We start from the raw sequence: 110,657 nt of genomic DNA on the forward strand, positions 1-110,657 counted from the left end.
AGGATGGTCTGCGGATTACCTACGGCGTCGAGCACCATGCAGTACAGCTCCCAGCGTCGGGTGTGTCATCGGCGGATCGAATCAGTCAAGAGGGTACCGTGCCGCCTTTCGGGTCCCGATTTTCTGTCCCTGCCACTCCACCGCCGATGCGACCGAGCTACAGCAGTTCGAGCCGGCGCGCCATGTCCGAGACGAACACGCCGTCGGGATCCACCCTGCGGCGCACCGCGATCCACTCGTCGATCCGCGGGTACATGGCATGGAACATCTCCGCGGTGGTGCGGTTGTCCTTGGCCGTGTAGAGCCGGCCGCCGAATTCGAGCACCCGCTTGTCGAGGCCGTTGAGGAACTCGTTGAGCCCGGCCTTGATCGGGAAGTCGACGCAGACGTTCCAGCCAGGGATCGGGAAGCTCAGCGGCGCCTGGTTGCCCGGGCCGAACAGCTTGAACACGTTGAGGAACGAGTAGTGCCCGGAGCGCTGGATGTCGACGATGATCGCCTTGAACTCGTCGACGGCCTCGGTGGGCACCACGAACTGATACTGACCGAAACCCGCTGAGCCGTAGGCCCGGTTCCACTCGCCGAACATGTCCAGCGGGTGGTAGAACTGCGTCAGGTTCTGCACCTTGGCGCGGTAGGTGCCCGACTTGCGGTACCACAGCTCGCCGATCGGCCCGAACGTCCACTTGTTGGCGAGCCCGTTGGGGAAGACGTCGGGGAACGTGAGCAGTTGCGGCGCATCGAATTTCAGCGGGTTCTTCTGGAGTTTCTCCGGCAGCTGGTCGAGGCGCGCCAGCGAGCCGCGGGAGATGGCCGCGCGGCCCAGCTTCGGCGGCGGGCTGATCGCATCGAACCAGGCGCTCGAGTAGGTGTAGTTGTTCTCGCTGCCGTCGCTGTGGAAGGCGATGGTCTCGTCGAGGCTGCTGGTGACGTCACCGTCGGCGATGAAGTAGGCCGTCTCGGTGGGCGTCATCGCGATCCTCGCGCGCAGGATGATGCCGGTCAGCCCGTTCCCGCCGACGGTCGCCCAGAACAGGTCGGCGTCCGCGCCGTCCGGGGTGATGCTGCGGATCTCGCCGTTGGCCAGCAGCAGGTCCATCGAGCGGACGTGGTTGCCGAAGCTGCCCGCGCTGTGGTGGTTCTTGCCGTGGATGTCGCAGGCGATCGCCCCGCCGATGGTGACCTGCCGGGTGCCGGGCAGCACCGGCACCCACAGTCCGAGGGGCAGTGCGGCACGCATGAGCTGGTCGAGGTTCACCCCGCCGTCCACATCGACGACGTGGGTGTCCGAATCCATCGAGTGGATGCGGTTCAGCGCATTCATGTCGACGACGAGACCGCCGCCGTTCTGCGCGTTGTCGCCGTAGGAGCGGCCGAGCCCGCGGGCGATGACGCCGCGCTCACCGGCCTCGACCACCGCCTTGGCGATCTCGTCGGGCTCCGGGGTCGACAGCACGCGGGCCACGCTGGGCGCCGTTCGGGCCCAGCCCGTCAGCTTTCTGCTCGTCACACCCGTAGTCCCAGACATCGAGACGAGGGTACCGCCCGCGGCGCGGGCACCGAATTGGTGCGCCGACCCCCGCGGCGCCGCCGGTAATCTCGATGACCGAGGTGGGGAGCCCGGGCATGCAGCTGAGCGACATCGACTCGTGGAACGTCGGTGCCCTGCAGTCCATTGCCTTCGAGCTCAACGACGAACTCAAGACCGTCGAGGGCGTCGCATCGGACCTCGACCTGATCTCCCGGCTGCCGGGCTGGGATTCCCCCGCCGCCGAGGCCGCCCGCGGCAAGATCGGCGAGAGCAAGGGCAAGGTCCTCGACGACGCCGCGGTGATCGGTGCGGTGGCGCAGCTGGCCGAGGAGACCGGCAAGGCGGTGACGGAGCTCCAGTCGGAGCTGGCCAGGATCCGCGCCGAGGTCGCGGCGCAGGGCGGGATGCTCACGCTGGCGGACAACGGCGACATCACCGTCCACGGTTCGCCGGAGACCCGCGAAGAGCTCCAGAACATCGCCGAGAACCTCGAGATCCGGGCCAAGGCACTGATCCACCAGGCCGAGGACGTCGACGCCGACTGTGCGGAGGTGTTCACCAACCTGTCCGAGGGCGACGTCACCGCCAACGGGGCCACCGACTTCGCCGGCGCCCAGCAGATGGGCCGCGACCACTCCGGGCTGTCGGCGCCCTCCCCGCCCGAGGGTGAGGGGGTGACGCCGCAACACGTCAGAGCGTGGTGGGAGGGGCTGTCTGAGGACGAGCAGAACAGGGTCAAGGCGGAGCACCCGGAATGGATCGGCGACCGCGACGGCGTTCCGGTGCCCGCGCGTGACGAGGTGAACAGGGCCGAACTGGACCGGGAGCTCGCCGAGGCGCAGCGCGACGTCGACGCGCTACCGCCGACCCTGCAGGAGTATCTGCAGCAGCAGGGCATCAAGCCCGACCGGGGCGCGGCGGGTGCCGTCCAGGAGTACAACCGGATGAAGGCCGACCGTGAGGGCAGACTGGCCGAGCTGCAGGGGTTGAAGGACTCGCTGGCACAGAAGAGCGACAAGGACCCGCCGAAGTACCTGATGCTGCTGGAGTTCCCGGAGGGCCGCGAGCCGCGGGCCGCCGTCGCGGTGGGCAACCCCGACACGGCCGAGCACGTCACGGTGACGGCGCCCGGGGTGGGGACGACGCTCGACAGTGTGCCCGGCATGGTCACCGAGGCGGGCGCTCTGCGCACCGAGATAGCCACCCAGCTGGACCTCGCAGGCGTGCAGGGCGAAGAGGTCGCCACCATCGCCTGGCTGGGATACGAGCCGCCGCAGGCCGACGACATCTCGATCCTGGAGGCGGGCTCCGACCGCAGGGCCAACGAGGCCGCGCCGGATCTCGCCGAGTTCTACCGCGGCATCAACGCCACCAACGAGCACGGTGCGGACGTGAACCTGTCGGCCTTCGGCCACTCCTACGGCTCGCTGACCACGGCGCAGGCGCTCAACGAACTCGGCGAGACCGGTGTGGTCGACAACGCGGCGTTCTACGGGTCGCCGGGCCTCGGCTTCACCGACGAGACCACCACCGAGTACCACGGCAACGTGCCGTACCAGACGCACGTGCCGATCAGCGACGAGTCGGACCTGTTCCTCGCCGACGGCCACGCCTACGTGATGTCGGCGCCCGGCGACCCGATCTCCGGTGACCCGTCGAAATGGGGCATCCCCTATCCGTCGGCGGGCGACCTGGGCGCATTCGGACCCAATCCGCTCACGCTGCCGCTCGAACAGCTGTCGTCGGAGGCTGCCGTCACCCACGACGGCGTGCCCCGTCCCGGCGCGGTCGCCCACTCGGACTACCCCCGCCCGGTCGAGGTCCCGGGATACGACGAGGACCAGCTGCGCACACCGGCCTACAACCTTGCGATCATCGGTGGTGGGCTGGCGGACGTTCCGCTCAAGGACGGGGAGAGCAGGCTGGTGCGATGACCAAGACATTCCTGGCCCTGCTGCTCACCGTGTTCGTGGCGGCGGGCTGCGGGGGAGGCGGCGCCGATGGCGACTCGCCGAGCGCGACAGCGGAGGTGCCCGTGACCGCACTCGCCGACCTCCCGGACGCAGAGCAGGCCCGGCTGCAGATGGTCGACCTGATCGAGCGGGTCCGCGACGAGGTGATCCGGCTGGTTCCCGAGAGCGCGCCGTGGCGGTGGAACCGCGACGAGAACTGGGCCGACTGCACGCAGGAGGCCACCGGGCAGAAGGGGCTGTCGGTCAGCACCCAGAACATGATCTCCGACATCTCCTTCGACGACGCGCAGTGGGGCCTGGTGTTCCCCGCGGTGCAGCGGGTGGTGGCCGCGGAGGGATTGACCAACGTCTCGGCGATGGTGGACTCCTCGTTCAACCACGACGTCCGGATCAGCAGCGACGACGGCCGCACCCTGCGCCTGGGGTCCAAGGAGGCGTCGTTGATCAAGGGTTACGTCGCGTGCCGCCGCCCGGCCCCCGAGGGCATCCGGTGAGTGAGATCGAGGTCGACACCGCCGAGGTGCGCCGCTCGGCCGACCAGATGAGCGTCGTGGCGCAGGAGGCGGCGTCGAGCCGCTCCGGGGTGGCCGACAGCATCTCCGGTCAGACGGCGGCGTGGAAACAGGCGGGTACGCCGGGCTTCTCGAAGTTCGTCGGCATCCTCGAGGCGCAGGCCGAGCGGCTGCGCGCCGACCTCACCGGACTCGGTGACAAGCTGCGCGCGGCGGCCGACGTCTACGACCAGCAGGACCACGAGGGCGGGGAAGCCCTGGACAGCACCGTCGGCGGCACCGACTAACCGGTCAGCGCAGCCGGAAGATCACCGTCCGCTGCACCACGAAGTTGATCACCGTCGCCGTGCCCTGGGCGATCACGAACGCGACCGGCACCCGCCACGGCTTGTCCTCCAGGAGGGTGAAGAACGCGTAGTTGATGCCGACCTGCGCGACGTAGGTGGTGGCGTACAGCGCGCACACCGCGAGGAATCTCGCCCGGCTCGGCGGCGCCTGGAACGTCCAGCGGCGGTTGATCAGGTACGCGGTGGTGGTGCCCGCGATGAAGCTCAGCGTCTTGGCGACGTTGACGTGCAGACCGAACTCCAGCAGCAGCACGTAGAGGCCGAAGTCCACGACCGCCGACAGCCCGCCGGTGACGAGGAAGCGCCAGACCTGGGTGCGCAGCGACATGCCTGGCGGCATCGGGGGTTCGGCCACCCGGGCAGCTTACGGGGTCGCTACCGCCGCAGCGTCTCGGTGAGGACGCCGCACAGCGCGTCCACCGCGGCCGGGAACGCGTGGTCGGCGGGCGTGCCGAAGCCGACGATGACGCCGTCCGGTTCCGGCACGTCGGGTCCGGCCAGCGGATGTCGCATCCGCGTCAGGCCGGCCACGCCGACGCCCGCTTCGCCGGCCCGGCGCAGCACCTCGTGTTCGGTGCCGTCGGGAAGGGTGAGCAGCAGGTTGATCCCGGCCGACATCCCGCGGACGCCGACGTCGAACGGGGCGAGCCGCTCCACCAGCGCGTCGCGGCGGTGGCGGTAGCGCAGCCGCATCCGGCGGATGTGCCGGTCGTACTGGCCGCTGGTGATGAAGTCGGCCATGGTGAGCTGCGCGATGGTGTCGACGTAGAACTGTTCGCCGCCCGCGGCGTCGAGCACCGGCTCGACGAGGTCGTCGGGCAGCGCCATCCAGCCCAGCCGCAGTGCCGGGGACAGGCTCTTGCTGGCCGAGCCGATGTAGACCACGCGGTCGGGGCCGAGGCTGTGCACGGCGCCGACGGGCTGGCGGTCGTAGCGGAACTCCCCGTCGTAGTCGTCCTCGATCAGGTAGCCGCCGGTGCGCTGCGCCCAGTCGACGACGGCGGTGCGCCGCGCCGGGTGCAGCGACATGCCGTGCGGATTGTGGTGCGCCGGAGTGAGCAGCACCGCGGGGGTGTCGAGGCCGTCGAGTTCGCCGACCCGGGCGCCGTCGTCGTCGAGGCCGATCGGGACGGTCGGGACGCCGAGCGCCTCGATGGCGTCGCGGAAGATGAACAGGCCGTAGGCCTCGACGGCGATCGGCCTGCCCGGCGATGCTCGGGAGAACACCCGGGTGAGCAGTTCGACGCCGTGCCGTGCGCCCGCGGTGATGACGATCGTCTCCGCAGAGGTGCGGACCCCGCGCACGCGGGCCAGGTAGTCGGCGAGCGCCTCGCGCAGTTCGGGCCTGCCGCGGGCGTCGCCCATCCGCAGCGCCTCGTTGGGTGCGTTGGTCAGCGCCCGGCGCGCGGACGCCAGCCACGCCGACCGCGGGAACTGGGCGACGTCGGGCGAGCCGGGTTGCAGGTTGTGCCGGGGCACCCCGGGTGTCCCGCGCGGCCGGGTGGGCAGGCGGCGCGCGTTCGTGGTGACCACCCAGGTGCCTGCGCCCTGCCGCGAGGCCAGCCAGCCCTCCGCGGTCAGCTCCGCATACGCCTCAGCGACGGTGTTGCGGGCCAGTCCGAGGTCGCCGGCCAGTGAGCGTGACGGCGGCAGCATCGTGCCCGCAGCCAGCCGCCCGGACCGCACGGCGTCGCGCAGCGCGCCGATCAGCTGGTCGCGCACGCCGCGGGAGCCGGGGCGCACCGCACGCAGGTCCAGGTGCAGGTCGCGCGCCCCCGAATTGGCCCACGAAGTCACCGCTGGATTGAACCATGAAGATGGGCTTTTCCGCACTAGCGTTGGCGGCATGACACAGACACTCGACACCGCCACCATCGACCACAAGCCGAACCGCATCAAGATGTTCAAGGCCGCACCCGAGATTTACGAAGCGATGATGCAGCTGTCGAACGCTTCGGCCAAGGACGTCGAACCGCTCATCGGCGAACTCGTGAAGATCCGTGCCTCGCAGATCAACCGCTGCGCTTTCTGCCTGGACATGCACGTCCACGACGCCCGCAAGCTCGGCGAGACCGAGCAGCGGCTGGCCCTGATCGCGGCCTGGGAGGAGGCAGGCGACCTGTTCGACGACCGCGAGCGGGCCGCTCTGGCGCTGGCCGAGGCGGTCACCGAGGTGGCCCATCACGGTCAGGTGCCCGACGAGGTCTACGACCGCGCGGCCGAGGTGTTCACCGAGCGTGAGCTGGCGCAGGTGATCGCCATGGCGGTGACCATCAACGCGTGGAACCGGATCAACCTCGCCGCGCCGAACCCGCTGCCGCGTCGCTGATTACGGTGGACGGGTGCTGACCCGGTCCGGTGCGCAGATCGACGTCGTCGGCGACGTCGTGCACAAGCTGCACCGGGCCGGGACGGACCCGAGGGCATTGACCGTGCGCCTGCACGCGGCAACCCGGCTCGCCGGGTCGGGGCCGGGCTGTCTGCTCGCGCCGTTGCGCGACCATCCGGAACCGGTGGGAGACCGCTGGCGCACACGCTGGCCGCGGGTGGAAATCGTTGCCCAAGAACCGGACCGATTGCCGTGGGCGGCCGCCGCCCGGCTGCTGGCGACACTGCACGCCCAGCCGCCGCTCGGGCCGGAGCGCCGGCTGCCGCACGGCTGGCCCGCCCGGTTGCGCCGGTCGGTGGGCCGGGCGCGCCGGAGCGGCGGGGGTGTCGTGTACGCGGCGGCGGCGGCGCTGCCCGACGCGGCGTGGCGGGCAGGCAGCGCCGACCGGCCCGCGGTGCTGGTGCACGGCGACTGGCACCTCGGCCAGCTCGGCCGCCGCACGCCGGGCTCGCCGTGGCTGCTGATCGACATCGACGACCTCGGGGTCGGCGACCCCGCATGGGACCTCGCGCGGCCGGCCGGGTTCTGGGCGGCGGGGCTGATCCCGGATGCGGACTGGGCGGCGTTCCTCGACGCCTACCGGGACGCCGGCGGCGTCGCGGTCCCCGCGGCGCCGGCCGATCCATGGCCGGTGCTCGAACCGTTCGCCCGCGCGGCCGTCGTGCATGCCGCCGCCAACCGGCCCGACGACGACCTGTTGCTGGCGGCCTGCGCTCGGATGGTGACGGGCTAGCTCGAGAAGAACAGCCCGCCGAAGCCCTGCTTGCGGTAGCGCTTGTTGCCGCGGTGGCCCCAGCCCGGCCCCTGGTCGTAGCCGTGTCCGTGGCCCTGGCCGTAGCTTTGGCCGTAGCCCTGCGGGTAGCTCTGGCCGTAGCCCTGCTGCTGGGGCGGTGGCGGCGGCGCGGCGAACCGGTTCTCCAGTTGGGTCAACGACTCGAGCTCGCCGAAGTCGAGGAAGATGCCCCGGCAGGTGTCGCACTGCTCCAGGTGAATGCCGTTGCGCTCGTAGGTCTTCATGACCCCTGCGCACTTCGGGCACAGCAGCGGGGTGCCGGCACCGGACGACGACGCGGACGGCGGCGGTTCATATGGCGGAATGCTCATATGTCGACAACGGCCGGGAAGCCTGAGAAGTGCCTGTACGCCGGAACGGCCGCACTAGACCCAGTACGGCACCCGCGCGCGGTACTGCCGCATGGCCAACGCCGCCAGGATCCAGCCGATCACCGTCAGCACGAGCACCACCACCCAGTGCCGCAGCTCCTGGTCGGCGCCGAGCAGCGGCGCGCGCACGATGTCCAGGTAATGCAGCAGCGGGTTCAGCTCGACGAGGCGGGCGTAGTTGCCCGCACCCTGCTGCTGCAGCGTCGCCTCGTTCCAGATGATCGGCGTCATGAAGAACAGCAGCTGCACCAGCGAGGCGAGCAGCGGCCCGATGTCGCGGTAGCGGGTGGCCAGGATGCCGAAGCACAGCGACACCCAGATGCAGTTGAGCATGATGAGGAACAGCGCCGGGAAGACCGCGAGATCCGTCCAGTGCCACGGCTTCGGGTAGATCACGGCGATGATCACGAAGATGATCATGTTGTGGCCGAACAGGATGAGCTGCCGCCACACCAGCCGATACACGTGCACCGAGAGCGGCGTCGGAAGCTGTTTGATCAGACCTTCATTGGCGATGAAGACCTCGGACCCCTCGAGGATCGCGGCGTTGATCAGGTTCCAGACGATCAGCCCCATCGTGACGTAGGGCAGATGTTCGGCCAGTTCGAGCTTGAACAGCTTGGAGTACAGCAGCCCCATGGCGACGGCGGTGGCGCCGGTCGCGATCGTGATCCAGAACGGGCCGAGCACCGACCGGCGGTACCGCTGCTTGATGTCCTGCCAGCCGAGCTGCAGCCACAGCTCGCGCTTGCCGAAGCCGCCGGCCAGATCGCCCCACGCCCTGCCGAAGGTCCGCGACTGGGCCGCCGCGTCGGTGAACGTCATCGAGAAAACCTTTCGCGTCGGCCCAACCGGCGCAGCCGCACCCATTCGCGCAGGCCCGCCGGATCCCGCTTCGACACCAGGAAGAACCAGCCGAACCGCACCCACTCCTGCACCTGCAGCTTGCGCAGGCCGGGTTGCGACAGCAGGTAGCCGCGGTTGCGGTAGGTGAAGAACCGCTTGGTGTCGTCGTCGGGGTACTGGGTGTGCATGCGCCCGCCGAGGATGGGTTTGAACTCGTCGCTGCCACACGGGTGCAGATAGCTGGTGTCCAGGCAGGTGCCGAACCGGATGCCGGAGCGAACCAGCCTGCGGTGCACCTCCACCTCGTCGCCCCGGACGAACAGCCGCAGGTCCGGAACCCCGACCGCCTCCACGGTGGCCGCGGACAGCAGCGCCCCGTTGAACAGCGACGCGATGCCCTCGAGCAGGTCGCCGCTGCCGTCGACGCGCAGTTCGTCCACCCGCCGCCGCCACACCAGCCCGCGGCGCAGCGGGAAGGCCAGTCGCGACGGGTCGTCGATGTCGCACACCATCGGCGACACCTCGCCGAGCGAATGCCGGGCGGCGCAGGCCATCAGGGTGGCCAGCACGTCGGCGTCCGCAGGCCGGCCGTCGTCATCGGCCAGCCACACCCAGTCGGCGCCCAGTGCCAGTGCATGCAGCATGCCGAGCGCGAATCCCCCTGCACCGCCGAGGTTTCGGCGTGAGCCCAGATAGGTCGACGGCACCGGCTGGCCGGTCACCAGATCGCGTACGCGGGTGTCCGAGTCGGAGAAGTCGTTGTCGACGACGATCAGGTGGTCCGGCGGGCGGCTCTGGGAGGCCAGCGCCTTGAGCGACCGGGCCAGCGGATCGGGGCGCCGGTGGGTGACCACCACCGCGATCACTAGCTCAGTCACGTGCGTCCTCTCGCGCGCGCTCCTCCTCGAGCACCTCGCGCACGTGCCGCGCAGCGTCCTCGCCCTCGTAGGCGCGCACCACGTCCTCGATGCCGCCGGTCATCTTGATCGTGCCGTGGTCCACCCACATCGCGGTCTTGCACAGCCGGGCCAGGAACTCGTTGGAGTGGCTGGCGAACACCAGGATCCCCGACCGTTCCACCAGGGCCGCCAACCTGGTCTGCGCCTTGCGCAGGAACTCGGCGTCCACCGCGCCGATGCCCTCGTCGAGCAGCAGGATCTCCGGGTCGATGCTGGTGACGACGCCCATCGCGAGCCGCACCCGCATGCCGGTGGAGTACGTGCGCAGCGGCATCGACAGGTACTCGCCGAGCTCGGTGAACTCGGCGATCTCGTCGACCTTGGCCATCATCTGCTTGCGGGTCTGGCCGAGGAACAGGCCGCGGATGATGATGTTCTCGTATCCGGAGATCTCCGGGTCCATGCCGACGCCGAGGTCGAACACCGGCGCCACCCGGCCGGTGACGGTGGTCGAGCCGCGGGTGGGTTCGTAGATGCCCGACAACAGCCGCAACAACGTCGACTTGCCAGCCCCGTTGTGGCCGACCAGGCCGACGCGGTCGCCGTGCTCCAGTGACATGGTGATGTCCCGCAGCGCCTCGATCACCACGACGTTCGACGAGTTCCGGCCGATCGTCCCGCCGGCCTTACCCAGGAACGCCTTCTTCAGCGAGCGCGACTTCGCGTCGAAGATGGGGAACTCCACCCACGCGTTGCGCGTCTCGATGCGCGGCTCGGAGAAACCGGTCACGGCCTAGAGGTACTGCCCGGTCCCGGGCTGCGTCGGCCCGCCGCGCTGTCCCGGCACCGCGATACCCGGCGGCAGCGCACCCTGACGCATCTGCTCGAGCTGCTGACGGGCGGCCATCTGCTGGGCGAACAACGCGGTCTGGATGCCGTGGAACAGCCCCTCCAGCCAGCCCACCAGCTGTGCCTGCGCGATGCGCAGCTCGGCGTCCGACGGCGTGCCCTCCTGGAACGGCAGCGTGAGCCGGTCGAGTTCGTCGCGCAGCTCCGGCGCCAGGCCCTCCTCGAGTTCGCGGATGCTGGTCTGGTGGATGTCGCGCAGCCGGTTGCGGCTGGCATCGTCCAGCGGCGCCGCGCGCACCTCCTCGAGCAGCTGCTTGATCATCGTGCCGATCCGCATCACCTTCGCCGGCTGCTCCACCAGGTCCGTCAGTGACCTGTCGTTGTCGCCGGAGTCGCCGTCCGGACCACCGATGATCTCGATGTTGTCGTCGTCGGAGCTCATAGTCATGTCCCTGAGGTTCCCTGTATCTCTGTCTCACGCTGACTCTGGTCGTCGCCTGCGACAGTAGTCCGCGTCCCCGGAGCCCCACTGCGGGGACGGGCCCGTCCCGACCTGCGCGTGGGGGCCACCAGCAACAACCGCGCGATTAGCACTCCGATCCGGAAGCTCCCTGCATTACTATTACGGCCCAGGCGTCCGGCCCAGGCGCGCCTCGGGGATGCCGTCAGGCATCGGCAGGCGACGGCCGTGCGCCCACCGGCTTCGAGCCGGTTGTCGGGAATCACGGACCCTTTAAGGTGGCTGGCATGGCATACGACGTCGCCCGGGTGCGTGGTCTGCACCCGTCGCTGGGCGACGGCTGGGTGCACTTCGACGCCCAGCACGGGATGCTGTTGCCCGACTCGGTGGCAACGACGGTGTCCACGGCCTTCCGCGGCTCGATCTCCACCACCGTCGGTCCGCATCCGTCCGCCCGCCGCAGCGCCGCCGTGCTGGACGCGGCCCGGCAGGCCATCGCCGACCTCGTGAACGCCGACCCGCGCGGGGTGGTGCTCGGCGCCGACCGCGCGCTGCTGCTGTCCTCACTGGCCGACGCGTCGTCGGCACGGGTCGGCCTCGGATACGAAGTGGTGGTCACCCGGCTCGACGACGAGGCCAACATCGCGCCGTGGTTGCGTGCGGCCAACCGCTACGGCGCCAAGGTGAAGTGGGCCGAGGTCGACATCGAGACCGGCGAGCTGCCCGCGTGGCAGTGGGAGGGGCTGATCAGCCGGCCCACCCGGCTGGTCGCGATCGCGTCCGGGTCGTCGACCCTGGGCACCGTCACCGATCTGCGTGCGGTGACCAAGCTGGTGCACGAGGTAGGCGGGCTCGTCGTGGTTGATCATTCGGCCGCCGCGCCGTACCGGCTGATCGACATCGAGGAGATCGAGGCCGACGTGGTGGCGGTGAACGCCCTGGCGTGGGGCGGGCCGCCGATCGGCGCGCTGGTGTTCCGCGATCCCTCGACGATCGACTCCTTCAGTTCGGTGTCGCTGAATCCCTATGCCACCGGGGCGGCGCGGCTGGAGATGGGCACGCACCAGTTCGGCATGCTCGCCGGGGTGGTGGCCAGCGTCGAGTACCTGGCGTCGCTCGACGAGTCGGCCAGCGGTTCCCGCCGCGAAAGGCTTTCGCTGTCCATGCAATCGGCGACGTCGTACCTGAACCGGTTGTTCGACTACCTGCTCGTCTCGCTGCGGTCACTGCCCCTGGTGATGGTGATCGGTCGTCCCGAGGTGCGCATCCCTGTGCTCAGCTTCGCGGTACGCGACGTGCCCGCCGAGCGGGTGGTGCAGCGCCTGGCCGACAACGGCGTGCTGGCCATCGCGAACGCCAACTCGCGGGTGCTCGACGTCATCGGCGTCAACGACATCGGCGGCGCCGTGACCATCGGGCTGGCGCACTACAGCACCACCGCCGAGGTCGATCAGCTGGTGCGTGCGCTGGCCTCGCTCGGCTGAGTCACACGCTCAATCCGTAACGCGCAGAAGCACTTTCCCGGACACATCGCCGGAGTCGAGCAGTTCGTGCGCGGCCTGCGCCTCCTGCACCGGGAACTCCGCGCCGACGATCGGGCGCACCCGGCCGTCGGCGATCATCGGCCACACCTCGGTGCGCACGGCCGCCACGATCTCGCCCTTGCCGCCCGGCCCGTCGACCGGCCGGGCCCGCAGCGCGGTGCCGATCACGCCGGCCCGCTTGCCGATCAGCTTGCCGACGTTGAGTTCGCCCTTCAGGCCGCCCTGCATGCCGATGATCACCACGCGGCCGCCGACGGCGAGCGCGTCGACGTTGCGGTCGAGGTAGGACGCACCCATGATGTCGAGGATCACGTCGGCGCCCGCGCCGTCGGTCTCCTCGCGCAGTCGCTCGACGAAGTCCTGTTCGCGGTAGTTGATCAGGAAGTCGGCGCCGAGTTCCTGACACAGGTCCAGCTTGTTGGCCGATCCGGCGGTCACCGCGACCCGGCAGCCCAGCGCGAGCGCCACCTGGATCGCGTGGGTGCCGATGCCGCTGGCGCCGCCGTGGACGAGCATCACCTGCCCGGGCTGCAGTCCGGCCGTCATCACCAGGTTCGACCACACCGTGCACGCCACCTCCGGCAGCGCCGCGGCGAGATGGAGTTCGACCGCGTCGGGCACCGGGAGCACCTGCGCAGCGGGCACCGCGACGAACTCTGCGTAGCCGCCCCCTGCCAGCAACGCGCAGACCGGCTGTCCAGGCGTCCATTCGGTGACGCCGTCGCCGAGCGCGTGCACGGTGCCGGACACCTCGAGACCGATGATGTCGCTCGCGCCGGGGGGCGGCGGATACTTGCCCGCGGCCTGCAGCAGGTCGGCCCGGTTGACCCCGGCGGCGGCGATCCGGATGGTGATCTCTCCGGGTCCGGGGGTGACATCGGGGACATCGTCCCAGGTCAAGCGGTCAGGCGCGGAAGCGACAATGGCACGCATCAATGCAACCCTACTACGCGTGCAGTTCCGCTCCGATCGTCGCGGCGAAGTCCTACCATGACGCCATGGAGGGGATGATTGCGGGGCGAACAGCAAGTGATATGCCGGGGCTTGACATCGGTGAACAGCGATCCTGGCAAAATTTTTTGGATTCCGCGCTGCGGATGTATGCGACGCTGAACCGGTCGCTCGTCGAGGCCCATCACCTGACGCTGAACGACGTCAGGCTGCTGGACATCCTGGACAAGTCGTCGACCGGGTCCGCGCGGATGGGGGATCTGGCCGACGGGCTGATGTCGCTGCCGAGCCGGGTCACCCGGCAGATCCGGCGGCTGGAGACGGCGGGGCTGGTGCAGCGCCGGGCGAGTCCGGACGACGGGCGCGGGGTGCTGGCGGCCATCACCGAGGAGGGCCGCCATCACGTCCGCAAGGCGATGGTCACCTACGGCGACGACGTCCGTGCCCACTTCCTGGGCCGGCTGTCGCGTGCGCAGGTCGCGGCGATGGGGGAGAACTGCCGCCGGATCAGTGTGGGGCTGCAGACCAGCGCGCCGCCCGCGAAGTTCGGCCGCGCGTAGAGCCCGTATTCTGTTGCGCGGTGGCGTGGCAGAGCGGCCTAATGCACTCGCCTTGAAAGCGAGAGACGGCTAACACCGTCCGGGGGTTCAAATCCCTCCGCCACCGCCACGGCGGCTCAGCGCACCGCCCGCGCCAGCATCTCGACGCCCGCGCCGATCTGCGTCTCGGTGAGGTTGGCGTAACCCAGGATCAGGCCGGGCGGCGCGGTGGCCGCGTCGTGATAGCAGGGCGCGAGCGCCTCGACCCGCACCCGCATCGCGCCCGCACGTCGCACCACCTCGTCGATCGGGACGCCTGCAGGCAGCAGCACCGTGAGGTGCAGCCCGGCCGCGGCGCCGAGCACGGTGGCCTCGGGCAGCTCGCGATCGAGCGCGCGCAGCAAGGCGTTTCGCCGTGACACGTAGCGCCGGCGCATCTGGCGCAGGTGCCGGTCGTAGCCGCCGGAGGTCAGCAGCTCGGCCAGCGCGATCTGGTCCATCACCGGACTGCCGGTGTCCGCCAGGCCCTTGGCGACGGTGACGGGGGCGACGAGGTCGGTGGGCAGCACCATCCAGCCGATCCGCAGCCCCGGCGCCAGTGTCTTGCTCGTGGACCCGACGTACACCACCCGATCGGGCGCCATGCCCTGCAGTGCGCCGACGGGCGCACGGTCGTAACGGTATTCGGCGTCGTAGTCGTCCTCGACCACCAGGTGTCCCGACCGCGCCCAGTCCAGCAGCGCGGAGCGCCGCGCCGCGCTGAGCACCACGCCGGTCGGCGAGTGGTGCGCGGGGGTGGCCAGCACCACCGACGCGCCGCCCGCGGACAGGGCGGCCACGTCGAGGCCGTGCTCGTCGACCGCAGCGGCTTTCGGATCGATGCCGTTGTGCTGCAACACCATCCGGTGCAGCCAGAATCCGGGGTCCTCCGTCGCGAACGAGCGGCCTTCGAGTACCCGGGCCAGCAGGGCGACGGCCTGCGTGACACCGGACGTCAGCACGATGTGCTGGGGATCGGCCTGCACGCCGCGGGCGCGCCGCAGGTAGGCGGCCAGTGCCGCCCTGGTGGCGGGCACACCCTGCGGCGCGACGTATCCGAGCGCCTCGGACGGGGTGCGGGCGAGGCCGAGGCGCAGCGCGCGCAGCCAGGCGTCCCGCGGGAAGCTGCCGAGATCCGCCGAGCCGGGCCGGAAGTCGACGTCATACCGGGGCGGCCCGGCGGGGTGCCGCTCGGCGGGCGTCCGGACGCCGTCGACAGCCGCGACCCGGGTGCCCGATCCCTGCCTGCTGTGCAGGAAGCCCTCCGCCGTGAGCTGGTCGTAGGCCTCCACCACCAGGCGCCGGGACACGCCGAGGTCGGCGGCGAGCACCCGGCTCGACGGGAGCCGGGTGCCCTCGGTCAGCCGTCCGGTGCGGATGGCGGCGCGCAGCCCGTCGGCGAGCTGGCGGTGCAGGGGTTCGGCCCTGCCGCGATCCAGCTGGACCAACAGCTCCGGTCCCGAAGTGGTACCCGAATCCGGCATGGAAGTGGAGCCTAGTACGGAGCCACCTGCGGGATAGCGTGATCGGCATGACCACCGCGACCACCCGTGCCCCGTCGCGCTACGCCGAGGTGGTGCTGATCGTGTTCGGGCTGTACTCGGTGCTCATCGGCGTGTTCATGCTGGTGGCGCCCGGAGTCTTCTTCGACACACTCGGCAACTTCGGCGTGCGCAACGACCACTACATCTTCGACAACGCCTCCTTCGAACTGCCGCTCGGACTGCTGATGCTGGCCGCCGCGCGGTGGCCGTCCTGGCGGGTGCCCGCGCTGGCGTTCGCCACGCTGCACTGGGCACTGCACGCGGTCAGTCACCTCGTCGACCCGCACCACGGCGCCGGCGACGTCGTCGGCTGGATCGAGGCCGCCGGCCTGGTGGCCACCACGGCGATCCTGGCGATTGCGCTGCGGCACAACGTCACAGCGCAGCGTCGATCGTGAAAGTTCTGGTCGCCGGCGCGACGAGTGTGCCCGGCCTTCCGCTGCTGCGCGAACTGCGCGCCCGCGGCCACGACGTGGTCGGCATGACCCGGTCGGCCGCCAGGACGGCGCAGATCTCCGCCACAGGGGCCGACGCCGTGGTGGCCGACGTCTTCGACACCGCGGAGGTGGAGTCGGTGCTCGCCGACGTCGCACCCGATGCGGTGGTCAGCCTGCTCACCACGCTGCCGAAGTACGGACCGTTGCGGGCCAAGGACTTCGAGCCCGCGACGAAGCTGTGGAGCATCGGCGCGCCGAACCTGGTGGCCGCCGCGAAGCGGGCAGGCGTGCGCCGGGTGGTGGCCGAGTCGGTGATCTTCGCCTACGGCTATCCGCCGACCGGGCCACCGCTGATGGACGAGTCCGACCCCTATCCCGGCCCGCCGCCACCGAACGGGGCGGGCTTCCTCGGCGCGCTGCGCGCGATGGAGCAGGCGGTGCTGGCGGCCGACGGAATCGTGTTGCGCTACGGCGTTTTCTACGGTCCCGGCGTCACCCACGACGACCTGTTCCGGAAGCTCGCCAGGTTCTGGGCCGTGCCTGCGCTGACGGGCGGCGGGATCCTGTCGTGGGTGCACATCGACGACGTCGCCCGCGCGACCGCCGATGCGGTGGAGAAGGGCAGGCCCGGGCAGATCTACAACGTCGTCGACGACCGGCCGCAGTCCTTCGGCGACTACATCCGTGAACTCAACGCGAAACTGGGCAGGCCCAAGCCGTGGCCGATCTCGTCGAAAGTCGTCGGCCTGGTGTCGTCCTACCCGGCGACGGCGTTCGGCGACACCTGGCTGCCGCTGTCCAACGCGAAGGCCAGGGCCGAACTCGGCTTCGCGCCTATTCCCCGGTGAAGTTCGGCGGCCGCTTGCCGAACATCGCGGTGATGCCCTCGGTGAGGTCCTTGCTCGGCAGGAACGCCGCGTTCCACGCCGCGACGTAGCGCAGGCTCGCCGCCACCTGGGCGGTGCGCTGCTCGTCGAGCACGTCCTTGACGCCCTGCACCACCAGCGGCGGGTTGGCCGCGATCTCCGCGGCGGTGGCGTGCGCGGCGGCCAGGGCGGCGTCGGCGTCGTCGAACACGTCGTTGACGAGCCCGATACGCGCCGCGCGTGCCGCGTCGATGTCCTTGCCCGTCAAGGCCAGTTCGCGCAGGTGCCCGTCGGACAGGATCAGCGGTAGCCGGGCGAGGCTGCCCACGTCGGCGACTATGGCCAGCTTGACCTCGCGCACCGAGAACTTCGCGTCGGCGCTGGCGTAGCGGATGTCGACGGCGCTGATGAGGTCGACGCCGCCGCCGATGCACCAGCCGTGCACCGAGGCGATGGTGGGGGTGCGGCAGTCGGCGACCGCGGTGATCGACTGCTGCATCTTCTTGAGTCGGGTGTGGAAGTCGGTGCGGGCCCGGGCCAGTGCGCCGTCGGCGAGCATCGGGGTCAGGGTGTCGCCCATGGCGGCCAGGTCGAGGCCGTAGCTGAAGTTCCTGCCCGAGCCCGTCAGCACGATGGCCCGCACGTCGGGGTCGGCGTCCAGGGCGGCGAACACCTCGGGGAGCTCGGCCCAGAAGGCCGGTCCCATCGCGTTGCCCTTGCCGGGACCGACCAGCGTCACCCGTGCGACGTGGCCGTCGACGTCGACGGCGACCGACTCGTATGTTTCACCCATGCCGTGCAGGCTATCGCCCGGCTATCCGGCCGGTCCCATCACGGCGTCGCGCACCGGGGAGCTCGGCAGGATCTGGCACATCGCGTCGGCCATGATCTGGGCGACCCACGGCTCGTCGATCCCGCCGCCAGCCTGCTCGGAGAGGATCGCCTTGATCACCGCGAGCCGGGTGGCTTCGTCGAGGCCCTGATACTCCGAACACGTCATCGTGGTGGCGTTCGGCGGGGCGGGCACCTCAGGCACCGGCGTCGAACCCGGAAGCCCGGGGATCTTGAAGTCCGGCATGCCCGGGATCTGCGGCAGCCCGGGGATGCCGGGCATCGCGGTGGGTGAGTCCGGTGACGCGGGTGACGACAGCGGCGGGCCGGGCTCGGTGGTCTGCGCGACGGTGCCGGTGGTGGTGTTCGAGCAGCCGGCCAGGACGCCTGCGGCGATCAGCGTTGTCGCCGCTACCCGCATACGGGTCTTCATCTGGGCAACGATAGGCGGTCGGGCGTCGTAGCGTAGGAGGCATGGCCCCTGACTTGCGTCCCGGACCGGATTCCCCGCCACTCGACGAACTCGATGCCGCCGAGCGATCGCTCGTGGTGTTGCAGCAGGTCGTGCACGGGATCGCCGATGACGACCTGACGAAGCAGACGCCGTGCCACGAGTACGACGTCGCGAGCCTCACCGACCATCTGCTCGGTTCGATCACCGCCCTCGGTGGCGCCGCGGGCGCGGAGTTGCCCGAGCGCAACCGGGACGACTCGGTGGAGCGGCAGGTGATCGCCGCGGCGCGGCCGGCGCTGGACGCCTGGCGCAGGCGCGGGCTGGACGGCACGGCGTCCGTGGGTTCCCGGGATACGCCCGCGACGGTGCTCGCGGGGATCCTGTCGATCGAGTTCCTGGTGCACGGCTGGGATTACGCCCAGGCGACCGGCCGCCCGTTCGACGCCCCCGACTCGCTGACCGACTACGTCTACGACCTGACCCGCAAGATCATCACGCCCGAGGGCCGCAAGGCCGTCGGTTTCGACGATCCCGTCGAGGTGCCCGAGGACGCCGCCCCGCTGAAGCGCCTGCTGGCCTTCACCGGCCGCAGGGTCTAGACCCGTTCGAGCCAGAAGTACAGGTACCGGGTGCCGTCGAGGGCGCCCTTGCCGTTCATGATGCCGAGCAGTGTGTCGTCGTCGACCTTCTTGAAGTGGTCGTGCACGGGCCTGCCGTCGTAGACCATCGACGCGGTCACCTCGCCGCGGAACTCCTCCATCCAGAGGCTGGCCTCGCCCTTCATCGCCTCGGTGTTGGAGAACCTGTTGCCGTCGGCGTCCAGGCACACCAGGGGCTTGGCGTCGGCGGCCGAGTGGAACGTCTTGCCGAACCAGTTCAGCCGCTTCATGAAGCCGTTGGCCTTGTGACCGGTCTGGAACTCGCCGCCCTTCCACTCGCCGATCAGGAAGTCGATGGTCACGGGCTCCAGCGTCGCCCAGAACTCGTCGAGCTCCGCGTCGGCGATCTCGCCGGTGCGCGAGGTCAACTCGACGAACTGCTGGCGGGCGGTGGTGGTGTCGGTCATCGGTCTCCGATCCATGCGGTCGCGAATTCGAGGAAGGCGTCGTTCTCTGCAGGCGAGGCGACGGTGACCCGGACGCCGTCCTCACCGTAGGGACGCACCACCAGCCGGTTGTCGGCGGCCCGCGCCACGAAGTCCAGCGTGCGGCCGGCCAGCGGCAGCCACACGAAGTTGGCCTGCGACGGCGGCAGGTCGTACCCGGCGTCGCGCAGCGCGGCGCTCACCCGGGCGCGTTCGGCGACGATGTCGTCGGTGCGGGCCAGCAGCTCGTCGGCGGCATCCAGGGAGGCGATGGCCGCGGCCTGCGAGATGCTGCCTGCGCTGAACGGGACGTAGACCTTGGCGAGCGCGGTGGCGACGTCCGGGTCGGCCACCGCGTAGCCGACGCGCAGGCCGGCCAGGCCGTAGGCCTTCGAAAAGGTGCGCAGCACCACCACATTGCGGTGCGCGCGGACGAGACCGAAGCTGTCGGGCAGCAGACCGTCGCGGATGAACTCGACGTAGGCCTCGTCGATGGCGACCAGGATGTGGGCCGGCACCGCGGCGACGAAGCGGGCCAGCGCCTCGGGGTCGACGACGGTGCTGGTCGGGTTGTTCGGGTTGCAGACGAAGATCAGCCGGGTGCGGTCGGTGATCGCGGCGAGCATCGCGTCGAGGTCGTGGGTGTGGTCGCGCAGCGGCACCTGCACGGGGGTGGCGCCTGCCGTGCGGACCTGCAGCGGGTAGATCTCGAAGCTGCGCCAGCCGAACATCACCTCGTCACCGACCGAGGAGGTGATCTGCACCAGCTGCTGGCACAGGCTGACCGAGCCGCAGCCCACCGAGATGTTCTCGGGCGCGAAGCCGGTGTATTTGGCGAGGTGTTCGCGGAGCTCGACGTTGCCGTTGTCGGGGTAGCGGTTGACGTGTCCGGCGGCCTGCTCGATCGCGGCGCGCACGCTGGGCAGCGGCCCGTGCACGGTCTCGTTGCTGGCGATCTTGATGGCTCCGGGCACCGTCTTGCCCGCTGTGTAGGCCGGGATGTCGGCCAGCACGGGACGGAGGCGGGCGGTCACCTGACCAGCATAGGGGCGGCGGGTTTCGGCCCGGGAAGCGACTTTGCTTCGACCGGTGGGCGGTGTGTACTCTGTGCCCTCGGCGGTTATTCGTCGGGAGGCGTGCCAGAGCGGCCGAATGGGACTCACTGCTAATGAGTTGTCCCCCTTAAAGGGGACCGGAGGTTCAAATCCTCTCGCCTCCGCCGCGGTTGACCACCCGTCAGCCACACATAACTGAACAGCAGGCGCCCGTAGCTCAACGGATAGAGCATCTGACTACGGATCAGAAGGTTGGGGGTTCGAATCCCTTCGGGCGCACACATCTCCCCGCACGGCGCTCGACGCCTGAAGGCCCGCGCTAACCTCGCTGCATGACACCCCCGGTGATCCAGCGCTGGATCGACACCGTCGAAGGCGACGGCGACGCCAGGATCGACGATCTGCTCGCCGACGACGCCGTGTTCTACTCGCCCGCCGTGTTCACCGCGCAGGAGGGCCGTGACAAGACCGCCATGTATCTGAGGGCGGCGGCGAAGTTGTTCGGCGGGAACGATATCCGCTACGTCGGCCAGTGGTTCGGCGAAAGCTCCGCGGTGCTGGAGTTCGTCGCCGACATCGACGGCACCCACGTCAACGGGATCGACATGATCACCTGGAACGACGCCGGGCTGATCACCGAGTTCAAGGTCATGCTGCGGCCGTTCAAGGCGCTGCAGGCGGTGATCCCGAAGATGGCCGAATTGCTCGGCCAGTGACCAGGCTGCTGCTGATCGCCGACACGCACGTCCCGAAGCGGGCGCGCGACCTGCCGCAGCAGGTGTGGGACGAGGTCGAGCGCGCCGACGTGGTGATCCACGCCGGGGACTGGGTGCAGGTGGCACTGCTCGACGCACTCGAGGAGCGCTCGAAACGGCTCGTCGCCTGCTGGGGCAACAACGACGGCGACGACTTGCGGGCCCGGCTGCCCGAACGCGCGGACGTCACACTCGGCGGGGTCAGGTTCACCGTCGTGCACGAGACGGGCGCGTCGGGCGGCCGCGACGCGCGGATGGCGCGTGAGTACCCCGACACCGACGTGCTGGTGTTCGGCCACAGTCACATTCCGTGGGACACGACGGCCGAAACCGGACTGCGACTGCTCAATCCGGGCTCGCCGACCGACCGCCGCCGCCAGCCGCACTGCACGTACATGACCGCGACCGTCGCCGACGGCGCGCTCTCCGATGTGACGCTGCACCGGCTCGAGCGCCGTGCGTGACCGCCCGGCCCGGGTGAGCGACGTCCACGACATCGCCTCGGGCATGCCGCACACCACACGGGTCGACGGGCCGAAGGGCAACGCCATCTACCAGGTGGGCGGCAAGTCCTTCGTGTTCTTCCGTACGCCGCAGCCCGACGCCGCCGACCCGGACACCGGTCACCGCTACTCCGACGTGATCATGATCTGGGTGGAGTCGGAGATGGACAAACTGTCGCTGATCCAGGATCCCGACTCGCCGTTCTTCACCACTGAGCGCTTCGACGGCCACCTCTCGGTGCTGCTGCGCGGCAGTGAGATCGGCCGGATCGGGCGGGCCGAACTGACCGAGCTGATCCAGGACGCCTGGCTATCGCGGGCCTCCAAACGCCGTGGTGAACGCTGGTTGGCCGAACAGGGCGACTGACGCAACGCCCTGCGTCGACGCCCGCGGGGTGACATCATCGGCAGGCGTGGCCACCGAGACGACGAATCCGCAGTCCAAGCCCCAGTCGATCGCCTACCCGGCGCCCGACTCGCGCCCGCACCGTCGTGACGGCGAGAAGATCGATCCGCACGTCATCGTGCTGTTCGGCGCCACAGGCGACCTCGCGAAGCGCAAGCTGCTGCCCGGCATGGCCTACCTGGTGCTGTCGAAGCTCGCGCCGAAGATCCGGGTGGTCGGCACCTCGCTCGAGGACCTGTCCGAGGACGAGTTCCGTCAGCTGACCAAGGAGGCCGTCGACGACTTCGGCGACCACGCGATGACCGACGAGCAGTGGGAGGGCTTCGCGAGCCGCATCACCTACGTGCCCCAGGGCGCGGGTCCGGACGCGTTGGCGGCCGCGGTCGGCGAGGCCGAGGCCGAACTGGGCGAGGACACCCGTCGGCTGCACTACCTGTCGGTGCCGCCCAAGGCCGCCAAGGCCGTCATCACCATGCTCAAGGACGCCGACCTCGTCGACCGGTCCCGGGTGGTGATGGAGAAGCCGTTCGGCACCGACCTGGAAAGCGCGATCGAGCTCAACGACTTCGTCCACCAGACGTTCGCCGAGATGCAGATCTTTCGCATCGACCACTTCCTCGGCAAGGAGGCGGCGCAGAACATCCTGGCCTTCCGGTTCGCCAACGGGCTGTTCGAGCCGATCTGGAACCGCAACTTCATCGACCACATCCAGATCGACATCCCCGAGAAACTCGGCCTGGACCAGCGGGCCAACTTCTACGAGAGCACCGGCGCCTTCAAGGACATGGTGGTCACCCACCTGTTCCAGGTGATGGCGTTCGTGGTGATGGAACCGCCGACCGCGCTGGAGCCGCGAGCGATCAGCGAGGAGAAGAACAAGGTCTTCCGGTCGATGCTGCCCATCGACCCCTCGCAGGTGGTGCGCGGCCAGTACGCCGGCTACCGCAACGAGGACGGCGTGGCCCGGGATTCGGAGACCGAGACGTTCATCGCGCTCGAGGTCGGCATCGACAACTGGCGGTGGGCCGGCGTGCCGATCTACCTGCGCACCGGCAAGAAGATGGCCGAGGGGCAGCGCATCATCTCGATCGCGTTCAAGGAGGCGCCGCGCACCATGTTCCCGACGGGTTCGGGCGTCGGCGCGCAGGGACCGGACCACCTGACGTTCGACCTCGCCGACAACTCGAAGGTGTCGCTGTCGTTCTACGGCAAGCGTCCGGGGCCCGGCATGAAACTCGAGAAGCTGTCGATGCAGTTCTCCACGCAGGAAACGGAATACGAGGCCGACGTGCTCGAGGCCTACGAGCGGCTGATCCTCGACGCGATGCGCGGCGACCACACGTTGTTCACCACCGCCGAAGGCATCGAGTCACTGTGGGACCGCTCGACGCCGCTGCTGGAGGACCCGCCCGCGGTGAAGCTGTACCAGCCGGGCACCTGGGGTCCCAATGCGATTCACCAGTTGGTCGCGCCCAATGCGTGGCGGTTGCCGTTCGAGCGGGCCTGGCGCGAGAAGAAGAACGGCACCTAAACCGTTTCGGGGCAGCTGATCAGATGGATGTGCCGCTCGGCCCAATTGCCGAGCGGTTCGAGCGCGGCGAGGAGTTCCACCCCTGCCGGGGTCATCGAGTACTCCACCCGCGGCGGCACCTCGTGGTAGCTCTCGCGGTGCACCACGCCGTGCCGCTGCAGTTCCTTGAGGTGCTGCGTCAGCATCTTCTGCGAGATCCCGACCAGGCTGCGGTGCAGCACGTTGAACCGCTTGGGCCCGTCCTGCAGCTCCCACAGGATCAACGGCTTCCACTTGCCGTCCACCACCGCCATCGCCGCGTCGAGCCCGCAGGTGAACTGTCCCAGCTGGGCCATCGTCGCTCCTCAGCGCCATTACTTACCTTTAGGTGAGTATCGCACTTTTTAGTGGGTACTTGTCGAAAAGTATGTGGCTCTTCGACGATGGTGCCATGGCAATCACAGTTCTGGGTACCGGCGCGATGGGTTCCGCGTTGGTCCGCGCGGCACTCGGCGCGGGTCACCGCGTCACCGTGTGGAACCGCACTCCCGACCGTGCCGAGGCACTCGCCGGCGACGGCGCACGGGTGGCGGCGACAGTGCAGGAGGCGGTCGACGGCGCCGAGGTGATCGTGGCGTGTCTGTTCGACGCGGCGTCGGTGCGCAGGGTGCTCGACCCGGTGGTCGACCGGCTGACCGGCCGGCGTCTGGTGAACCTGACCACGACGTCACCGCAAGGCGCACGCGAACTCGCTGCCTGGGCGGCCGGGCACCATGTCGACTACCTCGACGGCGGCATCATGGCAGTGCCCGAGATGATCGGCGCGCCCGGCTCGCTGATCTACTACAGCGGATCGCGCGCACTGTTCGACGACGTCCGTCCGTTGCTGCAGACCTGGGGCGCCGCAGAGTATTTCGGTGACGACGCGGGGTCGGCGTCCCTGCACGACCTCGCGCTGCTGTCCACCATGTACGTGATGTTCGCGGGCTTCTTCCACGGCGCCGCAATGGCGGGCACCGCAGGCATGCCCGCCAAGGAGTACGCCGGGCGGGCGATCGGGTGGCTGCAGACCGTGCTGCCCGCGCTCAGTGAGTTCGCCGAGGTCATCGACGGCGGTGACTACGCGGTGCCCGGCCAGCAGAGCCTGGACTTCTCCGACATCACCGAGATCGTCGACGCCAGCCGCGGCGCAGGCATCAGCACCGAGGTGGTGGACGTGGTGCAGCGACTGATCCACCGGCAGATCGACGCCGGCCACGGCGCGCAGGGATTCGCGCGCGTCATCGAGAGCATCCGGCGGCCCGCCGCATGAGCAGCGTCATCGGCGGGCAGGAGCGACGGGGGTACCTCCCGCCCGAAGGGCAGGGGGCCGACCGGGGGAGAATCTCGGTTCTCGGGCTCGGGCCGATGGGGCAGGCGCTGACCGGCGCCCTGCTCGACGCCGGTCACCGCGTCACCGTGTGGAACCGCACCGCCTCCAAGGCCGACGGCGTCTTGACCCGCGGTGCGGTGTGGGCAGGCACCCCCGCACTCGCGGTCGCCGCGAGCGATCTCACGCTGGTCAACGTCGTCGACCACGGCGCCACCGATGCGGTGCTCGACATCGCCGGGGACGCCGTCGCCGGCCACACCGTCGTCGGGTTGAGCTCCGACACCCCCGCGGCGGCACGCGCCACCGCGACGGTGGTGGACAAGCTGGGCGGCCGCTATCTCGACGGCTCGATCATGACGCCGACCGACACCATCGGCACGCCGGACGCGAGCATCCTCTTCGCCGGGCCGCGGCCCGAGTACGACGCGCATCGCGACGTGCTGGAGGCGCTCGGCACCACCTCGTGGGTGGGCGCCGACGTCGGCCGCGCCGCCGCCTACGACATGGCGCTGCTCGACTTCTTCTGGACATCGATCGGCGGTGTGCTGCACGCATTCTCGGTGGCCGGTGCCAACGGGATCACGCCGCGGGAACTGCTGCCGCACGCGCAGGGCATCGTCGACATCCTGTCGCCGATCGTCGACGATTTCGCCGGACGGTTCGAGGACGACCGGCACGGCGACGTCACCGCCCCGGTGTCCTCACTCGTCGCGTCGCTGGCACACCTGATCTCGGCATCGCGCGACGCCGGTCTCGACACCGCGGCGCTGGAGGCGTTGCGGCGCTACGCCGACGCCGCGGTCGCCGACGGGCACGGCGGCGACGAGATCAGCCGGGTCGGGGCCTATGTGACGGGCTGATCCGGGCCCACGGCAAGCGATTCGGTGGCAGGGTCGTCGCCATGGAGCAGAAGCCGCCGACAGCAGTCATCGAGTCCGCCCACGCACAGCACCTGACGTCGCTGCCCTTCGACGACACAAGAGATTTCGAGGACGCCGACCGGGGCTTCATCGCCGCGATGCAGCCCTGCGTGGTCACCGCAGCCGACGGCCGGGTGGTCTGGGACAACGACAGCTACTCGTTTCTCACCGGGGACGCCCCGCCGTCGGTGCATCCGAGCCTGTGGCGGCAGAGCCGACTGGTCGCCAAGCAGGGCCTCTACGAGGTCGTCGAAGGCGTCTACCAGGTGCGCGGCCTCGACCTGTCCAACATCAGCTTCATCGAGGGCGACACCGGCATCATCGTGATCGACCCACTGGTGTCCACCGAGACCGCCGCCGCGGCGCTGGCGCTGTATCGCGCGCATCGGGGAGATCGTGCGGTCAAGGCGGTGATCTATACGCACAGCCACGTCGACCACTTCGGCGGTGTGCTCGGCGTGACCACGCAGGCCGACGTCGACGCAGGCCGGGTCGCCGTGATCGCACCCGAGCACTTCACCGAACACGCTGTGCAGGAGAACGTCTACGCAGGAACGGCGATGGCGCGGCGGGCCGGGTACATGTACGGCGCGGCACTCGACCGCGGACCGCGCGGGCAGGTCGGCTGCGGCCTCGGCCAGACGCCGTCCACCGGTGAGGTCGGCATCATCGTGCCGACGATCGACATCCGGACCACGGGGGAGTCGCACACCGTCGACGGTGTCGAGATCGAGTTCCAGATGGCGCCCGGCACCGAGGCGCCCGCGGAGATGCACTTCTACTTCCCGAGATACCGGGCGCTCTGCATGGCCGAGAACGCCACCCACAACCTGCACAACCTGCTGACGCTGCGCGGGGCCCTGGTGCGCGACCCGCACGGTTGGGCCGGCTATCTGACCGAGGCCATCGACACTTTCGTCGACCGCGCCGACGTGGTGTTCGCCTCGCACCACTGGCCCACGTGGGGCCGGGAGCGCATCGTCGAATACCTTTCCCTGCAACGGGATCTGTACGCCTACCTGCACGACCAGACGCTGCGGCAGCTCAACCAGGGACACACCGGCATCGAGATCGCCGAGACCTTCGAGATGCCGCCCGCGCTGCACCGGGCCTGGCACGCGCACGGCTACTACGGTTCGGTGAGCCACAACGTCAAGGCCGTCTACCAGCGCTACATGGGCTGGTTCGACGGGAACCCGGCCCGGCTGTGGCAGCATCCGCCGGAGGCGGCGGGGCCCCGCTACGTCGATGCGATCGGCGGTCTCGACCGGCTCGTCGAGATCGCCCAACAGGCGTTCGACGACGGCGACTACCGTTGGGCGGCAACACTACTCGATCACGCCATGTTCACCGACCAGACCCATGCCGGAGCGCGCGCCCTCTACGTCGACACCCTGCAGCAGTTGGCGTACGGCTCGGAGAACGGCCCATGGCGCAACTTCTTCCTGGCCGGCGCGACGGAGCTCAGCGACGGCAACTTCGGCACGCCGACCGCGACCGACGCGCCGACCCTGCTGGCACAGCTGACACCCGAGCAGATCTTCGACAGCCTGGCCATCAACATCAACGGGCCGCGCGCCTGGGACCTCGACCTGACCCTCGACATCACGTTCGCCGACCTCGACGCCAACTACCGGTTGACGCTGCGCAACGGGGTGCTGGTGCACCGCAGGGTCGCCGCCGATCCGGCCACCGCCGCGGTCACGCTGACCGCGCAGACCAAGGGCCGGTTCCTGGCGCTCGCCTCCGGCGACTTCGCCTCGCCCGGACTCGACATCGGCGGCGATGCGACCGTGCTGCAGCAGCTGGTGAGTGTGCTGGACCGGCCCGACCCCGGCTTCGACATCGTCACGCCGTAGTCAGGGCAGCCCGCCGTCGGCCCGCAGGATCGACCCGGTGGTGAAGCTGGACGCGTCCGACATCAGAAACAGTGCCGCGCCGATGATCTCGGCCGGATCGCCGGCCCGCTGCAGGGCCAGGTGGCCGAACGGCTGAGCCTCCTGGTCGAGGTCGTCGAGGCCCCACGCCTTGCTGACGTCGGTCAGGAACGGCCCGGCCATCAGCGTGTTGACCCGAACGGTCGGGCCGAAGGCCTTGGCGAGTCCCTCGGTCAGGGTGTTCAGGCCGGCCTTGGCCGCCGCGTAGGGCAGCATGTGCGGGTCCGGGCGCAGCGACCCCGAGGAGCTGACGTTGACGATCACCCCGCCGCCGTCGGCGACCATCCGCTCACCGACCAGCGCCGAGAGCCGGAACGGGCCCTTGACGTTGAGGTTGAACACCGCGTCGTAGAGCTTCTCGGTGACCGACGGCAACGAGTCGTACAGGGGTGACATGCCTGCGTTGTTCACCAGCACGTCGAGCCTGCCGAACCGGCTGTAGACGGCGTCGACGAGGCCGTCGAGTTCTTCCCAGCGGCCGACGTGCACCTGATAGGCCAGCACCCCGCGACCGGTCGCCGCCGCGATCTCCTCGGCTGTCGCCGCACACGACTCCAGGTCGCGACTGGCGATCACCACGTCGGCGCCGCACCGGGCCGCGCCGAACGCGATCTCGCGGCCGAGGCCCCGGCTGCCGCCGGTGACGAGCACCACCCGGCCGGTGAGATCGAACAGTTCGTCGGCGTAACCCATGGCCCCCTATGGTGTCACGGTGCAACTGCTTGTGATCCGACATGCGCTACCGCATCGCAGCGAACCCGGCCAGGGAGCCGACCCCGAACTGTCCGAGGCGGGCGTCGAGCAGGCCGCGCGGCTGCCCGATGCGCTCGCGCGCTTCCCCATCACCCGGCTGGTGAGCAGCCCGCAGCGCCGCGCCGTGCAGACCGCCCAGCCCGTCGCCGACGCACTCGGGCTCGCCATTGACATCGACGACCGGCTGGCCGAGTACGACCGCGACCTGTCGCACTACACGCCGATCGAGGAAGCGTCGCAGGAGGACGTGCAGCGGCTCATCGACGGCCACCTGCCCGGTGGCGTGGACGAGGAGGCCTTCGTCGCCCGGGTGCTCGACGGCGTCGCCGACATCGTCGCGGCGGCCAACCACGAGGACACCGTCGCGCTGTTCAGCCACGGCGGCGTCATCAACGCGTTGGTGCACAGCCTCATGGAGACCCGGCGACTACTGTGCGTGCAGGTCGACTACGCGGGAATCACCCGGCTGTTGTCGTCGCGGGAGGGAAAGCTCGGGGTGGCGTCGGTCAACGGGACCGAACACGTATGGGATCTGCTCCCGAGGAATCAGCGGTGGTAGACAAGTGCCGTGACAACGGATGTTTCCCCTGAGGGTGCCGGCCCACTCGAAGGTCTCGACCTCGACGCTTTGGACCGCCATCTGCGCGGCGAAGGCATCGTCCGCACCGGTGAGCTGCGCGGCGAGCTCATCGCAGGCGGCCGGTCGAACCTGACCTTCCTGGTCTTCGACGATGCCTCGAAATGGGTGCTGCGCCGCCCGCCGCTGCACGGCCTCACCCCGTCGGCGCACGACATGGCCCGCGAGTACCGCGTCGTCGCCGCGCTCGCCGACACCCCGGTGCCGGTGGCCCGCGCCGTCACGATGCGCAACGACGACTCCGTGCTGGGCGCGCCGTTCCAGATGGTCGAGCACGTCGAGGGCCGCGTGGTGCGCACCGCCGACGAACTCGAGGCGCTCGGCGACCGGGAGATGCTCGACTGGTGTGTCACCGCGCTGATCCAGGCGCTCGCCGACCTGCACGCGGTCGACCCCGCGGCGGTCGGGCTGTCCGACTTCGGCAAGCCCGACGGCTACCTCGAACGCCAGGTCCGGCGGTGGGGTTCGCAGTGGGAGCTGGTCCGTCACGACGACGATCCCCGTGACGCCGACGTCGCCCGGCTGCATCAGGCCCTCGGCGCGGCGGTGCCCGCGCAGAGCCGGGCGTCGATCGTGCACGGCGACTTCCGGATCGACAACACGATTCTCGACGCCACCGATGCCACCACGGTGCGCGCGGTGCTGGACTGGGAGATGTCGACCCTGGGCGATCCGCTCAGTGACGCCGCGCTGATGTGCGTGTACCGCCACCCGACGTTCAACTACGTGCACAACGAGGCGGCGTGGGCGTCGCCGCTGCTGCCGACGGCCGACGAGATGGCCGAGCGGTACGCGACGATCTCGGGTCAGCCGCTGGCGAACTGGAGCTTCTACATGGGGCTCGCGTACTTCAAGCTGGCGATCATCGCCGCGGGCATCGACTACCGCTCCCGGATGGGTGCCTCGGGCCCCGACAATGTCGGCGAAGCGGTCGCCCCGCTGATCACCGCCGGTCTCGAGGCGCTGACCACCGAGGGCTGGTGATCAGCGCCGGGCGGCCTTGAGGTTGCGTTTGGCCGCCTTGCGCAACTGGAAGAGGCGCACCGTGCCGACGGCGACGGTCAGCAGCCCACCGCACACCGCGGCGCCAAGGATCGCGACGCCCAGTGGCAGGCTCCAGCTCCACCCGAGGAACGCGAACTGCGCCGACTCGGTGTTCTGCGCGATGAAGATCAGCAACACGATCAGGATCAGCAGGCCGATGATCACCGCCGACCACAGCGCCGCCGCGCGGGTGAACTTCACTTCCTTCACGTCCGCGTCCGCCGCGGGCTGGTGCGGCAGCGGTTGGAGGTCACCCGGGCTCGGGGGACCGGGGTTCGGCGGGCCGAGGGGTTCGGGTGTCGACCCCGTCGGCGCCCCGTAGGGATCGGTGCTCATAGGCTCATCATTGCCCCTTCGCAGGCTTTGCGAAACCATCGGCACCTGCCGTAATCGTCGCGTCATCGGCGCTGTTCGCCGGGCATGGCGCCGGCCGCGGAGTCCTGCTCACGGTGCACCAAAGCCCGGCAGCACCGCCCGCATGCCGCTAGGGTCCTGACGAGCGCAGGCCCCCAAGGCTCCGGAGAGGACGTTCGCCATGTCGAGAACGCGTAGCCGGCTGGCGGTGGCCGCAGGCCGCGCGACCGTGGTGGTGCTCGCGGTCGTGCTCACCGCATGCGGCAGTTCCAACCCGCTCGGCGGCGGCGCCGTGTCGGGCGATCTGAAGACGATCGCGGTGGGCTCCGCCGACTTCACCGAGAGCAAGATCCTCGCCGAGATCTACGCGCAGGTGCTGGAGACGAACGGCTTCACGGTGCGCAAACAGATGGGCATCGGCAGCCGCGAGGTCTACATCCCTGCGGTGCAAGATCATTCGATCGACCTGATCCCCGAGTACACCGGCAACCTGCTGCAGTACTTCGATAAGGAGGCCGAGGTCACCACACCCGACGCGGTGGTGCTCGGTCTGCTGCGGGCGCTGCCCGGCGACCTGTCGATCCTCAACCCGGCGCCTGCCGAGGACAAGGACACCGTCGCGGTCTCCGAGGCCACCGCCCAGCGGTGGAATCTCAAGACGATCGCCGACCTGGCCACGCATTCACCCGAGGTGAAGATGGGCGGCCCGTCGGAGTGGCAGACCCGCAAGGAGGGGCTGCCCGGCCTCGACGCGAAGTACGGGCTGAAGATCGCCCCCGGCAACTTCCTGTCGATCAACGACGGCGGCGGCCCGGCGACCGTGCGCGCGCTGACCGACGGGACCGTCACCGCCGCCAACATCTTCAGCACCTCGCCGGCGATCGAGCAGAACAACCTCGTCGTGCTCGAGGATCCGAAGAACAACTTCCTGGCCGCCAACGTGGTGCCGCTGGTGGCCTCGCAGAAGATGTCCAACGACCTCAAGACCGTGCTGGACGCGGTCAGCGCCAAGCTCACCACGAAGGGGCTCATCGAACTCAACGGCTCGGTGGAGGGCAACCAGGGCGTCGACCCCGACGAGGCGGCCGAGAAGTGGTTGGGCGACAACGGCTTCGACCAGCCGATCGGGAAGTAGGCGAATGATCACCTTCACCAACGTCACCAAGCGCTATCCCGACGGCACCGTCGCGGTCGACGACCTGACGCTGGAGGTGCCCGCGGGCACGCTCACCGTCTTCGTCGGGCCGTCCGGCTGCGGCAAGACGACGTCGATGCGGATGATCAATCGGATGATCGATCCCACCTCGGGCACGTTGACCGTGGACGGCGAGGACGTCACCAAGGTCGACGCGGTGAAGCTGCGGCTGGGCATCGGTTACGTCATCCAGAGCGCGGGCCTGATGCCGCACCTGCGCGTCGTCGACAACATCGCCACGGTGCCGGTGCTGCGCGGCGAGTCGCGGCGCAGCGCCCGCAAGGCGGCGCTGGGCGTGATGGAACGCGTCGGGCTGGACCCCAAGCTGGCCGACCGGTACCCGGCGCAGCTCTCCGGCGGTCAGCAGCAGCGCGTCGGCGTGGCCCGCGCGCTGGCGGCCGACCCGCCGATCCTGTTGATGGACGAGCCGTTCTCGGCCGTCGACCCGGTGGTGCGCGAGGACCTGCAGGCCGAGATCCTGCGGCTGCAGAGCGAACTGCGCAAGACCATCGTGTTCGTCACCCACGACATCGACGAGGCGGTGAAGCTCGGCGACAAGGTGGCCGTGTTCGGCCGCGGCGGCGTGCTGCAGCAGTACGCCGACCCCTCCTTCGTGTTGTCCAACCCGGCCAACGAGCTGGTGTCCGGATTCGTCGGCGCCGACCGCGGCTATCGCGGTCTGCAGTTCTTCCAGTCCAGCGGGCTGCCACTGCACGACATCAGGCACGTCGCCGAGGCGGAGATCGACGGCCTGGACCTCGGCCGGGACGAGTGGGTGCTCATCACCCACGCCGACGGCAAACCGTATGCCTGGATGAACGCCGAGGGCGTCGAACTGCACCGCAAGGGCAACGACCTCTACGACTGCACGATCGGCGGCGGCTCCTTCTATCGCCCGGACGGCACGCTGCGGCTCGCGCTGGACGCGGCACTGTCCTCGCCGTCGGGGCTCGGCGTGGCCGTCGACGAGGACGGCCAGCTGCTCGGCGGCGTCCGCGCCGACGACGTGCTGGCGGCGCTGAGGGAACAGCGGCGCGTCCCGGAGCTGGGCTGACCCGTGCGCTACCTGATCAACCACCTCGACGACCTGTGGGCCCTGACGATCATCCATCTGCGGCTGTCACTGATCCCGATCGTGCTGGGCCTGGTGATCGCGGTGCCGCTGGGGGCGGTGGTGCAGCGCACGACGGCGCTGCGCCGGCTGACGACCGTCACCGCCAGCATCATCTTCACCATCCCGTCGCTGGCGCTGTTCGTGGTGCTGCCGCTGCTCATCCCGACGCGGATCCTCGACGAGGCGAACGTGATCGTGGCGCTGACGCTGTACACCGTCGCGCTGCTGGTGCGCGCGGTGCCCGAGGCGCTGGACGCCGTGTCGCCCGCGGTGCTCGACGCCGCCACCGCCGTCGGTTACAAGCCGCTGAGCCGGATGCTCAAAGTCGAGCTGCCGCTCGCGGTCCCGGTGCTCATCGCGAGCCTGCGGGTGGTGGCGGTGACGAACATCTCGATGGTCTCGGTCGGATCGGTGATCGGCATCGGCGGACTCGGCACCTGGTTCACCGAGGGCTACCAGGCCAACAAGAGTGACCAGATCATCGCGGGCATCATCGCGATCTTCGTGCTGGCGCTCGTCGTCGACACCCTGATCATGCTCGCGGGCCGCGCGCTCACGCCGTGGACGAGGGCGAACCGGGCACCCCGCGTGGCGCGGCCGGCGACGGGTGCGGCGGCATGAACTTCCTGCAGGAGGCGCTCGCCTTCATCTTCACCGCCGCGAACTGGTCGGGCGCCGACGGCCTGACCGCACGGATCGTCGAGCACCTCGAGTACACCGCGGTCGCGGTGGTGTTCTCCGCACTGATCGCCGTTCCGGTGGGCATGCTGATCGGCCACACCGGCCGCGGCACCTTCCTCGTGGTCTCCGGCGTCAACGCGCTGCGCGCGCTGCCGACACTCGGTGTGCTGCTGCTCGGCGTGCTGCTGTGGGGGCTGGGCCTGGTGCCGCCGACGGTCGCGCTGATGCTGCTGGGCATCCCGCCGCTGCTGGCGGGCACCTACTCCGGCATCGCGAACGTCGATCGCACGGTGGTGGACGCCGCGCGGTCGATGGGCATGACCGAGCGGCAGGTGCTGCTGCGCGTGGAGACCCCGAATGCGCTGCCGCTGATCCTGGGCGGGCTGCGCACCGCGACGCTGCAGATCGTGGCGACCGCGACGGTGGCGGCCTACGCCAGCCTCGGCGGCCTCGGCCGCTACCTGATCGACGGCATCAAGGTGCGCGAGTTCTACCTGGCACTGGTCGGCGCGCTGATGGTGACGGCGCTGGCGCTGATCCTCGACGCCCTGCTGGCGTTCGCGGTGTGGGCGTCGGTTCCGGGCAGCGGACGGCTCGCAGGTGGCCGGCGCCGGATGCCCCAGCCGTTCCTCGGCGACGAGATCGATCTGGAGTCGCGGCCGCCCGGTTACGCAGGGGCACGCCCTTCGCCTACGGTAGAGAGGTGAGTGAAGCAGACCGCTCTGAGCAGACGGCGAATGCCTGGCCTGCCGTGCTGACGTGGCGAGCGCACGACGTCCCGCGGATGGAGTCTGTGCGCGTGCAGCTCTCCGGTAACCGCATCAAGGCCTACGGCCGGATCGTCGCCGCCGCCACGGATTCCCACCCGGCATTCTCCGCGTCCTACGACCTGGTCACCGACGACCGGGGCGGTACCAAGCGGCTGTCGCTGACGGTCACCCTCGCCGAGCGCGAACGGCAGCTGTCGATCGCGCGCGACGAAGAGAACATGTGGCTGATCCAGGACCACCAGAACCAGACGAAGCGGGCGGCATTCGACGGCGCGCTGGACGTCGACGTGATCTTCAGCCCGTTCTTCAACGCGTTGCCGATCCGGCGCACCGGCCTGCACCAGGGCGCCGACTCGATCGTGGTGCCCGTGGTCTACGTGCGGCTGCCCGAGCTGTCGGTGGAGTCGACGTCGATCAGCTACAGCAGCGACGGCCCGGGCGACATCAAGCTGCACTCGCCGGCCGCCGAGACGACGGTGAGCGTCGACTCGGAGGGCTTCATCCTCGACTATCCCGGACTCGCAGAGCGGATCTGATCACTCCGCCGGCACGTCCGGCGGCGGCCAACTCCTCGCGCCAGTCGTCCCCGCCGATCGTGGTGGCGGCGATCTCCGGACGGCTGAAGCTGTCGTAGCGCATCCGGGCCGCGTGCCCCGCCTCCACCAGTTCCGCCGTCGACGCGTGCGACGCCAGGGCATCGCGGGCGGCGGTGAGCTGGTCGATGGTGCGGTCCAGAGCGGGCAGCAGCTGGTCGGCGTTGGCCTCGCACATCGCCCGCACCAGGTCCGGTGCGGTGCCCGCCACCCGGGTGCCGTCCCGGAACGATCCGGCGGCCAGCGCGAAGGCCAGCGGCACCTCGCCCGCGGTGACGGCCAGCGCCTCGGCCAACAGATGCGGCAGGTGGGAGATGGCCGCCGCGGCGGCGTCGTGTTCGTCGGAGCGGGCGGGCACGATCACCGCGTGGCAGGCCAGCGCGAGGTCCATCACCAGCGCCCAGACGTCGGGGTCGACGTGGTCGTCCACGCTGATCACCCACGGGGCGCCGACGAACAGCCGGGCGTCGCCCGCGGTCCAGCCGGAGTGCGCGGTGCCGGTCATCGGGTGGCCCCCGACGAACTTCGCGGTCAACCCGAATCCGTCGACCTCCCGCAGCACCGCGCCCTTGACGCTGATGACGTCGGTCAGCGGGCAGTCCGGGGCGACGTCGCGGATGTGGCCGAGCATGATCGGCAGCGCGGGCATCGGCACCGCCAGCACGATCAGCGCGCCGCTGCCTGCTGCCCGGGCCAGCACCCCGTCGAGGTCCTCGCTGGCGTCGAAACCGTCGAACCGCGCGGCCGCGACGGACTCCACCGACCGGTTGTAGCCGAACACCTCGCCTCCGGCGGCGGCGACGGCACGCATCACCGAACCGCCGATCAGGCCGAGACCCAGCACGCACACGGGGACAGTTGTCACCGTTCCAGGTTGGCACACTTCGCGGAGCGGGCAGGGGCGGGCTCGGCCGGGCGTTTCTGGTCAAAGTCCCTGGTCGGCGACTAGCGTAGGCCGACATGGGAGCACAGCGGGCACCGGCGCAGAACCAGGCTGTCGACGCGCCCGACGGCTTCGGGGTGGCCGTCGTCCGCGAAGACGGCAAGTGGCGCTGCACGGCGATGCGGCGGGCGGCGCTGCGCAGCCTGTCGGCGGCCGAGACGGAGCTGCGCGAGTTGCGCAGCGCGGGTGCGGTGTTCGGGCTGCTCGACGTCGACGACGAGTTCTTCGTGATCGTCCGGCCTGCGCCTGCGGGCACCCGCCTGCTGTTGTCCGACGCCACGGCGGCGCTCGACTACGACATCGCGGCCGAGGTGCTCGAGGAGCTGGACGCCGACATCAGTGCCGAGGAGCTCGACGACGTCGACCCGTTCTCCGAAGGCGATGTCGGGCTGCTGTCCGATGTCGGCCTGCCCGGCGCGGTGCTCGGTGTGATCCTCGACGAGACCGATCTCTACGCCGACGAGCAGCTCGGCCGCATCGCCCGGGAGATGGGGTTCGCCGACGAGCTGTCGGCCGTGCTCGACCGTCTCGATCGGTGAGCTCCGACGAGCAGCTGATCCGCGCGGCGCTCTCCGCGGCCGCCATGGCCGGGCCGCGCGACGTGCCGATCGGTGCGGTGGTGGTGGCCGCCGACGGCACCGAACTGGCCCGCGCCGCCAACGCCCGCGAGGAACTCGGCGACCCGACCGCCCACGCGGAGATCCTGGCCCTGCGGGCGGCCGCGGCCCGCGGCGCCGACGGCTGGCGGCTCGAGGGCGCCACGCTCGCAGTGACCGTCGAGCCGTGCACGATGTGCGCGGGCGCGCTGGTGCTGGCACGGGTGGGGCGGCTGGTGTTCGGGGCGTGGGAGCCCAAGACCGGTGCGGTCGGGTCGCTGTGGGACGTGGTGCGCGACCGCAGGCTCAATCACCGGCCGCAGGTGCGCGGCGGGGTGCTCGCCGACGAGTGCGCGGCGCCGCTGGAGGCGTTCTTCGCCAAGCAGCGGTAGCGGGTGCTGGTGGTCGCCTGTGCTGCCGTCGTTTTTGCGCCAGTGGCTGTTGCCCGCCCCGATCGACGACCCTCATCGCAAAAAGCAGCGCGATTAGGGCCGTCCGGCGAGCTTCGGTAAGCTGCCACACGGTGGCGTGTCCGAGCGGCCTAAGGAGCACGCCTCGAAAGCGTGTGACGGGTAACCCCCGTCCGAGGGTTCAAATCCCTCCGCCACCGCCATAGCCCCGAACCTGTCAACGCAGGTGAGGGGCTGTTTCATGCCCGCTCATCGAGGCGGCCGGGGCACCCTCGGCGCCCTGTGCCGCACCGTTTGGGATTCCGGCCCACCGGCCGGCGGGAGTCGCACGGTGTCCTCGTCGCCCCGTACTACGGGCGCCCGCTGCCGGACGGTGTCGGGCTCCGGTGCGCGCTTCGGCGGTAGCCGCTCGGTGTCCTCGTCGCGTGGCGGCGCCGGAAGCCGGACAGTCTGCGGCTCGGGTGCGCGCACCGGCGGAAGTCGCTGCGTGTCCTCCTCCCGCACAGGTGCCGGGGCCTCGCTGAAGCCGATGCGGGCGTGCAGCCGCTTCAGCGGCCCCGGCGCCCACCAGTTCAGATCGCCCGCGACGCGGAGGAACGCGGGCACCACGACACCACGGATCACGGTGGCGTCGATCACGATCGCCAACGCGGTGCCGATGCCGAACATCTTCATGAACGACAGCCCGTTGGCGAACGACAACAGCGTGATGGTGAGCAGAAGCGCTGCGCTGCTGATGATCCGGCCCACCCGCGCCAGGCCGACGACGATGGCGTCGTTGTTCGACATCCCCGCGTCGCGGGCCTCCTTGATCCGGCTGAGCAGGAAGATCTCGTAGTCGACGGACAGGCTGAAGGCGATGCAGCACAGCAGGACGACCATAGAAAGGTTCAGCGGCGCGGGTGTGACCCCGAGCAGCGGGGCCAGATACCCGTCCTGGAAGATCCACACCATCGTGCCGAGGACCGCGCTCAGCATCAGCAGGTTCAGCACGAGCGCCTTCAACGGCACGACGATGCTGCCGGTGAACAGGAACAGCAGCACGAACGTGGCAAGCGCGATCAGCAGGATCGCCGTCGGAAGACGGTCCCCGACCGCTGCGCTGGTGTCGATCAGCGTGGCGGTCGGTCCGCCGACCTGTATCTGGCGCTCGGCGGCGTCCGACCGGATCGCGTGCACGACCTGCTGAGCGGCGTCGGACTGGGCGTCCACCGACAGATAGACCAGTCCGTAGGCGGCGCCGTCGTTCTCGAAGCCCGGCGCCGGACCGGCGATGCGTTCGCCGCGCTCGTAGGTGCCGCCGGGCGCGACCACCCGCACCACGTCGTCCATCGCCGACGCCGACGCGGCCAGCTCGTCGAGGGCACGAATGTCGTTGCGGGCCAGCAGTGTCACCGCCTGCGAGCTGTCCGCGGCGAAGTCCTCCTGTAGCGATTCGGCCACCAGTCGGGCATCGGAATCGGCAGGCAGCGCGCGCTCGTCGGGCATGGCGAGTTGGACGCCGAGGAAGGGGATGCCGAGCACCAGCAACACCGCGATCACCGGGAGGGCGCACTGCAGCGGCCTTCTCGTCACCACCTCGGCGCATCGTCGCCAGAAGGCCGACTCCGCCGACAGCGGGACCTTCCGCCGGATGACCGCCAGCGAATCGATGCGTCTCCCGAGCAGGGCCAGCAGCGCGGGCAACACGACGATCGCGCTGAGCGCCGACAGGATCACGACCGCGCTCGCGGTGAGTGCGGTCGACCGCAGGAAGTAGAGCGGGAACACCAGCAGCCCCGACATGGCCAGGGTGACGGTCGCGGCGCTGAAGATGATCGTCCGGCCCGCCGTGGTGACCGTGGCGACAATGGCCGCCTCGTGGTCCCTGCCCAGTGCGCGCTCCTCGCGGAACCGCGACACCATCAGCAGGCCGAAGTCGATGGACAACCCGAGCCCGAATGCCGTTGCGACGGTGAGCGCGTGCACCGACACGTCGGTGACGGTGACCATGATCGCCAACACCAGCAGCGTCATCACGATCGACGTGATGCCGATGGCGAGCGGGAGGAATGCGGCGACGAGGCCGCCGAAGACGATCACCAGCACGGCGAGCAGGACGGGCAGCGCGATGCTCTCGCTGACGACGAGGTCCTTACTGACCCGGTCCTCGATCTCCACCGACACACCCAGCGGGCCGCCCGCACGCACGTCGCCCGCCGCGTCGTCGGCGGCCAGCTCGTCGATGATCCGGATCGCCGTCTTGGTGGCCTCGTCGGTGGTGCCGCCGACGTGGACCAGGACGGCGGACGGCCGGCTCAGCGAGCCGACCACCTTCGCCGCCGGTTCGGCCTCGACGACCTGACGCACCCGGTCGGTGGCCGCCGCGACGTCGGGACCGTCCACGGCGCCGTCACGGGCGACCACCTCCAGCACCAGATTCGGTGTCGTGGGGAAGTTCTGGTCGAGGAACTCGGCGACCTGTGACGACTCCGCGGCCGGGTCGACGAACCCGCCGACGCCGAGCTTCTGGGACACCGTGGCGCCGAAGACGAGGCTGACGCCGAGCAGTGCGAGGACGGCGAGCAGGATGAGCTTCGGCCGTCGCACCGTGAGAACGGCCAGCCGGGTCAGCATGTCTGGCTCACGGCCGGGAGCCTGGCCAGCACGGGCAGCAGGGCGGTGAACAGCGGCGGTCCGTCATCGAGATAGAAGTGACCGCCGCGCAGCATGTGCACGGAGCAGGCACCCGTCGTGTGCGAACTCCACTCGTGCAGATCGGATTCCGTGACCAGCGGGTCGTCGCTGCCGCCGAAGGCGTGGATGGGGCACGTGAGCACCACGGGCCGGGTCCCGTCGTCGGTGCTGCACAGCCGCAAGTCGTTTCGGGCCGCCCTGACCGCGCCGTCGCGCAGCGCGGGCCACTCGGCGACCTCCGGCGGGATGCCGCCGAGATCGGAGAGCAGCGCCGTCATCTGGTGATCGTCGAGGTGGTGCGGGATCGGTGCCGGCAGGTGCGGCGGAGGAAAGGAGGACACCACTAGCGCACGCGGAGCCGGTGCACCCGACCGGGTGCGCATGCAGGCCAACCGGTAGGCCACCAACGCGCCGAAACTGTGGCCGAAGAACGCGTGGGGGCCGTCGAGTGCCGGCCGCAACTGCTGGTCGATGTGGTCGACCAGCTGGCTCAGCGTGGCGAATCGCTCGCGGTTGTGGACCTCCACCGCGACGACGTCGACCGCCGGGCCGAGCGCCTTGTTCCAGCCGTCGAACATCGCCCCGGCGCCACCGGCGTGATGAAAGCAGAACAGCCGCATCGTGCCACCCGCCCTCAGGGAGCTTCCGTGAGGAACGCGAGCTCCTCGGCGAGCGCCTTGACCGTGTAGCGGATCTGCTCGTCGGAGTGGCAGCTGGTGACGAAAAAGCGCAGTCGCGCTTTGTCGTCCGGCACAGCCGGATAGATGATCGGGTTGGCGTTGATGCCGCGGCCCAGCAGCGCGTTCGACAGCTTCAGCGCCGTGGCCGAGTTGCCGACGATGCACGGGATGACGGGTGTGCCCGCACTGTCGCCGGTGTCGAGGCCGGCCTCCCGGGCGAGCGTGAGGAACAGTGTGGACAGCTCGCGCAGCCGCCGCAGATGCTCGGGCTCGCTGCGGATCGTGCGGATCGCGGCCAGTGAGGCCGCCGCGGTCGGCGGGGGCATGCCGACGCTGTAGACGAAACCCGGCGTCGTGTACTTGAGGAATTCGACCAGTTCCCGGCTGCCGCCGACGTAGCCGCCGCAGCCGGCCAGCGACTTCGACATGGTGCCGGACCACAACTCGACGTCGGTGCGGTCGACGCCGAAGTGTTCGCCGATGCCGCCGCCGGTCTCGCCGAGCACGCCGATGCTGTGCGCCTCGTCGATCATCAACAGCGCCTGGTGTCTGCGCTTGACGTCGATGAAGGCGGGCAGGTCGGGGATGTCGCCGTCCTGGCTGTAGACGCCTTCGATGACGACGAGCACGCGGCGGTACTGGTGACGGATGCCGGTGAGCAGCTCGTCGAGCGCGGCGTGGTCGTTGTGCGGGAACGGCCGGCGCGTGGCTCCCGAGAGGATGCAGCCCTGCATGATGCTGTCGTGCGCGAGGCTGTCGTGGATCACCAGGTCGCCCTGCCCGAGGAGGTGCCCGATCACGGTGACGTTGGTGGCGTGGCCGCTGACCAGGGCGATCGCGTCCTCGGTGCCGAGCAGCTCCGCCAGCTCGAGTTCCAGTTCGCGGTGGACGGGCTTCTCACCCGAGATCGGCCGGGACGCCGAGCACGAGCTGCCCCACCGGCGCACCGCGTCCGACACCGCCTCGGCCACCGCGGGGTGGCCGGACATGCCCAGATAGTTGTAGCTGGAGAAGTTGATCACCTCCGCACCGTCGATGATCGAGGTGTCGCGGGTGACCCCGTCGTTGACTCTGAAGTAGGGGTTGTCGACGCCGATGGCCGCGCCGAACGCGAACCGCTCGGCCAGCGCCTTCACCTCCTCGAACTCGCCGATCCGGAACTGCGGACGGACGGCAGGCGCCTCCGGGGTCGCTGCCTGTGAGTGCGCGTCCTGTCCGCCGGCCATGCCGATCACGTCGGCGAGGGTGGTGGCCGGGCTGAATCCGGCCGGGTCGATCGCCACGCCGGGGAGCTTTCTGGCGAGCCCGCTGAAGACGTCGGCCACCATGATCGAGTCGAAGCCGAGGTCGCCGACGATGGTGTGGGTGCTGCGCAGATTCTGCTCGGGGAACCCGCTGACGCGCGCGATCTCGGATCGGACGATCGCCGTCGTGTCGACGGTCGGACTCTGCTGCGGGACAGGCATTGTCGGCGCTGAGGCAGGCACCGTGCCCTGTCCGTATGCGGCGAGCACGGCGGCCTGCTCGCGGAACAGCGCGATGAGATCGTCCATCGTCGAACCCTTCGTCGTCGCGTGCGCCGGTTCGACGTCTCCGGCGGTCCGTTGCCTGATCCAGAACCGATGGGCGGTGCTGAACGAGTAGCCGCTGAGGCGGTGAGCCACCCGAGCATCACTGGGATACAACAGCTTCCAGTCGGGATTTAGGCCGTCCCGGTAGAGCGCGGCGACGGCTCCGGTGAGGTCGGTCCCGACGGCCAGGGCGGGCGGAGCGCCCTCGTGTGATCGGGTGATCATCGGGCCGAGCGTGCGCCTGGCGCCGAACTCGACGAGGTGTGTGGGTTCGGCCCGCATCGCCTCGGCGGCCGCGTCGGCGAACCGGACGGTGGCCCGGATGTGGGCGGTCCAGTAGGCCGCATCCATCGGTTCGTCGTCGCCGAGCAGCCGGCCGTGCAGTGTGGAGAAGACCGGGACGGCGGGCAGATCGTAGGAGCACGACGCGGCGACCTCGGCGAACTCGGCGGTCATCGGGTCCATCAGCCGCGAGTGGAACGCGTGCGACACATTGAGCCGGCGCACCGTGATCCCCGCGTGTTCCAGGGTGCTCGCGGCGTCGTCGATCGCCTCCGCCGCACCGGACAGCACGATCTCGGCGGTCCCGTTCACCGCGGCGAGGTCGAGGGGGAACTCGCAAACGTCGCCGGCGCCGGCCCGGACTGCGAGCATGCCGCCGCCCGCAGGCAGCTGCTGCATCAGACGGCCGCGTGCGACGATGAGGCGGCACGCGTCGTCGAGGCTGAACACCCCGGCGACGGCGGCGGCGGTGTACTCGCCGATGCTGTGCCCGAGGAGCCACGCGGGTTCCGCGCCGAGCCGCAGCAGCGCATGCGCTTGCGCGTACTGCAGCGCGAAGATCGCGGGCTGGGCGAACTCGGTGCGATCGACGCCCGCATCGGCCATCACGTCGCGCAGGGATGTCCCGAGGTGCGGGGTCATCGACGCATCGACCTCGTCGAACGCGTCACGGAACACCGAACTGGTGTCGTAGAGGGCGGTCGCCATGCCGGGGTACTGGGTGCCCTGGCCGCTGAACATCCAGCCCGCCGACATGTGGGCGGCGGTGCCCATCGCGTAGTCCCCGCGCAGTGCCGCGACGGCCTCGGCACGGTCGGCGGCGACGATCGCCAGCCGGGTCCTGCCGGAGGCCTTGATGCGGTTGGTCGACCAGCACAGCTGCACCAGCGGAGCGGTGCTGTTCTCGATGTCGTGGGCCAGCAGAGATGCGTTGCGGCGCAAGTCGTCTGCCGATCCCGCCGAGAGGGTGAGGATTCCGGTTCCGGTGGCCGTCGGCACGGGGTCGGCCTGCGGCGCGGAGGCGAGCACCATGTGACAGTTCGTGCCGCCGATACCGAAGCTGGAGACGCCGGCGATCGTGGTCTCCGGGGGCAGCTCCAACGGCTCGGTGAGCATCCGCAGCCCGCCGTCGCCGAGCCGCAGCTGTGCGTTCTCGGAGTCGGCGAAGCGGGACGGCGGCACCACCCGGTGGTGCAGGCTGAGCACGACCTTGAGCAGGCCCGCGATGCCGGCTGCGCCCTCGGTGTGGCCGAGGTTGCCCTTGATCGACCCGATGGCGACAGGCGTGTCACGGCGCGAACGGTGCGCGTGCGCAAGCGCTTTCGCCTCGATCATGTCGCCGAGCAGGGTCCCGGTGCCGTGCGCTTCGATGAAATTGATCTGCGCGGGTTCGATTCCCGCGGCGCGGTAGGCCGTCGCGGCGACCTGCTGCTGCGCCCATCGGTTCGGCGCGGTGATGCCGTTGCTGCGGCCGTCGCTGTTGACCGCGCTGCCCTTGATGACGGCGTAGACCGGCAACCCCGCGGCGTGTGCGTCGGACAGCCGGCGCAGGACGACGACGGCGACGCCCTCGCCCCGGCCGATCCCGTCTGCCTTGCCGCTGAACGGTTTACAACGGCCGTCAGGCGCGGCGAGGCCCGCCTTGGTGTAGAAGACGTTCAGGGCGGGGGTGAGCGTGAGGTTCACCCCGCCGGCAATCGCCTGGTCGCACTCGCCGCTGCGCAGTGCCTGGACGGCCAGGTGTGCCGCGACCAGCGACGACGAACACGCGGTGTCCACGGCGAGGCTCGGGCCCCTGAGGTCCAGCTGGTAGGAGAGCCGGTTGGCGGTCATGAAGTAGCCGTTGCCCGATCCGTCCTGCGCGGTGATGGTGCGGTAGTCGCTCATGTGCAGATGGGCCCATTCGTTGGCCATCACCCCCACGAAGACCCCGGTGTCGGAACCGGCCTGCCCCCGGGGGTCGAGGGTGGCGGATTCCAGGGCGCGCCACGCCGTCTGCAGGAGCAGCCGTTGCTGCGGGTCCATCGCCTCCGCCTCGCGCGGCGCGATGCCGAAGAAGTCGTTGTCGAAGGCGTCCGCATCGTCGATCAGACCGCCGGTGCGGTGGTTGACGGCGCCGTCTTCGAGCAGTCCGGCCGCGTCCCACCGCTCGGCCGGGATCTCGTCGATGCCGTCCGCGCCGTCGAGCAGCAGCCGCCACAGCGCGGCGGGGTCCTCCGCCTTGGGGAAGCGGCAGTCGAGGCCGACGACGGCGATGTCGGTCATCGCGGATGGTCCTGGTGGATGACGTCGGTGAGTTCGCCCTTGAGGAACGCCGCCCGCATCGACGCGCGCTGTACCTTCCCGCTGGTGGTGAGGTGGATTCCGGCGCGTTCGACGAACACCACGCTGGGAGCAGGGATGTCGAAGCCGCGGGCCACGGCGGTCCGGATGGCGGCGGCGAGTTCTTCGCAGGTGGTGTCGCCGAGCAGCTCGGTCTTGACGGCCTGGATCAGCACCAGGCGTTCGGCGTCGTCGACGTCGACCGACACCGCGCATCCGCGTGATCCGGCGACCGCCGGGTGGACGTCCTGGACGAATTCCTCGATGTCCTGCGGATAGAGGTTGCGGCCGTTGGCGATCAGCAGGTCCTTGAGGCGCCCGGTGACGAAGAGCTCGCCGTCGTGCAGCAGGCCGAGGTCGCCGGTGCGCAGGTACGGTCCCTCGCCGTCGGCGGTCTGGGCGCGGAACTGCTCGGCGGTCTGCACCGGACGGCCGTGGTACCCGCTGGCCACGCTCGGGCTGCGCAGCCAGATCTCGCCGACGGCGTCCTCGGGCAGCGGGAGCGCGGTCTCGGGATCGACGATCCGCACCTCGATACCGGGCGCCGGTGGGCCGGAGCTCACCAGGGCGACCGCGCGGCCCGTGGCGGGCACGTACCGGTGCTGTTCGAGGGCGTCGACATCCGCGTCGAGGTGACGCGGTCCGTCGCTGCTGAACGTCGCCATCAACGTCACCTCGGCCATGCCATACGCGGGGCGCATCGCCGCATGGGCGAAGCCGGCCGGCGCGAGCAGGTCGGTGATCCGCTCGATGGTGCGGCGGCGAACGGGCTCGGCACCGTTGAGCGCGACCTCCCAGCACGACAGGTCCAGGCCGGTGAGCTGCTCCGGTGTCACCCGGCGCGCGATCAGGTCGTAGGCGAAATTCGGTGCGGCGGTCATGGTTCCGCGGTGGTCGCTGATCGCCTTCAGCAGCCGGACGGGTTGTTTGAGGAAGGCCAGTGGCGACATCGTCACGAGGTCCGCGCCGTTGAAGAACGCCAGCATCTGACCCATCAACCCCATGTCGTGCCAGTGCGGGATCCAGCCGACCATCACCGACGCCGCGTCGGCGCGGACGGCTTCGGACATCGCGGTCTCGTTGTGCACCACATTGCCGTCGGTGACGGCGACGCCTTTCGGGTCGCCGGTCGATCCGGACGTGTACTGGAGGAACACCACGGTGTCGGCGGCGAGGTCCGGCATCGTCCACGCGTCCGCATCGGCGAGCCGCCGGTCATCGGTGGCCACGCAGCGCAGTGGTGTGGCCAGGTCGAGTCCTTCGATCCCGGCGGTGAGCAGCCCACGCAGCTTCTCCGTGGTCAACGCCAGGCTGCTGTCCGCATCGCGGAGGATCCCCGCGACCCGCTTCATGCTCCGCTGATCGACCGGCAGCGGCGTGGGTACCGCGATCACCCCCGCGTAGATGCAGCCGAGGAACGCCCGCCAGAAATCGATGCCCGGCTCGAACAACAGCAGCACGGGCCGCTCGGCCTCCGGTTGTGAAACCAGCCAGGCGGCGAGTCCGCGCGCATCACGGTCCAGGTCGGCGAACGTCGTCACCTCGGGGACGAGGTGTCGACCGGATTCGTCGAGGAAGGTGAAGCAGCGGTCGTCGGCGTGGGCCTCGAACTGCGACCGCAGGTGCGAGACGAGATCCGTGGTGTGCGACGTCCTCATGAGGCTCCTGCGGGGTGAGCCAGAATCAGCAAACCAGTGCAGTGACGATGATCGTCCTCGGCGCACCGTTCCACAACCCTCAATTGCAGGGCCGATGCCGTCGAAGGCGCTTGCGGGCGGGTCAATTTCGGCAAATGTCTTGCCGTTGTCAACGACATGGCGGGCGAGATGACGCGGCGCGGCTACGCCACTGCCTGCTGCTGCTCGGCGACGGCGCTGCCGATGAAGTCGGCGATGTGGGACAGGGTCGGGTAGTCGAAGATCATCGTCGGGTCGACGTCGATGTCGAAGTGCAGTTCGACGTCCCCGACCAGGCTGATCGCATGCACCGAGTCGACGCCCATCTCGGCGAGCGGGACCATCGGGCTGATGGTGGTCGCCGGCACCTCGAGGTAGGACGCGAGGCGAGCGGTGAGCCAGTGCAGGATCGGGCGGCGGTTCGTGGTCATCTCGGACTCCTCAGGTCGTCTGCGTGGGCGTGAGATCAATGGTCTTCGTGCGGCGCCGCGTGCGTAATCGCGCGAAAGCCAGAGTTCCGTCCACGACGGGAAGGCTTTTCTAGCCGTCGGGTAAGGCATCCGATCCGGATGTTTCTTCGGGTCCGCGCACCGTGCCGCCCACCTGACACTTAATATTCATCGGGTGTTCATCGGCGACGCGCGACGACTGCGGTTGCCGGTGAAGTCGGCGCGCACCTGGGCATTGATCGCCGTCGCGGCGGTCGCGCTGTTGCTGATCGGGTTGCAGGTCGCCGCGGTGGCCGTCGGGTTCCAGGGTCCGCTGCACAGCCTGATCAGCGACTATGTCGCCACCCCGAAGTCCGTCACGGTGGGCTGGGTCGCCATCGGCGTGGCGATCGTCGGGTTGTCCAACCGCAACCGGATCCTGGTGCTGTCGCTGGCCGCGGGGCTCGACGTGGTGTTCGCGCTGGAACGGGTGCTGCGCGGCGGTGTGCTCACGGTGGGCAACGGACCGATCATCGTGCTCACCGGGCTGGCCGTGGTGGCGCTGCGGAACTTCCGCGGCGTCGAACGCGCCAACGCGCTGCGCGGTATCGCCTTCGGCGCCCTGCTCGTTCTGGCCACGAAAGCCGGCGACGCCTGGTTGAGCATCACCGCGGCGCTCCGGCCTGCGGTGCTCGACGAGTACGCCCTGATGGCCGATCACGCACTCGGTCAACCGTCGTGGCTGATGGGCCAGGTCGTCGAGGCGGGCGGCCCGGTCCTCACCGCGGTGCTGCACTGGGTGTACATCGAGTTGCCCTTCGCGGCGATGATCGTCGCGCTCTATCAGCTGCGCAACGTCCGCACCGGCGTGTGGCCGCGGCATTTCATGATCCGGACGTTCCTGGTGCTCGGCCTGATCGGACCGGCCATCTACGTGCTGTTCCCGATCGTCGGACCGGAGTTCGCGTTCGGCAGCTCGGGCAACGGCTTCCAGCTCGGCGACTACTGGCCGCATGTGCTGCCGCCTGTCCTCACGCCGGAGGCGTTCGCGTTCGACGGCTCCACTCCGCGCAACTGCATGCCGTCGATGCACACGGCATGGGCGCTGGCGGTCTTCATCCACTCCCGTGGCGGACCACGGTGGCTGCGGTGGGGCGGGACGTTCTGGCTGGTGTGCACCGTCTCGGCGACGCTCGGCTTCGGCTACCACTACGGCGTCGACCTCGTCGCGGGCGCGGTGTTGTGCCTGACCGTCGAGTCGGCGTTGCGCGAACCGGTTCCGGGCCGGCCACGGATGCGGGTGCCGTTGGTCGCCTCCGGGGCGGCGTTCCTGGCGGTGCTGTTGGTGTGCTGCCGGTACTTCGCCGAGGAGATGGCGCGCTACCCGCTGCTGTTCGGGCCACTCGTCATCGGGGCCCTGGTGGTCTTCGGCATCGCGTTCTACGCGACCTTCTTCGCCCGGCGGGCCGGCGCAGATGCCGCGGTCCTGCAGGCGTCGGCGACCCTCTGACAGGACCGGTTCTCGCCACCTATTTCGGCGGTGGCGGTGGCGGTGGCGGTGGAGGTGGCGGCTCGTTGGTGGGCATGAAGCCGTACTCGTACTCGTATTCGACCGCGCGGCGCCTGACGGTCATCCGTGCGCTGCTCGTGCCATCGGAGTGGTGTGCCGCGTCGTCCTCGGCGCCCGCGGCCGGTGCGGCCGTGGCCGGTGCCGTCGGTCCCAGTGCGGCAACGGCCACGAGGGTCGCGGCGACGATCGTGCCTGCCCGTATGGATGTCGTGAGGTGGAGGATCATCCGACACATGATCCTGTTCCCGCAGTGGGCGCGTAATCGCCGGCAGGGTGGTTTTCTCCGACGGAACGACAGGGTCTTCTGTCTCCCCGGTAAGCACCGTTGACGGGTGCCGACTACACCGGGACCAGCCTGATCGGCAGCCGCTCATGGCGCCGGATGATGTTGTTCACCGCCCACACGGGCTCGCCGGTGACCTCGATGCGGTCCACCCGCTCCAGCAGCGCGCGCAGCATGGCGGTGGTCTCCAGCCGGGCCAAACCCTGGCCCGCGCAGGCGTGGGCGCCGTTGCCGAAGCCGACGTGCCGCCCGGCGTCGCGGCGGATGTCGAATGCCTCCGGGTCGTCCCATTCCTGCTCGTCGCGGTTGGCCGACGCGTACATCACCAACACCTGCGCACCCGCGGGGATCGCGGTCCCGGCGATCTCGGTGTCGACCCGCACCCGCCGGGCGAACGCGCGCAGCGGCGACTCGTAGCGGACCACCTCGTTGACGGCCCTCGGGATCAGCGACGGGTCCTCCTTGAGCAGCCGCCACTGCTCGGGGTGGGTGGCCAGCAGGTACAGCGCGTTGGAGATCGCGCTGATCGTGGTGTCCAGCGACGGCGCGATGTAGTCGACCAGCAGCGCCGGGCACTCGGCGTGCGACAGCAGGCCCTCGTCGGCCGCGCGAAGGAGCTCGTCGGCCATGCTGCCGTCGAGTACGGTGCGGTCGCGCACCACCCGCCTGGCGAACCGCAGCATCTGCACCGTGCGCGGAATCGCTTTGCACGCCTGCCAATTGACGGGACCGAGGACATCGAAGGTCGCGCCGCCCCAGGCAATGAGGTGCGCCCGCTGATCGCGCGGCCAACCCACGAGGTCGGGGACGACGGCCAGCGGCAGCGTCGACGCCAGCTCGACGGCGTCGACCGCGCCGCGTGCCACCGCGCGGTCCACCACGGCTTCGGCCTGCCGGTCCACCTCGTCGCCGATGTCGCGCAGCGCGCGCGGCATCAAGCGGTGCGCGACCACTTTTCGCCGCCGGGCGTGCTCCTCGCCGTCGCTGGCCAGCGTGGTGCCCTTGGACAGCCGGTTGCTCAGCGGGTTGAGCGCCACCCCGCGGTCGGATTCGAACAGACCGTCGTCGCGCAGCGTCGCCTTGCACTCCGCGTACCGGGGCAGCGCGTACACCCGGTGGCGGGCCGACCAGACCACGGGTCCCAGCGCGCGCATCCGCCGGTAGTGCGGGTACGGGTCGACGATCGCACTCCGGGTGTAGAGGCCGGGCCGGTAGACGGGAGCGCGGCTCATCGGAGTCGTCCCGCCGTGGCGCGAACGGCGGGCAGGGTGCGGCACAACGCCGCGGCGTCGCGCCCGGCGCGCATCACGGTGCGATCCGGCCGGACGACGGCGACCGTGGCGTGGCCGCGGCGCAACCACTCGGCGAGCTCGCCGCCCGGTTCGGCGACGTGCACGACGGCACCGGCCCGTTCGACGAGGGTGACGGCTGCCGCGTCCAGCGGTGTCGCACAGACCAGCGCGAAGCCGCTCCCGAGCACAGTGTCGAGCCGGTGACCGCCCGCGACAACGGGATTGGGGCAGAGCTGGCCCGAGAGACCGCCGAGGTTGCGGCGCACCAACGGTGACCGGTGCAGTCGCGGGGTCCGCGAGTCGAGCAGTCTGGCGCCGAACCCCGGTATGAGATGGAGCCGCGGCACGACGGCGCGGCGCACCAGGCTGCCCAGTTCGCCGCCCGCGGTCATCGCGCGGCCGACGTTGAGTGCCAGGCCGATCATGTGCCGGGCGTGCGGCTTACGCTCCTGCTCGTAGGTGTCGAGCACGCCCGGCGGCAACGCGTCGGACAGCACGCCGGCCAGCTTCCACGCCAGGTTCATCGCATCACGCAGACCCGCGCCGAGGCCCTGGCCGACGAACGGCGGCGTCAAGTGGGCGGCGTCGCCGAGCAGGAACGCGTTGCCGCGACGCCACCGGTCGGCGATCTGGGCCCGGAACGTGTACTCGGTGACGCGCAGGACGTCGAGTTCGTGGTCGGGCACGCCCGCGGTCCAGGGCTCGACCAGCGGGCGCAGCGCAGTGAGCGACTGGTAGTCGGCCGCGGATTCGCCTGTGCGCAAGCGAAACTCCCAGCGGTACCGGGTGTCGCCGATCCGCATGTAGGTGGCGGCCTGATGCGGGTCGCACACCTGGTGCACACCCTCCCACTGCCGTAGGTCCGCCGCGGTGGCGACATCGACCACCAGCCAGCGTTGCTCGAACTTCAGGTCTCGCATCGCGGACCCGATCGCGTTGCGCACCAGGCTGTTCGCGCCGTCGCAGCCCAGCACGTAGTCGGCGGTGATCACGTGCCTGCGTCCGTCGGCGCAGTCGACCGCGGTGATACGGGCCGGTCCGACGGTCCCGGCGACGACCTCGACGACCTCGACACCGCCCAGCAGCCGTGCGCAGGGTTGGCGCGCCAGGTTGGCCCGCAGGAGTGCCTCGAGTTCGGGCTGGTCGAACATGTTCGCCTGCGGAAAGCCGTTCGGGCTGAGGCCCGGGTCGCGCCGGAACTCGGCGAGCACGGTGAGATCGCGGTCGAGCAGCCGCAGTCCCAGTCCGGGCCGGGAGACGGCCATGAATTCGTCGGCGACTCCGAGCCGGGCGATGATCCGGCACACCTCGTCGTCGAGGTGGACGGCGCGGGGTTGCGGGTAGACGCCGGCCCACCTGTCCAGCACCAGCACCTCGATGCCGTACTGCGCCAGCAGTGTGGCCACGGCGACGCCGGTGGGGCCGGCGCCGACCACCGCGACCGGGACGTGCGTCACGCGAATCTCACCCGCATCCGTTGCGTGGACAGGTCGACGGCGCCGTCGTCGGTGGCGACGGAGGCCTCGACGACGTCGCCGTCGCGCAGGTACTTCGGGTTGGCGGCCTGGCGCTTGAAGAAGGCCTTCCACTTGACCGCGGGCGGCAGCAGGTTGCCGATGATCTCGATCGGCTTCGGCGGTGCACTCAACGCCGTGCCGGCCGGAGTGCCGGTCAGGACGAGGTCACCGGCGGCCAGGTCCTGGAAGCGGGTGAGCGACTGCAGCGCCTGCAGCGGGCGGTACAGCATGTCCCCCTCGACGAGCGCGTTCTGCCGCTCCTCGCCGTTGACCGACAGCCGCAGCCGGAGATCCCCGAAGCGCTTCAGTTCGTCGGCGTCGACGAGGACGAGTTCGGGGCCGACCGGGGTGAACGTCGGGTAGGACTTGGCCTCGTAGAACTGGGTCTGCGGCAGCTGGATGTCGCGGGCGGAGACGTCGTTGGTGATCACCAGTCCGGCGATGGCGCCGGGCAGGTCGGCGTCGGTCAGCCGGGTGCCGACCGGGATGTCGCGTCCGATCACCAGGCCGATCTCCACCTCGTAGTCCAGGAAGCGGACGTGCGCCGGCCTGACGATGTCGGCGAACGGGCCGCTGATCGAGGCCGACGACTTGCGGAAGAACGTGAGCGGCACCGTCTTCGGATCCATGCCCGAGTCCTTGACGTGGGATTCGAAGTTGGTCATCTGCGCCACCACCCGGCACGGCGCGGTGACGGGGGAGATCAGCTCGAGGTCGGCCAGCGGGACGGAGTCACCCGAGGCTGCGGCGTCGACGGCGGCCCGGTCGGCGAGCAGTTCGGCCGTCGACCCGGCGGTGGTGGCGATGCGCGCGGCCCCGGATGCGGTCCTCACCCACCAGGCGTCGGCGGTGCGCAGCACGGAAGTGGTCATGAGGTGGCAACTTTCAGTAGGCCGATCAGGCGGTGGACGTCGAACTCGTTGCGGTCGCGCAGGGCGGTGATCATCGATACGGCTTCGTGCCGCGCGGATCTGGGGCTGGTGCCGAGGAAGTCGCGACTCACCGGCGGGCCCCACTGGGAGAGCCCTGATGCGGTGAACGGGGCCCAGCCGGGTTCGAGGGTGTCGTCGAACATGTCGCCGTCGGCGAAGTGCTCGACGAGGAAGCCGTCGGGATCGCGCCAGTAGTCGAACAATTGGCTGCCCTGGATGTGGCGGCCGATGCCCCAGGACCGGACATAGCCGCGCTCGCTGAGGTATTCGCCGCCCGCGGCGAGCGCGTCGAGGTCACTGACCTGGAAGGCGGAGTGCACGTACCGGTTCGCCGGCCCCAGCGCGAGCGCCAGCGTGTGGTGGTCGGCCGGTGTCGCGCCGCGGTCACAGCGGATGAAGCTCATCGTCGGACCGCGGTCCCGCTGGCCGGGGAAGAACAGGAAGTCGCTGACGATCATCCCGAGGTTGTCGAGGTACCAGTTCAGCGTCTGCAGGTAGCGCGTCGACTGCAGCACCACATGGCCCAGTCGCTGGATCCGGGCGGGCACCCGCGGCGGGCGTTGCGTCGCGTTGACCCGGTGCACGTCCCGGCCCACGTTGACGGCCAGCGGCGGCTGCGTCGGCAGGGTGGGCAGCTCGTGCATGCCTGCGACGACCTTGACCGGCATGCCGCTGGGGTCGACGAGCTCGGCGGCGATGCCGCCGACGGACTCCGGGAGCGGCCGGACGGGGCTCCCGGTCGCGTCGGCGAGCCGGAGCACGTCGACCTCGTCGGCGGCCCGCAGTGCGAGGCCGGCGAACCGGGTGCGCTCGCCGTGCCGCAGCAGCACGCACGGTGCACCCGCGTCGGTGCCGCGGAGCTCCAACCGGTGAGGGTCGCGCAGCGCCGTCTGGAATCCGAACGCGCGGGCGAACGCCTCGGCCCGGGCGAGGTCGGGTTTCTCGAACTCGAGCCACGCGATGTCGGCCACCTTGATGACCGGGTTGCGGGCGCGACCGGAGTGCTCGCCGCGTCGTGCGCCGTCCTCGCTGTGCAGCTCTTTGTGCACGTCAGCCGGGCGGTTGAGCTTCAGCGCCATGGCGACCTCCTCGTCTAGTGACGAAATCGTCACATACGACGCAACGCTCAGTCAAGGTGTATTGACGAAATCCTCAGGTCTGACTGAAGCTGCTATGGTGAGGCGGTCGCAGGAGGGCGGAGGTTCATGTCGAGTCAGTCCGAGACCCCGGTGAGCCGTTCCGAGCGCCGCAAACAGCGCACCCGCGCCGCACTCGTCGCCGCCGCGCAGGCCTTCATCGCCGCCGGCCGGCTCAACGCGCCGGTGCTGGAGATCACCCAGGCCGCCGACGTCGGGATGGGCTCGTTCTACAACCACTTCGACAGCAAGGAACAGCTGTTCGAGGCCGCCGTCACCGAGGTGCTCGACGCGCACGGCGCCCTGCTCGACGAGTACACCGCGTCGATCGACGATCCCGCGGAGACCTTCGCGGCGTGTTTCCGGCTGACGGGCCGGCTGTTCCGGGCGTCGCCGCAGGAGAGCCAGGTCCTGCTCGCCAACGGGATGTCGCTGCTCAGCTCGGAGCGCGGCCTGGCCCCGCGGGCGTTGCGCGACATCCGTGCCGGGGTCGCGGCAGGCCGGTTCCGGGTCGAGGATCCCGAACTGGCGCTGGCCGTCGCCGGTGGGGCATTGCTGGGGCTCGGGAATCTACTGCGGGCTCAACCCGACCGGGACGACGCCGCGGCCACCGATATCGTCACCCGCGACGTGCTGCGGCTGTTCGGGATGACCGACGAGCAGGCGCGAGAGGTGTGCGAGCGCCCCCTACCGGGGATTCCGGCGCTGCAGCGCTCCGACTCGGTCGCCTAGCTCAGTAGAACGACGGGTTGAAGTCGTGGCGCCAGCGGCCGTCGATGCAGCTCAGCGGGAGGCCGTCGGGGGATTGCGCGACGCCGTTCTTGCCCTCGCACGACGAGCTGTTGGTGCGGACGCCGACCAGCGGCCCGGACGCCCGCCAGGTGTTCGGGGTGCCGCACCTCAGCGTGTTGCCCGAGGCGTCGAGGCCGTAGACCCAGCGGGTGCCGCCGTTGCACGGGCCGCCGAGTTCGACGCCGCGGTTGACGTAGGAGACGCAGCCGGCGCCGTCACAGGTGGTGCTCGGCGGCGCCGCCACGGCGGTCGCAACGGGCACGGCGATCAGTCCGCCGGCCAATGCCAGCGCGGCCAGAATTCTCATGCGCATCAGACTAGGCCCTCGGGTCGTGCCGTTCGACGGGTTCTGCCGGTCTCGACGGACGCAAACGGCGGCGCCCCGATCGGGGACGCCGCCGCTTCGCCGTGGCTGGGAACTACGGGCAGGTGACGCTCAACTCGAACGGCTTGGTGATCTGGCCCGCCATCGGGTTGGCCATGTCGACGCCGGTCGCGTTGCCCTTGATCGTGTAGGTCTTGTCGTCCTTCTCGACCTCGGCATTGCCCTGGCCGGTGCCCTCCTGATAGGCCAGCGTGACGCCGTTGACGTTGCCGAGGCCGACCGACTTGACGACGGGGTCGTCGCCCTCGCTGATCACCGCGCCGATGCCGCCGGTGGCCTGGCCGAAGCCGATGTTCAGGTTGCCGCCCATCGAGGTGCAGGCGACCGTGCCCTGCAGCTGCTGCTCCTGGCCGTCGACCGTCAGCTTCGTCTCACCGGTGCCCGACGAGCTCGATGCCGACTGCGTGGCGGAGCTTTCCTTGGAATCCGACGAACAGCCCGACAGGCCGGCGATGACCAACGCCGCGCCTCCCACAGCGATCACAAAACCGCGATTCACAACGCTCTCCTTTTGTTGTGCGGCCCGTCGACGCCGGACCATCCACAGCAGTATTGCCCTGACCCACCGCTGTGGTGCGTGTTTGTTCCAAATTCGCCGTCCCCGCGACGGTTGCCGGTAACTTCGCCGTCATGCAGACCTTGCGCACGCCCGACGAGCGGTTCACCGAGCTGCCGGAATTCGGTTATCCGCCACGGTATTGCGAGGTCGACGACGCCGAAGGCGGACGGCTGCGGGTGGCCTGGATCGAAGACGGTCCGGCACAGGCCGATCCGGTGCTCCTGCTGCACGGCGAACCGTCGTGGTCCTTCCTGTACCGGCGGATGATCCCGATCCTGGTGGCGGCCGGGCATCGGGTCGTCTGCCCGGATCTGGTCGGATTCGGCCGCTCCGACAAGCCCACCCGCATCGAGGATCACACGTACGCCCGCCACGTCGAGTGGATGCGTGCGGTCGCCTTCGACGAGCTCGACCTGCGGCGCGTGACGCTCGTCGGCCAGGACTGGGGCGGGCTCATCGGCCTGCGGCTCGCCGCCGAACACCCGGATCGCTTCGCGCACATCGTCGTCGCCAACACCGGGTTGCCCACCGGCGATGTTCCGATGCCCGACATCTGGTGGCGCTTCCGCGAGGCGATCCAGGGCCTGGACACCATCGACGTCGGGCGATTCGTCCAGTCCGGATGTGTGCGGCCGATGGACGACGCCGTACGGCTCGCCTACGACGCACCGTTCCCGGACGACTCCTATTGCGCGGGACCGCGTGCCATGCCCGCACTGGTGCCGACCACCCCCGACGATCCCGCGTCGGAGGCCAACCGGGCGGCGTGGAACACCCTGCGCGACAGCGAGACCCCGATGCTGGTGGCGTTCAGCGACAGCGACCCGATCACCGGCGCGATGGGCCCGATCCTGCGGGAGCAGATGCGCGGCGCCCAGGGAATCGAACACCCCACCATCCGCGACGCAGGCCATTTCCTGCAGGAGGACGCCGGTGAGGAACTGGCCGAGGCGATCGTCCGGTTCCTCGGGACCGGCTAGGGGCAGGTGGCCGTCACCTCGAACGGCATGTCCACCGGGACGTCCGGATTCGCCGGATCGGTGCCCATGCCGGTGCCCCTCACGGTGTAGCCGGTGCCGTCGTCGCGGGTGACCTCCGCGGGCGTCGCCGCCACGCCCTGCAGGTACGCCAGGGCCGCGCCGCCGGATCCCACCTCGCCGATGTTCACCGACTCCACCACGCCTCCGTCCACTACGACGGTCGTCTTCTTCTCGCCGTCGAGGGTGATCGTCGCGCGCGCACCGTCGACCGTGCACTGCACGCCGGTGACCGCGCCGACGTCGTTCCCGCCCATCACCACCGTGCCCTGACCGGTCGGGTCCTGGGACGAGCAGCCGGCCAGTCCGGCGACCAGGGCCGCGCAGCAGGCGATGAGAGCGAGTCGGGTGTTCACGAGCACCGAGTATGGGGGCCGGTGGGGTCCCGCCGTAAATCCCCTGGCCGCCGCCGGTGTTGAATACCTGACGTGGACGAGCGGTTCTTCACGGTCGAGGCGGAACTGCCGGGGCAGTTCGGCCGTGCCGGTGTCATCCACACCCCGCACGGCGAGATCCGGACGCCGGCCTTCATCGCGGTGGGCACCCAGGCCACCGTCAAGTCGGTGCTGCCGGAGTCGATGAAACAGCTTGGCGCACAGGCCGTGCTCGCCAACGCCTACCACCTGTACCTGCAGCCCGGGCCCGACGTCGTCGATGCGGCGGGCGGCCTCGGCGCGTTCATGAACTGGCCGGGGCCGACCTTCACCGACAGTGGCGGGTTCCAGGTGATGTCGCTGGGCGTCGGATTCAAGAAGGTGCTCGCGATGGACGCCAGCCGGGTGCAGGCCGACGACGTCATCGCCGACGGCAAGCAGCGGTTGGCACACGTGGACGACGACGGTGTGACGTTCCGGTCGCACCTCAACGGGTCCATCCACCGGTTCACCCCGGAGGTGTCCATCGGCATCCAGCAGAAGCTGGGCGCCGACATCATCTTCGCCTTCGACGAGCTGACGACCCTGGTGAACACCCGCGCCTATCAGGAGCAGTCCGTGGAGCGCACGCACGCGTGGGCGGTGCGCTGCCTCGCCGAGCACCACCGGCTCGCCGCGGCCGATCCGCAGCGCCCTCGCCAGGCGCTGTTCGGTGTGGTGCAGGGCGCACAGTACGAGGACCTGCGGCGGCGGGCGGCGCGCGGGCTGGCCGAGATCGGCAGGAGCTCCGGCCCCGCCGAAGGCCTGAGCTTCGACGGCTACGGGATCGGTGGCGCGCTGGAGAAGCAGAACCTCGCGACCATCGTCGGCTGGGTCAGCAGCGAGCTGCCCGCCGACAAGCCGCGGCACCTGCTCGGCATCAGCGAGCCCGACGACCTGTTCGCCGCGGTCGCCGCCGGCGCCGACACGTTCGACTGCGTGTCGCCGTCACGGGTGGCCCGCAATGCCGCGGTGTACTCGGAGAGCGGCCGGTACAACGTCACGGGGTCGCGCTACCGCCGCGACTTCACGCCACTGGACGACGGGTGCGACTGCTACACCTGCGCGCACTACACCCGGGCCTACGTGCACCACCTGTTCAAGGCCAAGGAGATGCTGTCGGCGACGCTGTGCACGATCCACAACGAACGCTTCATCGTCCGTCTGGTCGACCGGATCCGCGCGGCGATCATCGCCGGTGAGTACGACGAACTGCGCGAGCACGTGCTCGGGAGGTACTACTCGCACTGAGACGGCCCGCGACGTAATCCGTCGCCGTTCTGCGATAAGGCGACGGATCCATCGCCGGAAGGCGCTAAGCTCGCCGAAATCCGCACGCATTGGGTACGGTCGTGCCCATGCGGATTCTTCTTGTCGGTGCCGGCGGTGTCGGTGCGGCGTTCTGTTCGATCGCCGTGCGGCGGGACTTCTTCGAGCAGATCGTCGTCTGCGACTACAACGAGGCCAGTGCGCAGCGCGCCGTCGCGGCCGTCGGCGACCCGCGGTTCACCGCAGCACGGGTCGACGCCACCTCGGCCGACGCGGTCGCCGACCTGGTTCGCGAGCACCACATCACCCACGTGATGAACGCGGTCGACCCGCGGTTCGTGATGCCGATCTTCGCCGGCGCCCTCGCCGGCGGCGCCGACTACCTCGACATGGCGATGAGCCTGTCGCAGCGCCACCCCGATCAGCCCTACCAGCTCACCGGCGTCAAGCTGGGCGACGAGCAGTTCGCGGTGGAGCAGGACTGGGCGGCGGCAGGCCGGCTGGCGCTGGTGGGGATCGGGGTCGAGCCCGGGCTCTCCGACGTCTTCGCGCGCTACGCCGCCGACCACCTGTTCTCCGAGATCGACGAACTCGGCACCCGTGACGGCGCCAACCTGACTGTCGAGGGCTACGAGTTCGCCCCGTCGTTCTCCATCTGGACCACCATCGAGGAGTGCCTCAACCCACCGGTGATCTGGGAGGCCGATCGCGGCTGGTTCGTCACCGAACCGTTCAGCGAGCCCGAGGTGTTCGACTTCCCGGACGGCATCGGACCCGTCGAGTGCGTCAACGTCGAGCACGAAGAGGTGCTGCTGATGCCGCGCTGGATCAAGTGCAAGCGCGCCACGTTCAAGTACGGCCTCGGCACCGAGTTCATCGACATGCTCAAGGCGCTGCACAAGTTGGGCCTCGACCGCACCGAGAAGGTGACGGTGGGCAGTGCGAACGGCCCCGTCGAGGTCAGCCCCCGCGACGTCGTCGCCGCGTGCCTGCCCAACCCGGCGACCCTCGGCCCGAAGATGAAGGGCAAGACCTGCGCCGGGCTGTGGGTGACGGGCACCGGCAAGGACGGCAAACCGCGCTCGACGTACCTGTACCACGTGGTGGACAACGAACAGACGATGGCCGAGTACGGCCATCAGTGCGTGGTGTGGCAGACGGCCATCAATCCCGTTGTCGCACTGGAACTCCTGGCCAACGGCACATGGAGCGGGCGCGGCGTGCTGGGGCCGGAGGCGTTCGACGCGCAACCGTTCCTCGACCTGCTCAACGATTACGGCTCACCCTGGGGCGTCAAGGAGCTGTAGTTTCGGGCGCATGCCCCAAGAGCTCACCGCCGAGCAGGCCGCCGAACGACTGACTCCCGCCGACACGTTGGGGATCCCACTCGGCCCCGGCCAGCCCCCCGCGTTCCTGCGCGCACTCGGGGAGCGGGAGGACTGGACGGATCTCCGGGTCTTCGGCGCACTGCTGGTCGTGATGACCGACCTGTTCTCCCGGGAGGGTGTGCACTACCGGTCGGGGTTCTACGGCCCCCTCGAGCGGGCGCTGCTCGGCGCGGGCGCCCGGGTGGAGTTCGCGCCCGCGGACTTCCGCCGCTTCGGGCCGCTGCTCGAGCGTCAGTGCCCGCGGGTGATGACGACTGTCGCCGCGCCGCCGGATGGCGACGGCTGGTGCTCACTCTCGCTGCACGCGGGCGGGACCATCGACGAACTGCGGCGCGCGGGCGCTGATCCCGACCGGCTGCTGGTGGTCGAGGTGTCGGAGGCCTACCCGCGCACCTTCGGCCTCGGTGAGCAGCACCGCCATGCCCTGAACGTCGACGAGATCGACATCCTCGTCACGTCGAGCGACGCTCCGCTCGAATTGCCGGGCGGCGACGCGGAACCGTCCGACGCCGACCAGGCCATCGCGAAGCACGCCGTCGGCTTCATCTCACCGGGGGCGACCCTGCAGGTCGGAATCGGCTCGATTCCCAATCAGATCGCGACGCTGCTCGCCGAGGGCGACGGCGGCGACTACGGACTGCACAGCGAGATGTTCACCGACGGCTGCATGAAGCTGCACCGCGCGGGCAAGATCAGCAATGCGCGCAAGGGCCAGTACGACGGCGTGAGCGTCACGACGTTCGCGTTCGGCTCCAAGGACCTTTACGCCTGGCTGGACGGCAACACCGACGTCGCATTCCTCCCGGTCGAGATCGTCAACTCGCCGGAGGTCATCGCAGCCAACGACGGCATGATCTCGATCAACGGCGCCCTCGCGATCGATGTCCAGGGTCAGGTCGTCGCCGACACCATCAACGGCGACCAGTTCAGCGGGATCGGCGGCGCCGAGGACTTCGTGGCGGGCGCCGGACTCGAAGTGTCGGACCGCTCGCTGATCTGCCTGCCCGCGACGTACACGAAGGACGACGAACTCCGTTCGCGGATCGTGCCGGCCTTCGGCCCCGGCGCGCTGATCACGACGCCACGCCACCACGTCGACGTGATCGTCACCGAGTACGGCGTCGCCGAACTGGAAGGTCTCACCGTCCGCGAGCGCGGTGAGGCACTGGCCGCGATCGCCCACCCGAAATTCCGCGACGAACTCCTGGCGGCCACGGAAGGCACGAGTGCCTGACGACGCGCGCCGCTTCGTCGTCATCGGGGGCGGTCTCGCCGGCCTCGCCTCCGCGGTGTGGCTGGCCGAGGAGGGCAGGGACGTCACCCTGCTCGAACGCCGCGGCCAACTCGGTGGGCGCACGCACGCCATGCGCGCCGACCTGATCGACGACGTGCCGGACAACGGTCAGCACGTCGTCGCGAGCGGGTATCAGAATCTGTGGCGCTACCTCACCAGCGTCGGCACCCGTCAGTACATCGAGTTCCCGAAGCGCTCGACCCTGCGTTGGCCCGACGGCCGCAAGACCACGGTGCAGACCAGCGGAATCCGCGCGCTGCGAACACTGTTCGGCGTGCACCCCGACGCCGGTCTGCTCGACCGGCTGCGTGCCGCCCGCGCCACCATCCGCCTCGGCATCCAGGCGTTGCGCCAACCCGCGGACCTCGCCGACCTCACCACCGAGCAGTGGTTCGAGCGGGTCGGCATGCCGGCCACGGCCCGAGAAGCGCTGTGGGACTGGCTCGCTCTCGGCATCGCGGCCGAACCGGTGTCGCGAGAGTCGGCCCGGGTGTTCGCCAACGTGCTGGCCACCGGCATCCGCCTCGGCATCCGGCACCGCGTGCCGGTCACCATCGGCTATCCGACCGTCGACCTGGGCACCCTCTACATCTCGGGCGCCGTGAAGCTGTTCGAGGAGCGCGGCGTCACGGTGCGCTACCGCACCGTCGCACGGCGCGTGGTCATCGAGGACGGCGCCGTCACCGGCGTGCTGCTGGCGGACGGCACCACCGTCGCAGCCGACGCGGTGATCTGTGCGGTGCCCAACTCGGCGATCGGCGGACTGCTCGACGACCTGCCCGAGCACAGCGAGATCTACGCCGCCGCAGACAAACTGGGGTACACCCCGATCGTCAGCACCAACCTCTACCTCGACCGCCCGCTGGGCACCGAATCCGCGTTCGAGGGGCTCATCGGCGGCACCGGGGTCATCGACGAGGTGTTCGACCGACAGATCATGCACGGCAGGCGCACCGACCGGGCGTGGCTGTACTGCCTGACCACCAGCGGCGCCTACGAGCAGATCCACAAGAGCAACGACGAGATCGTCGAGGAGCAACTGGCACTGCTGCGTCGCTACTATCCTGCGGCCGCAGATGCGAAAGTGGTTCAGGCGCAAGTGGTCAAGATGCCGAAGGCGACGTTCTCACAGGTGGTCGGCACCGACGCGCTCCGCCCGCCGCAGCGCACCTCGGTGCCCTCGCTCGCGCTCGCCGGGGACTGGACCGCCACCGACTGGTCGGCGACCATGGAGAGCGCGGTGCAGAGCGCGGCGCGCGCCGTCGACCTGGTGCTCGCTACAGAGGGTTGAGGATCCGGTCCAGGAACTGGCGGGTGCGCTCCTCTTTCGGATTGCCGATCACCTCGTCGGGCGTGCCCTGCTCGAGGATGATGCCCTGGTCGGTGAAGAGCACCTGTTGGGAAACCTGCCGGGCGAACTGGATCTCGTGCGTGACGATCACCAGGGTCCAGCCCTCGACGGCCAGATCCTTGATCACCGAAAGCACCTCACCGACGAGCTCGGGATCGAGCGCGGAGGTCGGTTCGTCGAACAGCACCAGTTTCGGCTTGAGCGCCAGAGCCCTGGCGATGCCGACGCGCTGCTGCTGGCCACCGGAGAGCTGGAAGGGGTACTGGTCGCGTTTGTCGGAAAGACCCACCTGGCCGAGCAGCTCGACCGCCTCGGCCTCGACTTCGTCGCGGGGCCGCTTCTGGACGATCAGCGGACCCTCGGTGACGTTCTGCAACACCGTCTTGTGCGGAAACAGGTTGTGACTCTGGAACACGAAGCCGCTGCGCGACTGGAACCGGCGCACCTCGGGTTTGGGCACCGGGGTGGAGAAGTCGATCTCGACGTCGTCGACCCGGATCACCCCGGCATCGGCTCGATCGAGCGCGTTGAGGGTGCGCAACAGCGTGGTCTTGCCCGACCCCGACGGGCCGATGATGGCGGTCGCCGTACCCCGCTCGACGGTGAACGAGACACCGTTGAGGACGTTGTTCTCGCCGAAGGCTTTGTACACACCCTTGGCGACGACGCGGTACTCGGTCTCGGATTCGGTCTGAGATTCGTTCGGGGAGTCGGTCATCGGGCCACGAACCTTTCCAGTCGGCGTTCGAAGCGGTTCTGGGCGAACGACAGCACCAGGCAGATCACCCAGTAGTACAGCGCCGCGGTGCCGTACAGGGCGAAGAACTCGAAGGTCGGCGCCGCCACGTTCTGCGCGGTCCGGAACAGTTCGGTCACCAGGATCACCGACGCCAGCGACGTGTCCTTCACCAACGAGATCAGGGTGTTGGACAGCGGCGGCACGGCCACCCGGGTGGCCTGCGGAAGGATGATTCGCCGCAGCGCGCCCGTGTAGTTGAAGCCGATGGTCTCGGCTGCCTCCCACTGACCCTTGGGAATGCTCTGAATGGCCGCGCGAATGATCTCCGCGGCGTAGCCGCCGACGTTGAGGCTGAACGCGATCACCGCCGCGGGGAACGGATCGATGCGCACGCCGATCTGCGGCAGCGCGAAGAACACGATGAACAACTGCACGAGCAGCGGCGTGCCGCGGATGATGGAGATGTAGAACCGCGACACCCCTGCCAGCAGCCAGTTCGACGACAGCCGGCCCAGCGCCACGACAAGGGCGATCACGAGACCGATGGCGAAGCTGATGATCGTCAACGGGATCGTCATGGTGAGCGCGGCCTTGGCCAGCGGCCACAGGTTGTCGGCGATCAATCGCCACGTGCTCTGTGGCGGCGGCTTGGACAGGTCGATGGTGAGGTACTTCTGCGACAGCTCCGAGAGCTTGCCCTCGGCGCGCAGTTCGTTGAGTGCACGGTTCAGTTCGGGCAGCAGGCCGCTGTTCTTCCGGGCGGCGAAGGCCTGCTCACTCGTCTCGCCCGTGTTTCCGGCGACCTTGATCGGAGCGTCGGGGCGTTCGGACAGGTAGGCCTGCACGCTGAGGGTGTCGTTGACGACGGCGTCCACCCGGCCGTCGTTGAGCACGGCCATCGCCTGGGCGAAACCGTCGACGGAGACGATCTGTGCGCCCGCCTGCCGCGCCACGTCGGCCCAGTTGCTGGTCGGGCTCTGCGCGGTCCGCTTGCCCTTCAGGTCGGCCAGCGACGTGATGGAGGTGTCGTCGGCGCGGGTGACGATAACGCCCTCGGCGGTCGAATACGGTTCGGAGAGATCATATTTGGCCTCCCGCTCCGGGGTGATGGTCACCTCGTTGGCGACGATGTCGAAGCGGTCGGCTTCCAGGGCGGCGAAGATCGAGTCCCACGACGTCTCGACGAACTCGACGCGCACCCCCAGCTTGTCGCCGACGGCGCGCGCGACGTCCACGTCGTAACCGGCGAGCTGGCCGCCCTGTGCGGGATCGTGGAACGAATAGGGCGGGTAGATGCCCTCGGTGCCGACGCGCAGGACCCCCTCGGCGGCGATCGGTTCGTCGCTCTGGTTCTCCGAGGACCCGCACGCCGACAGCACCAGCGCGGCGAGCAGGAGCACCGGCAGGAGGGCTCTTCGTAGGGAGTGCACCGGCGGACGCTAGCAAGCCGGCGGCACCATAAGAAGAGTTCTGCTCACGTCGTCATCGATCAGTGTGGGACGAGATCGAAGCGCATGGTGCCGTCGATGGGGATGACGGCGACGTGGTCGCGGCCCTTCTGCCATTCGGCGGGCACGACGACGTACTCGTGAGCCGTCCGGAACAGCAGTCGCAGACCCGAATACTGGAAGCGGTAGCGGCTGCCCTCGATGGTGGGGATCGGGTCGACTCGGATGCGGTCCTTTTCGAGCCCCAGCAGATTCTCGCTGTAGATGATGAGGTCGGTGCTTCCCGCCGACGTCAGAGTCGCGACGCGATCCGTCGCCGCACGTTCGCCCTTCTCGGCCGCGTAAAGCGCGGTCAACCACAGCACCCCACCTAGCACGAGCGCGCCGACGGTCAGCGACCACAAGCGTTCGATGCCAGTCCCGTTCGAAGTACCGAGGGCGAAGAGGCGGCGTGCGACGACCAGTGCTCCTGCCAGCACCAGGACGGCGGAGGGCAGCAGGTATCCGCGCGTCAGTTCGGCCCACTCCCACGACGAGACTCCGTTGAGGATGGCCGCTGTCGCCACGACGATCACGAGGGCGACGACCGCCGTCGCCACGCGGTACCACTGCGGGCGGTCGCGGACACGGTCGATCCCCGCCGCCATGTGTCGCGCGGAAGTGGCGAGAAGCAACCCGGCGAGGATCACCAGGACGACCGGCAGGATTGCGGACTCCAGACTGCGAACGACGTATTCGGTGGTCGACAGTCCGAGCGTGCCGGCGTCGACACCGAAGTAGCGGTAGAAGGCGAAGGTGTGGACGCGCCCGAAGTAGTAGAGCAGTGCGGCTATCAGCGCAGCTTGCGAAGCGATCGTGGTGAAAATGGTGACGACGGCGGGTGTCAGCACCACCGCCGGCGTCGTCCTGGGTCGGTCGGCGTCAGGGTTCATCGGACGTGGTCGGAATGTCGTCTGTGGTCGGCGGCACCGAAGTTTCCGTAAGAGTCGGTAGGACCGGGCTGCTGCTCGTCGCGGTACCCGTCGACACCGTCGTGGGCGGCGGCAGCGACGGGATCCCGTTCGGCGTCGTGGTCGTCGGGGTCACCGCCCCCGTCGACACGGTCGTCGTCGTTGTCGGCGGTGGCGGCGGCGGATCTTCTTGCGAGCACGCCACGGCGGCCACCGACAACACCGCTCCGACGACGACCACCACCGCCTGCGTGTAGCGCACATGTGCTGTCATGGCCGGACTCCCCACTGACGCCGCCTGATCGAGACGTCTTGACGCTATGGTCGGGTCGGCGGTGTGGCGCGAGTAGTCAGCTACCCGAATGCTGCCGCCACGGGGAGGACGGCGTGCGCGGACTCGACGCGGCAGCCAGCAATTCCCGTGCATAATCACTGATATCGGTGATCGATCACCATCGGCACAGACAGCGGCGAGAAGAAGCGGGAGGAAATGGCCTACGCAGGCATCGACCCACCGGTCGCCAGCGAACCCGGGCGCGAGCCTCCTGAGCTCACCATCCTGTGCGCCGACCACGCTCCGCACACCATCCGCGCCAGCGCAGGCGCCATCACCGTCGGCCGCGATCTGCCCGCCCACATCCGCATCATCGACCAGCGGGTGTCGCGCACGCACCTCCTCATCGAGCCCGCGGGCGGAGCCTGGACAGTCACCGACGCCCACAGCACCAACGGCACCTTCCTCGACGGCGAACGGATCGACGGCCGGGTCGCCGTGACCGACGGCCTCACTGTGCGGATCGGCCATCCCGACGGCATAGCCGTCACGTTCACACTCGCGGAGTCCGGCAATGCCGCGCACAAACCGCCGACGCTGCCGCAGAACCGGCACGGCGATCACGAGATCGACACCGACGAGATCGATCCGCGCACCGCCGTCGCGGGCGCAGCGGTCAGGGCCAGGCGCGAAGAGCTCGGCTTCTCCCGCCAGGACCTCGAGGACGACGGGGTGATTGCCAGGGCCGAACTCGCCGAGTTCGAACGCGGCGCCGTATGGCCCGGCGAGGGTGCGCGGGCCAGGATCGAGAAGGCGTTGAAGTGGCCGGTGGGCACCCTCGACCGGGTCCACTCGGGGGGAACCGTTCCGGACGAACCCGACGAGACGACCGAATTCATCACCGAGAGTGTGCGAATCGCGGTGCTCGTCGACTCCTACGAGCTGACGCTGAGTGCGATCAAGGCCAGGGCGGCGGCTCTGTCGCTCGTCTCGTCGGCGACGTTCGACGACGACGCGGCACTGCTGGCGGACCTGCGCCGGCTCGAGGCGTCCGTCGGCGACACCATCCGGGGCACCAAGGAGACGTCGGCGCTGGTGTTGGTTCTCAGCGCTGTGCGGCGCACCTACAACGAGCTGGTCTCGCGCGCCGCCGGTGCGCCCGAGGCGCCGTTGAGCGTGCGGCTGTACGCCGCCCGGCGCGAGGCCGAGCTCACTCCGGAGGAGACGGCCACCGCCGCGGGTGTGGACGCGCAGGTGGTGACCGACGCCGAGGCGGACCGCGAGATCAGCGCCGTCGCCGTCGCTGCGCTGGAGGCGTTCCTCGCCGAGCTGACCGGTCGCTGAGCGGATCCGCTACCCGGGCAGGTAGATCCACGGCTCGCGGGGTAGCGCCGCCGGATCGAACCGGCTCGCCAGCTCGCTGAGTGTGGCTGCCGGCCGGCCGAGGGAGTCGGCGATCTGAGCGACGGCACGTCCGACACCGATCTCGGAGAGGGTGACCGCGCCGTCGCGTTTGGCCAGCCGGGCGCCGTCGGCGTTGAGGACGAGCGGCACGTGGGCGTACGTGGATTCGGGATGGCCGAGGAGGCGGGCGAGGTAAGCCTGCCGGGGCGAGGACGCCAGCAGGTCGTCGCCGCGGACGATCTGATCGACGCCCTGGTCGGCATCGTCGACGACCACCGCGAGGTTGTAGGCGGGCACGCCGTCGCCGCGCCGGACCACGAAGTCGTCGACGACGCCGGTGTATTCGCCGTGCAGCAGGTCGGTGACGGTGTAGGTGTGTACGTCGGTGCGCAGCCGCAGCGCGGGCGGCCGGCCGGTCTCGGCGCGGCGGCGGCTGCGTTGCGCGGCGGTCAATTCCCGGCAGGTACCTGGATAGGCGCCCTCCGGCGCGTGAGGTGCTCTTGGGGCCTGCGCGATGTCTCTTCTGCTGCAATAGCATTCGTAGATGCGGCCGGCGTCGGTCAGCCGGTCGACCACGGCGTCGTATCGGTCGCGGTGCTCTGACTGCCACTCCGCGGGGCCGTCCCAGGTGAGCCCGATCGCCGCGAGGTCGGCGAGTTGCCGCTGCGCCACTTCGGATCGGGTGCGGTCGTCGAGGTCCTCCACCCGCATCAGGAAGCGCCTGCCGGTGGAGCGGGCGAACAGCCACGCGAGCACTGCGGTGCGCAGGTTGCCGATGTGCAGATCGGCCGACGGGCTCGGCGCGAACCGGCCCGCGGGGGTGCGGGTCACGACCGCAATCTAGCCGGAACCGGCGTGTCGGTGGGCGTCGGTATGATCGCACACATGTTCGAAGAGTTGTCGGCGGTGCCGTTCGGGGCTGACGAAGCCCGGTTGCATGCCCGGTTGGCGGAGTTGGAGACGGCCAAGGCCGCCTGCGCCGCCGGGCAGGCCCGGGTCGCCGCTGAACTCGACGCGATGCGCCGCGCGCGCGAGGCCGCTGAGGGTGTGCCGGCGGCGAAGCGGGGTCGGGGGTTGGCCGGGGAGATCGCGTTGGCGCGGCGGGCGTCGCCCAATCAGGGTGGGCGGCATCTGGGTTTCGCCCGGGCGTTGGTCAATGAGATGCCGTGCACGTTGGCGGCGTTGGAGTGTGGGGTGCTCACCGAGTGGCGGGCGACGTTGATCGTGCGGGAGTCGGCGTGCCTGTCGGTCGAGCACCGCAAGCAGTTGGACGCCGAGATGTGCGGCGAGATGGCTGCATTGGAGGGCCTGGGAGACGGCCGGATCGAGGCGAACGCGAAGAAGATCGCCTACCGGTTGGATGCGCAGGCGGTGGTCGACCGCGCGGCCAATGCGGTGAAAGACCGGACGGTGACGATCCGGCCCGCCCCTGATGTCATGGCGTACGTGAGCGCGCTGCTGCCGATGGCCCAGGGGGTGGCGGTGTACGCCGCGCTCAAGAATGCGGCCGACACCACCTGTGACGGCCGTTCCCGCGGGCAGGTGATGGCCGACACCCTCTTCGAGCGGGTCACCGGCCGGGATGCCGCGGACCCGGTGCCGGTGACGGTGGATCTGGTGATGTCGGATCGGGCGCTGCTGGGTGGGGATGGTGAGCCGGCGCATCTGCAGGGCTATGGGCCGGTCCCGGCGCAGATCGCGCGTCAGATGGTGGCTGATGCCGCGGGTGCGGGGGTGGCGGCGTTGCGCCGGCTCTATGCGCGGCCGTCGTCGGGGGCGTTGGTGGCGATGGAGTCGCGGTCGCGGTGTTTCCCGAAAGCCCTGGCGAGGTTCATCGATCTGCGTGATCAGCGGTGCCGCACGCCGTATTGCGATGCCCCGATCCGCCACCACGACCACGCCCACCCGCATCATCGGGGTGGGGCGACCAGCGCGGTCAACGCCCTGGGGGACTGTGCGCGGTGCAACTATGACAAGGAAGCCCCGGGCTGGCAGGTCGCCACCAGCGAGGCCGACGGCGTGCACACCGCCGAATTCGTCACCCCCAGCGGGGGCCGCTACCGCTCCACCGCGCCGCCGGCGCCGGGCAAACTCGACATCCTGGTCAAGCGCCCGCAACAGCGAATCACCTGCGGCGCGGCGCTACTCAAGAACCGGCTGCACCCAGACCCGGGACGATATCGCCCACGTCGAACGTGACCGGCCGCTCCAGCTGGTCATAGGTACACGATCGCGGCTCCCGGTCCGGACGCCAGCGGTTGAACTGCGCGGTGTGCCGAAAACGCCGGCCCTCCATGTGGTCGTAGCGGACCTCGACCACGCGCTCGGGGCGCAAGGGCACGAACGACAGATCCTTGCCGGAGTTCCAGCGTGAGCCGGCGTTGCGCTGCGGGCCGGCCTCCATGTGGGCGGCCCAGTTCCACGGATGGCCATCGAAAGTCGTGACGAGGGACTGCATTTCGGTGAACAGCGTCCTTCGTGTGGCCATGGGGAAGGCGCCGATGACGCCGACGGACGCGAGGACACCGTCGTCGTCGTAGAGCCCGAGCATCAGGGACCCGATCGCGTCGTCGCCCGACTTGTGCAGCCGGTATCCCGCCACCACACAGTCCGCGGTGCGCTGATGCTTGATCTTGAACATCACCCGCTTGTCCGGCTGATACGTCCCGTCCGGCGGTTTGGCGATCACCCCGTCCAGGCCGGCGCCCTCGAATTCGTCGAACCACCGCTGCGCCGTCGAGAGGTCGGTGGTGACCGGCGTGACGTGGATCGACGGGCCGGATCCGGCGAGGGCCTCGACGAGCGCGGCACGGCGCTCACGGAACGGCCGCCCGGTGTAGTCGGTGTCGTCGAGCGCGAGCAGGTCGAACGCGACGAACGACGCCGGCGTGGTGTCGGCGAGCATCCGCACCCGCGACGCGGCCGGGTGCACGCGCAGCTGCAGCGCCTCGAAGTCGAGGCCCGCGCCGGTGGCGATGACGATCTCACCGTCGATCACGCACCGCTGCGGCAGTTCGGCCGTGGCCGCCGCGACGAGTTCGGGGAAGTACCGCGTCATCGGCCGTTCGTTGCGGCTGCCGAACTCGACGGTGTCGCCGTCGCGGAAACAGATCGACCGGAAGCCGTCCCACTTTGGCTCGTACATCGCATCGGGCGGAATCGCCGGCACCGACTTCGCGAGCATCGGCCGTACCGGCGGCAGGACGGGCAGCTGCATCCGACCATTCTCGCCGTCGCCGAGCCGCGGTCGCACAAGATTTACGAGACGCTTGATTTCCGGAACTCGTCGGTTCAGTATTACGACATGCCGGGAACCGCGACGATGAGCCCGCCCGCCGAGCGCAGAGCGCGTCGAGGGCGCCCCCGAGACGACCGGCTGGACGCGCTGATCGTCGACGCGACCGTCGCCGAGGTCGCGGCCAAGGGCTGGGGCGGCGCGACCATCGAGGGAATCGCCACCCGCGCGGGCGTCGGCCGCGGCTCGATCTACCGCCGCTGGCGCAGCAAGGGTGAGCTCGTCCAATTCGTCGCGGTGTCCATCACCGCGCCGTCGGATTCGGTGGACACCGGATCCTTCGTCGACGACCTGTTCGCCGCCATGCTGCCGATCGCCGACATGCTCACCCAGCCCGAACTCGCCGCGCTGCTGCCTGCGCTGCTCGCCGAAGCCACCAACGACGAGTCGATCCGATCAATCGTGCGCACCTTCGCCGGCCGATGCTGCCAGCCGGTGCTCGACGCGGTGGAACGGGCACGCCGGCGCGGCGACGTCCCGGACGCGACCGACGCCGACGCACTCGTCGACATGCTCGCCGGCGGCCTCGTGTACCGGCGCCTCCTGCTCGGCGAAGCGGCCGACGAAGCGGCGGTCCGCGCACTCATCCGACAGGCCGTCTCATGAGCGAGATCACCGACGTCGACCTCACCGACCCGCAGCTGTACACGGCGGGCTTCCCGCACGAGGTCTTCACCGAGCTGCGCCGACGCGGCCCGGTGCACCGCCACCTCGCCGTCGAGGGCCGCCCGGCGATCCCGTCGATCCCGTTCTGGTCGATCGTCACCCACCACGAGATCCAGCAGGTCAATCGCGACTGGAAGACCTTCGAGGCCGCCGGCGGCCCGATGATGGCGGCGGACCCACTGCTGTCCGCGGGCCGGACCCTGGTGTCGATGGATCCGCCCGACCAGGCCGAGATGCGCCGGATCATCACCTCGGAGTTCACCCCGCGCATGATCGGTAGGCTCGAGCAGCGCATCGCCACTCGCACCGCGGACATCCTCGCCGCAGCGGCGGGCGGCACCTGCGACTTCGTCCGCGACATCGCCTACCAGGTGCCGATGCACCTCATCGCCGACATCGTCGGAATCCCCGAGACCGACCGGCCGTGGGTGTTCGAGCGGGTCGACCACCTGCTCAAGTCGGGCAACCCGTACAACGGCTACACCGACGAGGATCGGCTGGGATTCCAGGTCGAGCTCTTCGAGTATGCGCAGCGGCTCACCGCCGACAAGCGGGCCAACCCGACCGACGACGTCTGGACCAAGCTGGCCGGACAGCTCGACGGCTTCGAACTCGAGATGTTCTTCCTCATCCTGGCCATCGCCGGCAGCGAGACCACCCGCAACGCGCTGGCGCAGGGGCTCATGGAGCTGCTCGACGATCCCGCGCAGCTCGCCGAGCTGCGGGCCAACCCCGACCTCTGCGCGACCGCCGCCGACGAGGCCATCCGCTGGTCCAGCCCGGTGATCTTCTTCGGGCGCACCGCCACCGTGGACGTGACCATCGGCGGCCAGGACGTACGGGCGGGTGACCGCGTGCTGCTCTGGTACCCGTCGGGCAACCGGGACGAGTCCGTGTTCGACGACCCCTTCCGGTTCGACGTGCACCGCTTCCCCAACCCGCACGTGTCGTTCGGCGGAGGCGGTGTGCACTACTGCCTCGGCGCCAACCTCGCCCGCAAGGAGGTGCAGGTGGTGTTCGCGGCCATCGCGGCCGGCTACGACGTCGAGCTCGCCGGTCCCGGGGTGTGGTCCGGCGGCGGCCCGGTCCACAACGTGGGTATCGGCATCGACTCGCTGCCGATCCGGATCACGCCTCGCCGCTGATCCCGCCCCGTCGGGTCGATGACATTGCCCGGCGCATGCGGTCTGCACGACTATGGGAACCGTGCACCTACCCGTTCAGCCCCCCATCGAGCCGATGCTGGCCAAGGCGCAGGCCAAGGTGCCGGCCGACGCGGGCGTGTGGTCCTACGAGCCGAAGTGGGACGGCTTCCGCGCCGTCGTCTTCCGCGACGGTGACGAGATCCTCCTGCAGTCGCGCACGGGTAAGGACCTCGGCCGGTACTTCCCCGAACTGGCGGTGGCGCTGCGCGACGAAGTGGCCGAGCGATGCGTGCTCGACGGCGAGATCGTGGTGCCCCGCGAGATCGCAGGCCGGATCCGGCTGGACTGGGAATCGCTTTCGCAGCGCATTCATCCGGCGGCGTCACGGGTGAAGCTGCTGGCCGAGCAGACCCCGGCGCACTTCATCGGATTCGACGCCCTCGCCGTCGGCGACACACTGCTCACCAAGGAGCCCTTCCGCGTCCGCAGACAGGCGCTGGCCGACGCGGTGCACGAGAAGCAGTGGTGCCACGTCACCCGCACCACCGAGGACCCGCAGACCGGCGAGCAGTGGCTCGACACCTTCGAGGGCGCCGGACTCGACGGCGTGATCGCCAAACGGCTCGACGGTCAGTACCTGCCCGGCAAGCGGGAGATGGTCAAGGTCAAACACGCCCGTGACGCAGACTGTGTCGCAATGGGGTACCGCATCCACAAGAGTGGCGAAGGCGTCGGATCGGTGCTGCTGGGCCTGTACCGTGACGACGGAGAACTGCAGATGGTCGGCGGCGCAGCGTCGTTCAGCACCAAGGACCGCATCCGGATGCTGGCCGAGCTGGAACCACTGCGGGAAGGCGACGACGTGCGCGAGGGCGATCCGAGCCGGTGGAACTCCGCCGCCGACAAGCGCTGGATCCCGGTCCGGCCGGAGCGGGTGTGCGAGGTGCACTACGACCAGATGGAAGGCAACGGCGAGGCCGGCCAACGATTCCGGCACGCGGTGAAGTTCGTCCGCTGGCGGCCCGACCGCGACCCGCGCAGCTGCACCTTCGACCAGCTCGACGCGCCGCTCACCTACGACCTCTACGACGTACTGGAGTCCTGATGCCCACTCCCGCAGAGGAAGTCGACGTCGACGGTGTCAAGGTCCGGCTGACCAACCGCGACAAGCCGTATTTCCCGAAGCTCGGATCGAAGGGCACCAAGGGCACGCTGTTCGACTACTACCGTGCGGTCGCCGGCCCGATGGTCGCCGTCCTCCGGGACCGGCCGACACACCTGCAGAGATTTCCCGACGGCATCGACGGCGAGGAGATCTATCAGAAGCGGGTGCCGCAGAAGCATCCCGACTATCTCGAGACGTGCACCGTCACCTTCCCGTCGGGCCGCACGGCAGACGCGCTGAAGGTCACCCACCCGTCGGCCATCGCCTGGGCCGCGCAGATGGGCACCGTCACCCTGCACCCGTGGCAGGTGCGCTGTCCCGACACCGAGCACCCCGACGAACTGCGCATCGACCTCGATCCACAGCCGGGCACCGGCTTCAAGGAGGCCAGCGCGATCGCCGTCGGCGTCCTCAAACCGCTGCTCGACGAACTCGGCCTCGCCGCCTACCCCAAGACCTCCGGCGGCCGCGGCGTGCACATCTTCCTGCGCATCGAGAACAACTGGGACTTCGTCGCCGTCCGTCGCGCCGGCATCGCGCTGGCGCGCGAGGTGGAGCGACGCGCACCCGACGACGTCACCACGTCCTGGTGGAAGGAAGACCGCGGCGAGCGGGTGTTCATCGACTACAACCAGAACGCGCGCGACCGGACATTCGCCTCGGCGTACTCGGCGCGCAAGACCCCCATCGCCACCGTCTCGACGCCGTTGACGTGGGACGAGCTGGCCGACGCCGATCCCGACGACTACACGATCGCCACGGTGCCCGACTTCGTGGCGGGCCGGCCCGACCCGTGGGCGGGCATCGACGACACGGCGCACTCACTGCAGAAGCTCCTCGACATGGTGGCCGCCGACGAGGACCGCGGCCTCGGTGACCTGCCCTACCCGCCGAGCTACCCGAAGATGCCGGGAGAACCGCCACGCGTGCAGCCGAGCAAGAAGGTCGCCGCGAACTGGGACGAAAACGGCAACCGGGTGACCGAGTGACGGCCCGCCGATGGGACTGAGCGCTTGGGCCGACACCATCCGCAAGGGCGCGGCGGGCGCCGCGCTGGTCGCCATCGTGGTGGGCGGCGTCGGGGTCGGAACCTACCTCCTGTTCGCCTCCGATGACCTGGCCGATGCCCCCGCCGCGCCGCGGACCCCGATCGCATCGGTCGCCCCGCCGGTACCCGCGGCCAACGAGTTCACGGTCGGCGTCACGGTGACCGGGCAGAATTGCGCGCGGCCCGGCGAGTGCGTCTACACCTACACGATCGAACCGAAGTACGTCGGCATGCGCCCGCTGCCCGAGGAGGAATTGCAGGTGCGCTACCGGGTGAGCGGTGGGCGCGATCCCCAGGACGGCACCTTCACCGTGCACGGCAACGAGGCGCGGTACATGAAGGACGTCACGGTGGCCGGACCGGCCGGGGCGACGCTGACGGCCGCGGTCCTCGAAGTGGTGAAGAGCCCGATGTACGGACCCACCGTCGGCACTCCGCCGACATCAGGGGTGAGGTAGCGCACTACCCTGTACGGTTCCGCCCGGTGCGCACAGGCTCACAGCGTGGACAAACTGGACAGGTTGCGCACGGTCATCGGGCAGCTGGCCCCCGACGACACACCGGAGACGTTCCACGAGGGCGTCACACCGAATCTGGCCGGCACACTGAGCGATCCGAGGGGCGCGGACGCCGTCGACCGGCTGGCGCACCGCCAGGAGCTGGGGCCCGACGGCGAGTTCGCCCTCGAGGCGATCGTGCTGCCCGAACTACGGCCGGCCATCGACGTCGTCGACGGGGACTTCACCATCGAGGACCCGCTCTGGCAGCACCTCGACACCGATCCTGCGCTGCACGCGGCGATCAGGTCGACCCTGTCGTCGATCGGGCGGGTCGACCTGCCCGGCCACCCGTCGCTGCCCTACGGCGGCACCGCCTTCGTCGCGGGCGAGGGCCTACTGATGACGAATCGCCATGTGGCGGAGCTGTTCACGTCCGGTCTCGGAATTCGCGACCTGCGCTTCCTGCCGGGCATGAGCCCGGACGTCGACTTCGCTCACGAGGCGGGCAGCGACGCGTCGATCGTGCTCGACATCCTCGGCGTCGCGATGATCCACCCCTACTGGGACATGGCGCTGCTGCGGGTCGACGGGCTGGCCGGGCGACATCCGGTGCTGCAGCTGTCACTCGACGACCCGGCCGACCTCGTCGACCGGGAGATCGCCTGCGTCGGCTATCCGGCGTTCGACCCACGCAACGACGCGGCGGTGCAGCACAAGGTGTTCCGCGGTGTGTACAACGTCAAGCGACTGCAGCCGGGGAAGATCAGGGGCCGCGCGCCGACCACCAGCTTCGGCAAGCGTGTCGACGTCGGCACCCACGACAGCTCGACGCTCGGCGGCAACTCCGGTTCGGCGGTCATCGACGTGCGCACCGGTCACGTGCTGGCACTGCATTTCGCCGGCGTCTACCTCAAGGAGAACTACGCGGTGCCGGCCTGCGACCTCGCCGATGACCGGCGGGTGGTGGACAGCGGGGTGTCCTTCGCAGGCCGGCCCGCGCCCGCCGCCGGTGAGTGGGACACCTGGTGGCAGCAGACCGGCGCCGAGGCGCCCGCGCCGGCGCGGACCGCCGTGCCCGAACAGCTGACCGTCCGCTACGACATCCCCATCGAGGTCACGGTGCGGATCGCCGGCGCGCCGGTGACCGTGTCCGCCCCAGCTCCCACCGACCCCGTCGCCACCGAGGCGATGGTGGCACCACACCACGACACCGACTACAGCAACCGAACCGGTTACGACAGCGCGTTTCTCGACGGTCTCGAGCTGCCGCCGCCCGCAGCCACCGATCCCACAACGGTCGTCACGATGCAGGACGGCACGCCCTACATCCCCTACCACCACTTCTCGATCGTGATGGACAAGCGCCGCAGGCTGGCCGCGTTGACCGCGTGCAACGCCGACTTCTCGCCTGCCGCCAAGGAACCCGAGCCGGGGGACTACTCCCGCAAGGGGCTCTCGGGGTTGGGCCGCAACGACATCGAGTTGTGGTTCGTCGACCCGCGGGTGCCCGCGGAATTCCAGCTCACGGACCGGTTCTTCACCAAGGACCGCGGTGCATTCGACCGCGGGCACGTGGTGCGGCGCGAGGACGCCGCATGGGGCTCGAGCTACCAGGGGGTGCGCGACGCCAACGGCGACACCTTCCACATCACCAACTGCACACCGCAGGTCGCGGGGTTCAACCAGGCCAGGGCGAAGAACTGGGGCGCACTGGAGAACCTGATCGCCAAGCAGGCGGGCACCGGCCGGGTATCGGTGTTCGCCGGTCCGGTGCTCGCCGCCGACGACCCCGTCTTCCTCGGAGAAGGCCCGAACGGTCCGGTGCGCGTGCAGATCCCGGTGCGGTACTGGAAGGTGGTCGCCGCGGCCACCGACGGGAAACTGACCGCGTACGCCTTCCTCCTCGAGCAGGACCTGTCGAATGTCCCACTCGAACTGGCGATCCCGGACGTGTGGCTCGAGCTGATGGTCCCGGTGAAGAGCCTCGAGCGCGAACTCGTCGGCGTCAGCTTCCCGGCCCAACTCAAGAAGGCCGACCAGTCGGGCACCGCCCGCGGTGCTGCGCTGCGGGCGGCGACCGGAATCGAGCTGGCCGGGCCGGGCTGAGACCGATCAGGCCGTCGGCACCACCCCGCGCGGCAGATTCAGCGGCAGGTCGTTGTAGGTGGCGATGCCCGGCGCCGCGGCGACGACCGCCGCGATCGCGTGGATCGGCGGCATCGCGGTCATGATGTGGCCCAGCACGAAGAAGTCCTCGATCGACTTCGCGTTCTCGATCATGTCCTGCGGCGGCATGAATCCCACCTGCATGTTGACCGTGGGCCTGCCCTCGATGGTGATCTTCCAGCCGTCCGCGTCGAGCTGCCAATCGGGTTCGAGGGTCTGACCCTTCTTCCACCGGACGTTGATGTCCACGACGGTCCTGCCGCCGGCGATGCCCCGCCAGCTGGCAGCGACACCCGCCACGTGACCGGCCGGGATGGTCCACGATGCCATCACCAGATCCTCGGTGGTCTGCGCGTATTCGGGCACGCACGTGATCTCGTCCAGCTCGACGCCGATCGCGTCGGCGACCAGTTGCACCGCCTCGGCGAACACCGCGGTGCCGTCGGCGGCCATCGGCTGCAGGTTCGGATCGTCGATCGCGGTGCCGAAGCCGGTGGGGCGCTCGGTGTCCGGGGAGTCGTAGAGCGTGGTGTCGGCGGACTCGGCGATGATGATCTTGTCGACCCGGTCGCAGGCGGTGGCCGCCACGATCGCGAGCAGTTCGGCGAAGCCGGGGCTGACGCCGGAACCGAACAGCGTCGAACCGCCCTTCTGGCAGGCTGCTTCGAGCTTGTCGCGGCCGTCGCCGAGGTTGCGTCCGGTGATGAACGACGCGGAGGCCACCACGTTGACACCGGCCTCGAGGATGCCCGCGAGCTCGTCGACGTCGATCCACATCGGGTTGTACACCACGACGTCCGGCTTGAGCGCGAGCAGTTCCCCGACGTCGTTGGTGGCCGTGACGCCGAGCGGTTCGATCCCGCAGAGCTCACCGACGTCGCGGCCGGCCTTGTCCGCCGACCACGCGTAGCAGCCGACGAGTTCGAGGTGCGGGTTGCGTGCGATCGCGGCGACCGAACTCTTCCCGACGTTTCCAGTCGTCCACTGGACGACGCGATAGGTGTTGGGCACTCGCTCAGATTAGGGCGCACAGGCGCGTTTTGCGGCGTTTTTTACCGACCGGCGAAAAATAGTACGTAGGCTGCCGGTGTGAGCAGCGACGTCGACGACCCGGCGGACGCGCCCCGGCCACGCGGCCGCCCGGCCCGCCTCGACCGCGAGCAGATCGTCGCGGCCGCGCGGACGGCGGGCCGTGGGCTGACCATGCAGGGGGTGGCCGACGCGCTCGGGGTCAGCCGCAAGGCGCTGCATTACTACGTCGGCGACCGGCAGGGCCTGCTGACCCTTGTGGTGCTCGACCGGTTCGAGTCGGAGCTGCGCCGTGTGGAGCTGCCCGAGGACGGCGACTGGCGCGTGGTGCTGCGGTCGTATGCGTTCGCGTTCCGGGACGGCTTGATCCAGGTCGGCGTCCAGATGAGCAGCGCGGTCGACCACTCGCCGTTCTACGGCGTCGGTGCCACCGCCGTGCTCGCGCTGGCCGAACGCGTGCTCGACGCGATGCTGACCGCCGGGTTCGGCGTCGACGACGCGCGCCGGGGCGTCACCGCCGTGGCCAACATCGCTCAGGCGGCCGCACAGGAGGCCGCCCAGACGTCGGTGCACGACCGGCACGAGGCGCAGACCCGCGCGGCGCTGCTGAGCGCGGCGGACACGGACTACCCGGCACTGCGCAGGGTGCTGGCCACGGCGTCGGCATCCGACGACGGCCAGTTCGAGTTCGAACTCGACCTGGCGATCGCCGGACTCGAGCGGCTGCTGGGTGAGGTCAGCCCGCGGTGAGGGTCGCCTTGCCGGTACGTTCCTGACCGCCGCGGTCGATCCAGGTCAGATCCACCACGTCGCCCGGGTAGTGCCGGTCCAGCACGAAGGTCAGCTCGGTCGCGGTGCCGATCGGGGTGCCGTCGATCGTGGTGAGCACATCACCGTCGAGCAGGCCGGTCTGTTCGGCCGGGCCGCCGCGCAGCACCTCCTGGATGATGACGCCGGGGCCGCTGCGCGGGGCGGTGCGCACTCCGACGCCAAGCAGCGACGGCGGGCCGATGTGGATGTCGGGGGCGGGCGCAAGCGTGCGGATCCGGTTGGCGATGCCGACCGCGTCGTTGATCGGGATCGCGAAACCCTTGCCGCCGGGCCCCAGCTGATAGTTCACCGACGCTGCGGTGGTGATGCCCACGACCTGCCCCGCGCCGTTGACCACCGGGCCACCGGAGTCACCGGCACGCACCGGCGCCGCGAACTCGATCAGCCCGTTCAGCTCGTCCGAGCTGCCGGTCAGTGCGTCCTCGGCCTCGACCGTGCGGCCGAATGCGGTGACCGTTCCGACCTCGCGGGTCAAGGGTGCGTCGCTGCCGTCGGCGTTACCGAGCGCCACCACCGGTTCGCCCGGCACCAGGGCCGACGAGTCGCCGATCGGCGCCGCGGGCAGCCCACCTGCGCCGAGGAGCTGAAGGACGGCGATGTCCTGGCCGCGGTTGTACCCGACGAGCTGGGCCGGGTAGGAACGGCCGGCCACGTCGGCACTGATCCGGTCGGCACCCTGGACCACGTGGTAGTTCGTCAGCACCTGACCGCCCGGGTCGAGGACGATGCCTGTCCCCGTTCCGAAGACGTTCTGGTAGTCGATCTCCGTGTTCAGCCGCACCACGGCGGGCTCCACCTGCGCGGACGCCGCAACCGGATCGGCAGGGGCGGCCATCGACGTACCGGCGAACGCGGGTGCGACCAGCGCCAGGACAGCGGCCAGCACGGTCAGGATCGTCAGCGGTCGTCGACGCAACGGGGGAACGGCCATGTGGTCCATAGTGGCGGTCAAATACCCAGGCTGTCGAAGAACCAACCGCGCCCACGGCGCGGACCCGGCGTTGTCAGACTTCGGTCAGTCCTCTACCGCGACGCCGCCGCGCAGCCGACGCCGACGGGTTCCCGACGGCCGCCGGTTGCGCAACCGGCCGCCGGAACCGGCGTCCTGGTCGCCGGCCGGCTGGTCGGATGCCTGGTCAGCGGCGCCTTCGAGGGTTTTCTCCTCGGCGTCGGAGTCCGTGAGTTCCGCGGCGGTGACCTCGGCCGGCTGATCGGCCTCCGGTTCCTCGGCCGTCTCGTCGGCGACGGTGTCGTCGGCGTCCGCGGCGTCTTCTGTGTCCTCGGTCTCAGCGGCCTCGGCGTCGGTGTCGTCGGCCTCGGTGGCGGTCTTCTTGCGGCCGCGCCTGCTGACCGAGGTCTTCTTCGGCTTCAGGGGTTTCGGCGGCGGCGGGGGCAGTTCGGCGACGAAGGCCAGGTGGAAGGTGAGGACGCCGAGCACGGCGATGGCGGCGGCCGCGCCGTAGATCCCGAACAGCCACGTCCCGGCCGAGTCGAGGTTCAGCCAGATCTCGCTGACGGCCGCGCCGATGATGAGCAGGCCGGCCAGCACGTGCAGCACTGTCGACCAGGCGCGCAGGCTCAACGCCAGCTGCGGCGTCTGGAACTCCGGGCGGCGGGTGCGCTGCAGTGTGAACACCACCGGGAGCGCGGCGAGGCCGATGAGCGCGCCCGCCACGATGCGCACCACGGTGCCCAGCGTGTGGGACGTCTCGCCCATCAGCTCGTACCAGCGTGGGAGCACGAAGAAGAAGTAGAGGATCGCAGCGATCACTGAGAACGATGCGTGCCACGTCACCGCGACCGACCGCCGCATACTCCTCCTCGAGTTCTCTGGTCACGGGGTGTGACCGGTTCGTTTGTGCCGGTCACACCCCGGGACCGAGTGCGGAGGATAGGGGATTTGAACCCCTGAGGGCTGTTAACCCAACCCGCGTTCCAGGCGAGCGCCATAGGCCACTAGGCGAATCCTCCGCGGGCCATGGTAGCCGACCGGGCTGGTGCTCCGGTTCCGGCGCGGGTATTACACTCAGGTCGGACCCCGCGCGGCGTCCATCCTGTGAACTCCCCCAGGGCCGGAAGGCAGCAAGGGTCAACGGGCTCTGGCGGGTGCGCGGGGTCCCCTTGGTTCTCGCTCGATGTCGGTGAAAGGCTCGCGGTGTCGTTCCAGTCCCTCGGCCGCGACGAACTGGCCGCCCAGCACGACCTGCAGCAGCGCAACTACGCCGAGCTGCAGGCCAAGAAGCTGCACCTGGACCTCACCCGCGGCAAGCCGTCTCCGGCCCAGCTCGACCTGTCCAACGAGTTGTTGAGCCTGCCCGCCGGGGACTACCGCGACGGGGACGGCACCGACACCCGCAACTACGGCGGCCTGCACGGGTTGCCCGAGCTGCGCGCCATCTTCGGCGAACTGCTCGGGATTCCGGTGCCCAACCTGATCGCGGGCAACAACGCCAGCCTCGAATTCATGCACGACGCGGTGGTGTTCTCACTGCTGCACGGCGGCGTCGACTCGCCGCGGCCCTGGAAGGACGAGCCGCAGGTCAAATTTCTCTGCCCCGCACCGGGCTATGACCGGCACTTCGCGATCACCGAGAGCCTGGGCATCGAGATGATCACCGTGCCGATGCGTGAGGACGGCCCCGACGTCGACCTCATCGAGGAGCTCGTCGCCGCCGACCCGGCGATCAAGGGCATGTGGTGCGTGCCGGTGTTCGCCAACCCCACCGGTGTCACGTACTCCTGGGAGACCGTCCGCCGGCTCGTTCAGATGCGCACGGCGGCAAGCGATTTCCGGTTGTTCTGGGACAACGCCTACGCGGTGCACACGCTCACCCGCGACTTCCTGCGGCAGGTCGACGTGCTGGGGCTGGCTGCCGCGGCGGGCAATCAGAACCGGCCGCTGGTGTTCGCCTCGACGTCGAAGATCACCTTCGCCGGCGCCGGGGTCAGCTTCTTCGGCGGCTCGCTGGGCAACATCGCCTGGTACCTGCAGTACGCGGGCAAGAAGTCGATCGGTCCCGACAAGGTCAACCAGCTGCGGCACCTGCGGTTCTTCGGCGACGCCGACGGCGTCCGGCTGCAGATGCAGCGCCACCAGGAGTTGCTGGCGCCGAAGTTCGCCCTGGTCGCCGAAATCCTCGAGGGTCGCCTCGGCGAATCGAAGATCGCGTCCTGGACCGATCCCAAGGGCGGCTACTTCGTCAGCCTCGACGTCTGGCCGGGCACCGCACGCCGCACGGTCGCGCTCGCCAAGGACGCGGGCATCGCCGTCACCGAGGCGGGCGCGTCGTTCCCGTATCGAAAAGATCCCGACGACAAGAACATTCGCATCGCGCCGACGTTTCCGGCGCTGCCGGATCTGCGTGAGGCGATCGACGGCCTGGCCACCTGTGCGCTGCTCGCGGCGACCGAGTCGATGCTCGCAACCTAGCGTGCACAGTCGTCACACCGCGTCGGTAGCCTGCTGAGCGTGGCGCTCTACCGCAAGTACCGACCGGCGACCTTCGCGGAGGTGGTGGGTCAGGAGCACGTCACCGAACCCCTGTCGACCGCGCTGTCCGCGGGCCGCATCAACCACGCCTACCTGTTCTCGGGTCCGCGCGGCTGCGGCAAGACCTCCTCGGCGCGCATCCTGGCCCGCTCGCTGAACTGCGTGCAGGGGCCGACGCCCACCCCGTGCGGCGTGTGCGACTCGTGTGTGGCGCTGGCGCCCAACGGACCCGGCAGCGTCGACGTGGTGGAGCTCGACGCGGCCAGCCACGGCGGCGTGGACGACACCCGCGAACTGCGTGACCGTGCCTTCTACGCCCCGGCGCACTCCCGGTATCGCATCTTCATCGTCGACGAAGCGCACATGGTCACCACCGCGGGCTTCAACGCGCTGCTCAAGATCGTCGAGGAGCCACCGGACCACCTGATCTTCGTGTTCGCGACCACCGAACCGGAGAAGGTGCTGCCCACCATCCGCTCGCGGACGCACCACTATCCCTTCCGGCTGCTCGCCCCGAAGACGATGCGGACGCTGCTCGAACGGATCTGCGGCCAGGAGGGCGTGCAGGTCGACGATGTGGTCTATCCGCTGGTCATCCGCGCCGGCGGCGGTTCACCGCGCGACACGCTGTCGGTGCTCGACCAGTTGCTCGCCGGGGCCGAGGGCAACCACGTGCAGTACGCCCGGGCGCTCGCGCTGCTCGGCGCCACCGACGTCGCGCTCATCGACGACGCCGTCGACGCGCTGGCCGCCGGTGACGCCGCCGCGCTGTTCGGCGCCGTCGAGGCCGTGATCGACGCCGGCCACGACCCGCGCCGGTTCGCCACCGACCTGCTGGAACGCTTCCGCGACCTGATCGTGCTGCAGGCGGTGCCCGACGCCGCCGCCCGCGGGGTGGTCGACGCGCCCGGCGACGTGCTGGAGCGCATGCGGGAGCAGGCCGAACGGCTGGGCACCGCGACGCTGACCCGGTTCGCCGAGGTGGTGCACGCCGGCCTCGGTGAGATGCGCGGTGCGACGGCGCCCCGGCTGCTGCTCGAGGTGGTGTGCGCGCGGCTGCTGCTGCCGTCGGCGAGCGACACCGAGTCGGCGCTGCTGCAGCGGGTGGAGCGCATTGAGATGCGGCTGGACATGTCGATCCCGGCGGGGGAGGCGGCACCCGCAGCGGCGAGTGCCGCGGCCCCGGCGCCGTCGCGACAGTTCGCCCGCAGGAGTGCGGCGCCGCCCGCGGCCACACCCGCGCCCGCGCCCGCGCCGACCCCCGCGCCCACGCCGGTGCCCGAGCCGGAGCCCAAGCCCAAGCCCGAGCCCAAGCCCGAGCCGGTGTCGTTGCCCAAGCCCCCGCCGGAGGCTCCGCCCGCGTCACCCCCGCCGCTGCGGCCGCCCGCTGACCCGGTGGTCGAGGCGCCGCCGGTGGCGGTGCCCGGCGAACCGAACGCCGCCGCGGTCCGGTCGATGTGGCCGACCGTCCGGGAGAAGGTCCGCCAGCGCAGCCGCACCATCGACGTGATGCTGGCCGGCGCCATCGTGCGGACCATCGAGAAGGACACCCTGGTGCTCACCCACGAGTCGGCCCCGCTGGCGAAACGGCTTGTCGAGCAACGCAATTCCGACGTCATCCGCGACGCGCTCAAGGATGCGCTGGGGGTGGACTGGAAGATCCGATGCGAGGTGGGGGCGCCGTCGGAGGCTCCCGCGGCCGTGTCCGCGTCGGGTCAGATCGCCGCGACCGATCCGGTCAAGGCGGCGCAGCGCGAAGAGGACGACATGCTGTCCGAGGCGGTGCACGAAGAAGCCGGGCCGCGTCGCGACCCCGAAGAGGCCGCCCTGGAACTGCTGCAGAGCGAGCTGGGCGCCCGCCGCATCGACGGGGCGTGAAGCCGAGCCCCTACGCGCTCCACCACGGGCGCAGCGGCAGCCCGCCGTCGCCACCGGCGTTGTCGAGCTTCACCGCGAGCACCTGGTGCAGCTGAACGACATTGGTCTCGAAGCCCAGCCGTGAGCCGGCCATGTACAGCCCCCACACCTTGGCCGTCCCGAGTCCGACCTCCGCGACCGCCTCGTCCCAGTGCTCCACCAGGTTGCGGCACCAGTCGCGCAGGGTGAGCGCGTAGTGGTGCCGCAGGTTCTCCTCGTGCACCACCTCCAGCCCGACGTCCTGGGCCTCGGTGATGATGCGGCCCGAGCCGGTGAGCTCGCCGTCGGGGAACACGTAGCGGTCGATGAACCCGCCCGCGGTCGCGCCGCTGCGGTTGTCGGGCCGGGTGATGCAGTGGTTGAGCAGCAGGCCCCCGGTCCGCAACTTCGTCTGCAGGAAGCGGAAGTACGCCGGGTAGTTCTGCACCCCGATGTGCTCGGTCAGCCCGATCGACGACACCGCGTCGAAGCCGCTCTCCCGGACGTCGCGGTAGTCCCCGTGCCGGACCTCGGCCAGGTCGGTCAGGCCCTCTTCGGCGATCGCCTTCTGCGCCCAGGTGGCCTGTTCCTTGGACAGCGTCACCCCGATGGTCTTCACGCCGTGGCGGGCCGCATAGCGCACCATGCCGCCCCAGCCGCAGCCGACGTCGAGCAGCCGGTCGCCCTCGCGCAGCCCCAGCTTCTCGAACACCAGCCGGTACTTGTTGTCCTGTGCCTCCTCCAGCGACGTGTCGGCGTCGGTGTAGCAGGCGCACGTGTAGGTCATCGACGGCCCGAGCACCCACTCGTAGAAGGTGTTGGAGACGTCGTAGTGGTGGTGGATGGCCTCGGCGTCGCGGTGCTTGCTGTGCCGCAGCCCCTCCGCGATCCGCCGCCAGCGCGGCAGCGCCTCCTGCGGCGGCGGGGAGATCGGCTTGAGGTGTTCGATGCCGATCGAGCGGACGATCTGGGCCAGCACCCGCGCGGGCGGCCGCTTGAAGTCCATCTTCTCGGCCAGCGCCTTGAGCAGGTCGTACGGGTCACCCGGGTGCACACCGAGCATGTCGAGGTCGCCGGCGATGTAAGCGCGGGCGAGGCCAAGATCTCCCGGCGCCGTCGCCAGGTACGTCGTGCCGCGCGGTGTCTTGAGATCCAGCCCGAGCGCGGCGTCCGACGGTCCGGCCACACTGCCGTCGTAGGCGCTGAACTTCAGCGGCAGATGTCCCGCCGCGAAGATCTCCAGCACCTCGGCCAGCGTGAGCTTCCGCTCGGGTGCCTGATTCTTGAATGTGGTCATCGTCTTTCCACCGCCTTCGCATACAGATCCAGTAGACGTGAATCCGGGTCGTAGGTCTTCTTGACCGTTTTGTACGTTTCGCCGCCGTAGAGGTCGTCGAACTCCTCAGGCGTGTAGTAGGCGTCGGAGTACAGGGACTTGTGCCCGTCGAGTTCGCTCACTTTCCGTTCGATGAGTCTGTTGGTGTACCCATCCTCGGGCCCGACGGGCACCGAGGACCAGAAACCGACATTTACGTAGGTGTGGTGCGCCTGGATCGGATAGAGCGGCCATCCTCCCTCGTCACGCAGCCGCAGCGGGCACAGCCACACCGGCTCGATCGGGACGTTGTCGAGGAACCACCGCAGGAACTCGGCGGTGCGACCGATCGGCACCTCGATGTCCTGCACCACCCGCTCGCGGGGCGGCCTGCCGTTGCGCTTCTCGATGCGGTCGGCGATGTCGAAGCGCTGATCGTAGCCGATCAGCTTCCAGTAGAAGCTGCTGCGCCGGAACAGTCGCGGCCACAGCCTGCGGACACGCGGATTCTGCGCGCCGAATGCGCGCGAACACCAGAACCAGTCGGTGTCCCACCGCCACAGGTAGTCGTGGATGGTCAGCCGGTCGTGCTTCTCACCGGCCGGGTGCTGGATCGAGCGGTAGTAGATGTCCTGGCCGGTGTAGTCACTGACCGGTCCGGGGGTGCCGGTCCGCACGCCGACGCACAGATAACCCTCGTCGGCGCTGAACACCACGCCGTCGAGGTAGTCGACGGGGTCGCCGTCCAGCGCGCCGGTCTCGACGATGCGGTCCATCGCCGCGACGAGGTCGTCGAGCGAGTCGAAGCGCAGATGGCGCAGTGCGACGAACGGCTTGACCGGTTCGAGCTCGATCTTCAGCCGGACCGTGTAACCCAGCGTGCCGTAGGAGTTGGGGAACGTCCGGAACAGGTCGCCGTGCTGGTCGGGCGTCGCGGTCAGCACCTCGCCGGTGCCGGTCAGGATGTCCATCTCGAGCACCGACTCGTGCGGCAGGCCGTTGCGGAACGACGCCGACTCGATGCCGAGCCCCGTCACCGCGCCACCGAGGGTGATGGTCTTGAGTTGCGGCACCACCAGCGGCGACAGCCCGTACGGCAGCGTGGCGGCGACCAGGTTCTCGTACGTGCACATGCCTGCCACGTCCGCGGTGCGGCGGTCGGGGTCGACGGCGATGACACCGGTGAGGCCCGACGTGTCGAGACCCTTGGCGGTGCTCTCGGCGCGCTTGCGGAAGAGGTTCGACGTGGGCTTGGCCAGCCGGACGGTGGCCGACGGCGGGATGGCTCGGTAACTGGCGAGAAGACGCTCTACACCGGCAGCGTGGGCGGCCTGTGCGTCGTTTGGGGCAACAGACACGCATATACGCTAGACCGCGGCCGCAGTCGATGCGACCGCGCCGGGCCGGGGCGACCCGCCGTTCTTTCACACGACGAGGAGATTTCACCGATGGGACAGGTCAGCGCGTCGAGCACGATCTTGATCAACGCCGACCAGGCGGCAGTGCTTCGTGCGGTCGCCGACTACCAGAACGTGCGCCCCAAAATCCTCTCCGACCACTACAGCGCCTACCGGGTGCTCGAGGGCGGGCAGGGCGCGGGCACCGTCGTGACCTGGAAGTTGCAGGCCACCAAGTCGCGGGTGCGCGAGGTCAAGGCCGCCGTCGACGTGGCCGGTCACACCGTCATCGAGAAGGACGCCAACTCGACGCTGGTGACCAACTGGACCGTCGCCCCCGCGGGCCCCGGGTCGTCGGTCACGGTGAAGACCTCGTGGACCGGCGCAGGCGGCGTCAAGGGATTCTTCGAGAAGACGTTCGCACCGCTCGGGCTGAAGAAAATCCAGGCCGAGGTGCTGGAGAACCTGAAGAAGCAGGTCGAGACGGGCGTCTGAGCGCGCCTAGGCGACCCGCTGGGCGCCCAGGAAGCCGGCGACACCCCGCACGACGGCGTCGGCGTACTTCTGCCGGCCCTCTGGGCTCTTCATCAGCGCGGAGTCGGCCGGGTTCTTCATGTTGCCCAGCTCGACCAGGATGGACGGGTACTGCGCCAGGTTGAGCCCGGCGATGTCGGAGCGCGGGTTCAGTCCGCCGCTGCCGATGTAGGTGGACGGCGGAATGCCAGAACCGGCCAGCTGGTCGCGCATCACCTGGGCGAACTGCACCGCCGGCCCGGACTGAGCCGCGTTCAGCGGCGGCGACGAGTACAGCACGTGGAAACCGCGTCCGGTGGGCGGCCCGCCGTCGACGTGGATCGACACGATCGCGTTCGGTTTGAGCGCGTTGGCCATCGCGGCGCGTTCGTCGACGCACGGGCCGAGGCCGGTGTCGTCGCCGCGTGACATCGCCGTCCGCACGCCCAGCGCGCTGAGCGCCTGGCGGACCCGCAGGGTGACCTCCCAGGTGAACGAGTGCTCGGCGTAGCCGTCCTCGGTCGACGTGCCGCTGGCCTGGCAGTCCTTGGTGCCGCCGCGGCCGGTCGGAACCTGACGGCTGATCGAGCCGTCGTTGGAGCCGTTGTGGCCGGGATCGAGGAAGACGATCATGCCGGCGATGTTGGCGGGCACGGCGGAGGCGGGTGCGGCGAGGACGGACGCGGCGATCAGCAGGGTGACGGCGAGGGCGGCGCCCGATCTCAGGCCCGTCCGAAGGCCGACACGCAGGGTGGCAGGCACGGGCGCCACCGTAGCCGCCATGCCGACTAGGCTTGAAGTCCAAACCGCCTCTTCCGGGCGAGAGCAACCAAGTCGAGACCTGCCCGCGATCAAGCCGACGCACCCGACTCAGCAGAGGGGACCAGAGATGCAACCCGGTGGCCAGCCCGACATGTCGGCGCTACTCGCGCAGGCGCAGCAGGTTCAGCAGCAGCTGATGGAGGCCCAGGAGGCGCTGGCCAACGCCGAGGTGCAGGGCCAGGCCGGCGGCGGCCTCGTGCAGGTCACCATGAAGGGCAGCGGCGAGGTGATCTCGGTGGCGATCGACCCCAAGGTCGTCGACCCCGACGATGTCGAGACGCTGCAGGACCTCGTGGTGGGCGCCATCGGCGACGCCGCCAAGCAGGTCACCATCCTGGCCCACGACCGGCTCGGGCCGCTCGCGGGCGGGATGGGCAACCTGGGGATCCCGGGGCTCTAGCTTGTTCGAGGGCCCGGTCCAGGATCTGATCGACGAGCTGGGCAAGCTGCCCGGTATCGGGCCGAAGAGTGCGCAGCGCATCGCCTTCCACCTGTTGTCGGTCGAACCGCCCGACATCGACCGGCTGACCGCGGTGCTGAACCGGGTGCGCGACGGCGTGAAGTTCTGCGCGGTGTGCGGCAACGTCTCCGACGACGACCGCTGCCGCATCTGCAACGACCCGCGCCGCGACGCGTCGCTGGTCTGCGTCGTCGAGGAACCCAAGGACGTCCAGGCCGTCGAACGCACCCGTGAGTTCCGCGGCCGCTATCACGTGCTGGGCGGCGCGCTCGACCCACTGTCGGGCGTCGGACCCGAGCAACTGCGGATCCGCGAACTGCTCAACCGCATCGGCGAGCGGGTCGACGGCGTCGACGTCGCCGAGGTGATCATCGCCACCGACCCGAACACCGAGGGCGAGGCGACCGCCACATACCTGGTGCGGATGCTGCGGGACATCCCCGGGCTGACGGTCACCCGCATCGCGTCCGGGCTGCCGATGGGCGGCGACCTCGAGTTCGCCGACGAGCTCACCCTGGGCCGGGCGCTGACCGGCCGCCGCGCGATGGCCTGACTTGTCGGTGCCCCCGGGCACCATGGGCGCCATGACGGAGATCTTCCTCGGCGGTGAGGCGCTGGCCGCCGGCCACGCCACCCGGCAGTCGCTGCGCACCCGCTATCGCACCGTCCACCGCGGCGTGTACGTGTCGCGGGACGCGACACTGACGCTGCGTGACCGTGCGGTCGCGGCCTGGCTGGCCTCCCGTCGCAAGGGCGTGGTGGCGGGCACGGCCGCCGCGGCGCTGCACGGCGCCGCATGGCTGGACGCCGACGCGCCGATCGAACTGCTCGGCGCGACGTGTCAGGCGCAGCCGGGGCTGGTGCCGCTCGCCGAGCGCTACGCCGACGACGAGGTGACCCTGCTCGCCGGGTTACCGGTCACCACCCGGGTGCGCACGGCGTTCGACATCGGGCGGCACATCGACCGCCGTGAGGCGCTCGCCCGGCTCGATGCGCTGATGTGGAGCGAGCCGTATCCCGTCCCGGAGGTCGACGCGCTGGCCGGCCGGTACCCCCGGGCGCAGGGGGTGCGGCGGCTGCGCGCACTGCTCCCGCTCGTCGACGGGGGCGCGGCGATGCCGCGCGAGAGCAGGGTCCGGCTATGGCTGATCGACGCGGGTTTCCCCCCGCCGGAGACGCAGATCGCCGTGGTGGAGAACGGCGAACCGATGGCGTTCCTCGACATGGGCTGGCCCGAGTGCAAGGTCGCGGTGGACTGCGGCGCCGACGTCGCGCAGCTGCGGATGCTGCACGCTCTGGGCTGGGCCGTGGTGCCGGTCGCGAACGAGAACAGGCCCGTCGACTGGTTGGCGGCCGCCGAGGATGCGCTGGCGCGGCGCGGCTTCTTCGTCGAGACGCGCGCGGCCTAGGCGCGGCGCGGCGCGGCCAGGCGTTCGCGCCGCAACTGCTCGACCTCGTCGAGCGGCAGCGGCGGCAGGTCGCCGACCACGCGGGAGAGCAACAGGTCGGCGAGTTCGGGGTTGCGGGCCAGGCAGGGCCCGTGCAGGTAGGTGGCGACCACGCTGCCCTGCACCGCCCCGTCGAAGCCGTCGCCGTCGCGGTTGCCCGCACCCTTCTCGACGCGGGCCAGCGGCTGCGCCTCGGCACCGAGAACCGTTCCGCCGCGGTGGTTCTCGAACCCCGTCAACCGCTGCGACAAGCCGGGCAGCAGCGGCTGGGACACCACCTCGCCGATCGTGCGGGCCTGCTGCGGCGAGGTGGTGACGTCGAGCATGCCGACGCCGTCCACCCGCTCGCCCGACGACGTCTCGTACCAGTGACCGAGCACCTGGATGGCCGCGCAGATCGCCAGCACCGGCGCCCCGCGTGCCGCCGCCTGCTGCAGGCCGGGATGGCGGATCAGGTGCCGGGTGGCCAACCGCTGCGCGTAGTCCTCGGCGCCGCCGAGCGTGTAGAGGTCCAGCTGTGCGGGTACCGGGTCGGCCAGGGTGACCTCGACGACCTCGGCATCGATACCCCTGCGCCGCAACCGTTCTCGCAACACCACGGCGTTGCCGCCGTCGCCGTAGGTGCCCATCACGTCGGGCAGCACCAGCCCGATCCGCACGGTCGACTCAGGCACGGGCATCCTCGGGCAGGCGCGCCAGCACGCGGTTGAGTTGCAGGAAGGCCGTGTAGTTCGCGATCACCTCGACGTGCCCCGGCGGGCACGAGGCAATCGCCTTGACGGTGTCGTGCACCAGGGTGTGGCCGACCCCCGCATAGCCCAGCCGCACCGCCAGATCGGTGCCACGTTCACCGGCGGCCACCACCTGGGTGTCCTCGAAGTGCTCGAAGCGCACGTCCCACAGCCACGACAGGTCCTCGCCGTCGGGCACCTGGCCGTTGACCGAGATCACCACGCCCGCACCGTGTTTGTCGACCATCGACAGCGCCTCCTGCCAGCCGGCCGGGTTCTTGGCCAGCAGCACGCGTGCGGTGTGCTCGCCCAGGCGCACCGTGCGATAGCGGCCCGCCACCTCGTCGACCTGCGACGCCGCCGCCACCGCTGCCGCGGGATCGGCGCCCAGTGCGACCGCCGCAGCCACCGCGTGAACGGCGTTGCCACGGTTGACCATTCCCGGCAGGGCCAGCGACATCGGCAGCGTGAGCCCGTCGGGTCCGTGAATGTGCGTGTCGTCGAACCACCACTGCGGCTCCGGCCGCTTGAAATCGGTGCCCGTCGAGTACCAGTGGGCGCCGTCGCGGACGATGACCTCGCCGGAGCGCGGGCACGACACCGAGTCGTTAGTCCAGCTGCCGCCCGCGGCCACCCACACCACGTTCGGGCAGTCGTAGGCCGCCGACGTCATCAGCACGTCGTCGCAGTTGGCCACCACCACCGTGGACGGGTGCCGGGCCAGCCCGGCGCGCAGCGTCCGCTCGATGTGGTTGATCTCGCCGACCCGGTCGAGCTGGTCACGCGACAGGTTCAGCAGCACGATCACCGCCGGATCCACCGCGTCGGCCACGTGCGGCACGTGCATCTCGTCGACCTCGAGCGCGGCGAGCGTGGCGTCCCGGGCCGCGGCCAACGCCGCGACCAGTCCGGCGTCCATGTTGGCGCCCTCGGCGTTGGTCGCCACCGGGCCGAGCGTGCCGAGGGCTGCGGCGGTCATCCGGGTGGTGGTCGACTTGCCGTTGGTGCCGGTGATGACGACGCTGCGCCTGGCCTGCCCGAGCTGGCGCAGGATCGAGCGGTCCAGGGTCATCGCGACCAGGCCGCCGATCATCGCCCCCGCGCCGCGACCGGTGACCCGCGACGCCCAGCGCGCCGCCGATCCCGCGCCGAGCGCCATTCGTCCGCGAGTGGTGACCATCCCCGGCATTTTAGGTGTCCGACACGCTGAGCCGCCGGGCGAGGGATGTCCGACCCCCGTGCCATCCTGACCAGGTGAGTCAAACCTGGGGCCGGCCCGCGGTGGAGGACGGATCAGGCTGGGCCGTCGTCGACGTGGAGACCTCGGGATTCCAGCCCGGGCAGGCCCGCATCGTCAGCATCGCCGCCCTCGCGGTCGGGGACGACGGCAACGTCGAGCGCAGCGTCGCGACACTGCTGAACCCGGGCGTCGACCCCGGCCCCACACACGTGCACGGCCTCACCGCCGAGATGCTCGAGGGACAGCCGAGCTTCGGTGACGTGGTCGACGACGTGCGCGCCGTCCTCGCGGGCCGCACGCTGGTCGCGCACAACGTCGCCTTCGACTACTCGTTCCTGTCCGCGGAGGCCGAGCTCGTCGGCGCCGAGCTGCCGGTGGACACCGTGATGTGCACCGTCGAGCTGGCCCGCCGGCTCGAACTCGGCACCGAGAACCTGCGCCTGGAGACGCTGGCCGCGCACTGGGGTGTGCCGCAGCTGCGGCCGCATGACGCCCTCGACGACGCGCAGGTGCTGGCCCAGATCCTCAAGCCGACCCTGGCGCGGGCCCGCGAGCGGCGGGCATGGCTGCCGGTGCGCCCGGCCACCCGGCGGCGCTGGCCCAACGGCCAGGTCACCCACGACGAGCTGCGGCCGCTGAAGATGCTCGCGTCGCGGCTGCCGTGCCCGTACGCCAACCCGGGCCGGTTCGTCGCCGGCCGGCCGCTGGTGCAGGGCATGCGGGTCGGACTGTCGGCCGAGGTGAAGCGCACCCATGAGGAACTGATCGAACGGATCGTGCACGCCGGCCTGTCCTACTCCGAGGCCGTCGACCTGGAAACCTCTCTGGTGATCTGCAACGAGGCCGAACCCGAACAGGGCAAGGGCTACCACGCCCGCGACCTCGGCGTCCCACTCGTCACCGACACCGAGTTCATGCGCTGCCTCGACGCGGTGGTCGGCGGCACCGGCATCGAGGAGTTCGCCGCCGCCACGCCGACCGGCGAGCAGTTCGCTCTATTCTGATCACGCCGCGGCGTTGCGGCTGCGCCACTCCCGTGGCGAGGCCCCGTGCACCCGGCGGAACGCCCTGCTGAAGTAGGCCGCGTCCGCCATCCCGACCCTGCGGCCGACCTCCTGCACCGGCAGCTTTGTGCCCGCGAGCAGCGTGCGCGCCTCGGTCATCCGGCGGTCGAGGATCCAGTCCTGCACGGTGCGCCCGGTGCGGCGGCGCACGACCGTGGTGAGGTGCCCGGCGGTCAGATTCAGCTCGCGCGCCACGTCACGCAGCGACAGCGGCTCGCCGATGTGCCGCTCGATCACCGCGAACACGTCGGCCAGCAGTGGCTCGCCGCTGCGCCGCAGGTCGCCGACCACGTCGTCGGCCAGGCGGGCGACGTCGATCAGCAGCAGGGTCAACTCGGCCAGCGCCGCCTGCCGGTATCCGGGCTGCCTGACGTTCAGCTCGGATTCGATCGACGCGATGGCGGCGTCCCAGCGCGGCCTGCGAGCGGCGGGGACGTGTAATCGCATGATCCCGCCGCGCTGGCCGTGCAGGAACGGGAACAGCAGGGGATGTGACCGCCAGGTCGGCCAGGGCGAGCCGGCGTCCTCACCGAGCGCCGATGCGTCGAAGAAGATCCCGACGCCGTCACCGTCGCGGTGCACCTGCAGCGGATCGATGGCGGCGCCGGCCGCCACGACATAGAGGGCGCCGGTGGCAGGGACGTACCAGAGCACCGGGAAGTCGTGGATGTGCCTGCCGCGCTCGACCATGTCGTCGTCGGTGATGCGGACCACCGACAGCGGCGGAGTGCTGTCGGCCGCCGCATAGGCGTACACGGGCACGCCGTCGCGGTGACGGATCAGGCGCGACGGCACGAAGACGAAGATAATCCAAGTTTCATCGATGATCGAGCAACACCGCTGAGCGGCCGGGGATAACGATGGTTCCATGACGAAAGATCGGTCAATCGACTACCTACCCGCCGCCGGACGCGACGCATTCCTGCCGGGGTACGACCTGCTCGCCCGGGTGCTCGGCATGCAGCCGGCCTACCGCGCGCTGATCGAGCAGGCCGGGCTCGCCGACGACCAGCAGGTCCTCGAGATCGGCTGTGGCACCGGCAACGTGGCCGTCAGCGCGAAGCGCTCACATCCCGGCGCGCAGTTCACCGGATCGGATCCCGACCCCCGTGCCCTCGACCGGGCCCGACGAAAGGCCAAAAGCCTGACCGGAATTCGCTTCGAACGGGCGTACGCGCAGCGGCTGCCGTACCCCGACGGCAGCTTCGACCGGGTGCTGTCGTCGATGATGCTGCACCATCTCGACGAGGACACCAAGACGCAGGCGGCCGCCGAGGCATTCCGCGTGCTGCGGCCCGGCGGCAGCCTCCACGTCGTCGACATCGACGGCCACGCCCACGGCCACACGCACGGCCACGGCCACACCATCCCTGACTTGCTGAGCACAGCCGGCTTCGACGTCGACGAGATGGGCACCCACCGGCTCCGGCTGTTCGGGCAGGTGACCCGGTACCGCGCCACCCGTCTCCAGGCCTGACCCGTTTACAGCACTACAAGTGTAGTGGTAGCCTCGCAGGTATGACCACTACACATGTAGTACACAAACCGACGCTTCTCGACGCCTTCCGCAGGCACGGCTACTTCTACCGGGAGGCGGCCATACTGACCATCGGGATGGGCGTCGTACTGCACCTGTTCCGGGTGGTGTTCGGCGACGAGCTGACGCTGCAGTACGTCCTGACCAGAACGACCGACATGGCGCTGCTCGTCCCGATGACCTGTGCCGCGGTGACCGGCGTCCTGGTGTGGCGCCGGGTCGAATTCGCCAACCGGGCGCACAAGGCGTTCTTCACCTGGGCGCTGGTCTATATCGTGCTGAGCGTGCCGCTGCACGTCTACGTCGGTGCCGTCAGGAACGACGTCGGCTTCTACCTGGCGTTCTTCCCGGTGTGGTTCAGCTACCTGCTGTTCCCCTTCTACGCCGCGATGCTGACCATGTTCTGGCGTCTGCGTGTCAGGAACTGATGCCCGCCAACCCCGAGCGACGGACTCAGATCCTCGACGCCGCGATCGCCATCCTGGCCGACACGGGCGTCGGGGGTCTGACGCATCGGCAGGTCGACACACGCAGCGGCGTCCCGGCGGGCACCACCTCGAACTACTTCCGGACCAGGCTCGCACTGCTCGAGGCGGTGACGGCGCACGTGGCCGACGCGCACTGGCAGCGGGTGGCCATGTTGCAGACGCTGGTCGGCCGGCAGGAGAGTCCCGACGGCGTCCCGGCACTGCTCACCCGGATGGTCACCGACCCCGACGAGCATGCCCGGCGGGTGAACGTCGCCCGGTTCGAACTGTTCCTCGAGGGCACCCGTCGCCCGGAACTGCAGCGGGCGCTCGCCGACATCCAGGCCGCCGCGCTGAAATCCGCGGGCCTCATCCTCGATGCGGCGGGACAACATCCGTCCGCCGAACAGGTGGGAGAACTCGCGCGACTGCTCAACGGTCTCGCGTTCAGCCACATGACCTTCACCGCCGAGCAGCCCGGCGCCCAGGATCCGGGCGGACTGATCGACCGGATCCTGCGCGCGGTCCTCGGCTAGCGTGCCGCCCGGTTGACGGCCGACACCACGGCTCGCAGCGACGCGGTGGTGATGGACGTCGCGATCCCGACGCCCCACACCGTCCTGCCACCGATCGACGCCTCGACGTATGCGGCGGCCTGGGCCTCCTCGCCCGCCGACAGGGCGTGCTCGGAGTAGTCCAGCACGGACACGTCGAAGCCGATGGCGCCCAGTGCGTCGACGAACGCGGCGAGCGGACCGTTGCCCGCGCCGACGATCTCGCGCTCCTCGCCGTCGACCTTCACCACCGCGACCATGGTGTCGGTGCCGCCGTCGACCTCGGACGCTTCCACCCGCTGGCGGATGCGCTCCAGCGGCCGGATCGGTGCCAGGTACTCCTCGGAGAAGACGTCCCACATCTCCTTGGGCGACACCTCGCCGCCCTCGCCGTCGGTGATCTTCTGGATCGCCTGGCTGAATTCGATCTGCAGCCGGCGCGGCAGCACCAGGCCGCGGTCGGCCTTCATGATGTAGGCGACGCCGCCCTTGCCGGACTGCGAGTTCACCCGGATCACGGCCTCGTAGGTGCGGCCGACGTCCTTGGGATCGATCGGCAGATACGGCACCTGCCAGAGGATGTCGTCGACATCGGCGTCCTGCTCGTCCGCCGAGACCTTCATCGCATCCAGGCCCTTGTTGATCGCGTCCTGGTGGCTGCCGGAGAACGCGGTGTAGACCAGATCGCCGCCGTAGGGGTGGCGTTCGTGGACGGGCAGCTGGTTGCAGTACTCGACGGTGCGCCGGACCTCGTCGATGTTGGAGAAGTCGATCTGCGGGTCGACACCGCGGCTGAACAGGTTGAGCCCCAGCGTCACCAGGCACACGTTGCCGGTCCGCTCGCCGTTGCCGAACAGGCAGCCCTCGATGCGGTCGGCGCCGGCCTGATAGCCCAGTTCGGCTGCGGCGACGGCTGTTCCGCGGTCGTTGTGCGGGTGCAGGCTCAGGATGATCGAGTCGCGGCGGGCCAGGTTGCGGCTCATCCACTCGATCGAGTCCGCGTACACGTTGGGGGTGGCCATCTCAACGGTGGCGGGCAGGTTGACGATCAGCGGCGCCTCGGGGGTGGGCGCGATGATGTCGGCGACGGCGTCACAGACGTCCTTGGCGTACTCGAGCTCGGTGCCGGTGTAGGACTCCGGGCTGTACTCGAACCGCCACTGGGTGCCGGGGTACTTCGCGGCCTCCTCGACGCACATCCGCGCGCCGTCGGTGGCGATCTTCTTGACGGCCTCGCGGTCGGCCCGAAACACCACGCGGCGCTGCAGGATCGACGTCGAGTTGTAGAAGTGCACGATCGCCCGCGGGGCGCCCGCGCACGCCTCGAACGTGCGCGCGATCAGCTCGGGCCGGCACTGCGTCAGCACCTGGATGGTGACGTCGTCGGGCACCGCGCCCTGCTCGATGATCTCGCGGACGAAGTCGAAGTCGGTCTGGCTGGCCGACGGGAAGCCGACCTCGATCTCCTTGTAGCCCATCCGCACCAGCAGCTCGAACATGCGGCGTTTGCGGGCCGGGCTCATCGGGTCGATCAGCGCCTGGTTGCCGTCGCGCAGGTCGACCGCGCACCACATGGGCGCGGTGGTGACGACCTTGTCGGGCCAGGTGCGGTCGGGCACCGTGACGGGCTCCACCTCGTCGGCGAAGCTGCGGTACCGGGTGACCGGCATCGATGACCCGCGCTGGGTGTTCCAGGCGGGTTGGCCGGGATGTGGCTCACCGGCGGGGGTGCGGATGGTGCGTACCGAGGCGAATGCGTCGGCGGAATCTGGGGTGGTCATGTGATCGGCTCCGGGAGTGTGAAAGGGGACTCGACCGGCGCATCGCGAAACACCCGCGACAGGAAGCCGGTCTGGTCAGACCCCGTCGCGGCGTCCGAGAAGGAGCACCCGCTGCACGGGGGCCACATTACTCCCGGGTTGCCGGACGGCCAAACATCGCCCTTTTCGCAGGGCTACACCTGAGAGTCGGGGAACGCGATGACCGACAGGAAGCGGATCGGCAGCTCGACCAGGTCGACCGGGCCGTGCGCCCCCTCGCCGTCGATCTGCAGCGAGTCTCCCGGCTGCATCCGGTACACCGACCTGCTGTGGCTGTAGTCCATGACGCCTTCGAGCATGTAGATGAACTCGGTGCCCGGGTGCTGGAACAGCGGGTAGGTCCGGCTCTTCTCCGACAGCGTCACGTGCAGGCATTCCAGCCGTTTGTGCTCACCGCGCAGCGACCCGAGCAGCTCGTAGTCGTGGCCCTCCTTGGTGCCGTTGCGCACGATGTGCGCGCCGGTGCCCGCCCTGACGAAGGCCGCGGGCCGTTCCACGTCGGCGCCGCGGAACAGGCTGGTGACCGGTACGTCGAAGCCTTTGGCCAGCAGCGCCAGTGTCGACAGGCTGCAGGAGGTCTGGGCGTTCTCGATCTTGCTCAGCATCGCCTTGGAGATGCCGACGCGGGCCGCCATGTCGGCGACGGTGAGGCCGTGCTGCAACCGCAGTTGGCGCACATTGCGCCCGATCGCCGCCTCGAACTCGACCTCTTCGACCGAGTCCTGGGGGTCGCGGTCGCGCGCGGTGCCTGCCTTGTTCCGCAGCAGCGGAACGTCGTCGTCAGCGGGGCTCACGGGTTTCTGTCTAGCGCATCTCGCCGGCGCCGACGTACGGGTACGGCGTCTTCAGCAGGTCGCCCTCGTCGAACCGCGACAACCGGAAGTCCGACTCGGGGATGCGCGCGTCGGCGCTGCGCCCGTCGATCACCAGGTCGGCCACCAGGCGGCCCACCGCCGGCGCGATCTTGAAGCCGTGTCCGCTGAAACCCGCGGCGACGAACAGTCCGGACACCCCGGTCGCGGAGATCACCGGGTTCCAGTCCGGCGTGACGTCGTAGCAGCCGGCGTAGCTGCCGGTGATCGCCGCTGAGGTGAAGCCGGGAAAGCGGGTCCCGACCTTCTCGACCGTGACGTCGACGAAGTCGTCGGTGGCCCGGTTGAGATACCGGTCGGGATCAGCCTCGGTGGGGTCGGCGAGGTCGCTGTTGCCGAACAGCACGTCGCCACCGGTCTCGGGGCGGATGTACTGCAGCGACACCAGGTCGGAGAACACCGGCAGGCCTGCCGTCGGCACTCCCGGTGAGATCAGCACGATCTGCTCGCGCACCACGCGGATCGGCACGTCGATCCCGTACGGCGCCAGGAACGGGCGCGTCCACGCGCCGGTGGCCACCACCACCGACGGCGCGTGGATCTCGGTGCCGTCGGCCGTGCGGACGCCGGTGATCCGGTCGCCGTCGACGAGCAGGTCCACCACGGGTGTGCCCTGCCGGATCCGGACCCCGGCGGCGCGGGCGGAGACCGCGAATGCCTGCGCGGTCTGGTAGGCGTCGCCGTACCCGCCGCGCGGCTCCCAGCCGAACGCCGCGAACGGCGTCAGGTCGGCGTACGGCCACATCCGGGCCACCTCGGCGGTGTCGATCTCTTCGGTCTGCACTCCGACGGCACGCTGGGCGGCCAGGCTGGCGCGCATCGCGTCGACGTTCTGTTCACCGACGCCGACGATGTAGCCGCTCTGCCGGAACCCGATGTCGCCGGCGTGATCGCCGAGGAACTGCTGCGGCTTCTCGAACACCTCGAGTCCGACCGCGGCCATCGCGGCCAGCGAGCTGACGCCGTAGTGGCACCGCACGATGCCGCTGGACTTACCGGTCATCCCCGAACCGACCGTGTTGCGTTCGGCGACAACGACATCGGTAACGCCACGCTGCGCCAGCGCCCAGGCCGCGGCGGCGCCCTCGATGCCGGCGCCGACGATGACGACGTCAGCGGTGTCCGTCATGTGCCGGGGATCCAGCTGGTGCCGGCCAGCGGGACCCGCGCCATCGCGGCGGCCTCGATGGTGACGGCCACGAGGTCCTCGGGTTCCAGGTGGCAGACGTGGGCCTTGCCGCAGGCCCGGGCGATCGTCTGGGCCTCCATGGTCAGCACGCGCAGGTAGTTGGCCAATCGCCGGCCGCCCTCGACGGGGTCGAACCGTGCCGCCAGCACCGGGTCCTGCGTGCTGATGCCCGCCGGATCGGTGCCGTCCTGGAAGTCGTCGAAGAAACCCGCTGCGCTGCCCAGCTTCTCGTATTCCGCGGCGTAGCGCGGATGGTTGTCGCCGAGCGCGATCAGGGCGGCGGTGCCGATCGCCACCGCGTCGGCGCCGAGCGCCAGTGCCTTCGCCACGTCGGCGCCGGTGCGGATGCCACCGGAGACGATGAGCTGCACCTTCCTGTGGACGCCCAACTCGGTGAGCGCCTGCACGGCTTGCGGGAGCGCGGCCAGGGTCGGCACGCCGACGTGCTCGATGAACACCTCCTGGGTGGCGGCGGTGCCGCCCTGCATGCCGTCGACCACCACCACGTCGGCGCCGGCGTGCACCGCGAGCTTGACGTCGTAGTAGGTGCGGGTGGCGCCGACCTTGACGTAGATCGGCTTCTCCCAGTCGGTGAGCTCGCGCAGCTCGTTGATCTTGATGGTCAGGTCGTCGGGGCCGGTCCAGTCCGGGTGCCTGCATGCCGACCGCTGGTCGATGCCCTGCGGCAGCGTGCGCATGCCTGCGACGCGTTCGGAGATCTTCTGCCCCAGCAGCATTCCGCCACCGCCCGGTTTGGCGCCCTGGCCGAGCACCACCTCGATCGCGTCCGCGCGGCGCAGGTCGTCGGGGTTCATGCCGTAGCGCGACGGCAGGTACTGATACACCAGGTGCTTGCTCTGGCCGCGCTCCTCGGGCGTCATGCCGCCGTCGCCGGTGGTGGTCGACGTCCCGGCCTCGCTGGCGCCGCGGCCCAGCGCCTCCTTGGCCGGGCCTGAAAGCGCACCGAACGACATACCGGCGATGGTCACCGGAATGCTGAGGTGCAGAGGGTGTTTGGCGTGCCGGTCGCCGAGCACGACGTCGGTGTCGCATCGCTCGCGGTAGCCCTCGAGCGGATAGCGCGACATCGACGCGCCGAGGAACAACAGGTCGTCGAAGTGCGGGAGCGGGCGTTTGGCGCCCCAGCCGCGGATGTCGTAGACGCCGGTATCGGCGGCCCGCTGGATCGCGGCGATGGTGGCGCGGTCGAAGGTGGCCGACTCGCGCAGGCCTCGCTGTGCCGGGTCAAGGGTCATGTCAGTAGCTCGCTGCGTTGTCGACGTGGAAGTGGTACAGGGTGCGGGCGGACCCGTAGCGGGTGTAGGAGGAGGTGTCGTCGTCCTCGAATCCGGCCGCCTTCAGCAGCGCGCCGAGTTCCTCGTGGTGCTCGGCGCGCATCTCCTTGGCGACACAGTCCGCGCCCAATGATGCGACGTCGCCGCGGACGTAGAGGCGGGCCTCGTAGATGGAGTCGCCGAGTGCCTCGCCTGCGTTGCCGCGCACCACCAGTCGGCCGGCCTGGGCCATGAATGCGCTCATGTGGCCGATGTCGCCACCCACCACGATGTCCACCCCTTTCATCGAGATGCCGCACCGCGCAGCGGCATTGCCCTCGATGACGAGCAGTCCGCCGTGCGCGGTGGCGCCCGCCGACTGCGACGCGTCACCCTTGACCCAGACGGTGCCGCTCATCATGTTCTCCGCGACGCCGGTGCCCGCGTTGCCGTCGATGACGACGTCGGCGCGCTGGTTCATCCCGGCCGCGTAGTAGCCGACGTGGCCGTTGACCGTCACCCGGACCGGTGCGTCGAGACCGACGGCGACGTTGTGCGCGCCCGCCGGATGGTCGATGACGAACTCGCCGGCCAGGCCGGGCGCGTGCAGCGCGGCGTTGACCTCCCGCAGCGCGGTCTCCCTCAGGTCCCAGTGCATCAGCGCTGCCATGCGTAGACGACCTCCGGTTCGGGCTCCCAGATCGCGGCATGCCCGACGCCGGGCAGGCCGGACAGCGCGCGGTACTCGCTGGCCATCGCGACCCAGTCGGAGGTCTCGGCGATGACGGCCGGCTTGCAGGCGATGGCGTCGCGCACCACGGCGAACGAGTCCGAGTTGGACACCAGAAGCGTGTAGAACCCGTCGAAGCGGGCGCACAGTTCCTTCAGGGCGGTCTCGATGTTGCGGCCGGCGGCCAGTTGCGCCGCCACGAACCGGGCGCCCACCTCGGTGTCGTTCTCGCTGTCGAATTCGATTCCGGCGGCGCGGAGTTCGCGCCTGATGGTGGCGTGGTTGGCGAAGGAGCCGTTGTGCACCAGGCACTGGTCGGGGCCGACGGCGTAGGGGTGCGCACCCGAGGGCGTCACGGCCGACTCGGTGGCCATCCTGGTGTGCCCGACGCCCTGCCAGCCCTGTGCCGCCGCCAGCCCCCACGACTCGGCGAGGGTGCGGGGGTGGCCGACACCCTTGAGCACGGCGAGGTCGTCCCCGAAGCCCGCGACCAACGCGTCGGGCAGTGCCGCCCGCACCGTGGTGAGCAGGGCGGTCGCGTCGGCCTCACCGGACACCAGATACGTGTCGTCGAGCACGGTGACCGTCACCTGCGGGCCCAGCGCCGAGCGCACCGAGTCGGCCGAGGCGTCGACGCCGAGCAGCGAGACGCAGGACCGGCCGGGCGGCGTCCAGGTCGGGTCGCCGTACACCGCCACGCCGGCCGAATCGCTTCCGCGATCAGCCATCTCGCACAGCATCCCGGTGAGCAGTTCGCCCAACCGCGGGTACAGCGCTGGGTTGCGCAGATGCAACCCGACGATTCCGCACATCGCTGTCTCGTTCTCCTCGTCGTGTGTCGGTCGTGGATCAGAAGGCGGTCAGGTACTGGTCGATCTCCCACGGCGTCACGGAGCCGTGGTAGGCGAAGAACTCCTCGCGTTTGACGTCGGCGAAGTAGCCCGCCACTCCGTCGCCCGCGGCGTTGAGCACACCGGAGACCACGGGGTCGGACTGCAGTTCGTCGACGGCGTGCAGCAGGGTCGGAGGCAGGGTGGCACGGCCGTCACCGGCGGCGCCGACCGCGCCGGGATCGGTGCTGCGCTTGATGCCGTCCAGGCCTGCGCCCAGCGCGGCGGCCATCGCGAGATAGGGGTTGGCCGACCCGTCGCCGCCGCGCAGTTCGATGCGCTGGGAGTCGGGCACCCGGATGTAGTGCGTGCGGTCGTTGCCGCCGTAGGTGGCGCGCCGCGGCGCCCACGATGCGCCGGACGCCGTCGAGGTCGCACCGGTTCGCTTGTAGGAGTTGACCGTCGGCGCGATGACGGCCTGCAGTGCGCAGGCGTGGTCGAGGATCCCGCCGATGAAGCCGTACGCGGTGTCGGACAGGCCGAGGCCGCGGTGGTCCTCGGCGGCCGGGAACACCGGGTCGCCGCCGCTGGTGAGCGACAGGTGCAGGTGCAGGCCGCTGCCCGTCCGGTCGGCGAACGGCTTGGGCATGAAGGTGGCGACCATGCCGCGTTCGGCGGCGATCATCGACAGCAGATAGCGCAGCGTCACCACCCGGTCGGCGGTGGTCAGCGCCTCGGCGAACTGGAAGTTCTGCTCGAACTGGCCGTTGCCGTCCTCGTGGTCGTTCGCGTAGTTCGACCAGCCCAGCGCGTTCATCGCCGTCGAGATGGCGGTGAGGTGGTCGTACATCCGGGTGACGCCGCGGGCGTCGTAGCAGGGCTGGGCGGCGGTGTCGGCGGCGTCGGCGGTGGACAGGCTGCCGTCGGGATTGCGGTGCAGCAGGAAGTATTCGACCTCCGCACCCACCCAGGGCTCGAATCCGGCGTCGGCGGCCTGCTGGATCAGTGCCTTGAGGATGACGCGTGGTGCGTAGGGCCACGGCTTGCCCTCGACGTGCGGGTCGCAGTGCACGATGGCCAGCCCGTCCTTGATGAACGGGATGGGGGTGAACGACGCCGGGTCCGGGATCGCCATCAGGTCGGGGTCTTTGGGTTCCTGGCCAATGGCGCCGACGGCGTAGCCCGCGAATCCGACGCCCTCGGTGGCGAGCAGGTCGATCGCCTCGACCGGCACCAGTTTCGCGCACGGCTTTCCGCGCAGGTCGACGAACAGTGCGAGCACGAACTTCGTGCCGGACTGCTCGGTGAGGGTGGCGAGGTCGGGGGTCATACCGGTCCTGTCTCTTGCTGAGAATCAAAGTATCACGATAGGAAACTCGGCGGGCATGCGAAAGCCGGCCGGTGCGGGGATGAGCCCGCGCCGGCCGGCGTCAGATCACACAGGTGCCATGTCGTAGGACGACTCGCGGTGGAACTTCGCGTCGATGCCCTGCTCTTCCTCCTCGGGCGAGATGCGGATGCCCATCGTCTTCTTGAGCGCGAAGGCGATCGCGAACGCGACGACGAAGGAGTACCCCATCACCGCGAAGGCGGCGACCGCCTGCTTCCACAGCTGGTCCACACCGCCGCCGTAGAACAGGCCGTTGGTGGCGTTGGGCATGCCCTCGCTGGCGAAGAAGCCGATCAGCAGCGTGCCGATCAGCCCGCCGACGAGGTGGACGCCGACGACGTCGAGCGAGTCGTCGTAGCCGAACTTCGACTTCAGGCCGACGGCGTACACGCAGATGGCGCCGGCGATGGCGCCGACGAAGATCGCGCCGACCGGGGTGACCGAACCGCACGCGGGGGTGATGGCGACCAGGCCGGTGATGGCGCCCGAAGCCGCGCCGACGCCGGTGACGTGGCCGTCCTTGATCTTCTCGACGGCGAGCCAGGCGAGCGTGGCGGCGCAGGTCGCGACGAAGGTGGTGACCATGACGATCGCCGCCGAATTACCCGCGGCCAGCGCCGAACCGCCGTTGAAGGCATACCAGCCGGCCCACAGCAGGCCGGCGCCGAGCAGGGTCAGTGGGACGTTGTGCGGCTTGCGCAGCTGACCGAACATCGCGGACTTGCCGAGCACGATCGCCACGGCGAGCGCGGCGGCGCCTGCGTTGATGTGCACCGCGGTACCACCGGCGAAGTCGATGGCCTTGAGGCTGTTGGCGATCCAGCCGCCGACCGAGTTCTCGGTGACCACTCCGTCGAATGCGAACACCCAGTGCGCGACGGGGAAGTACACCAGCACGGCCCACACCGTGGCGAACAGCATCCACGCACCGAACTTCATCCGGTCGGCCACCGCACCGGAGATCAGCGCGACGGTGATCCCGGCGAACAACGCCTGGAAGATCGCGAACAGGCTCACCGGCAGACCCGAGATGGTGGTCTGGGACTCCAGTAGGTCGGTCATGCCGTCGAATTCGGTGAAGCTTCCGACGAAGCCGCCGTACGAGGTGCCGAAGACCATCGAGAAGCCGAAGAGCACCCACAGCACGCCGACGACCGCGACCGCGCCGAAGGTCATCATCATCATGTTGGTCGAGCTCTTGACCGAGACCATGCCGCCGTAGAACAGCGCGAGGCCCGGGATCATGAGGGTCAGCCCGATGATGCAACACAGCATGAATGCCGTGGTGCCAGTGTCCACTACGTCCATTGGTTAGTTACTCCTGGAAGTGATGCGGACCGCTCAGTCGGGTCCGTTCACTGGCAGTAACCGTCGTTTCTGTTACGCGGACAGTGTCGCGGTGTTGCGGGCGCGTAAACGATGTCGCGGTCGGACTCGCGCTGGTTGTAACGAAGCGTTCACCAGCGGAAACAGGGTGGCAATTCGTATACCGCACTGTATACAGCAGCGGATACAGACGGGTATCCGGTCCCTGCTGCGAAAAGAGCGAAGCCGTGGAAACACCGACAACAGCCGCCGCCCCCGATGAGTCTGGTCTCGGCGAGGAGTATGAGAACGAACCCGTTCCCGCGTCCGCCCGAAAGTCATTGTTCGCGGTGTCGGCGGTCTGGGTGGGCTTTCCGATGATCATGACGTCGGCGGTCTTCTCGGGCATCGTCGTCTACAACCTGGGCTTCGTCACGGGACTCGTCGCGATCCTCGTCGGCGATCTCATCCTGATGGGGTACGTCGGGACACTGAGCTACCTCGCGGGCGGGTCGGGCAAGAACTTCGCGCTGACCGCGGCGGACACGTTCGGCACCAAAGGGTTTCGCATCGTGTCGGGGTTCCTGTCCGTTCTGGTGATCGGCTGGTTCGCCTTCCAGACCGGAATGGTCGGCTCCACGCTCAATGTCTCGATGGGCTGGAGTGCCACCTGGATCACGCTGCTGGCCGGATTGCTCTTCGTGGCACTCACGTTCGTCGGGATCCGGGCGATCTCCTGGATCGGGGTGGTCGCCTCGGTGCTGTTCGTGCCGCTGGGCGTGGTCGCCGTCGTGTTGGCGGCAGGTGACACCGGATTCGATTCGGCGTTCTCGTACGACGGTGGGGCGGGTGCCGGCGCGTTCAGCTTCGGCGTGGCGGTGACGATGGTGATCGCCTGCTTCGCGGACTCGGGCACCATGACAGCGGATTTCACGAGGTGGGCCCGCAGCGGCAAGCAGGGCGCGCTGGCGGCCTTCGCGGCGTTCCCCGTCGCCTACTTCATCGCTCAGCTGGTCGGGGCGTTGGTGGTGGCACTCGGCGCGTCCGCTGCGGCCGAAACCACCGGCGGTGACTTCCTGCACGTCCTGGTGGGCGGCGGCGGGATCCTGGTGCCGCTGGCCATCGTCTTCGTGTTCGTGAACCTCGGTAGCGTGTGCGCGCACTGCCTGTACAACGGCGCTGTCGGCTTCGGCAACATCACCGGAAAGACCATGCGCCAGTTGACGATCGTCCTCGGTATCCTCGGCACCGTCGCTGCGGTGGCCGGAATCTGGTCGTACTTCGCGACCTGGCTCAACATCCTCGGTGTCCTCGTTCCGCCGATCGGCGTGATCATCATCCTCGATCAGTTGGTCTTCGCGTCGATGCGGGCTCCCGCACGCGGCGGGTTGTACTGGAAGCCGTTCGCCGCGTGGGCGACCGGGGCCGCGGTGGCCCTGGCGACGCACTTCTACGCACCGCAGCTGTCCGACGCCGTCGTCGCCATGCTCACCGGGGCCGTCGCGTTCACGCTGCTGACCTATGCGGGACGCGGTGCCGCCGTTCCGGCAGGGGCACCCGTCGCCCAACCCGTCCTGAGTGGAGAGAACGCGTGAGCACACCGATCACCGTCGACGCCGACCCGTACCCGTGGCCCTACGACGGCGACATCGCCGCCGGCCGCACGGCTCTGATCAACATCGACTGGCAGGTCGACTTCTGCGGCACGGGCGGATACGTCGACACCATGGGATACGACCTGTCGCTGGTTCGCACGCCGCTCGGTCCTGCACAGCAGATCCTGGCCGCGGCCCGCGCTGCCGGATTGCTGGTCATCCACACCCGCGAAGGCCACCGCCCGGATCTGTCGGACCTGCCGGCCAACAAGCGCTGGCGCTCCGCCCGAATCGGTGCGGAGATCGGGTCCCTCGGACCGTGCGGGCGCATCCTCACCCACGGCGAGCCGGGATGGCAGATCGTCCCGGAGATGGCGCCGCTGCCCGGTGAACCAGTGATCGACAAACCCGGCAAGGGCAGCTTCTACGCCACCGACCTCGAGTTGATCCTGCGCAGCAACGACGTGACGCACATCATCTTCACCGGGATCACCACCGACGTGTGCGTCCACACCACCATGCGCGACGCCAACGACAGGGGCTACGAGTGCCTGGTGGTCTCGGACGCCACCGGCGCCACCGACCACGGCAACCATGTGGCCGCCTTGAAGATGATCACGATGCAGGGCGGGGTGTTCGGCGCCCACGCCACCACCGAGGCGGTGCTGGCGGCCCTCGATCAGATGACGGACCGGTCGATCACCGCACCGCGGGTGGCGTCCGCGGGATAATCGGAGGCGGAGCTCGGGCAGAGCCGGCCGTTTCACAAAGGAGGACGTCAACGCATGGTGGCACCAGCCGCGGTCGACGAGCCGGCATCCCTGCGCGACCGGGTGTACGTCGACCTCGGCAAGAAGTTGATGACCGGTGAGATCGACGACCGCACGAGGCTCGTCGAGTCGCAGTTGTGTGACGCGCTCAACGTCAGCCGCACTCCGCTGCGCGAGGCGCTGGTGCGGCTGCACGCCGACGGCATGCTGGAACGCAGACCTGACGGCTACTACCCGGTGGCACTCGACATCGCGGGCGTCCGTGACCTCTACGAACTGCGAATCACCATCGAACTGCGGGGCATCACCCGGATCCTGGAGACCGCCGAACTGCGCTACGACAAGGAGCGGTTGTCCGCGTTGCGCACGCAGTGGCGCGCACTCGAGGCCAGCCCGCCTCCGCCGGAGGCCGACATGGTGCTGCTCGACGAGGCGTTCCACATCGAGCTCTCGACCGCCTCCGGGAACATGGCGATGGTGGGGGCGCTCGACAACCTGAACAGGCGTATCCGGCTGATCAGGATGTACGACTTCGTCACCGAGGAGCGTGTGACCGCCACCATCGCCGAGCACCTCCAGATCGTGGAACTGTTGCTCGACGACGACCTCGAGGCAGGCCGCACAGCGCTGCACGAACACGTCGGCGCCAGCTTCGAAGTGGTCGAGCGGCGCGCGATCCGAGCGCTGAGCGCCCGCTCACTAGGGCATTCCGTGACGTCCTTCGACACCCTCTGGAAGTAGGACAGTCTTCCCCCAGCGCTCGGCGAAGGCGATCTCCTCCAGCGGGAGCCGCCGGCGGGGCAGTGAGTCGCGCTCGACGGTCTTCTCGTCGGCGTCGGCGTAGTCACCGAGCGATCCGACGGCCACCACGGCGTACGGCCGGACACCCTCGGGAATGCCGAACTCGCGTCGGGCCGCGTCGGCGTCGAAGCCGGCCATCGGGTGGGCGATCAGCCGCCGGGACACCGCCTCGACGGTCAGGTTGGCGATCGCCGCGCCTGCGTCCAGCGCCGCATAGCGTGCCGTCCGCTCGTCCTCGCCCTCGTCGGCGCACACCAGGACCAGCGCGCCCGCGGCGTGGGCGTAGCTGTTTCCCCTCTTCAGCGTGGCGGCCAGGGCCGCGAATGTCGGATCGCCGCGCCGTCCCACGACGAACCGCACCGGCTGGCGCGCCCCCCACGTCGCCGCCCAGCGGGCCGCCTCGAGTAGCGCGGTGACCTCCTCGTCGGTGATCGCCGCGGCCGGATCGAAGGCGCGCGGACTCCACCTCGCGGCGAGGTCGGGATGGATGGGCACCCGGGTTTGGGCGGTGCGGTCAGTCGGCGGGTCGGCCACGTCTCGACGCTACCGAGCGTCCGCCGGGCGGGCCCACCGCCGGAGGGAAAAACCGGGTGCTCCGACCCCTTATCCTTGTGTGCGACCAATCCGCACCTGAAAGGGCTGACAGTGGCGCTCGTCGTGCAGAAATACGGCGGATCCTCGGTGTCCGACGCCGAGCGCATCCGGCGCGTCGCCGAGCGCATCGTCGAGACCAAGAAGGCGGGCAACGACGTCGTCGTGGTCGTCTCGGCGATGGGTGACACCACCGACGACCTGCTCGACCTTGCCAAGCAGGTGTGCCCGGCGCCGCCGGCGCGCGAACTGGACATGCTGCTGACCGCGGGTGAGCGGATTTCGAACGCGCTGGTCGCGATGGCCATCGAGTCGCTGGGCGCGCACGCCCGGTCGTTCACCGGCTCGCAGGCCGGCGTCGTCACCACCGGCACCCACGGCAACGCCAAGATCATCGACGTCACCCCCACCCGGCTGCGGTCGGCGCTCGACGAGGGGCAGATCGTCCTCGTCGCCGGCTTCCAGGGCGTCAGCCAGGACACCAAGGACGTCACCACGCTGGGCCGCGGCGGCTCCGACACCACCGCGGTGGCGGTGGCGGCCGCGCTGAACGCCGACGTCTGCGAGATCTACACCGACGTCGACGGGGTGTACACCGCCGACCCGCGCATCGTGCCGAACGCGCACAAGCTCGACACCGTCAGCTTCGAGGAGATGCTCGAGATGGCGGCGTGCGGCGCGAAGGTGCTGATGCTGCGGTGCGTCGAGTACGCCCGCCGCTACGACCTGCCCATCCACGTCCGGTCGTCGTACTCCGACAAGCCGGGCACCATCGTCAAGGGATCGATCGAGGACATCGCCATGGAAGACGCCATTCTCACCGGGGTCGCCCACGACCGCAGCGAGGCCAAGGTCACCGTCGTCGGCGTGCCCGACGTCCCGGGCTACGCCGCGAGGGTGTTCCGCGCGGTCGCCGACGCCGACGTGAACATCGACATGGTGTTGCAGAACATCTCCAAGATCGAGGACGGCAAGACCGACATCACCTTCACCTGCGCCCGGGACAACGGACCAGGCGCGGTCGAGAAGCTGACCTCGCTGCAGCACGAGATCGGGTTCACCCGGGTGCTGTACGACGACCACATCGGCAAGGTGTCGCTGATCGGCGCGGGCATGCGCAGCCACCCCGGCGTCACCGCCACCTTCTGCGAGGCGCTCGCCGAGGTCGGCGTGAACATCGATCTGATCTCCACGTCGGAGATCCGGATCTCGGTCCTGGTGAAGGACACGGAACTGGACAAGGCCGTTGCAGCGTTGCACGAGGCGTTCGGACTGGGCGGCGACGAGGAAGCCGTCGTGTACGCGGGAACGGGACGGTAGGACATGGTCAGTATCGGAGTGGTCGGCGCGACGGGTCAGGTCGGCCAGGTGATGCGCACGCTGCTGGAGGAGCGGGACTTCCCCGCCACCAGCGTGCGGTTCTTCGCCTCGGCGCGGTCGCAGGGCAAGAAGCTGCCGTTCCGCGGCCAGGAGATCGAGGTCGAGGACGCCGAGACCGCCGATCCGTCCGGCATCGACATCGCGTTGTTCTCCGCGGGCGCGACCATGTCGCGGGTGCAGGCGCCGCGGTTCGCCGCCGCGGGCGCCGTGGTGATCGACAACTCCTCGGCGTGGCGCAAGGACCCCGAGGTGCCGCTGGTCGTCTCCGAGGTGAACTTCGACCGCGACGCCGGTAATCGACCCAAGGGGATCATCGCCAATCCCAACTGCACCACCATGGCCGCCATGCCGGTGCTCAAACCGCTGCACGACGAGGCCGGTCTGGTGCGGATGATCGCGTCGACGTATCAGGCCGTCTCGGGCAGCGGGCTGGCCGGTGTGGACGAATTGTACGGCCAGGCAACGGCCGTCGTCTCCGGCAGCCGCGACCTCGTGCACGACGGCTCGGCGCTGGACTTCCCGGCGCCGAACAAGTACGTCGCGCCGATCGCGTTCAACGTGGTGCCGCTCGCCGGCTCCTACGTCGACGACGGCTCGGGGGAGACCGACGAAGACCAGAAGCTGCGCAACGAGAGTCGCAAGATCCTCGGCATCCCCGACCTCCTGGTCAGCGGCACCTGCGTGCGGGTGCCGGTGTACACCGGCCACTCGTTGTCGATCAACGTCGAGTTCTCTCAGCCACTCTCGGTCGAGCGGGCCAAGGAGATCCTGGCCGCGGCGCCCGGCGTCACGCTGTCGGATGTGCCGACGCCGCTGGCCGCCGCGGGCGCGGACGAGTCGCTCGTCGGCCGCATCC

The 110,657-nt window shown here is 69.7% G+C and carries 113 protein-coding genes, 5 tRNA genes and 1 other RNA gene (2 of these 119 cut by a window edge); 63 read left to right on the top strand and 56 right to left on the bottom strand.

The annotated features are described in order from the left end of the window. Nucleotides 1–38 carry the 5' portion of a decaprenylphospho-beta-D-erythro-pentofuranosid-2-ulose 2-reductase gene (locus tag ACPCHZ_RS05515; protein ID WP_423483852.1) on the bottom strand. Its footprint begins 745 nt before the window's first position, so the window shows 38 of its 783 coding nt (coding positions 1–38); the start codon lies at nt 36–38; the stop codon falls past the left edge of the window. Nucleotides 39–157: 119 nt separating this feature from the next. Then, nucleotides 158–1,528: an FAD-binding protein gene (locus tag ACPCHZ_RS05520; RefSeq protein ID WP_423483853.1), complete on the bottom strand. Its 1,371-nt coding sequence runs from the start codon at nt 1,526–1,528 to the stop codon at nt 158–160. A 74-nt stretch (nt 1,529–1,602) separates the two neighbouring features. Between ACPCHZ_RS05520 and ACPCHZ_RS05525 the strand changes: the two genes are divergently transcribed. Genes ACPCHZ_RS05525 through ACPCHZ_RS05535 form a run of 3 tightly spaced genes read left to right on the top strand, consistent with a single transcriptional unit; the run spans nt 1,603 to nt 4,303 of the window. Then, nucleotides 1,603–3,465 carry an alpha/beta hydrolase gene (locus tag ACPCHZ_RS05525; protein WP_423483854.1) on the top strand — a complete coding sequence of 621 codons (1,863 nt, stop codon included), beginning with the start codon at nt 1,603–1,605 and terminating at the stop codon, nt 3,463–3,465. After that, nucleotides 3,462–3,998: an LppA family lipoprotein gene (locus ACPCHZ_RS05530; protein ID WP_423483855.1), complete on the top strand. Its 537-nt coding sequence runs from the start codon at nt 3,462–3,464 to the stop codon at nt 3,996–3,998. The genes ACPCHZ_RS05525 and ACPCHZ_RS05530 overlap by 4 nt, the downstream gene beginning before the upstream one ends. Then, nucleotides 3,995–4,303, top strand: a complete 309-nt coding sequence (locus ACPCHZ_RS05535) for a type VII secretion target (protein ID WP_423483856.1) — start codon at nt 3,995–3,997, stop codon at nt 4,301–4,303. The genes ACPCHZ_RS05530 and ACPCHZ_RS05535 overlap by 4 nt, the downstream gene beginning before the upstream one ends. A 4-nt stretch (nt 4,304–4,307) precedes the next feature. Here ACPCHZ_RS05535 and ACPCHZ_RS05540 read toward each other — a convergent pair whose 3' ends face one another. Together ACPCHZ_RS05540 and ACPCHZ_RS05545 are read right to left on the bottom strand one after the other, a co-directional pair. Next, complete coding sequence (locus ACPCHZ_RS05540) at nt 4,308–4,703, bottom strand: GtrA family protein (protein WP_423484647.1); 396 nt, start codon at nt 4,701–4,703, stop codon at nt 4,308–4,310. A gap of 35 nt (nt 4,704–4,738) precedes the next feature. Further along, nucleotides 4,739–6,160, bottom strand: a complete 1,422-nt coding sequence (locus ACPCHZ_RS05545; protein ID WP_423483857.1) for a PLP-dependent aminotransferase family protein — start codon at nt 6,158–6,160, stop codon at nt 4,739–4,741. Between the two features lie 49 nt (nt 6,161–6,209). Between ACPCHZ_RS05545 and ACPCHZ_RS05550 the strand changes: the two genes are divergently transcribed. Together ACPCHZ_RS05550 and ACPCHZ_RS05555 are read left to right on the top strand one after the other, a co-directional pair. Next, nucleotides 6,210–6,692, top strand: coding sequence for a carboxymuconolactone decarboxylase family protein (locus ACPCHZ_RS05550; RefSeq protein ID WP_423483858.1), 483 nt, complete (start codon nt 6,210–6,212; stop codon nt 6,690–6,692). 13 nt (nt 6,693–6,705) lie between these two features. Beyond that, the gene (locus ACPCHZ_RS05555) at nt 6,706–7,485 is read left to right on the top strand and encodes a phosphotransferase family protein (protein ID WP_423483859.1); all 780 of its coding nucleotides are present in this window, start codon (nt 6,706–6,708) and stop codon (nt 7,483–7,485) included. Here ACPCHZ_RS05555 and ACPCHZ_RS05560 read toward each other — a convergent pair. The 5 genes from ACPCHZ_RS05560 to ACPCHZ_RS05580 are packed head-to-tail and all read right to left on the bottom strand — an operon-like array spanning nt 7,482 to nt 10,958. Further along, a complete protein-coding gene (locus ACPCHZ_RS05560; protein WP_423483860.1) occupies nt 7,482–7,856 on the bottom strand; it encodes a zf-TFIIB domain-containing protein in 375 nt (124 codons plus the stop codon). The genes ACPCHZ_RS05555 and ACPCHZ_RS05560 overlap by 4 nt on opposite strands. Before the next feature lie 54 nt (nt 7,857–7,910). Further along, entirely contained in the window at nt 7,911–8,741 is an 831-nt protein-coding gene (locus tag ACPCHZ_RS05565; RefSeq protein WP_423483861.1) for an ABC transporter permease, read from the bottom strand. After that, nucleotides 8,738–9,640, bottom strand: a complete 903-nt coding sequence (locus tag ACPCHZ_RS05570) for a glycosyltransferase (protein ID WP_423483862.1) — start codon at nt 9,638–9,640, stop codon at nt 8,738–8,740. The genes ACPCHZ_RS05565 and ACPCHZ_RS05570 overlap by 4 nt, the downstream gene beginning before the upstream one ends. Further along, nucleotides 9,633–10,451 carry an ABC transporter ATP-binding protein gene (locus ACPCHZ_RS05575; RefSeq protein WP_423483863.1) on the bottom strand — a complete coding sequence of 273 codons (819 nt, stop codon included), beginning with the start codon at nt 10,449–10,451 and terminating at the stop codon, nt 9,633–9,635. Before ACPCHZ_RS05575 ends, ACPCHZ_RS05570 begins: the two co-directional genes overlap by 8 nt. 3 nt (nt 10,452–10,454) lie before the next feature. Further along, on the bottom strand, nt 10,455–10,958 hold the full coding sequence (locus ACPCHZ_RS05580) for a bacterial proteasome activator family protein (RefSeq protein WP_364982782.1): 504 nt from the start codon (nt 10,956–10,958) through the stop codon (nt 10,455–10,457). A gap of 299 nt (nt 10,959–11,257) precedes the next feature. Here ACPCHZ_RS05580 and ACPCHZ_RS05585 point away from each other — a divergent pair, with 299 nt between their 5' ends. Then, nucleotides 11,258–12,454, top strand: a complete 1,197-nt coding sequence (locus ACPCHZ_RS05585; protein WP_264011543.1) for a cysteine desulfurase-like protein — start codon at nt 11,258–11,260, stop codon at nt 12,452–12,454. A gap of 9 nt (nt 12,455–12,463) precedes the next feature. Here the strand turns inward: ACPCHZ_RS05585 and ACPCHZ_RS05590 are convergent, their stop codons facing one another. Then, entirely contained in the window at nt 12,464–13,447 is a 984-nt protein-coding gene (locus ACPCHZ_RS05590; RefSeq protein WP_423483864.1) for an NAD(P)H-quinone oxidoreductase, read from the bottom strand. 65 nt (nt 13,448–13,512) lie between these two features. On the opposite strand from ACPCHZ_RS05590, the gene ACPCHZ_RS05595 reads away from it, so the two are divergent. Further along, nucleotides 13,513–14,025 (top strand): MarR family winged helix-turn-helix transcriptional regulator, encoded by a 513-nt coding sequence (locus ACPCHZ_RS05595; RefSeq protein ID WP_423483865.1) that lies wholly within the window; start codon nt 13,513–13,515, stop codon nt 14,023–14,025. Between the two features lie 19 nt (nt 14,026–14,044). After that, nucleotides 14,045–14,134 (top strand) — tRNA-Ser (locus ACPCHZ_RS05600). 7 nt (nt 14,135–14,141) lie between these two features. Here ACPCHZ_RS05600 and ACPCHZ_RS05605 read toward each other — a convergent pair. Beyond that, the gene (locus ACPCHZ_RS05605) at nt 14,142–15,527 is read right to left on the bottom strand and encodes a PLP-dependent aminotransferase family protein (RefSeq protein ID WP_423483866.1); all 1,386 of its coding nucleotides are present in this window, start codon (nt 15,525–15,527) and stop codon (nt 14,142–14,144) included. A 47-nt stretch (nt 15,528–15,574) separates the two neighbouring features. Between ACPCHZ_RS05605 and ACPCHZ_RS05610 the strand changes: the two genes are divergently transcribed. Together ACPCHZ_RS05610 and ACPCHZ_RS05615 are read left to right on the top strand one after the other, a co-directional pair. Next, the gene (locus ACPCHZ_RS05610; protein ID WP_423483867.1) at nt 15,575–15,985 is read left to right on the top strand and encodes a hypothetical protein; all 411 of its coding nucleotides are present in this window, start codon (nt 15,575–15,577) and stop codon (nt 15,983–15,985) included. Continuing rightward, nucleotides 15,982–16,872, top strand: coding sequence for an NAD-dependent epimerase/dehydratase family protein (locus tag ACPCHZ_RS05615; RefSeq protein ID WP_423483868.1), 891 nt, complete (start codon nt 15,982–15,984; stop codon nt 16,870–16,872). The genes ACPCHZ_RS05610 and ACPCHZ_RS05615 overlap by 4 nt, the downstream gene beginning before the upstream one ends. On the opposite strand, the gene ACPCHZ_RS05620 is transcribed toward ACPCHZ_RS05615, so the two are convergent. After that, a complete protein-coding gene (locus ACPCHZ_RS05620) occupies nt 16,859–17,683 on the bottom strand; it encodes a crotonase/enoyl-CoA hydratase family protein (RefSeq protein WP_423483869.1) in 825 nt (274 codons plus the stop codon). The two genes, ACPCHZ_RS05615 and ACPCHZ_RS05620, sit on opposite strands and share 14 nt — an antisense overlap. A 21-nt stretch (nt 17,684–17,704) precedes the next feature. Further along, a complete protein-coding gene (locus ACPCHZ_RS05625) occupies nt 17,705–18,154 on the bottom strand; it encodes a hypothetical protein (protein WP_364982803.1) in 450 nt (149 codons plus the stop codon). A 41-nt stretch (nt 18,155–18,195) separates the two neighbouring features. Between ACPCHZ_RS05625 and ACPCHZ_RS05630 the strand changes: the two genes are divergently transcribed. Further along, the gene (locus ACPCHZ_RS05630; RefSeq protein ID WP_364982806.1) at nt 18,196–18,774 is read left to right on the top strand and encodes a TIGR03086 family metal-binding protein; all 579 of its coding nucleotides are present in this window, start codon (nt 18,196–18,198) and stop codon (nt 18,772–18,774) included. On the opposite strand, the gene ACPCHZ_RS05635 is transcribed toward ACPCHZ_RS05630, so the two are convergent. Together ACPCHZ_RS05635 and ACPCHZ_RS05640 are read right to left on the bottom strand one after the other, a co-directional pair. Further along, nucleotides 18,771–19,241 (bottom strand): DUF4334 domain-containing protein, encoded by a 471-nt coding sequence (locus tag ACPCHZ_RS05635; protein WP_423483870.1) that lies wholly within the window; start codon nt 19,239–19,241, stop codon nt 18,771–18,773. The two genes, ACPCHZ_RS05630 and ACPCHZ_RS05635, sit on opposite strands and share 4 nt — an antisense overlap. Next, nucleotides 19,238–20,293: a pyridoxal phosphate-dependent aminotransferase gene (locus ACPCHZ_RS05640; protein WP_423483871.1), complete on the bottom strand. Its 1,056-nt coding sequence runs from the start codon at nt 20,291–20,293 to the stop codon at nt 19,238–19,240. The genes ACPCHZ_RS05635 and ACPCHZ_RS05640 overlap by 4 nt, the downstream gene beginning before the upstream one ends. A gap of 96 nt (nt 20,294–20,389) precedes the next feature. On the opposite strand from ACPCHZ_RS05640, the gene ACPCHZ_RS05645 reads away from it, so the two are divergent. The 6 genes from ACPCHZ_RS05645 (at nt 20,390) to zwf (ending at nt 23,509) form a co-directional block, all read left to right on the top strand. Then, nucleotides 20,390–20,478, top strand: a tRNA-Ser gene (locus tag ACPCHZ_RS05645). 42 nt (nt 20,479–20,520) lie between these two features. After that, nucleotides 20,521–20,593: transfer RNA gene (locus tag ACPCHZ_RS05650), tRNA-Arg, on the top strand. 53 nt (nt 20,594–20,646) lie between these two features. Next, complete coding sequence (locus ACPCHZ_RS05655) at nt 20,647–21,030, top strand: nuclear transport factor 2 family protein (RefSeq protein ID WP_423483872.1); 384 nt, start codon at nt 20,647–20,649, stop codon at nt 21,028–21,030. After that, nucleotides 21,015–21,533, top strand: a complete 519-nt coding sequence (locus ACPCHZ_RS05660; protein ID WP_423484648.1) for a metallophosphoesterase family protein — start codon at nt 21,015–21,017, stop codon at nt 21,531–21,533. Before ACPCHZ_RS05655 ends, ACPCHZ_RS05660 begins: the two co-directional genes overlap by 16 nt. Continuing rightward, a complete protein-coding gene (locus tag ACPCHZ_RS05665) occupies nt 21,526–21,939 on the top strand; it encodes a hypothetical protein (RefSeq protein WP_423483873.1) in 414 nt (137 codons plus the stop codon). Before ACPCHZ_RS05660 ends, ACPCHZ_RS05665 begins: the two co-directional genes overlap by 8 nt. 46 nt (nt 21,940–21,985) lie before the next feature. Then, nucleotides 21,986–23,509, top strand: a complete 1,524-nt coding sequence (gene zwf, locus ACPCHZ_RS05670; protein WP_423483874.1) for a glucose-6-phosphate dehydrogenase — start codon at nt 21,986–21,988, stop codon at nt 23,507–23,509. Here the strand turns inward: zwf and ACPCHZ_RS05675 are convergent. Then, nucleotides 23,506–23,844, bottom strand: coding sequence for a winged helix-turn-helix transcriptional regulator (locus tag ACPCHZ_RS05675; RefSeq protein WP_423483875.1), 339 nt, complete (start codon nt 23,842–23,844; stop codon nt 23,506–23,508). The two genes, zwf and ACPCHZ_RS05675, sit on opposite strands and share 4 nt — an antisense overlap. A 125-nt stretch (nt 23,845–23,969) precedes the next feature. Between ACPCHZ_RS05675 and ACPCHZ_RS05680 the strand changes: the two genes are divergently transcribed. Genes ACPCHZ_RS05680 through ACPCHZ_RS05690 form a run of 3 tightly spaced genes read left to right on the top strand, consistent with a single transcriptional unit; the run spans nt 23,970 to nt 27,639 of the window. Then, nucleotides 23,970–24,800, top strand: coding sequence for an NAD(P)-dependent oxidoreductase (locus ACPCHZ_RS05680; protein WP_423484649.1), 831 nt, complete (start codon nt 23,970–23,972; stop codon nt 24,798–24,800). Beyond that, nucleotides 24,797–25,720, top strand: a complete 924-nt coding sequence (locus ACPCHZ_RS05685) for an NAD(P)-dependent oxidoreductase (protein ID WP_423483876.1) — start codon at nt 24,797–24,799, stop codon at nt 25,718–25,720. Before ACPCHZ_RS05680 ends, ACPCHZ_RS05685 begins: the two co-directional genes overlap by 4 nt. Before the next feature lie 41 nt (nt 25,721–25,761). After that, a complete protein-coding gene (locus tag ACPCHZ_RS05690; protein ID WP_423483877.1) occupies nt 25,762–27,639 on the top strand; it encodes an alkyl/aryl-sulfatase in 1,878 nt (625 codons plus the stop codon). Here the strand turns inward: ACPCHZ_RS05690 and ACPCHZ_RS05695 are convergent, their stop codons facing one another. After that, the gene (locus ACPCHZ_RS05695) at nt 27,640–28,410 is read right to left on the bottom strand and encodes an SDR family NAD(P)-dependent oxidoreductase (RefSeq protein ID WP_423483878.1); all 771 of its coding nucleotides are present in this window, start codon (nt 28,408–28,410) and stop codon (nt 27,640–27,642) included. It lies immediately after the preceding gene. A gap of 19 nt (nt 28,411–28,429) precedes the next feature. Between ACPCHZ_RS05695 and ACPCHZ_RS05700 the strand changes: the two genes are divergently transcribed. Next, nucleotides 28,430–29,029, top strand: coding sequence for a histidine phosphatase family protein (locus ACPCHZ_RS05700; RefSeq protein ID WP_423483879.1), 600 nt, complete (start codon nt 28,430–28,432; stop codon nt 29,027–29,029). 9 nt (nt 29,030–29,038) lie between these two features. Beyond that, nucleotides 29,039–30,091 (top strand): phosphotransferase family protein, encoded by a 1,053-nt coding sequence (locus tag ACPCHZ_RS05705; protein ID WP_423483880.1) that lies wholly within the window; start codon nt 29,039–29,041, stop codon nt 30,089–30,091. Here the strand turns inward: ACPCHZ_RS05705 and ACPCHZ_RS05710 are convergent, their stop codons facing one another. Then, complete coding sequence (locus ACPCHZ_RS05710) at nt 30,092–30,487, bottom strand: LapA family protein (protein WP_423483881.1); 396 nt, start codon at nt 30,485–30,487, stop codon at nt 30,092–30,094. 199 nt (nt 30,488–30,686) lie between these two features. Here ACPCHZ_RS05710 and ACPCHZ_RS05715 point away from each other — a divergent pair, with 199 nt between their 5' ends. The 5 genes from ACPCHZ_RS05715 to ACPCHZ_RS05735 are packed head-to-tail and all read left to right on the top strand — an operon-like array spanning nt 30,687 to nt 34,801. Further along, nucleotides 30,687–31,640 (top strand): ABC transporter substrate-binding protein, encoded by a 954-nt coding sequence (locus ACPCHZ_RS05715; protein ID WP_423483882.1) that lies wholly within the window; start codon nt 30,687–30,689, stop codon nt 31,638–31,640. 4 nt (nt 31,641–31,644) lie between these two features. Continuing rightward, nucleotides 31,645–32,754 carry an ABC transporter ATP-binding protein gene (locus ACPCHZ_RS05720; RefSeq protein ID WP_423483883.1) on the top strand — a complete coding sequence of 370 codons (1,110 nt, stop codon included), beginning with the start codon at nt 31,645–31,647 and terminating at the stop codon, nt 32,752–32,754. Between the two features lie 3 nt (nt 32,755–32,757). Further along, a complete protein-coding gene (locus ACPCHZ_RS05725; protein WP_423483884.1) occupies nt 32,758–33,435 on the top strand; it encodes an ABC transporter permease in 678 nt (225 codons plus the stop codon). Then, the gene (locus tag ACPCHZ_RS05730; RefSeq protein WP_423484650.1) at nt 33,432–34,202 is read left to right on the top strand and encodes an ABC transporter permease; all 771 of its coding nucleotides are present in this window, start codon (nt 33,432–33,434) and stop codon (nt 34,200–34,202) included. The genes ACPCHZ_RS05725 and ACPCHZ_RS05730 overlap by 4 nt, the downstream gene beginning before the upstream one ends. After that, nucleotides 34,199–34,801, top strand: coding sequence for a putative glycolipid-binding domain-containing protein (locus ACPCHZ_RS05735; RefSeq protein ID WP_423483885.1), 603 nt, complete (start codon nt 34,199–34,201; stop codon nt 34,799–34,801). Before ACPCHZ_RS05730 ends, ACPCHZ_RS05735 begins: the two co-directional genes overlap by 4 nt. Here ACPCHZ_RS05735 and ACPCHZ_RS05740 read toward each other — a convergent pair. Next, nucleotides 34,764–35,708 (bottom strand): prephenate dehydrogenase, encoded by a 945-nt coding sequence (locus ACPCHZ_RS05740; protein WP_423484651.1) that lies wholly within the window; start codon nt 35,706–35,708, stop codon nt 34,764–34,766. The two genes, ACPCHZ_RS05735 and ACPCHZ_RS05740, sit on opposite strands and share 38 nt — an antisense overlap. A gap of 110 nt (nt 35,709–35,818) precedes the next feature. On the opposite strand from ACPCHZ_RS05740, the gene ACPCHZ_RS05745 reads away from it, so the two are divergent. The 3 genes from ACPCHZ_RS05745 to ACPCHZ_RS05755 all read left to right on the top strand — a co-directional run bounded on the left by ACPCHZ_RS05745 (nt 35,819) and on the right by ACPCHZ_RS05755 (nt 37,010). Continuing rightward, nucleotides 35,819–36,340: a tRNA adenosine deaminase-associated protein gene (locus tag ACPCHZ_RS05745; protein WP_423483886.1), complete on the top strand. Its 522-nt coding sequence runs from the start codon at nt 35,819–35,821 to the stop codon at nt 36,338–36,340. Next, nucleotides 36,337–36,789, top strand: a complete 453-nt coding sequence (locus tag ACPCHZ_RS05750) for a nucleoside deaminase (protein WP_364982864.1) — start codon at nt 36,337–36,339, stop codon at nt 36,787–36,789. The genes ACPCHZ_RS05745 and ACPCHZ_RS05750 overlap by 4 nt, the downstream gene beginning before the upstream one ends. Nucleotides 36,790–36,919: 130 nt before the next feature. Continuing rightward, nucleotides 36,920–37,010: transfer RNA gene (locus ACPCHZ_RS05755), tRNA-Ser, on the top strand. A gap of 46 nt (nt 37,011–37,056) precedes the next feature. Here the strand turns inward: ACPCHZ_RS05755 and ACPCHZ_RS05760 are convergent. From ACPCHZ_RS05760 to ACPCHZ_RS05780, 5 genes are all read right to left on the bottom strand, one after another. Then, on the bottom strand, nt 37,057–39,423 hold the full coding sequence (locus tag ACPCHZ_RS05760) for an MMPL family transporter (protein WP_423483887.1): 2,367 nt from the start codon (nt 39,421–39,423) through the stop codon (nt 37,057–37,059). Next, a complete protein-coding gene (locus ACPCHZ_RS05765) occupies nt 39,417–40,103 on the bottom strand; it encodes a thioesterase II family protein (protein WP_423483888.1) in 687 nt (228 codons plus the stop codon). Before ACPCHZ_RS05765 ends, ACPCHZ_RS05760 begins: the two co-directional genes overlap by 7 nt. A gap of 14 nt (nt 40,104–40,117) precedes the next feature. Then, nucleotides 40,118–44,281 carry a type I polyketide synthase gene (locus ACPCHZ_RS05770; RefSeq protein ID WP_423483889.1) on the bottom strand — a complete coding sequence of 1,388 codons (4,164 nt, stop codon included), beginning with the start codon at nt 44,279–44,281 and terminating at the stop codon, nt 40,118–40,120. Then, on the bottom strand, nt 44,278–45,996 hold the full coding sequence (locus ACPCHZ_RS05775; RefSeq protein WP_423483890.1) for a fatty acyl-AMP ligase: 1,719 nt from the start codon (nt 45,994–45,996) through the stop codon (nt 44,278–44,280). The genes ACPCHZ_RS05770 and ACPCHZ_RS05775 overlap by 4 nt, the downstream gene beginning before the upstream one ends. 182 nt (nt 45,997–46,178) lie before the next feature. Beyond that, the gene (locus ACPCHZ_RS05780; RefSeq protein WP_364982905.1) at nt 46,179–46,445 is read right to left on the bottom strand and encodes an acyl carrier protein; all 267 of its coding nucleotides are present in this window, start codon (nt 46,443–46,445) and stop codon (nt 46,179–46,181) included. 217 nt (nt 46,446–46,662) lie between these two features. On the opposite strand from ACPCHZ_RS05780, the gene ACPCHZ_RS05785 reads away from it, so the two are divergent. Then, nucleotides 46,663–47,952, top strand: coding sequence for a DUF5933 domain-containing protein (locus ACPCHZ_RS05785; RefSeq protein WP_423484652.1), 1,290 nt, complete (start codon nt 46,663–46,665; stop codon nt 47,950–47,952). A 19-nt stretch (nt 47,953–47,971) separates the two neighbouring features. Here the strand turns inward: ACPCHZ_RS05785 and ACPCHZ_RS05790 are convergent, their stop codons facing one another. The 5 genes from ACPCHZ_RS05790 to ACPCHZ_RS05810 form a co-directional block, all read right to left on the bottom strand. After that, entirely contained in the window at nt 47,972–48,238 is a 267-nt protein-coding gene (locus tag ACPCHZ_RS05790; protein ID WP_423483891.1) for a hypothetical protein, read from the bottom strand. A 113-nt stretch (nt 48,239–48,351) separates the two neighbouring features. Continuing rightward, nucleotides 48,352–49,527: a cytochrome P450 gene (locus ACPCHZ_RS05795; RefSeq protein ID WP_423483892.1), complete on the bottom strand. Its 1,176-nt coding sequence runs from the start codon at nt 49,525–49,527 to the stop codon at nt 48,352–48,354. Further along, nucleotides 49,524–51,044 carry a bifunctional 3-(3-hydroxy-phenyl)propionate/3-hydroxycinnamic acid hydroxylase gene (locus tag ACPCHZ_RS05800; RefSeq protein WP_423483893.1) on the bottom strand — a complete coding sequence of 507 codons (1,521 nt, stop codon included), beginning with the start codon at nt 51,042–51,044 and terminating at the stop codon, nt 49,524–49,526. Before ACPCHZ_RS05800 ends, ACPCHZ_RS05795 begins: the two co-directional genes overlap by 4 nt. After that, nucleotides 51,041–51,976 carry a fumarylacetoacetate hydrolase family protein gene (locus ACPCHZ_RS05805; protein ID WP_423483894.1) on the bottom strand — a complete coding sequence of 312 codons (936 nt, stop codon included), beginning with the start codon at nt 51,974–51,976 and terminating at the stop codon, nt 51,041–51,043. Before ACPCHZ_RS05805 ends, ACPCHZ_RS05800 begins: the two co-directional genes overlap by 4 nt. Further along, nucleotides 51,973–53,115, bottom strand: a complete 1,143-nt coding sequence (locus ACPCHZ_RS05810; protein WP_423483895.1) for a VOC family protein — start codon at nt 53,113–53,115, stop codon at nt 51,973–51,975. The genes ACPCHZ_RS05805 and ACPCHZ_RS05810 overlap by 4 nt, the downstream gene beginning before the upstream one ends. A 126-nt stretch (nt 53,116–53,241) precedes the next feature. Between ACPCHZ_RS05810 and ACPCHZ_RS05815 the strand changes: the two genes are divergently transcribed. Continuing rightward, nucleotides 53,242–53,904 carry a TetR/AcrR family transcriptional regulator gene (locus ACPCHZ_RS05815; RefSeq protein ID WP_364982923.1) on the top strand — a complete coding sequence of 221 codons (663 nt, stop codon included), beginning with the start codon at nt 53,242–53,244 and terminating at the stop codon, nt 53,902–53,904. Nucleotide 53,905: 1 nt separating this feature from the next. Here ACPCHZ_RS05815 and ACPCHZ_RS05820 read toward each other — a convergent pair whose 3' ends face one another. Both ACPCHZ_RS05820 and ACPCHZ_RS05825 read right to left on the bottom strand, forming a co-directional pair. Then, nucleotides 53,906–54,271 (bottom strand): hypothetical protein, encoded by a 366-nt coding sequence (locus ACPCHZ_RS05820; RefSeq protein WP_423483896.1) that lies wholly within the window; start codon nt 54,269–54,271, stop codon nt 53,906–53,908. 112 nt (nt 54,272–54,383) lie between these two features. Beyond that, entirely contained in the window at nt 54,384–54,848 is a 465-nt protein-coding gene (locus tag ACPCHZ_RS05825) for a lipoprotein LpqH (RefSeq protein ID WP_423483897.1), read from the bottom strand. 131 nt (nt 54,849–54,979) lie between these two features. Here ACPCHZ_RS05825 and ACPCHZ_RS05830 point away from each other — a divergent pair, with 131 nt between their 5' ends. Continuing rightward, the gene (locus tag ACPCHZ_RS05830) at nt 54,980–55,888 is read left to right on the top strand and encodes a haloalkane dehalogenase (RefSeq protein ID WP_423483898.1); all 909 of its coding nucleotides are present in this window, start codon (nt 54,980–54,982) and stop codon (nt 55,886–55,888) included. On the opposite strand, the gene ACPCHZ_RS05835 is transcribed toward ACPCHZ_RS05830, so the two are convergent. Then, nucleotides 55,885–56,301, bottom strand: coding sequence for a lipoprotein LpqH (locus ACPCHZ_RS05835; RefSeq protein WP_423483899.1), 417 nt, complete (start codon nt 56,299–56,301; stop codon nt 55,885–55,887). The two genes, ACPCHZ_RS05830 and ACPCHZ_RS05835, sit on opposite strands and share 4 nt — an antisense overlap. A 72-nt stretch (nt 56,302–56,373) precedes the next feature. On the opposite strand from ACPCHZ_RS05835, the gene tgt reads away from it, so the two are divergent. The 4 genes from tgt to hpnE all read left to right on the top strand — a co-directional run bounded on the left by tgt (nt 56,374) and on the right by hpnE (nt 61,600). Beyond that, on the top strand, nt 56,374–57,609 hold the full coding sequence (gene tgt / locus ACPCHZ_RS05840) for a tRNA guanosine(34) transglycosylase Tgt (protein ID WP_423483900.1): 1,236 nt from the start codon (nt 56,374–56,376) through the stop codon (nt 57,607–57,609). Between the two features lie 107 nt (nt 57,610–57,716). Then, nucleotides 57,717–58,934: a saccharopine dehydrogenase family protein gene (locus ACPCHZ_RS05845; RefSeq protein WP_423483901.1), complete on the top strand. Its 1,218-nt coding sequence runs from the start codon at nt 57,717–57,719 to the stop codon at nt 58,932–58,934. Between the two features lie 10 nt (nt 58,935–58,944). Then, nucleotides 58,945–60,249 carry an acetyl-CoA hydrolase/transferase family protein gene (locus tag ACPCHZ_RS05850; RefSeq protein WP_423483902.1) on the top strand — a complete coding sequence of 435 codons (1,305 nt, stop codon included), beginning with the start codon at nt 58,945–58,947 and terminating at the stop codon, nt 60,247–60,249. After that, nucleotides 60,242–61,600: a hydroxysqualene dehydroxylase HpnE gene (gene hpnE / locus ACPCHZ_RS05855; RefSeq protein WP_423483903.1), complete on the top strand. Its 1,359-nt coding sequence runs from the start codon at nt 60,242–60,244 to the stop codon at nt 61,598–61,600. Before ACPCHZ_RS05850 ends, hpnE begins: the two co-directional genes overlap by 8 nt. On the opposite strand, the gene ACPCHZ_RS05860 is transcribed toward hpnE, so the two are convergent. The 3 genes from ACPCHZ_RS05860 to ACPCHZ_RS05870 are packed head-to-tail and all read right to left on the bottom strand — an operon-like array spanning nt 61,587 to nt 64,779. Further along, entirely contained in the window at nt 61,587–62,378 is a 792-nt protein-coding gene (locus tag ACPCHZ_RS05860; RefSeq protein WP_423483904.1) for an amino acid ABC transporter ATP-binding protein, read from the bottom strand. The two genes, hpnE and ACPCHZ_RS05860, sit on opposite strands and share 14 nt — an antisense overlap. Next, the gene (locus tag ACPCHZ_RS05865) at nt 62,375–63,829 is read right to left on the bottom strand and encodes an ABC transporter permease subunit (RefSeq protein WP_423483905.1); all 1,455 of its coding nucleotides are present in this window, start codon (nt 63,827–63,829) and stop codon (nt 62,375–62,377) included. The genes ACPCHZ_RS05860 and ACPCHZ_RS05865 overlap by 4 nt, the downstream gene beginning before the upstream one ends. Nucleotides 63,830–63,888: 59 nt before the next feature. Then, complete coding sequence (locus tag ACPCHZ_RS05870; protein WP_423483906.1) at nt 63,889–64,779, bottom strand: hypothetical protein; 891 nt, start codon at nt 64,777–64,779, stop codon at nt 63,889–63,891. A gap of 14 nt (nt 64,780–64,793) precedes the next feature. Here ACPCHZ_RS05870 and ACPCHZ_RS05875 point away from each other — a divergent pair, with 14 nt between their 5' ends. Next, a complete protein-coding gene (locus ACPCHZ_RS05875; protein WP_423483907.1) occupies nt 64,794–65,054 on the top strand; it encodes a hypothetical protein in 261 nt (86 codons plus the stop codon). Nucleotides 65,055–65,287: 233 nt separating this feature from the next. Then, a complete protein-coding gene (locus ACPCHZ_RS05880; RefSeq protein WP_423483908.1) occupies nt 65,288–66,415 on the top strand; it encodes an FHA domain-containing protein in 1,128 nt (375 codons plus the stop codon). Nucleotides 66,416–66,424: 9 nt separating this feature from the next. Here the strand turns inward: ACPCHZ_RS05880 and gluQRS are convergent, their stop codons facing one another. After that, complete coding sequence (gluQRS, locus tag ACPCHZ_RS05885) at nt 66,425–67,306, bottom strand: tRNA glutamyl-Q(34) synthetase GluQRS (protein WP_423483909.1); 882 nt, start codon at nt 67,304–67,306, stop codon at nt 66,425–66,427. Nucleotides 67,307–67,360: 54 nt separating this feature from the next. On the opposite strand from gluQRS, the gene ACPCHZ_RS05890 reads away from it, so the two are divergent. Further along, nucleotides 67,361–68,674 carry an HNH endonuclease gene (locus ACPCHZ_RS05890; protein ID WP_423483910.1) on the top strand — a complete coding sequence of 438 codons (1,314 nt, stop codon included), beginning with the start codon at nt 67,361–67,363 and terminating at the stop codon, nt 68,672–68,674. Here ACPCHZ_RS05890 and ACPCHZ_RS05895 read toward each other — a convergent pair. Then, nucleotides 68,622–69,692 (bottom strand): ATP-dependent DNA ligase, encoded by a 1,071-nt coding sequence (locus ACPCHZ_RS05895; protein ID WP_423483911.1) that lies wholly within the window; start codon nt 69,690–69,692, stop codon nt 68,622–68,624. The two genes, ACPCHZ_RS05890 and ACPCHZ_RS05895, sit on opposite strands and share 53 nt — an antisense overlap. Before the next feature lie 87 nt (nt 69,693–69,779). Between ACPCHZ_RS05895 and ACPCHZ_RS05900 the strand changes: the two genes are divergently transcribed. The 6 genes from ACPCHZ_RS05900 to ACPCHZ_RS05925 are packed head-to-tail and all read left to right on the top strand — an operon-like array spanning nt 69,780 to nt 76,400. Then, entirely contained in the window at nt 69,780–70,376 is a 597-nt protein-coding gene (locus ACPCHZ_RS05900; RefSeq protein ID WP_423483912.1) for a TetR/AcrR family transcriptional regulator, read from the top strand. Beyond that, nucleotides 70,373–71,581 (top strand): cytochrome P450, encoded by a 1,209-nt coding sequence (locus ACPCHZ_RS05905; protein WP_423483913.1) that lies wholly within the window; start codon nt 70,373–70,375, stop codon nt 71,579–71,581. The genes ACPCHZ_RS05900 and ACPCHZ_RS05905 overlap by 4 nt, the downstream gene beginning before the upstream one ends. 52 nt (nt 71,582–71,633) lie before the next feature. Then, nucleotides 71,634–72,686 (top strand): ATP-dependent DNA ligase, encoded by a 1,053-nt coding sequence (locus tag ACPCHZ_RS05910; RefSeq protein WP_423483914.1) that lies wholly within the window; start codon nt 71,634–71,636, stop codon nt 72,684–72,686. Beyond that, a complete protein-coding gene (ligD, locus tag ACPCHZ_RS05915) occupies nt 72,686–73,735 on the top strand; it encodes a non-homologous end-joining DNA ligase (protein WP_423483915.1) in 1,050 nt (349 codons plus the stop codon). The genes ACPCHZ_RS05910 and ligD overlap by 1 nt, the downstream gene beginning before the upstream one ends. A gap of 10 nt (nt 73,736–73,745) precedes the next feature. Continuing rightward, the gene (locus ACPCHZ_RS05920; protein WP_423483916.1) at nt 73,746–74,252 is read left to right on the top strand and encodes a hypothetical protein; all 507 of its coding nucleotides are present in this window, start codon (nt 73,746–73,748) and stop codon (nt 74,250–74,252) included. 45 nt (nt 74,253–74,297) lie between these two features. Further along, nucleotides 74,298–76,400 carry a DNA/RNA non-specific endonuclease gene (locus tag ACPCHZ_RS05925; protein WP_423483917.1) on the top strand — a complete coding sequence of 701 codons (2,103 nt, stop codon included), beginning with the start codon at nt 74,298–74,300 and terminating at the stop codon, nt 76,398–76,400. A 6-nt stretch (nt 76,401–76,406) separates the two neighbouring features. Here the strand turns inward: ACPCHZ_RS05925 and ACPCHZ_RS05930 are convergent, their stop codons facing one another. Then, entirely contained in the window at nt 76,407–77,471 is a 1,065-nt protein-coding gene (locus tag ACPCHZ_RS05930) for a dihydrodipicolinate reductase (RefSeq protein ID WP_423483918.1), read from the bottom strand. Between the two features lie 78 nt (nt 77,472–77,549). On the opposite strand from ACPCHZ_RS05930, the gene ACPCHZ_RS05935 reads away from it, so the two are divergent. Beyond that, a complete protein-coding gene (locus ACPCHZ_RS05935) occupies nt 77,550–78,239 on the top strand; it encodes a TetR/AcrR family transcriptional regulator C-terminal domain-containing protein (RefSeq protein ID WP_423483919.1) in 690 nt (229 codons plus the stop codon). Here ACPCHZ_RS05935 and ACPCHZ_RS05940 read toward each other — a convergent pair. From ACPCHZ_RS05940 to ACPCHZ_RS05950, 3 genes are all read right to left on the bottom strand, one after another. Further along, complete coding sequence (locus ACPCHZ_RS05940) at nt 78,226–79,251, bottom strand: S1C family serine protease (RefSeq protein WP_423483920.1); 1,026 nt, start codon at nt 79,249–79,251, stop codon at nt 78,226–78,228. The genes ACPCHZ_RS05935 and ACPCHZ_RS05940 overlap by 14 nt on opposite strands. Nucleotides 79,252–79,335: 84 nt before the next feature. Further along, a complete protein-coding gene (locus ACPCHZ_RS05945) occupies nt 79,336–80,133 on the bottom strand; it encodes a hypothetical protein (RefSeq protein WP_423483921.1) in 798 nt (265 codons plus the stop codon). Between the two features lie 72 nt (nt 80,134–80,205). Beyond that, nucleotides 80,206–80,291: transfer RNA gene (locus ACPCHZ_RS05950), tRNA-Ser, on the bottom strand. A 58-nt stretch (nt 80,292–80,349) separates the two neighbouring features. Here ACPCHZ_RS05950 and ffs point away from each other — a divergent pair. The 3 genes from ffs (at nt 80,350) to ACPCHZ_RS05965 (ending at nt 83,688) form a co-directional block, all read left to right on the top strand. Continuing rightward, an RNA gene (gene ffs, locus ACPCHZ_RS05955) (signal recognition particle sRNA small type) lies at nt 80,350–80,446 on the top strand. 29 nt (nt 80,447–80,475) lie between these two features. Continuing rightward, a complete protein-coding gene (locus ACPCHZ_RS05960; RefSeq protein WP_423483922.1) occupies nt 80,476–81,750 on the top strand; it encodes an aminotransferase class I/II-fold pyridoxal phosphate-dependent enzyme in 1,275 nt (424 codons plus the stop codon). Nucleotides 81,751–81,789: 39 nt separating this feature from the next. Next, nucleotides 81,790–83,688 carry a DNA polymerase III subunits gamma/tau gene (locus ACPCHZ_RS05965; RefSeq protein WP_423483923.1) on the top strand — a complete coding sequence of 633 codons (1,899 nt, stop codon included), beginning with the start codon at nt 81,790–81,792 and terminating at the stop codon, nt 83,686–83,688. Between the two features lie 10 nt (nt 83,689–83,698). On the opposite strand, the gene ACPCHZ_RS05970 is transcribed toward ACPCHZ_RS05965, so the two are convergent. Both ACPCHZ_RS05970 and ACPCHZ_RS05975 read right to left on the bottom strand, forming a co-directional pair. Further along, nucleotides 83,699–85,003, bottom strand: coding sequence for a class I SAM-dependent methyltransferase (locus tag ACPCHZ_RS05970; RefSeq protein WP_364983006.1), 1,305 nt, complete (start codon nt 85,001–85,003; stop codon nt 83,699–83,701). After that, entirely contained in the window at nt 85,000–86,379 is a 1,380-nt protein-coding gene (locus tag ACPCHZ_RS05975; RefSeq protein WP_423483924.1) for an FAD-binding oxidoreductase, read from the bottom strand. Before ACPCHZ_RS05975 ends, ACPCHZ_RS05970 begins: the two co-directional genes overlap by 4 nt. 90 nt (nt 86,380–86,469) lie before the next feature. On the opposite strand from ACPCHZ_RS05975, the gene ACPCHZ_RS05980 reads away from it, so the two are divergent. Beyond that, a complete protein-coding gene (locus ACPCHZ_RS05980) occupies nt 86,470–86,913 on the top strand; it encodes an SRPBCC family protein (protein ID WP_364983012.1) in 444 nt (147 codons plus the stop codon). Nucleotides 86,914–86,919: 6 nt separating this feature from the next. Here ACPCHZ_RS05980 and ACPCHZ_RS05985 read toward each other — a convergent pair whose 3' ends face one another. Then, entirely contained in the window at nt 86,920–87,714 is a 795-nt protein-coding gene (locus tag ACPCHZ_RS05985) for an Rv3717 family N-acetylmuramoyl-L-alanine amidase (RefSeq protein WP_423483925.1), read from the bottom strand. A 106-nt stretch (nt 87,715–87,820) separates the two neighbouring features. On the opposite strand from ACPCHZ_RS05985, the gene ACPCHZ_RS05990 reads away from it, so the two are divergent. From ACPCHZ_RS05990 to ACPCHZ_RS06000, 3 genes are read left to right on the top strand one after another with little or no spacing between them, the layout of a single operon-like run. Beyond that, nucleotides 87,821–88,153 (top strand): YbaB/EbfC family nucleoid-associated protein, encoded by a 333-nt coding sequence (locus tag ACPCHZ_RS05990; protein WP_364983018.1) that lies wholly within the window; start codon nt 87,821–87,823, stop codon nt 88,151–88,153. 1 nt (nt 88,154) lies between these two features. Continuing rightward, nucleotides 88,155–88,766, top strand: a complete 612-nt coding sequence (gene recR / locus ACPCHZ_RS05995; RefSeq protein ID WP_264011008.1) for a recombination mediator RecR — start codon at nt 88,155–88,157, stop codon at nt 88,764–88,766. A gap of 31 nt (nt 88,767–88,797) precedes the next feature. Next, nucleotides 88,798–89,622, top strand: a complete 825-nt coding sequence (locus ACPCHZ_RS06000) for a hypothetical protein (RefSeq protein WP_423483926.1) — start codon at nt 88,798–88,800, stop codon at nt 89,620–89,622. Here ACPCHZ_RS06000 and ACPCHZ_RS06005 read toward each other — a convergent pair. Together ACPCHZ_RS06005 and ACPCHZ_RS06010 are read right to left on the bottom strand one after the other, a co-directional pair. Next, nucleotides 89,619–90,335 (bottom strand): type 1 glutamine amidotransferase, encoded by a 717-nt coding sequence (locus ACPCHZ_RS06005; protein ID WP_423483927.1) that lies wholly within the window; start codon nt 90,333–90,335, stop codon nt 89,619–89,621. The genes ACPCHZ_RS06000 and ACPCHZ_RS06005 overlap by 4 nt on opposite strands. Then, nucleotides 90,328–91,572, bottom strand: a complete 1,245-nt coding sequence (locus ACPCHZ_RS06010; protein ID WP_423483928.1) for a MurT ligase domain-containing protein — start codon at nt 91,570–91,572, stop codon at nt 90,328–90,330. Before ACPCHZ_RS06010 ends, ACPCHZ_RS06005 begins: the two co-directional genes overlap by 8 nt. Nucleotides 91,573–91,646: 74 nt before the next feature. On the opposite strand from ACPCHZ_RS06010, the gene ACPCHZ_RS06015 reads away from it, so the two are divergent. Beyond that, nucleotides 91,647–92,636: a DEDDh family exonuclease gene (locus ACPCHZ_RS06015; protein ID WP_423483929.1), complete on the top strand. Its 990-nt coding sequence runs from the start codon at nt 91,647–91,649 to the stop codon at nt 92,634–92,636. On the opposite strand, the gene ACPCHZ_RS06020 is transcribed toward ACPCHZ_RS06015, so the two are convergent. Then, entirely contained in the window at nt 92,637–93,491 is an 855-nt protein-coding gene (locus ACPCHZ_RS06020; protein WP_423483930.1) for a helix-turn-helix transcriptional regulator, read from the bottom strand. It lies immediately after the preceding gene. Nucleotides 93,492–93,564: 73 nt separating this feature from the next. Here ACPCHZ_RS06020 and ACPCHZ_RS06025 point away from each other — a divergent pair, with 73 nt between their 5' ends. Genes ACPCHZ_RS06025 through ACPCHZ_RS06035 form a run of 3 tightly spaced genes read left to right on the top strand, consistent with a single transcriptional unit; the run spans nt 93,565 to nt 95,236 of the window. Next, nucleotides 93,565–94,173, top strand: a complete 609-nt coding sequence (locus ACPCHZ_RS06025; protein WP_423483931.1) for a class I SAM-dependent methyltransferase — start codon at nt 93,565–93,567, stop codon at nt 94,171–94,173. A gap of 41 nt (nt 94,174–94,214) precedes the next feature. Then, nucleotides 94,215–94,661, top strand: coding sequence for a hypothetical protein (locus tag ACPCHZ_RS06030; protein ID WP_423483932.1), 447 nt, complete (start codon nt 94,215–94,217; stop codon nt 94,659–94,661). Further along, nucleotides 94,661–95,236: a TetR/AcrR family transcriptional regulator gene (locus ACPCHZ_RS06035; RefSeq protein ID WP_423483933.1), complete on the top strand. Its 576-nt coding sequence runs from the start codon at nt 94,661–94,663 to the stop codon at nt 95,234–95,236. The genes ACPCHZ_RS06030 and ACPCHZ_RS06035 overlap by 1 nt, the downstream gene beginning before the upstream one ends. Here ACPCHZ_RS06035 and leuA read toward each other — a convergent pair. From leuA to ACPCHZ_RS06075, 8 genes are all read right to left on the bottom strand, one after another. After that, nucleotides 95,233–97,035 carry a 2-isopropylmalate synthase gene (leuA, locus tag ACPCHZ_RS06040; protein WP_423483934.1) on the bottom strand — a complete coding sequence of 601 codons (1,803 nt, stop codon included), beginning with the start codon at nt 97,033–97,035 and terminating at the stop codon, nt 95,233–95,235. The genes ACPCHZ_RS06035 and leuA overlap by 4 nt on opposite strands. A gap of 173 nt (nt 97,036–97,208) precedes the next feature. Continuing rightward, complete coding sequence (locus ACPCHZ_RS06045; RefSeq protein WP_423483935.1) at nt 97,209–97,868, bottom strand: helix-turn-helix domain-containing protein; 660 nt, start codon at nt 97,866–97,868, stop codon at nt 97,209–97,211. A gap of 10 nt (nt 97,869–97,878) precedes the next feature. Next, complete coding sequence (locus ACPCHZ_RS06050) at nt 97,879–99,075, bottom strand: NAD(P)/FAD-dependent oxidoreductase (RefSeq protein WP_423483936.1); 1,197 nt, start codon at nt 99,073–99,075, stop codon at nt 97,879–97,881. Then, nucleotides 99,072–100,391 (bottom strand): FMN-binding glutamate synthase family protein, encoded by a 1,320-nt coding sequence (locus tag ACPCHZ_RS06055; RefSeq protein ID WP_423483937.1) that lies wholly within the window; start codon nt 100,389–100,391, stop codon nt 99,072–99,074. The genes ACPCHZ_RS06050 and ACPCHZ_RS06055 overlap by 4 nt, the downstream gene beginning before the upstream one ends. A 1-nt stretch (nt 100,392) precedes the next feature. Further along, on the bottom strand, nt 100,393–101,079 hold the full coding sequence (locus ACPCHZ_RS06060; protein WP_423483938.1) for a protein glxC: 687 nt from the start codon (nt 101,077–101,079) through the stop codon (nt 100,393–100,395). Then, nucleotides 101,067–101,951, bottom strand: coding sequence for a glutamine amidotransferase (locus ACPCHZ_RS06065; protein WP_423483939.1), 885 nt, complete (start codon nt 101,949–101,951; stop codon nt 101,067–101,069). Before ACPCHZ_RS06065 ends, ACPCHZ_RS06060 begins: the two co-directional genes overlap by 13 nt. Before the next feature lie 37 nt (nt 101,952–101,988). Further along, nucleotides 101,989–103,299 carry a type III glutamate--ammonia ligase gene (gene glnT, locus ACPCHZ_RS06070; RefSeq protein WP_423483940.1) on the bottom strand — a complete coding sequence of 437 codons (1,311 nt, stop codon included), beginning with the start codon at nt 103,297–103,299 and terminating at the stop codon, nt 101,989–101,991. Nucleotides 103,300–103,404: 105 nt separating this feature from the next. Continuing rightward, nucleotides 103,405–104,658, bottom strand: a complete 1,254-nt coding sequence (locus ACPCHZ_RS06075) for an ammonium transporter (RefSeq protein WP_364983173.1) — start codon at nt 104,656–104,658, stop codon at nt 103,405–103,407. A gap of 254 nt (nt 104,659–104,912) precedes the next feature. On the opposite strand from ACPCHZ_RS06075, the gene ACPCHZ_RS06080 reads away from it, so the two are divergent. The 3 genes from ACPCHZ_RS06080 to ACPCHZ_RS06090 are packed head-to-tail and all read left to right on the top strand — an operon-like array spanning nt 104,913 to nt 107,770. Then, nucleotides 104,913–106,259, top strand: a complete 1,347-nt coding sequence (locus tag ACPCHZ_RS06080) for a cytosine permease (RefSeq protein ID WP_423483941.1) — start codon at nt 104,913–104,915, stop codon at nt 106,257–106,259. Beyond that, nucleotides 106,256–106,990 carry a cysteine hydrolase family protein gene (locus ACPCHZ_RS06085; RefSeq protein ID WP_423483942.1) on the top strand — a complete coding sequence of 245 codons (735 nt, stop codon included), beginning with the start codon at nt 106,256–106,258 and terminating at the stop codon, nt 106,988–106,990. The genes ACPCHZ_RS06080 and ACPCHZ_RS06085 overlap by 4 nt, the downstream gene beginning before the upstream one ends. A 54-nt stretch (nt 106,991–107,044) precedes the next feature. Beyond that, on the top strand, nt 107,045–107,770 hold the full coding sequence (locus ACPCHZ_RS06090) for a GntR family transcriptional regulator (RefSeq protein WP_423483943.1): 726 nt from the start codon (nt 107,045–107,047) through the stop codon (nt 107,768–107,770). Here the strand turns inward: ACPCHZ_RS06090 and ACPCHZ_RS06095 are convergent. Then, the gene (locus tag ACPCHZ_RS06095) at nt 107,729–108,364 is read right to left on the bottom strand and encodes a nitroreductase family protein (RefSeq protein ID WP_423483944.1); all 636 of its coding nucleotides are present in this window, start codon (nt 108,362–108,364) and stop codon (nt 107,729–107,731) included. The two genes, ACPCHZ_RS06090 and ACPCHZ_RS06095, sit on opposite strands and share 42 nt — an antisense overlap. 111 nt (nt 108,365–108,475) lie before the next feature. Here ACPCHZ_RS06095 and ACPCHZ_RS06100 point away from each other — a divergent pair, with 111 nt between their 5' ends. Together ACPCHZ_RS06100 and ACPCHZ_RS06105 are read left to right on the top strand one after the other, a co-directional pair. Further along, nucleotides 108,476–109,741 carry an aspartate kinase gene (locus tag ACPCHZ_RS06100; RefSeq protein ID WP_364983074.1) on the top strand — a complete coding sequence of 422 codons (1,266 nt, stop codon included), beginning with the start codon at nt 108,476–108,478 and terminating at the stop codon, nt 109,739–109,741. A gap of 3 nt (nt 109,742–109,744) precedes the next feature. Beyond that, nucleotides 109,745–110,657, top strand: partial view of an aspartate-semialdehyde dehydrogenase gene (locus ACPCHZ_RS06105; protein WP_423483945.1) — the 5' portion only. Its footprint extends 122 nt past the window's final position; 913 of the gene's 1,035 nt are visible here — the first part of the coding sequence; it begins with the start codon at nt 109,745–109,747; the stop codon falls past the right edge of the window.

Origin of the sequence: Mycobacterium sp. NPDC050041, assembly GCF_049541695.1 — a bacterium.
In the GTDB taxonomy this organism is placed as follows: Bacteria; Actinomycetota; Actinomycetes; order Mycobacteriales; family Mycobacteriaceae; genus Mycobacterium.

Bases quoted from the DNA above. Each gene is read 5' to 3' on its own strand.
- ACPCHZ_RS05875 (WP_423483907.1), top strand. From the start codon at position 64,794: ATGTCGTCTGTGGTCGGCGGCACCGAAGTTTCCGTAAGAGTCGGTAGG.
- ACPCHZ_RS05870 (WP_423483906.1), bottom strand. From the start codon at position 64,779: ATGAACCCTGACGCCGACCGACCCAGGACGACGCCGGCGGTGGTGCTG.
- ACPCHZ_RS05620 (WP_423483869.1), bottom strand. From the start codon at position 17,683: ATGGGTGAAACATACGAGTCGGTCGCCGTCGACGTCGACGGCCACGTC.
- ACPCHZ_RS05745 (WP_423483886.1), top strand. From the start codon at position 35,819: ATGGGAGCACAGCGGGCACCGGCGCAGAACCAGGCTGTCGACGCGCCC.
- ACPCHZ_RS05895 (WP_423483911.1), bottom strand. From the start codon at position 69,692: ATGCAGCTGCCCGTCCTGCCGCCGGTACGGCCGATGCTCGCGAAGTCG.
- ACPCHZ_RS05765 (WP_423483888.1), bottom strand. From the start codon at position 40,103: ATGCGGCTGTTCTGCTTTCATCACGCCGGTGGCGCCGGGGCGATGTTC.
- ACPCHZ_RS05585 (WP_264011543.1), top strand. From the start codon at position 11,258: ATGGCATACGACGTCGCCCGGGTGCGTGGTCTGCACCCGTCGCTGGGC.
- ACPCHZ_RS06000 (WP_423483926.1), top strand. From the start codon at position 88,798: ATGACGGAGATCTTCCTCGGCGGTGAGGCGCTGGCCGCCGGCCACGCC.
- ACPCHZ_RS05730 (WP_423484650.1), top strand. From the start codon at position 33,432: ATGAACTTCCTGCAGGAGGCGCTCGCCTTCATCTTCACCGCCGCGAAC.
- ACPCHZ_RS05655 (WP_423483872.1), top strand. From the start codon at position 20,647: ATGACACCCCCGGTGATCCAGCGCTGGATCGACACCGTCGAAGGCGAC.
- ACPCHZ_RS05635 (WP_423483870.1), bottom strand. From the start codon at position 19,241: ATGACCGACACCACCACCGCCCGCCAGCAGTTCGTCGAGTTGACCTCG.
- ACPCHZ_RS05690 (WP_423483877.1), top strand. From the start codon at position 25,762: ATGGAGCAGAAGCCGCCGACAGCAGTCATCGAGTCCGCCCACGCACAG.
- ACPCHZ_RS05675 (WP_423483875.1), bottom strand. From the start codon at position 23,844: ATGGCCCAGCTGGGACAGTTCACCTGCGGGCTCGACGCGGCGATGGCG.
- ACPCHZ_RS05845 (WP_423483901.1), top strand. From the start codon at position 57,717: ATGCGGATTCTTCTTGTCGGTGCCGGCGGTGTCGGTGCGGCGTTCTGT.
- ACPCHZ_RS05715 (WP_423483882.1), top strand. From the start codon at position 30,687: ATGTCGAGAACGCGTAGCCGGCTGGCGGTGGCCGCAGGCCGCGCGACC.
- ACPCHZ_RS05890 (WP_423483910.1), top strand. From the start codon at position 67,361: ATGTTCGAAGAGTTGTCGGCGGTGCCGTTCGGGGCTGACGAAGCCCGG.
- ACPCHZ_RS05830 (WP_423483898.1), top strand. From the start codon at position 54,980: ATGCAGACCTTGCGCACGCCCGACGAGCGGTTCACCGAGCTGCCGGAA.
- ACPCHZ_RS06050 (WP_423483936.1), bottom strand. From the start codon at position 99,075: ATGACGGACACCGCTGACGTCGTCATCGTCGGCGCCGGCATCGAGGGC.
- ACPCHZ_RS05920 (WP_423483916.1), top strand. From the start codon at position 73,746: ATGGGACTGAGCGCTTGGGCCGACACCATCCGCAAGGGCGCGGCGGGC.
- ACPCHZ_RS06055 (WP_423483937.1), bottom strand. From the start codon at position 100,391: ATGACCCTTGACCCGGCACAGCGAGGCCTGCGCGAGTCGGCCACCTTC.
- ACPCHZ_RS06030 (WP_423483932.1), top strand. From the start codon at position 94,215: ATGACCACTACACATGTAGTACACAAACCGACGCTTCTCGACGCCTTC.
- ACPCHZ_RS05695 (WP_423483878.1), bottom strand. From the start codon at position 28,410: ATGGGTTACGCCGACGAACTGTTCGATCTCACCGGCCGGGTGGTGCTC.
- ACPCHZ_RS05625 (WP_364982803.1), bottom strand. From the start codon at position 18,154: ATGAAGACCCGTATGCGGGTAGCGGCGACAACGCTGATCGCCGCAGGC.
- ACPCHZ_RS05940 (WP_423483920.1), bottom strand. From the start codon at position 79,251: ATGGCCGTTCCCCCGTTGCGTCGACGACCGCTGACGATCCTGACCGTG.
- ACPCHZ_RS05560 (WP_423483860.1), bottom strand. From the start codon at position 7,856: ATGAGCATTCCGCCATATGAACCGCCGCCGTCCGCGTCGTCGTCCGGT.
- ACPCHZ_RS05565 (WP_423483861.1), bottom strand. From the start codon at position 8,741: ATGACGTTCACCGACGCGGCGGCCCAGTCGCGGACCTTCGGCAGGGCG.
- ACPCHZ_RS05900 (WP_423483912.1), top strand. From the start codon at position 69,780: ATGCCGGGAACCGCGACGATGAGCCCGCCCGCCGAGCGCAGAGCGCGT.
- ACPCHZ_RS05580 (WP_364982782.1), bottom strand. From the start codon at position 10,958: ATGACTATGAGCTCCGACGACGACAACATCGAGATCATCGGTGGTCCG.
- ACPCHZ_RS05805 (WP_423483894.1), bottom strand. From the start codon at position 51,976: ATGACCACTTCCGTGCTGCGCACCGCCGACGCCTGGTGGGTGAGGACC.
- ACPCHZ_RS05605 (WP_423483866.1), bottom strand. From the start codon at position 15,527: ATGCCGGATTCGGGTACCACTTCGGGACCGGAGCTGTTGGTCCAGCTG.
- ACPCHZ_RS05720 (WP_423483883.1), top strand. From the start codon at position 31,645: ATGATCACCTTCACCAACGTCACCAAGCGCTATCCCGACGGCACCGTC.
- ACPCHZ_RS05610 (WP_423483867.1), top strand. From the start codon at position 15,575: ATGACCACCGCGACCACCCGTGCCCCGTCGCGCTACGCCGAGGTGGTG.
- ACPCHZ_RS06025 (WP_423483931.1), top strand. From the start codon at position 93,565: ATGACGAAAGATCGGTCAATCGACTACCTACCCGCCGCCGGACGCGAC.
- ACPCHZ_RS05795 (WP_423483892.1), bottom strand. From the start codon at position 49,527: ATGAGCCGCGCTCCCGTCTACCGGCCCGGCCTCTACACCCGGAGTGCG.
- ligD (WP_423483915.1), top strand. From the start codon at position 72,686: ATGCCCACTCCCGCAGAGGAAGTCGACGTCGACGGTGTCAAGGTCCGG.
- ACPCHZ_RS05595 (WP_423483865.1), top strand. From the start codon at position 13,513: ATGGAGGGGATGATTGCGGGGCGAACAGCAAGTGATATGCCGGGGCTT.
- ACPCHZ_RS05945 (WP_423483921.1), bottom strand. From the start codon at position 80,133: ATGCGGCGGTCGGTCGCGGTGACGTGGCACGCATCGTTCTCAGTGATC.
- ACPCHZ_RS05530 (WP_423483855.1), top strand. From the start codon at position 3,462: ATGACCAAGACATTCCTGGCCCTGCTGCTCACCGTGTTCGTGGCGGCG.
- ACPCHZ_RS06010 (WP_423483928.1), bottom strand. From the start codon at position 91,572: ATGGTCACCACTCGCGGACGAATGGCGCTCGGCGCGGGATCGGCGGCG.
- ACPCHZ_RS06065 (WP_423483939.1), bottom strand. From the start codon at position 101,951: ATGTGCGGAATCGTCGGGTTGCATCTGCGCAACCCAGCGCTGTACCCG.
- ACPCHZ_RS05850 (WP_423483902.1), top strand. From the start codon at position 58,945: ATGCCCCAAGAGCTCACCGCCGAGCAGGCCGCCGAACGACTGACTCCC.
- ACPCHZ_RS05770 (WP_423483889.1), bottom strand. From the start codon at position 44,281: ATGACCGACATCGCCGTCGTCGGCCTCGACTGCCGCTTCCCCAAGGCG.
- ACPCHZ_RS05860 (WP_423483904.1), bottom strand. From the start codon at position 62,378: ATGACCGACTCCCCGAACGAATCTCAGACCGAATCCGAGACCGAGTAC.
- ACPCHZ_RS05810 (WP_423483895.1), bottom strand. From the start codon at position 53,115: ATGGCGCTGAAGCTCAACCGCCCGGCTGACGTGCACAAAGAGCTGCAC.
- ACPCHZ_RS05970 (WP_364983006.1), bottom strand. From the start codon at position 85,003: ATGACCACATTCAAGAATCAGGCACCCGAGCGGAAGCTCACGCTGGCC.
- ACPCHZ_RS05820 (WP_423483896.1), bottom strand. From the start codon at position 54,271: ATGAGAATTCTGGCCGCGCTGGCATTGGCCGGCGGACTGATCGCCGTG.
- ACPCHZ_RS05710 (WP_423483881.1), bottom strand. From the start codon at position 30,487: ATGAGCACCGATCCCTACGGGGCGCCGACGGGGTCGACACCCGAACCC.
- glnT (WP_423483940.1), bottom strand. From the start codon at position 103,299: ATGACCCCCGACCTCGCCACCCTCACCGAGCAGTCCGGCACGAAGTTC.
- ACPCHZ_RS05815 (WP_364982923.1), top strand. From the start codon at position 53,242: ATGTCGAGTCAGTCCGAGACCCCGGTGAGCCGTTCCGAGCGCCGCAAA.
- ACPCHZ_RS05775 (WP_423483890.1), bottom strand. From the start codon at position 45,996: ATGAGGACGTCGCACACCACGGATCTCGTCTCGCACCTGCGGTCGCAG.
- ACPCHZ_RS05990 (WP_364983018.1), top strand. From the start codon at position 87,821: ATGCAACCCGGTGGCCAGCCCGACATGTCGGCGCTACTCGCGCAGGCG.
- ACPCHZ_RS05910 (WP_423483914.1), top strand. From the start codon at position 71,634: ATGGGAACCGTGCACCTACCCGTTCAGCCCCCCATCGAGCCGATGCTG.
- ACPCHZ_RS05985 (WP_423483925.1), bottom strand. From the start codon at position 87,714: ATGGCGGCTACGGTGGCGCCCGTGCCTGCCACCCTGCGTGTCGGCCTT.
- ACPCHZ_RS05590 (WP_423483864.1), bottom strand. From the start codon at position 13,447: ATGCGTGCCATTGTCGCTTCCGCGCCTGACCGCTTGACCTGGGACGAT.
- ACPCHZ_RS05905 (WP_423483913.1), top strand. From the start codon at position 70,373: ATGAGCGAGATCACCGACGTCGACCTCACCGACCCGCAGCTGTACACG.
- ACPCHZ_RS06060 (WP_423483938.1), bottom strand. From the start codon at position 101,079: ATGGCAGCGCTGATGCACTGGGACCTGAGGGAGACCGCGCTGCGGGAG.
- ACPCHZ_RS05680 (WP_423484649.1), top strand. From the start codon at position 23,970: ATGGGTTCCGCGTTGGTCCGCGCGGCACTCGGCGCGGGTCACCGCGTC.
- ACPCHZ_RS05540 (WP_423484647.1), bottom strand. From the start codon at position 4,703: ATGCCGCCAGGCATGTCGCTGCGCACCCAGGTCTGGCGCTTCCTCGTC.
- ACPCHZ_RS05685 (WP_423483876.1), top strand. From the start codon at position 24,797: ATGAGCAGCGTCATCGGCGGGCAGGAGCGACGGGGGTACCTCCCGCCC.
- ACPCHZ_RS05525 (WP_423483854.1), top strand. From the start codon at position 1,603: ATGACCGAGGTGGGGAGCCCGGGCATGCAGCTGAGCGACATCGACTCG.
- ACPCHZ_RS05760 (WP_423483887.1), bottom strand. From the start codon at position 39,423: ATGCTGACCCGGCTGGCCGTTCTCACGGTGCGACGGCCGAAGCTCATC.
- ACPCHZ_RS05630 (WP_364982806.1), top strand. From the start codon at position 18,196: ATGGCCCCTGACTTGCGTCCCGGACCGGATTCCCCGCCACTCGACGAA.
- ACPCHZ_RS05780 (WP_364982905.1), bottom strand. From the start codon at position 46,445: ATGACCACGAACCGCCGCCCGATCCTGCACTGGCTCACCGCTCGCCTC.
- ACPCHZ_RS05550 (WP_423483858.1), top strand. From the start codon at position 6,210: ATGACACAGACACTCGACACCGCCACCATCGACCACAAGCCGAACCGC.
- ACPCHZ_RS05790 (WP_423483891.1), bottom strand. From the start codon at position 48,238: ATGATCCTCCACCTCACGACATCCATACGGGCAGGCACGATCGTCGCC.
- ACPCHZ_RS06035 (WP_423483933.1), top strand. From the start codon at position 94,661: ATGCCCGCCAACCCCGAGCGACGGACTCAGATCCTCGACGCCGCGATC.
- ACPCHZ_RS05880 (WP_423483908.1), top strand. From the start codon at position 65,288: ATGGCCTACGCAGGCATCGACCCACCGGTCGCCAGCGAACCCGGGCGC.
- ACPCHZ_RS05980 (WP_364983012.1), top strand. From the start codon at position 86,470: ATGGGACAGGTCAGCGCGTCGAGCACGATCTTGATCAACGCCGACCAG.
- ACPCHZ_RS06090 (WP_423483943.1), top strand. From the start codon at position 107,045: ATGGTGGCACCAGCCGCGGTCGACGAGCCGGCATCCCTGCGCGACCGG.
- leuA (WP_423483934.1), bottom strand. From the start codon at position 97,035: ATGACCACCCCAGATTCCGCCGACGCATTCGCCTCGGTACGCACCATC.
- ACPCHZ_RS05520 (WP_423483853.1), bottom strand. From the start codon at position 1,528: ATGTCTGGGACTACGGGTGTGACGAGCAGAAAGCTGACGGGCTGGGCC.